The following is a 115,343-nucleotide window of genomic DNA, read 5'->3' as shown; positions in this document are numbered from 1 at the left end:
TGGCCGTCCCGGATCTGCACCGAATCCCCGGACCGGTAGACAGCATGTACCGGATTGTCGAGCAATACCTCGTCGATGTGCTCCGCAACCCGACGAACGTATTCGATCGACCCGCCGGTGACGGTACGCCAGGTGGGAGATCCTGTGACGGTGAGCATTCCGTGGTGGCGGAGAAAAGTGAACAGGTAGCGAGCCGGGTAGGCGAGAGCGGTGTCCGGATCGCACGACCACACCGCGGACACCAACGGTGTCATGAAGTGGGATTCGAAGTATGCGGAGAACGAGTGCTGCTCCAAGAATTGAGCGAGCGTCGTCTCGGTGTCCGCGGCGTCCTCGCGCTCGAGTAGCTCGGTCGCCAGACGATGAAACCGCTTGACGTCGAGCAGCATCGAGACGAAGCGAGGCCGCAGGACCGCGGTCCGCTGCGCGAGAATGCCCCGCATTCCCTGTCCGCCCGAGTATTCGAGCCCGCAGCCGTCGCACCGAACGGACATGCTCATGTCCGAATCCTGCGTCGGCACGTCGAGCTCGTCGAACAGACGGAGCAGCGTCGGATACGTGCGGTCGTTGTGCACGATGAACCCGGTGTCGACGCCCACCGGACCACCGGGGCCGTCCACGAAGTGGGTGTCGGCATGGCCGCCGAGCCGAGAGTCGGCCTCGTACAACGTCACCGACGAGTTCTTGGACAGCGCGTATGCCGCCGTGAGGCCGGCCACCCCGCTGCCCACGACGGCAACACGGCGGGTCACGACGATTCTCCCCTGCAGCCCGTCGACGCACCGGATTCGCTCGAATCGGTTCGCACTCTTGACTCGTCGGCGATACGGAGAACGAAGTCACGAGTGACGCGCGACCACACGCGCGGATCACGCAGCATGAAATGGCCTCCAGGCACCGAGAGATATTCGGCGTCGGCACCGTTCGCCATCGCGCGTTCGGTCGCGCGACGGGAGGTTCGCGGGTCGGTCCACCGGTCGGCAGTTCCGTGCACCACGAGCAGCGTGCGCTTCTCGTCGAATCCGTCGGCCTCCGTACCCTGCGGCCACCACGGAGCAAGCGCAACGACACCCGCGATCGACGGGTCGTCGATCAGCGCAGCAGCTGTGCGCCCACCCATCGAGTGACCCACCACGACCACAGGAACTTCGGGATTGCGGTCACGAATGCGGCGCAGCGCCCACCGCGCGTCCTCTACCGGCGTCCGTTCGGGGGCGTTCCAGCCGCGGAACCGATATCGCAGTTGTTGGACCGAAATATCGCGGCTACGTCCGGCCCGCCGAAGCGTCCAGGTGAAGGGCCACATTCTCAACCCCGCCAGGTGCCACGGCCTGCTGCGCGCGCGACTCACGTCCTTGCCACCGCTCAGAACCAATACCACCATCGACGGCGACGACAGCCGCTTCCCCGTGTAGAGAACTGGGGTCCGCTGGTTGCTCATGCCCTCTATTCGGCACCGAGCCCCCTCCGGGTGGGACCGGGTCGACAGCAGTGTTTGTGAGGTGTCCGACACAAAAAAAGACCGGGCCGAGAGAAAGTCTCTCGGCCCGGCCTTCACAGTGGAGCTGCCGGGAATCGAACCCGGGTCCTCTGCTGCATTGCCAGGGCTTCTCCGTGTGCAGTTCGCTATGCCTCTACTTGGATCTCCCGATCTCGCGAACAAGTCAGGATGACGATCCCAGCCACTGTTTGATGTTCCTCATCATCCCGCGGCCGGATGAATCGGTGAGCCCTCTAGCTGATGCCAGTACCCGGGCCGAGGGCAAGCCCGGACTGACAGACACGCAGTCGCTACTTAGGCAGCGAGTGCGTAGTCGCGCTGATTGGAATCGGCGCTTATAAGGTTGCGATGACGCTTACGGTGGTCTCTCGCCTGCACCGACACGCTTCCCCTGACTCAACATACAAAGTCGAAACCGTTCAGCCCCGTATGTTCCCGGACACCGTGCCCGGGCTGTTCAGTGTAACGCGTCGATCGGCCATATTCATCCCGTTAACGGCCGGCAGGTCCCTGCGCCGCGGCCGCACCGGCGTCGGACTCGACTCGTTCCACTACTGTCCGCAGCATTCGACGAGCAACGGCCCTGCGTACGGGCAACGACGCGTACCACACGGCTCGCCCGGCCAATCCGCGAGGAAAGAACACGAGTCGCTGTTCGATCGTCGGCTGCTTGGCGGTGCCACCGACCGTGAGATCCAACCACGCCTCTCCCGGCAGCCGTCGTGACGACTTCAGTCGGGTGGTGTGTTCGGTTCCCGAGGCGGACGCATCCGGCCCCGTGGCGTCACGGTGCCAACCGGTGAGCACCTCGGCGTCGGCCAATCGTTCGAGCGCGGGCCGAATGGTGCTCGAACGCGCGCTGCTTCGGGCCACCCGGGTATCGGTGTAGACGACCTCTCCAGCCCAATCGGGGTCGGAGGGAAGCGGATCCGACGGGGCCGCAGTTCCGGTGGCGTCGGTCCACCGTGTCTCGACTTCGCCGTCGTCGATCTTGCGTAGAGCCAGCCGCACCGAATCTCGGTAGCCCGTCAAGCCTTCGGCCGGACGTGGAACGACGGCGTCGATATCCATTTCGTGACCGACGGCGTCGTACTGCAACGATTCGATGAGCGGCATCGCCAATCCGCGCGGAATCGGCGTCACCAACCCGATCCAGTGACCGGCCAGGCGAGGCGTCAACACCGGCAGCACGATGATGCGACGCTGGCGCAGACCGGCCACGTCGGCGTAGATGTTCATCATCTCGCCGTACTGCATGACGTCCGGCCCGCCGATGTCGTACGTGCGGGACTCGGTGACCGGAGCGCTCGCGGCCCCGATGAGGTAGTGCAGCACGTCGCGTACGGCAATCGGCTGAATTCGGTTGTGTACCCACCGTGGGGTGGTCATCACCGGCAACCGATTGGTCAGGTGGCGAATCATCTCGAACGAGGCCGAACCGGACCCGATGACGACGCCCGCCTGCAGCACGATCGTCGGGACACCCGACTCGATCAGAATACGACCGACCTCGGCGCGTGACTTCAGGTGTGGCGACAGCTCTCCCGTCGGCGGATGCAGGCCCCCGAGGTACACGATGCGGCCGACGCCGCAATCCGCAGCGACGGTGGCTACGTTCTCTGCGCTGTCGCGTTCGGTGTCGGCAAAATCGGAATGGCCCGCGGTGCCCATCGAGTGCACCAGGTAGTACATGACGTCGACGTCGCTGAGCGCCTCCTTCAGTGACTCCCGATCACTCAGGTCACCCTGGACGATCTCGACGTCCGCCGCCCACGGAACGTTGTCGAGCTTGCTCGGGGTCCGAGCCAACACGCGAACTCGGTAACCCTCGTCGAGCAGGCGCGGTGCCAGACGACCGCCCAGGTATCCCGTGGCACCGGTGACCAGCACACGCGGCCGAGACGACGCGTTCTCGGATGTGGGGACATCGGAGGTAGAACCGGAAGCAGTCATAAACGGGTTCATTACCCGTGCGCGGGCAAGTTCAACCCGCGAGCGCGATCATCGCGATTGCCCCGAGCGCCAACGCCATTCCCACCTTCTGTAGTGCGCCGACCCGTTCGCCGAGCATCACCATCGCCAGCAACACCGTCGCAGCCGGATACAGCGAGGCGATGACGCTCACCAACGACAGCAGACCGCCCTCGTATGCGTAGATCATCGCGGCGTTGGCGACCACGTCGAGCACGCTGACGAACGCGGCAAGTTTGAGCACGCTGCCGTGTGGCGGTGCGAAATGCCCCGATGCCAACGCGACGGCCCAGACCACCGCGGTGGCCGATGCGCGGGACGCCGCGAGGGGCCACAGCCCACTGCCGTCACCGATCTGATGCAGGAAGATGAAGGCGAAGGCGAACGTCACACCCGACCCGACCGTCAGCCAGGCCACGGTGCGGGTGAACTTCATGTCGCGGCCGCCCGCGACCTCGCCGGTCACCTCGTCCGGTGACTCCCTGCTGACCAGCACAACGGCCACCAGGGCAACGGCGATGCCCACGAAGGCGATGACTCCGGGACGCTCACCCATCGACAACCCGACCAGAACGGGAATCCCGGCGACCAACACAGCCGTCACCGGGGACACCACTGCCATCGGCCCGGCCGCGAGCGCGAGATAGAACCACCACACGGCGACGCCGCCCGCCACACCCGACGCCAGGCCCCACAGCATCGCGGGGAGTTCGATGGTCCCGCCGACGAACGGAGCGACGAGCAACACGATGACGAGCGACAGCGGGTAGGACACGATGACCACCCGCAGGGCTGCGACTCGACGGGACGCGACACCGCCGACGAAATCGCTCACCCCGTAGCCCACGGCAGCTACCAGAGCGAGCAGGACAGCGGTCAGCGCATGCCCTTCACTCGACGCCCGAGCTCACGAGTGACTTCGCGTTCGGCGGTGCGCTTGGCCAACGACTGCCTCTTGTCGTAGTCCTGCTTGCCCTTGGCCAACGCCAGTTCGACCTTGACCTTGCCGTCCGAGAAGTACATCGACAGCGGCACCAACGTCAGGTTTCCCTCCTTGACCTTCCCGGCCAGGCGGTCGATCTCGCGACGATGGAGAAGAAGTTTGCGGTTTCGACGCGGCGCGTGGTTGGTCCAGCTTCCGAGTGTGTATTCCGCGATGTGCAGCCCGCGCAGCCAGATCTCGCCGTCGTCGACGGTCGCGAAGGCGTCGACGAGGGAGGCCTTGCCGTCGCGCAGGCTCTTGACCTCGGTGCCGACGAGCGCGACTCCGGCCTCGACGACGTCGAGTATGGAGTAGTTGTGCCGTGCCTTGCGATTGGTCGCAATGGCCTTGCGGCCCTTCTCTCTCACTGCAGGGCCCTTTCTCGAGCGTTCGATGCGTGACGCCGCCTCATCGGCAACCGCTCCAGCATAGAACCGATCGGCAACCGAATTTATTCGCGCACGTAGAGGCGCAATGTGATGTAGGCGGTGACCGCCGCCATTCCCACTCCGACGAGTGCCAGGAACGGCGAGACCAACAGCACGTCACTGTTCGATATCCGGGCCAGAATATTGGCTTGATAGACGTCGGAGAGGACGTCGTCGATGAACATGTTCTTCGCGGTGAACAGCCCGGCAATCGCCAGCGCCGAACCGATCAGAGCTGCGACCACGGCTTCGAGGAGGAACGGCAGCTGGGTGTACCACCGGGTGGCACCGACCAGCCGCATGATTCCGACCTCGGTTCGTCTGGTGAACGCAGCGATCTGGACCATGTTGGCGATCAGGAGGATCGCAGCGATCGCCTGCACGGTGGCAATCGCGAACGCTGCGTTGCGTACTCCGTTGAGGACGCTGAACAACCGTTCCACCAGGTCTCGCTGGTTGAGCACGCTCTGCACACCCGGACGGTTCTCGAAGTTGTCGTTGATCACTCCGAATCGCTCCGGGTCGCTCAGACGCACCTTGAACGAGGCCGGGAAACTGTCGGCACTGACCAACTCGGCCAGTTCGGGTTGGTCCTTGAACACTCGCTCGGTCGCATCCTTCACCGCGTCCTCGCGGTTGAGGTACTGCACCGAGACCACGGAGGGTGTGTTCTCGAGATCCGAGCGCAACGTAGCGCACGTCTCCTGGGCACAGTCTTCGTCGGTGGCAGAGATGTCGTCGGTGAGGAAGATCTGCACCTCCACCCGGTCGAGGAAGATCTGCTGGGTCTTTCCTGCCATCTGCACCACGAGCAATCCGCCGCCGAACAGACCGAGGGAAATAGCGGTCGTCAAGATCATGGCGATCGTCATGGTGATGTTGCGGCGAAGCCCGGTGAAGACCTCACTGAAGATGAAACTTGCGCGCATCGCGGAATCCGAGCCCTTCGATTCGTTCGGTCGAGAAGTCTGAGCGGTCGAGTTCGGTGGTCGGCGTCAGCGGCCGACGCCGTAGACCCCTCGGGCCTCGTCACGAACGACTCGTCCGTTGTCCAGTTCCACGACGCGTCGACGCATGGAATCGACGATGTGATTGTCGTGGGTCGCCATCAGCACGGTGGTTCCGGTGCGATTGATGCGCTCGAGCAGCAGCATGATGTCCTGACTGGTGTCCGGATCGAGGTTTCCGGTCGGCTCGTCGGCGAGCAGCACCAGCGGCCGATTGACGAACGCCCTGGCGATCGCCACACGCTGCTGCTCACCACCGGACAACTCGTTGGGCAGACGGTCGGACTTGCCGCCGAGTCCCACCAGATCCAGCACCTCGGGAACAGTGCGCTTGATCATCGATCGAGGCTTGCCGATCACCTCGAGCGCGAACGCGACGTTTTCCACCACGGTCTTCTGCTGCAGCAGTCGGAAGTCCTGGAACACGCACCCCATGCTCTGTCGTAGCCGCGGGACGCGACGAGCAGCGAGCCGGTTGACGTGAAAGTCCGCTACATGGATATCGCCGGACGTCGGCGTCTCTTCCTTGAGCAGCAAGCGCATGAATGTCGACTTGCCCGAACCCGAGGGCCCGATCAGAAACACGAACTCGCCTTTGTCGATGGAGACCGTCACCTTGTCCAGAGCGGGCCTGGTCGAGGTCTTGTAGGACTTGGACACATTCGAGGTGCTGATCACGGGTCGCCAGTGTAGTCCTTACCCGCCGGTAACCGCCGGAAGCGAGCGGGTGCCGCGGCGAGTCCCGAGAGCCGGTAAAGAGTGCGTCAGCGCGACGACGTCGGTGCAGGCCGGGACGGGATGAGCGACTGAATCGCCGGCGGGATGGGCACGCCGAACGGGGCAGTCGTCGTGGTCGGCGGGGCGGTGGTCGTCGTCGACTGGGTACCGGTGTCGTCGGCGCTCGTCGACGACTCCGGGTCGGTGGTCGTGCTGGGTGTGGTGGTGGTCGACAGACGTGAGGGGGTCGGTACGTACGTCTGCGATTCGCTCGGTTGCGTGAGCTCGTCCGGGCTCACCGCAACCGGCCCCTGAACCGCTTCCCCGTTCCTCTCGGCGATATCTGCGCTGACCTGCCCGTACAGCAGAGCGGTGAGCACGAAGCAGATTCCGAACGCCACGGTGGAGGTTCGGACGCGGCCGTAGATCTTGGCCGGAATGCGCCACTGCCGCCAGTTTCGTTGCGAGCGTTCGGTTCCGGTATCGGGTGTACTCACTGGTCTTCCGTTCGATCTCGTCCCGATGATTCCGGTGCAACTCCGGCCGTGCTGACGTCGGGGGCAACGTTGATGCCCTCGGGCTGCAGCGCAGCGGCAACTCTCACACGCAGCTCTCGTCCCACCTGGAATTGCTTGCCCGGCAACGTCCGCGCGACCAAGCGCACGTTGACCTGCCCCACCTCGATGCTCTCCACGCCCATCACGGTCGGTTCGTCGAGTAGGAGCGGACGCAAGTGTGAATCTGCGAACGCATCGCGGCCGACCGCACGCAGAAGCGCATTCACCTGAGTCAGATCGGCGGTACTGGGGACCGGAACGTCGACGACGGCGCGAGCCCAATCCTTGGACAGGTTGATCGCCTTGACGATCTGCCCGTTCGGCACGGTGATGACCTCGCCGTCGACGCTACGGACCCGCGTCACTCGGAGCGTGACGTCCTCGACGGTGCCCTCGGCATCCTCGGCGGAGCCGTTGACGGCGATCTGCACCACGTCACCGAAGCCGTACTGGCGCTCGGTGATGATGAAGAAGCCGGCCAGGATGTCTTGCACCACGCGCTGAGCACCGAAGCCGAGGGCTGCACCGATGACAGTCGCGGGTGCCACGAGTCCACCGACCCCGAAGCCGAACCGGCGCAGCACCTCGATGGTGACCAGGATGTAGATGAGCGTGACCAGCACCCAGGTGATGACCTGAGCCAGAGCATGACGGTGTTTGGCGGCCTCCGACCGGACGAGCGCGTCGCTGTGCTGGTAGTTCTGGTCGATGCGGGCAGTGATTCGAGATCCGGTCCACGTGACGAACCGCGCGGCCAGTAGCCCACCGAGGATGTACAGCACGATTCCGAGGCCGTTGAGCTTGACCTCGGGCGTCACGTTGAGCCAGGCCGTCATCGGTTACTGCTCCCCTCGCATTCGCCAGCGAATTCCCGATTCCAGGAAGCCGTCGATGTCTCCATCGAGAACAGTAGACGGATTGTTGACCTCGTACTCGGTACGCAAATCTTTGACCATCTGGTACGGGTGCAGCACGTACGAGCGCATCTGATTACCCCAGGAGCTGCCGCCGTCACCCTTGAGCGCGTCCATCTCGGCCCGCTCTTCCTTGCGCTTGACCTCGAGCAGCTTGGCCTGCAGCACGCGCATGGCCGACACCTTGTTCTGCAGCTGCGACTTCTCGTTCTGGCAGGTCACGACGATTCCGGTCGGAATATGCGTCAACCGGACGGCGGAGTCGGTGGTGTTGACCGACTGCCCACCTGGCCCGGACGAGCGATAGACGTCGACCCGAATGTCGTTCTCGGGGATTTCGATGTGGTCGGTGGTCTCGACGACCGGAAGCACCTCGACCTCCGCGAACGACGTCTGGCGTCGACCCTGGTTGTCGAACGGGCTGATCCGGACGAGCCGGTGCGTGCCTTGCTCGACCGACAACGTTCCGTAGGTGTACGGGGCCTTGACGGCGAACGTCGCGCTCTTGATTCCGGCCTCTTCGGCGTAGGACGTGTCGTAGACCTCGACGCCGTACCCGTGCTTCTCCGCCCAGCGGATGTACATGCGCATGAGCATTTCCGCCCAGTCGGCGGCGTCGATTCCGCCGGCACCGGAGCGAATGTTCACAAGGGCGTCGCGGGCGTCGTACTCACCGGACAGCAGAGTTCGAACTTCCATGGCAGCGATGTCCTCTCGGAGCGAGGCGCGTTCGGCGTCGGCGTCAGCGGTGGCGGACGCGGCGGCCTCGCCCTCTTCGCCCTCGGCCAACTCGTACAGAACCGGCATGTCCTCGAGCCGCTGCCGGAGCTCCTCGACGCGGCGCAGTTCGGCCTGCGCATGGGAGAGCTGACTGGTCACCTGCTGAGCGTGTTCCTGGTCGTTCCACAGGTCGGGTGAGGCGGCCTGATGTTCCAGCTCGTCGATGCGTCGCCGCAGCTCCTCGACGTCGAGAACGGACTCGACTGTGGACAGAGTGGTGTCGAGCTCGGCGAGGTCTGCAGAAACGTCGGGATGCACGAGAGTCAAGGTTACCGGCACACGAACCCGTCCCCGACCGCCCCCGAAGACGCATGCTCATCCAGGGGTTCGAACCGTGCTGATTCGAACCCTGTTCGGGCACCTCGTCCGCTGTTAGCTTTCGACGCGTCGACATATGCGCACGTCGACATCACTGCCGCCGCACGGTGCCAGCGACATTCGATGGACACAGGAGTCTCGTATGACCGTCACCGACCAGTACCTCGAGAACAACAAGGCATACGCCGCCCAGTTCGACGGCCCTCTACCGCTGCCGCCGTCGAAGCACGTCGCGGTGGTCGCGTGCATGGACGCCCGGCTCGACGTCTACCGGATTCTCGGCCTGGCAGACGGGGAAGCACACGTGATCCGCAATGCAGGTGGGGTGATCACCGACGACGAGATTCGTTCACTGGCCATCAGCCAGCGGCTGCTCGGCACCAAGGAGATCATCCTGATCCACCACACCGATTGCGGCATGCTCACGTTCACCGACGACGAGTTCAAGAACGACCTCCAGGAGGAGACCGGTCTGAAGCCCAACTGGGCTGCCGAGTCGTTCCCGGATCTGAACCGCGACGTTCGGCAGTCCTTGGCGCGCATCGAGCTCAGCCCGTTCGTCACGAAGCACGAGTCGCTGCGCGGGTTCGTCTTCGATGTTGCCACCGGAAAGTTGAACGAAGTCACCGGATAGGCCCGGCCACCCATATTGCCGCGTACGAGCAGGCCCGTGCGCGGCGATAGTCTTCTGCGGTGACCGACTACTCTGCCGATCTGCATCTCGCCCTCCGGCTCGCCGACGAAGCCGACGTCATCACTCGTGGACGATTCCTCGCCATGGACCTGACGGTGGACTCGAAGCCGGATCTCACACCGGTCAGCGACGCAGACCTGGCCGTGGAAACGATGATTCGGGCGGAGCTCGGTTCGGAGCGTCCCGACGATGCTCTGCTCGGCGAGGAGTTCGGTGGCACGGCTACGTTCAGCGGCCGCCAATGGGTCGTCGATCCGATCGACGGCACCAAGAACTTCGTGCGCGGCGTACCCGTGTGGGCAACGCTGATCGCGCTGCTCGAGGACGGCGTCCCCGCAGTCGGAGTGGTCAGCGCCCCGGCGCTGCATCGCCGATGGTGGGCCGCCGACCAGCTGGGATCGTGGACGAGCGTCGGCGACGAAACCGCCCGTCGAATCAACGTGTCGAAAGTCGACTCACTTTCCGCGTCGAGTCTGAGCTTCTCCAGCCTGTCCGGCTGGGCCGACCTCGGAACGAGAGACCGCTTCATCGGACTGACCGATGACGTGTGGCGAGTCCGCGCCTACGGCGACTTCTTCTCCTACTGCCTGCTCGCCGAAGGAGCCCTCGACATCGCCGCCGAGCCGGAGGTCTCCCTGTGGGATCTGGCGGCACTCGATGTTCTGGTGCGCGAGGCGGGCGGGACGTTCACCTCGCTCGACGGACGCGTCGGGCCGCACGGCGGGAGCGCGGTAGCCACGAACGGGCTGCTGCACCAGGACGTCCTCGGCCGCCTCTCCCCCGCTGTGTGATTCGGTCGGCACTCACCGGAGACGGACCGTGAGAGCAGCGCGGAGTCAGAGGACTGCGGCCAGGACCAGGGCCAGGAGCGGAGTGATTCCCTGCACGAACGCGGGCCGGAAGTACTTCGCTCCGCCGGTGGCGAGCACCAGAGCCGCGCCGACGATGCTGGCGCACGCGAAGTAGACGATCGCGTCGCCGGCCGAGCCGCCGACGATGAGGCCGACCACGATGCCGATGCCGAGAAACAGGTTGTAGAACCCCTGATTGAAGGCCATCGGTTTGGTGATGTCTGCGTCGTTCTGACTGGCGACACCGAACTTCGCCCACACGGCCGGCTTGGACCAGAGCACGCTTTCCATGACGAAGATGGCGACATGGAGTACCGCGGCGAGGGCGGCGAAGACCTGAGCTATCGGATGCACAGGAAACAGCCTGTCACATCGGTACGACGCAGGATACGAAAGACCCGCCACGGTGTTGTGCGCCACCAGTACTTACTCGACAGTAGACAGCTAACTTACTCGGGAGTAAGATCTGTGAAGTCCGTGCCCGACGCCGAGGAACTGGTGATCATGAGCAAGCAAGACAGTGTGGTCGACGCGAAGGCCCCCAAGGTGCCCCGCGATACTTCTGCGGTTGGCCTCAACCCGTTCAAGAGAGATGCGATCGGAACCGCCATGCGCGTTCTGACGGCCATCACCGGGTCCGAACTCGCGGAGAAGTACAACCTCCGACAGACGATCGACCGCGTCACGTACGAGAGCACCAAAACCGGTTTCAAGACTCTCGGTGCCGCCAACCGTACGTTCGCCAAGGTCACCGGAGGCGGCAAGCCCAAGCGTCTCGACGACGGTGCCGCGAAAAACCTGAGCTACTTCGACCTGACGCCCGACGACGAGCAGCGCATGATCGTCGAAACGGTCAAGGAGTTCGCCGAGGAAATCCTCCGGCCGGCCGCCTTCGAGGCTGATCACAACGCCTCCTCGCCCGAGGACCTGGTTCGTCGCTCGGCCGAACTCGGCATCACGCTCATCAACGTTCCCGAGGAACTCGACGGTGCCGCCAGCGAGCGCGGTGCGGTCACCAATTCCCTCGTCGCCGAGGCTCTCGCCCACGGCGATATGGGCCTGGCCCTGCCGATCCTCGCGCCCAGCGGTGTCGCTGTCGCCCTCACTCAGTGGGGAACGGACGCGCAGCAGAAGACGTACCTCCCGGCATTCGTCGGCGAGAAGGTGCCGAACGCAGCAGTGGTCGTCAACGAGCCCCGCGCACTTTTCGATCCGTACGCGTTGCAGACCAAGGCCGTTCGCTCCCCCAGCGGGTACAAGCTCAACGGAGTCAAGAGCCTCGTACCCGCGGCCGGCAGCTCCGAGCTGTTCGTCATCGCCGCTGAACTCGAAGGTCGCCCGACTTTCTTCATCGTCGAGTCCGATTCCAAGGGCCTCGTCGTGGAAGCGGATCCGAGCATGGGTCTGCGCGCCGCGGGACTGGGTCGCCTGATCCTCACCGATGTGGCAGTGCCCGAGTCTGCCCTGCTCGGTGATGGTGACGCCGACCAGCGCGCCGCCGAGTACAGCGCCGCCATCGGTTTGGCCCGTCTGGGCTGGGCTTCCTTGGCCGTCGGTACGAGCCAGGCCGTACTCGACTACGTCATTCCCTACGTCAACGAGCGCGTCGCGTTCGGCGAGCCGATCAGTAATCGCCAGGCCGTGGCCTTCATGGTTGCCAACATCGCGATCGAGCTCGACGGCATGCGCCTGGTCACGCTGCGTGGTGCGTCGCGAGCCGAGCAGGGCCTGTCGTTCGCTCGTGAATCGGCGCTCGCGCGTCGACTCGCGTCCGAGAAGGGCATGCAGATCGGCTCCGACGGTGTGCAGTTGCTCGGTGGACACGGTTTCACCAAGGAACACCCGGTCGAGCGCTGGTACCGCGATCTACGGTCCGTCGGCGTCGCCGAAGGCATCGTTCTCATCTAGCTCGCCGCCCCGAATTCCATGGCACTCACCCAAGGACACACACGATGATCAATCTTGAACTTCCCAAGAAGCTTCGGGCGCAGGCGAATCAGGCTCACCAGGTCGCTGCCGAGATCTTCCGCCCCATCTCCCGCAAGTACGACCTCGCCGAGCACGAGTACCCGGTGGAACTCGACACCATGGCGTCCATGGTCGAAGGCATGTCCGACGCCGGTGGCGAAATCGGCGGAGCGGCCGGTGGCCGTGAGAAGGACAGCGAGTCGGCCAAGCCCAGCAAGACCGCCAACTCCAACGGCGGCAACATGTCCGCTCTGGTGAACGTCATCGAAACCTGCTGGGGCGACGTCGGCCTCACGCTGTCGATCCCGTACCAGGGACTCGGCAACTCCGCTATCGCCGCGGTCTCCACCGACGAGCAGCTCGAGCGCTTCGGCAAGGTGTGGGCTTCGATGGCCATCACCGAGCCCAGCTTCGGCTCGGACTCCGCGGCAGTCACCACCACCGCTGTCCTCGACGGCGACGAGTGGGTGCTCAACGGCGAGAAGATCTACGTCACCGCCGGTGAGCGTTCCACCCACATCGTGGTGTGGGCAACGGTCGACAAGTCTCTCGGCCGCGCGGCCATCAAGTCGTTCGTCGTCCCGCGTGACGCTCCGGGCCTGTCCGTTGCCCGCCTCGAGCACAAGCTGGGCATCAAGGCGTCCGACACCGCAGCCCTGCTGCTCGAGGATTGCCGCATCCCGAAGAACAACCTGCTCGGCACCGCCGAGGTCAACGTCGAAAAGGGCTTCGCGGGCGTCATGCAGACGTTCGACAACACTCGCCCTCTGGTTGCGGGTATGGCGATCGGCGTCGCCCGTGCCGCACTGGAAGAGTTGCGGTCGATCCTGGTCGATGCCGGAGTCGACATCTCGTACGAGACTCCCGCCTACAACCAGCACGCGGCGGCCGCAGAGTTCCTGCGACTCGAAGCAGACTGGGAAGCCGCGCACCTGCTCGCGTTGCGCGCGGCATGGATGGCCGACAACAAGGAGCCCAACTCGCTGCAGGCGTCGATGTCGAAGGCGAAGGCCGGACGCTCCGCAGTGGACATCACCCTCAAAGCAGTCGAGTTGGCCGGTACCTACGGCTACTCCGAGCGCCCGCTGCTAGAGAAGTGGAGCCGTGACTCCAAGATTCTCGACATCTTCGAGGGCACGCAGCAGATCCAGCAGCTGATCGTTGCCCGTCGCGTACTCGGAAAGTCCTCGGCCGAGCTGAAGTAAGCAGTGGCTCGTCATCGAGTCGGCACGTGATCGACAAGCGGCACCGGACTGTACGTCCGGTGCCGCTTTCGTGCGCTTGGAAGAAATGTCGAGGGTCGGTGTCGATATCGTGATGTCTCGATCGTCGTCTTCGTGTACGGCGAATCGCGCCGCGACACCGAGGTACCGAGCCAAGGAGCGCACCATGAAGTACATCCTGTTGATCAACGCCGACACCTCCCCCGGTGCTGCACCCGGCTGCAGCAGTGTGGAGGACTGGATGACGTACGAGAAGGAACTGAAGGAGGCCGGGGTCTACGTTGCCGGGCACGCTCTGGCCGACTTGACCACTGCTACCGCGGTACGCGTCGATCCGAGCACGGGCGAACGGACCGTCACGGACGGCCCGTATGCCGAGTCGCACGAGGTACTCGGGGGTTACGACGTCATCGACGTTCCCGACCTCGATGCCGCGCTCGAGTGGGCGGCCCGCTGCCCCGGCTCCAAGGACGGCGGCACCGTCGTCGTGCGCCCGCTCGCAGAATTCTGACGCGCGGGATCGTTCGGTGAGCAAGGTCGACGTCAGTCGAACGATCGCATCGGTCTTCCGTGCCGAGCGCTCGATGCTGCTCGCGTCGTTGGTGCAGCGCTACCGTGACCTCGACCTCGCCGAGGAGGTGACGTCGGATGCCATCGAGGCGGCTCTGAAGCATTGGCCGATCGATGGCATACCGGCCAAGCCAGGGGCCTGGTTGCTCACCACAGCCCGGCGCAAGGCAGTCGACCGCCTCCGACGCGATGAGACACTGGCTGCGAAAATGGCCGTACTACAGATCGACTCGGACCGCGACAACCCGTCCGGCTCGAATGCGCTCGACGATCGTGTGCCCGACGATCGCCTCCAGCTGTTCTTCACGTGCTCCCACCCGGCTCTTGCTGCCCAGGACCGACTCGCCCTGACGCTGAGGTGTCTCGCGGGTCTGTCCACAGCAGAGGTGGCGCGCGCACTGCTCATCCCTCCTGCCACGGCGGCACAGCGAATAGTGCGGGCCAAGAACAAGATTCGCACGGCTCGCATTCCGTTTCGCGTTCCAGGACCGGACGAGCTCGCGGAAAGAGTGCCGATGGTGCTCGAGGTCGTCTACTCCATCTTCACCGAGGGGTACTCGGCGACATCCGGCGATGGAGTCGGACGCGTCGATCTCTCAGACGAAGCGATCGGTATGGGCAGAGTTCTGCACGCGGCTCTGCCGGGCACGTCCGAGGTGACGGGCTTGCTGGCGCTGATGTTGCTGACCGACGCCAGACGCCGCGCCCGGATCGACGAACACGGCGAGATCGTGCTGTTGGCCGATCAGGACCGGCGCGTATGGAATGCCGCGTTCATGGCCGAGGGATCGGAACTCGTGAGCGAGGCCCTGACCCGCGGGCCGGCCGGCCCGTACTCCGTTCAGGCCGCCATCGCGGCATTACACGACGAGGCTGCTGACGCCGCGGGCACGGACTGGCCTCAGATCGTGGCCCTGTACGACGTGTTGATGGCACTCACACCATCACCGGTGGTCGCGCTCAACCGGGCCGTCGGCGTCGCAATGACCGAAGGGCCCGAGGCCGGGCTCGAGTTGTTGGACGCCATCGCCGCTGAGCCGGTCCTGCGCCGGTACCACCCGTTCGCGATGGCGAAGGCCGATCTGCTGCACCGACTGGGCCGGATGGACGAGGCCGCCGTGCACTACCGGAGAGCACTGGATTTCGCGCGAACGGCACCGGAGAAGCGTTTGCTGAGAAGACGACTGGCCGAGGTTGCCGACGCACGGGATCAGGCGGACAGCACAGCATCCACCTGATCGGCCGTCAGCGGTCGCTCTGCGTACACCAGTCGGATGGCCTCGGGATCGGGGTTGCCGATATCGGGTCCACGGGATACCAGCTTCAGGCCGGCGCGCTCTGCCACGCGAGCGGAGGAGAGGTTGTGTTCGAGAAGATATGCCACGACCGGCATTTCGGGCCGAGTTCGGTACGCGCACTCGACTGCGGATCACTGCAGATCTCGTACAACGCGTCGAGATCCGCATCTGCAGGCTCGTCGAGAACCAGTCGTGGGGTCTGCATTCGCACACCGATGATCCTAGAGGGCTCGAGTCTGGTAGACCGGTGGTAGACGATCGAGCGAAGGGTGACAGTCATGGCCGAGTGGATCAAGAAGGTCGAAGAGAACGCCAAGGGCCTCATCGCAGAGGCGGAACAGGAACTGACGGCTCTCGAGGGCGCGGACACCGTCGACCTCACCGCAGACGAGCCGGAGGATGCTGCGACCACCGACGACGATGACATCGTCACCAGTGACGATGCACGGGAGCAGGTCTCGGACTGAAGCAACCGCCGGCGTTCTCTGCGCCCAGTCGGCGCAACCGGTCGTCGACGTCGATCGAGATCGACACCCAGTCCTTCACGGTCACGGTTCTGTAGATCTACTCGAACACGTACCAGCAGATGCTGTTTCTCCTGTGCTGGTCCTCCAACACCAGAGCCCGCACGCTGTCCGGCAGCTGTTCCCTCTGCCACTCATTTTCCGCATACGCCGCGGCTGCTGCGCTCGACGACGGTGCCGCAGCTCGAACTGCCTTGATGGCGTACGCCGCTGCTCCGAGGTCGTGTTCGGCCACGTGCGCCACGCATGCGGCCTGGCCTGCGGCGTAGGCGGCGAATCGAGCCGCTCCGCGAAGGGGACGCGCTGCGCCCATCGCGTGTCCGCCGAGGGCGCGGGTCTCCATCATCGGCAGCTCACCGCGTACCCACGCGCCGATCCCGTCGATGGCTTCCCGCGGTCTGGCGTCCGACGGAACCGAGCTCTCGAACAGGGGCAGCACGTGTTCGGCACAGGCAGCAGCCCAGAGTGCCAGGGCCCGATGATCGTCATCGGACAGCAGTCCCCCGCGCCGGGCGGTGACGAGCCGGGGATCTCGAACAGCGGGCAGGATCATCCTCGGTCGCCCTCTTCGCACGGGCATCGGGCAGTCCAACGTGATTGCACGGTGGCTATCAGAGCACAAAAAAGCCCGAGACCGTATGGTCTCGGGCTTTTTCGAGTGGTAGCGGGGACAGGATTTGAACCTGCGACCTCTGGGTTATGAGCCCAGCGAGCTACCGAGCTGCTCCACCCCGCGTTGCATCTACGAAGTTACCCCTGCGTGTACGACGAATGCAAATCACGTGACCACGGGGTGCTCGGTCCAGTCGATCAGGCTCGACGCGCGGCCGAGCCGACCCGAACAGCACGTTCGCAGCCCCTCGAAATAGTGCTCCGGGTCTCTTTTCTTGCGTGTTTCGAGTCACATAACGGTCGGGTCACGAAGGTGAAACATTCCCGCCACAATGCGGCTCGAGCTGCACGAACAGGGGGCCCGATCCCACTATGTGGACGGGTCGCATCCCATATCCGCTCAGTGACGGTGAGTGAATCCTCGACTACCTTCACGGACGGCCCTAAACCGCTGGGCTTGCACCACCCCGCCGCTTCTTTCGCTCTGCCCCGCGGGTGTGGTCCCCAATACGTACGGGGGCAGAGCCGCGACGATACGAAGTGCCTGGTCGTCATCGCCATCACCACCGGCGTAACGATTCGCAGGCCAGTCGCGCCAGTCGAGCGCGGAGAGGATTCACCCCGCATGACCACTCAGAACAACTTCGGTAAGCGCGCACTCGGATTGGCCGCCATCGCCGGCGCAGCCGTCGCCATTCCGCTCGGCGTTTCTGCCGGAACCGCCAACGCAGCCCCCCACAACTGGGACGGCGTCGCACAGTGCGAGAGCGGTGGCAACTGGAACATCAACACCGGAAACGGCTACTACGGTGGCCTGCAGTTCTCGCAGAGCACCTGGACGGCCAACGGCGGAACCGGATCACCCGCCAACGCCTCCAAGGCCGAGCAGATCCGCGTCGCGGAAAATACTCTGCAGAGCCAGGGACCGGGCGCATGGCCCGTCTGTGGTCAGCAGCTGACCACCGGAACCTCGGCAGCCGAGCCCGAAGCGGCACCGGCACCGGCTCCTCAGGCAGCACCGGCACCGGCCCCCGCGCCTGCCGTCGCACCCGAGGTCGCAGCAGCTACACAGGCCGCTCAGGGCGCATTCGATGCAGCATCCAAGCTCGCAGACCAGTACGGCCTGAGCACCCAGTTCCAGCACTTCGCTGCTGCGAACGCTCCAGTGCTCGCACCCATCGGACGCTGATTCACCGCCAGTTCGCTAGAACTGCCTCGTTCCGCTCACAGTGGATGCCCAGCGCATCCGATGTAGCGAACAACGACAGAGCCGCCTCACCGATTCGGTGAGGCGGCTCTGTCGTTGCAGTCAACCCGGTGGAACAGTGCCGATCAGCTACCGGCCCCGTTGTACGCGTCGACCGCCTTCTGCAGGTTCTCCAGCGCGGTACCGAGCTGCGCCAGGTTGCCGCTCTGCTGTGCAGTCCGCACGGCGGAGAGTGCGTCGTTCAACCCGGTGACAGCGGCGTCCCTGGTGGTCGACCCACCGGTGGACGGAGCCGGATTCGCCGGCGTCGAACCGCCCTCGGACGGGGTCGTCTCGGGTACGGCACCCGGCTGGGTACTGCCGTCGGTCTCCCCCGGCGCCGTGACGGTCCGTCCGGCACCGGCCCCGAACACCTGCTCGATGGCCTCGGGCAGCGTGGCGGCGTAACCGACACGACCCTCGTACGAGACCAGCACCCGGATCAACTGCGGGTATGCCGACGCCTCGTTGGTGCGCGAGGCGTACACCGGCTCCACATAGATCAGACCGCCGTTGCCCACGGGCAGGGTCAGAAGATTGCCGAACTCGACAGTGTTCTCCCGGCGCACGATGCCGAGGCTTTCGGAGACGTCCGTCGTGGTCGTCATCTGGTTCTGTACCTGATTCGGGCCCTGAGTGGACGTATCGGTAGGCAGCCTCAGCACGGTGATCTTGCCGTAGTTCTCCGGATCCGAATCCGCGCTGACATACGCGCCCAGCACTTCTCGGCGATACCCCACCAGCGCACTGGTCAGCTGGAACGAGGCCTGGTTCTCCTCGTTGGAGATATCGGACGCGACGACGTAGTACGGAGGCTGCTTGGCGGCAGTGTTCTCCGCGGTCGGGTCGGTCGGAACCTCCCAGAACGCGTTGTTGGTGAAGAACTCTCGCGGATCGTTGACGTGGTATTTCGTCAGCAGTTCACGCTGAACCTTGAACAGGTCCTCCGGGTACCGGAAGTGATCCCGCAATTCCGGAGACACCTCGCTCTTGGGGATGACCGTTCCGGGGAACACGCCTTCCCAAGCCTTGAGCACCGGGTCGTTCTCGTCCTGCTCGTACAGCTTGACGGTGCCGTCGTAGGCGTCGACGGTGGCCTTGACCGAGTTCCGGATGTACGAGACTTCCCGGCTCGGCAGTGCGCGCGTCGTCGTCGACTCGATGCTGTCGGCAGTGGCATCCTCGAGCGACATCCGCTGGGCATACGGGAAGTTGTCCAGCGTTGTGTAGCCGTCGATGATCCAGACGAGCTTGCCGTCGACGATCGCCGGGTACGTCGAACCGTCGGTGGTGAGCCAGGGCGCGACCTTCTGCACGCGGTCTCGGGGATCACGGTTGAACAGAATCTTCGATTCGTCACCGATCACACTCGAGAACAGGATGTTGCGCTCGGCGTACTTGCTCGCGAACACGAGTCGGTTGAAGAAGTTGCCGACGTCGACACCCGCTGCACCGGTGTAGGAGTAGCTCTTGCTGTCTGTGTCGTACTCACGGGGTTCACCGGCCGAGCCGACGATGGAGTAGTCGGCGTCGGAATTCGCGATGACCGGGCCGAAGTAGATGCGCGGCTGATCGAGGTCACCTGGGCCGTCCTTACGCACGGTTCCCTCGGCGTTGTTCTCGATCCAGTTCACCTGGTAGTTGGGATAACCACCACGCCCGCCGCTGGACTCGTCGGCGACAGCCTCGTCGACGGAGTTGGCAGGAGCAGCAACGAAGCCGTTTCCGTGCGTGAACACGGTATGGCGGTTGATCCAGTCACGCTGGTTCGCGTCGAGAGTCTGCGGTGAGATCTCACGCGCGGCGACGACGTAGTCGCGGAGGTTGCCGTCCGCGTCCGGGTAGCGGTCGACGGCCAGTGTGTCGGGGAATCCGTAGAAGTTACGGATCTGACGCTGCTGAGTGAACGTCGGCGCGAGGATGTTCGGATCGAGCAATCGGATGTTCGACATCGTGGCCGACTCCGATGCCACTTCGCTCGGGCTCAACGACGCTTCACCCGAATAGTCGCGGTACGAGACCACGTCATCGGTCAAGCCGTACGCAGACCTCGTTGCCGCGATGTTGCGCTCGATGTACGTGCTCTCCTTGTCGGCCGCGTTCGGACGCACCGAGAACTGCTCCATCACCAACGGCCAGACGGCACCGATGAGGATCGACGACAACACCAACAGGGCTGTGGCCAAGGCGGGGATTCTGAGGTCACGAAGGAAGATGGCCGCAAAGAAGGCAATCGCGCAGATGACTGCGATGGCCAACAGAATCAGCTTCGCCGGCAGCACCGCGTTGATATCGGTGAAGCTGGCACCGGTGAACGTCGGCTCCTTGCGACTACTCGACAACAACGTGTATCGATCGAACCAGTAGGCGATGGCCTTGAGCAGGACGAAGGTGCCGGCCAGCACAGCGAGCTGAATCCGCGCCGCGCGAGTGAGCGCTCCTTCTCGGCCGGCGAGACGAATGCCGCCGAAGACGTACTGCGTCACCAGATTTGCGAAGAATGCAACCAGGATGGCAACGAACAGCCAGTTCAGGATGAAGCGGTAGAACGGCAGATCGAACGAGTAGAACCCGACGTCCAGGCCGAACTGCGGGTCGGTCTGGCCGAAGTCGCCGCCATGCAGGAACAGCTGCACGGTGACCCAGTTCGTCTGCGCGATCATGCCGGACAGGAAACCGAACACGACCGGGATTCCGATGCCGAACAACCGCAACCGGCTCATCACCGTGGTGCGGTATCGAGCGATCGGATCGTTGGGTCCGGCCACCGGAACGAACACCGGGCGATTGCGGTACGCGACGACCAGCGCGCCGAAGACGATGAGCCCGACGACGACCGAGACGACGAGGAAGATCACCAACCGGGTCAACAGAGTGGTGGTGTAGACGCCGCGGAAGTCGACTTCTCCGAACCACAACCAGTTCGTGTAGATATCGATCAACCGCGGACCGATGAGCAGCAAAGCTGCTACTACCAAGGCCAATACGAGCAAGATCCGGCTTCGCCGCGACAACGACGGCATACCGGTGGGGGGCCTCATGCCCACGTGCCACACTCCAACTTCGGGCGACGCCGATGGCGCCGCAGATGACTGTCACGGCGCACCTCGCGTGCGCCGCATGTCCGTTTCGCCCTACTGTACGTACGTTGATCCTACGGCTGTGACGCCCGTACCGCGGCCCCGCCGGACCGCAGGTCAGGAGCATCGACATTCATGTAACCATTCGGATGCGAGGATAGTGCGGTGAGCAACGACAGTGACGGACTGCCCGGCCAGGAACATTTCGGAGACGACTTCGACCCCGAGTCGGGCGGACCCGGCGTCGCCGAGGCATTGGCTCGGTGCGCGCGTGAGGTGGCGGACTTCGTCGACGCGGGCGGGTGGGACCAGTCGCCCCAGATGTTCGCGCTGGTGCCCACCGCTGCCCTCGCCGCGGCAGAACCCGGCCTGCTCGACGATCTGGCCGACGGTGCTGCACTCACACCGATCCAGCAGCATTCGTTGCCCGAGGACATCACCGGCGGCTCCCCCGCCCTCGACGAATTCCTCGCCACGTCGACGTGGCCCGAGGGCGTCGTGGGATGCGCACTCGTCCAGGAGATCGTCGTACTCCCCCCTGCGGCGGAGTCGGCACTCGACGATGCGCTGATGCCGCTTCTCGCAGATCCCGACGCGGCCGACGACGCGGCGCGGTCGGCCGCCGAGAACCATCCCGAGAAGCGTGACGCGCGGCTGATCGTGGCAGTGCTCAAGGACGGACCGTCGTTGACGTTGTTGCAACTGCATCCGGACGAGGACGCCGATCCGTTCGCTCCCATCGACCTTCGCATCGCCGAGGACCTGGCACCCAACGTCGTCCACGGTCTGTACGCGACGTTCGATGTGGTCGACGACGACTGAATACGACCGAGCGGGTCAGCTACAGGTCGGAGCGTCTTCGCCCGACCCGATCGCTTGAAGCGAGTCGATCGCGTTGTCCAGCGATTCGACTCGCACCAAGCGCAGACCGTCGGGCACATTCTGTTGCGCCTCACCACAATTGGCGTCGGGCACCAGGAACGTCGTGGCCCCTGCCTCACGAGCTGCTATCAGCTTGTAGGGAATACCGCCGATGGGGCCGACCGTTCCCGCTGCGTCGATCGTGCCGGTTCCCGCCACGAATTCGCCGTTGCTCAGCTCGCCGGGACTCAGTTTGTCCACCACCGCGAGGCTGAACATCAAGCCGGCGGACGGACCACCGACGTCGGCGAGATTGAACTTCACGTCGAACGGAACGTCGGGCTGCTCCTCGGGCGTCACACCGAGATATCCCTTGGACGGATCGTCCGGCCTGGCCCCGAGCACAACGGAATCCGTACGAGGGGCACCATCACGCACGTAGTCGATGTCGAGCGAATCGCCGGGTGCCTTGGCGCTGACGGCCTCGCGAACCGCGCCGGCCGTCGAGACGGGGGTGCCGCCCACCGCAACCAGAGTGTCTCCGATGTTCAGCACGCCTGCGGCGGGACCGTCCTGGGCCACGCTCGTCACCGACAGCGACACCGGGAGGTCTAGGTGATGCAGAGCGGCGAGTTCGGCACTGGATTCCGATTGCTCGAAATCGGCCTGATTCCCCTCCTGCACTTCCTCTTTCGACTTGTCCGGTGGGTATACCTCCTCACGAGGCACCAGTCCCTGACGCCCACTGGCCCAGAACCCGAGAGCCTCGAAAAGATTGAGCTGATCCCGCACGGCCACCGTCGTCATGTTCAGATGGCCTGCGGTGGGGTCGACGTCGGTGCCATCGATCTGGACTACGGGCACGCCGTCGACGTCACCGAGAGTGTTGTAGGTCGGCCCGGGGCCGAGTGCCGCGAACGGAACGGTGACGACCGAGCCGGTGACGCCCAGCACCACGACCGGTACCAGCGCTGCGACGAGTGTGGCGATCCTTCGGTTCACTCGGTAGACACTAGATCCGAACGTGCGGCGGCGTGGATACCGCCCCTGCCGGAGCCCGACGCACGATGCGACGAAGCCGTTCTGTTCGCCGTCAGCGTGACGATCTTTCGCGCTCCGAGTGCTCATGGCTTGTACCGTTGAGCCATGAGCAATTTTGGTTTCGGTGCTTCCGACGACGACCCGGACAAGAAGAAGAATCCGGACGGGTCGGGTAACCCCGCCGGTTTCGGGTTCGGGGCCGAGGGCTTCGACCCTGCACAGCTGGGCCAGATGCTCACCCAGTTCGGCCAGATGCTCAGCGGCATGGGTGCCGCGGGGTCGGGCGGATCGTCGGCCGGACCGGTCAATTACGACCTCGCCAAGCAATTGGCCCGACAGCAGATGGGCGATTTCAGCCCGGTGTCGGCCGGGGAGCGTGAGGCCATCACCGAGGCCGCGCACCTCGCCGAGCTCTGGCTGGACGGTGCCACCACATTGCCTGCCGGTGCCACCAAGACTGCAGCGTGGACGCCGGTCGACTGGCTCGACAACACCATCGACACCTGGAAGCGGCTGTGCGATCCGGTCGCCGAGCAGATTTCGGGCATGTGGACCTCGGGGTTGCCGCCGGAGGCTCAGCAGATGGCCGGACCGATGATGGGCATGCTGACCCAGATGGGCGGAATGGCGTTCGGCTCGCAACTCGGTCAGGCACTGGGCCAACTGTCGAAGGAAGTTCTCACCTCCACCGACATCGGTCTCCCGCTCGGCCCGTCGGGCACCGCCGCGTTGCTACCGTCGGCGATCGCGTCGTTCAGCGAAGGTCTCGAACAGCCCGAGCGTGAGGTGCTGGTGTTCCTGGCCGCCCGCGAGGCTGCACACCAGCGGCTGTACAGCCACGTCCCGTGGCTGCGCCAGCGGGTTCTCGCCACTGTCGAGGAATATGCTCGCGGCATCCGCATGGATTTCTCGGCAATCGAGGAAGCCGCTGCCGGGCTCGACCCGTCGGCGCTGACGGATCCGTCGAAGATCGAAGCGCTGCTGCAGCAGGGTTCGTTCGAGCCGCAGACCACACCCGAGCAGAAGCACGCTCTCGAACGTCTCGAAACGTTGCTGGCACTGGTGGAGGGCTGGGTGGAGACCGTGGTCACGGCCGCACTCGGCGACCGTCTCCCCGGCGCGGTTGCCCTCGCCGAGACCATTCGCCGTCGCCGCGCCTCCGGCGGCCCGGCAGAGCAGACGTTCGCGACGTTGGTCGGTCTCGAGTTGCGTCCCCGCAAGGTGCGCGAGGCCGCCGATCTGTGGCGCCAACTACTGGCCGCCGCGGACGTGGAGGGCCGCGACGGGGTGTGGGCACACCCGGATCTCCTGCCCGACGCATCCGACCTGGACAATCCGGCGGCGTTCATCGACCGAGTCGTGGGCGGCGGCACCTCCAGCTTCGACGACCCCATCGCGCAACTCGAGGCGATGGAGGCAAAGGAGGCCGCCGAACGAGCGGAACACAGCACGGACGACGCCTCGGAGGACGGCGACGACCATCCGGACAAAGGCTCTTCCACACCCTGAACCCGTACGGCGCACACCAATGCCGTCGGCCCCGTCGAACGCCTGCTCGAAGCCCATTTTCCCCTGTGGATAACGCGCTCCGAGCGGGCGTTTGCCGTCGGACCGAGTGTCACAGTGTGGTTCATGATCACATCGACCGTTCGACTCGATCCCGCGGTGGCCATCCTGCCGCGACGGGACGGAACCGTTCAACTGGGGTGGAGCCCCGAGACCAGCGTCGTCGTCACTCCCCCTCCCGGTGCGGAACCGGGCTCGATACTCGAGATCCTGCGGCTTCTCGCGGCAGGACGTTCCAGGCCTCACATCGTCTGTCACGCAATGACGTTGGGTTTGTCCGCGAACCGAGTGTCGTCGATGCTCGCCGAATTGGACGATTCCGGCCTGCTCGTGCACGGCACGAGTGGCCCGGCGTCGAGCAACGCGGACGCTCCGTCGAGTGAACTGCGCGACATTCGTTCCGTGCATCTCGTGGGCCGCGGGCCGCTCTCGGATGCGCTGACCGCCGGGTTGCGGCGCACCAGTGTCGCGGTGACCAGAACGAGCCTGACCCCGACACGCTATCCGCACCTCGCCGTGAACTCGTGGCAGTACGACGTGGTCGTGCTCACCGACGACCTCGTCGCCGAGCCCCGCCTGGTGACCGATCTGGTACGGAAAAGGATCCCGCACCTGCAGGTGCGACTGCGGGACGGGAAAGGAATCGTCGGCCCGTTCGTGGTGCCCGGACAGACGAGTTGCCTGCGCTGCGCCGATCTCACCCGCTGTGATCTCGATCCGGAGTGGCCGCACCTGTCCGCACATCTGCTCGGCACGGTGGGCCAGGCGAGTACCGCCACGGTGTTGGCCACGGCGGCGTTCGCGTTCGCGCAACTCGAGACCCTCATCGATCGCACGGACGGAACGATGCCCGAAACCACCGACTGCACGATGGAGCTGAGTTTCGCGGCAACCGGTACGTCCGTGCACAAACGGCAGTGGACGCGACATCCACATTGCGATTGCTGGTACTGACGACACGGTCACCCGACCACCCGTCCACCTCGGCCGTCGAGGCCACGGTTTCACCGGTCCGAGCATTTGTCGGAAGGTTCAGCCATGATGGAGCTGTGTCAGACATACCGCGCCGTGGATCCACTCGTACCGCGAAACTAGCCAGCATTCCCCTGGGAATGGCCGGACGTGCCGCGATGGGCTTCGGAAAGAAGCTCGCCGGCGGAAACCGCGACGAGATCGACGCGGATATGGCCGCCAAAGCAGCCGAGCAACTCTTCTCCGTACTCGGAGAGCTCAAAGGCGGAGCCATGAAGCTCGGTCAGATGCTGTCGGTGATGGAAGCCGCCGTCCCCGAGGAGTATTCGGAGCCCTACCGTGAGGCACTGACGAAGCTGCAGGCTCAGGGCCCGCCCATGCCGGCCAAGACAGTGCACCGCGTACTCGATCAACAACTGGGTACGGCGTGGCGATCACGGTTCGAGAGTTTCGACGACACCGCTATCGCCTCGGCCAGCATCGGCCAGGTCCACCGAGCCACGTGGGCGGACGGGCGCGACGTCGCGGTCAAGATCCAGTACCCGGGTGCGGACGACGCCCTGCGGTCGGACCTCAAGACTCTGTCTCGTTTCGCGAACCTGTTCAGCACGGTGCTCGCCGGTACGGACGTCAAGCCCGTGCTCGAAGAGCTGACGGCTCGCACCGAGGACGAGCTCGACTACCGTATCGAGGCAACCAATCAGCGCGCCTTCAGCAAGGAATTCGCGGGCGATCCTCGGTTCGCGGTACCCAAGATCGTTGCCAGCGCCCCGAAAGTGGTTGTGAGCGAATGGATGACGGGCAGGCCCCTGGCCGATGTGATCGCGCACGGAACTGCGGACGAGCGTAATCGAGCCGGCGAACTACTGGCGCGGTTCGCGTTCGAGTCTCCCGCGCGCGCGAAGTTGTTGCACGCGGACCCACATCCGGGAAACTTCATGATGCTCGACGACGGCCGAATGGGCGTCATCGATTTCGGGGCATGTGCTCCGATGCCAGACGGCCTGCCTCCGGTCCTCGGCCGGATGGTCGCACTCGCTCGTGACGACAAGTTCGACGAGCTGGTCGAACTGTGCACCGAAAGTGGCTTCGTGGTGCCGGGTCGCACGGTGACGGAGAAGGAAATTGCCGATTACCTTCGCCCGTTCACAGACCCGATTCACACCGAGTCGTTTCACTTCACTCGGGCGTGGCTGCAGAAAGCGGCAGGCACCGCAGCCGATTTCAACAGCGCACAGTTCCGCACCGTTCGCTCGCTGAACATGCCGCCGGAGTACGTGATGATCTTCCGGGTACTGGGTGGCCTGGTGGGAATCTGCGCGCAGCTCGACGCCTATGCGCCGTACATGGCAATTCTGACGGAATGGTTGCCCGGCTTCACCGAGTGAATCACTCGGTGAAGCCGGACCTCCGGATCGAGCTTCATGCCGCGTTCTTACGTGGCCGTCCGCGAGGACGCTTGCGTGCGATGACAACACCCTGTTCCAGGATCTCGCCACCCCATACGCCCCACGGCTCGGCGCGATCCAATGCGGCGCTGAGACAGGTTCGGCGGATGGGGCATTCGGCGCACAGCGCCTTGGCCTGCTCCAATTCGGCAGGGGTGTCGGCGAACCACATGTCGGGGTTCGCCGCTCGGCAAGGCACCGACAGCTCGAGCTCCGCCGATTCGGCGAAACTTGTTGCTGCGTAGGTGCTTTCGGACTCTGGTCGGCATGTCGTCCGGATCGTGGCGGTTGACACGTCGGTCTCCTCTACTTTTCGTGCGGCGTCGTTATCGGTTCGAGGGGTAATGCGAACCATGTCGGCCTCACGCTCGGGTAGAGGATCTACCTGAACGACAAAGGCCACGGTCCGCGAGTGCGGGTCCGTGGCCTGGTGGGCAAATCGAAGCGTCTACCTACAGTGAAGTCGGTATCTGCTGTCGAACACGGACGCGCGTGGTGCGCGGAGACGTCGATGGGTGTACACAGCGGGTGCTGCCAACGCCAGGACGCCGGGGGCGGAATTCGACCCGAGGGCTTCCGATGCGGACTGGTGCATCGGGCCGAAAGCGGTGGGACGAATCCACGTCTGCGCAACCGAGCCGGCGGCTACGGCCGCAGCAGCGGGCGTACCGACCAGTGCATCGCCGAAGGGCGTTGCACCGCAGACAGGGCTGAGCACGACGGTTGCTCTTGCACCGGCGATGTCGAATGTGTCGATCATGTTCTTCAGCTCCTGTTCTGGTCTCGTGGGCGGACTGGGCAGTGTGCGGTCTCCCGCGACACGAGAAACAGATTAAGCCCCCCGCCGAGATCTGCACAAGTTATTTTTGACCAGCAGTTTTACGGCATCTGTTCGATGGACGGTTACCGGTCGGAAGAGCGCACCACCGTGAGCACGTCCTCGCCGAAGCGCTCGAGCTTCTTGGCCCCGATTCCCGGTATCGCAACGAGCCCACGCTCGTCCTGCGGTTGCTGTTCTGCGATAGCAGTCAACGTGTTGTCACTGAACACGACGTATGCGGGCACCTTGAGTTCACGAGACTTGTCCAGGCGCCACGACTTCAACGCATCGAGCAGGGCGATGTCCACGTTGGACGGGCAACTGTCGCATCGTCCGAGCATCGTGGCCGACGTGCCGATCAGCGGCTTACCGCAGATTCTGCACTTGGGCCCGGACCTCTTGGCCGCGGGTGCCGCGATGCGCGACGCGGGCGAATCCTCGGGCACCAATCCGACGAGGAATCGGGAGCGGCGACGCGACTTGCGCCCACCCTCGTTACGGGCCAGGGCCCACGACAGGTGCAGGTGAACCCGTGCCCGAGTGACACCTACGTACAGAAGGCGGCGTTCCTCCTCGACGGCGGCCTCGTTGTTCGCACTGGGATCGTTACCGATCGCGTGAGATATCGGCAGCGTTCCGTCGGCAAGCCCGACGATGAACACTGCATCCCACTCGAGCCCCTTCGCCGCGTGCAACGAGGCCAGCGTCACGCCCTGCACCGTCGGTGGATGCCGCGCCTCGGCGCGAGCGGCGAGTTCACCCAGAAGTGAGTCGAGGGTCAGATCGGGATCGTGCACCAGCAATTCCTCGGTGAGTTGCACGAGACCTCCCAGAGAGGCCCACTTCTCCCGCGCCTGCGCACCGGTCGGCTCGGTTGCGGTCAACCCCAGTGGAGCAAGCACGGCCCGAACCAGACCGGTGAGGCCGTCCCCGGAACGAGAACCGTCGGGTAGATCGTCGCGGCCCGCAGCCTGGCGCAGAGCATTGACTCCCTGCCGCACCTCGGGTCGAGTGAAGAAGCCCTCGCCGCCGCGAACCTGATAGGGAATCTTCAGCTCGGTCAGGGCCTGCTCGTGCGCCTCGGACTGCGCATTGATGCGGTACAGGATCGCGATCTCGGCAGGCTCGACGCCTTTCGCGATCAATCTCTTCACCGCGCGTGCCACTCCGTCCGCTTCGGCGGGCTCGTCGTCGTACTCGAAGAACTCCGGCTCCGGACCGGAATCACGCTGACCGATCAGCTGCAGGCGAGTGCCGGCAATGCGACCCCGCGCAGCACCGATCACGCGATTGGCCAGCGACACGACCTCCGGCGTCGATCGGTAGTCGCGTTCGAGACGGACAACCGTGGCCTCGGGATACTTGCGCGAGAAGTCGAGCAGATAGCGAGGAGACGCGCCGGTGAACGAGTAGATCGTCTGATTCGCGTCCCCGACGACGGTGAGGTCGTCACGATCGCCCACCCAGGCGTCGAGAACCCGCTGCTGGAGCGGCGTCACGTCCTGGTACTCGTCGACGACGAAGCAGCGATAGCGTTCGCGGAATTCGTCGGCCACCGAGGAGTGCTCTTCCAGCGCCGCGGCGGTGTGCAACAACAGATCGTCGAAGTCGAGCAACATGCCGTCGCCGCCGCGAGATTTAAGTTCTTCGTACCCCGCGTACACCGCAGCGACCTTGGTTGCGTCCATGGGCACGTCGCGTCGGTTGCTCGCCGCTATGCGCGGGTAGTCCTCCGGAGCGATCAACGAGCCCTTGGCCCACTCGATCTCGCCCGCGAGGTCGCGGATGGAGTCGGTAGAGGTGGACACTCCGGCCCGGTTCGCTGCCTGCGAGACCACGGTGAACTTGCGATCGAGCAACTGCCACCCGGTGTCGCCGACGACCTGTGGCCAGAAGTATTTGAGCTGACGCATCGCGGCAGCGTGGAAGGTACGAGCCTGCACCGGAGGGCCCTCTCCCCCGACGCCGAGTTCTCGAAGACGGCCCCGCATCTCACCGGCCGCCCGCGCGGTGAAGGTGACCGCCAGTACCTGGCCGGAGGACACGTGTCCCGCGGACACGAGATGCGCGATGCGTCGAGTGATCGTGCGAGTCTTGCCCGTTCCGGCCCCGGCGAGCACACAAACCGGACCACGAGGAGCCAGCACTGCCGCGGATTGCTCCGGATCGAGCCCGGCGGTCATCGCGTCGTCAGCCATGGGTCCATTGTGTCAGTGCCTACCGACAGCGATGTCCGGGCCCGACGCCGCCGAGACTCGCCGAGGCGGCCGTCACGGAACAATCACCTGCGCCCTGCTGTTGACTGTCTGCGTGACCACTACCGAGAACACCCAACAGACCCCGGCCGCGCTGACCGTCTACTCCACCACGTGGTGCGGGTACTGCCGCCGACTCAAGACTCAACTCGACGAGGCCGGAATCGCCTACTCCGAGATCGACATCGAGCAGAACCCCGAGTCCGCCGAGTTCGTCGGCAGCGTCAACAACGGAAACCACATCGTGCCCACCGTGCAGTTCGCGGACGGATCGACGGCAACCAATCCCAGCCTCGCCGAGGTCAAGCGCGCTCTGTCGCTCTGATCGGGCGTCAGGTCGTCGCTGCCCACGCCTCCAGCATCCCGCGAGCGATCGAGATGGATCCGGGAAGCAGCAATCGAGACGTCGACTCCGATCCCCAGTCGCCGAGTTCGAGGGCGGCGACGACCTCGGTCCGCTCGAACCAGTGCGCCTCGGCGATCTCGCCGTCCTGGAACGCGAGCGGCTGATCCGGGTCGGCGACGGCCGAAAAGCCGATCATCACCGAACGCGGAAACGGCCACGGCTGACTGCCCAGGTATTCGATGCCGGAGACGTCCAGCCCCACTTCTTCCTTGATCTCCCGCGCGACGCAGGTCTCCAACGATTCGCCGGCCTCGACGAATCCCGCCAACACCGAGAACCGACGTTCGGGCCACATCGGTGCGCGCGCCAAGAGCACTCGATTCGCGCCGTCGTGAACCAGGCAGATCACCGCAGGATCGGTGCGCGGAAATTCTTCGTGACCCGAGGACGTGCTGGTCCGCGACCAGCCTGCGGCCGACGGAACGGACGGAGCGCCGTCGAGCGAGCTGAACCGCGCACTGGCGTGCCAATTGAGGATGGCCAGAGCCCCGGTGACCATCGACAGCGACACACTGTCGAGGCGCTCGCCGTCGGTTCGCAGGTCTCCCAGCGTGCCCTGAAGTAGTTCGACGCGTCGTGTCCACAGGTGCCGGTCGCCATGAATTCCGAGGAAGACCACGTCCTCGGTCGGTTCCGTGGCCACGTCTGCGGCGTCGACGAAGACCAGACCACCCTCGTCCACTGCGAATCTGCCGCGACCGTCCACGTCGAGTATGCGAGCAGTGGACCAACCGGCGGCCAGTGCCGCTGTGTCGCGGCGCAATTCCTCGGCTCGGTCGAGCGGTGATCGAGACAGTCGAGGTGGATGTACGAGCTGGAAATTCGGCACGCTCACGACCCTACTGGGCCTGCCTAGTCGGCCACGCGACGGATATACAGCAGTCGGTCGGTTGCCTCGATCGCGTCGACCTCGGGCGAACCGACTCGGAACAGCTTGCCGCCCCGGACGACTCCCAACACGATGTCGGCCAGATGACGCGGCGAACCGCCCACCTCGTCCCGCTCCACCTCTCGCTCTGCGACGGCGAAGCCTGCCTCCGGGGTGAGAAGATCCTCGATCATCTCCACGACGGACGGTGTGGACGTGGCGATCCCGAGCAGCCGACCCGCCGTCTCGGACGAGACGACCACCGAGTCCGCACCGGACTGTCGCACCAGGTGCGTGTTCTCGGCCTCGCGGATCGCTGCGACGATCTTGGCCTTCGGAGCGATCTCCCTGGCCGTCAGCGTCACCAGGACTGCCGTGTCGTCGCGGTTGGTCGCCACGATGATGGCCGCGGCGTGTTGAGCACCTGTCAGCCGGAGCACATCGGATTTGGTGGCGGAGCCGTGGACGGTGACCAGACCCATCGCCGAGGCCGCGTCGAGCACGGTCTGATCGGTGTCGACCACGACGATGTCCGAGGCCGACACTCCGTCGCCGAGCATCGCGTCGACTGCGGTTCGGCCCTTGGTACCGAAACCGATGACCACGGTGTGATTGCGCACGCTGCGTCTCCATCGCTGAATTTTGAATGCCTGCCGAGACCGCTCGGTGAGAACCGACAGCGTGGTACCGACCAACAGAATGAGGAACAGGACTCGTAGGGGGGTGATGACCAGAATGTTGACCAGACGCGCAGACGGACTCATCGGCGCGATGTCCCCGTATCCGGTGGTCGACAACGACACCGTCGCGTAATAGAACGCGTCGAGGAACGACAGCTCGCCGTTCTGATTGTCGCTGTAGCCGTCGCGATCGAGGTAGACGACGAACGCCGCGAGAAAGAGAATTCCCAACGCCATCAGAACCCGCTTGTAGATCGCGCTCCACGGGCTGGATTCGATTTCCGGAACCCGCAGCACACCTACCAGCGCGAAATCGGGCTTGTCGGTCAACGCGCCGCTGTCCCCCAGGCGCGTGCGCAACCTACCTCCCACGTCGCCCACCGAGGTGCTCACCGAAGTCGAGATCATTCACGGCACGCAGCGTAACCCCATGCCGCGCTTCTGCGTCGACAACCGACCGCTTCGAGCGGACCGGATGGGCGGATGCAGCACCGTGTGGCACGGTGTGTGCATGACACAGAGACCGAGTCAGGCCGCAGCGCTGCGTCTCGCGGGATTGCTCGCCGGCGCCGGAGTACTCCATTTCGTCACTCCCCAATTCTTCGATGCGCAGGTACCGACCGCCCTGCCCGGTTCGGCGCGGACGTACACCCAGGTATCGGGAGTAGCCGAGCTCGCTGTCGCTGCCACGTTGGCCGCACCCCGCACCCGTCGAGTGGGCGGTGCGTTGGCAGCGGGCCTGTTCGTCACGGTATTCCCCGCCAACATCAACCTCGCATGGAAGTACGTACGCAGCTCCAAGACGTCACCGGCCTTGAAGGCCGCCATGATCGCTCGTCTCCCCCTGCAGATCCCACTGGTCACCGAGGCTCTGAAAGCTCGTCGACTGGCGCCGTAGTGCCGACGTCGTCCACGACGGATCGACCTTCGAGCAACGCCGCCAAAGCTGTTGCGTCAGGCAGCTTGTCGGGCGAGATGGTACGACCGCTGCGGACGTAGTGGAACGCCGCACGGACGCGATCGAGCGGTACCGGCTCGGCACGACCGACGGACATCAACTCCGCCCACGCCAGCCGGTACGCCGCCAGCTGCATCGCCACCGCCTGCTGCTCGGACGCCGACGGTTCGGCTCCGGTCTTCCAGTCGACGACGGTCCAGCCGCCGTCCGGGTCGGCGAACACCGCGTCGATCCGACCGCGCAGCACTGTTCCAGCCACCGACGTCTCGAACGGCACCTCTACCTCCACCGGACTGCGCAGAGCCCAATCGGAGGCCTCGAACGCCCGCTGAAGAGTGTCCAGGTCCACATCGGCAGAAGCACCGGTATCGGCGGAGCCCGGCAGTTCGTCGAGATCGAGCAGTCGGGTCGCGCCGAACCGGCGCTCGATCCACGCGTGAAACGCTGTTCCCCGGCGCGCCAACGGATTCGGGGGAAACGGAAGTGGCCGGCGCAGTCGCGAGGCGAGCGCATCCGGATCTGCCGCCAAGTCGACCAGCTGCGTCACCGACAGGTTCTCGGGTAGTGCGACATCGACCCCGGCAACGGCCCGCGCCGAGCGCTCGGCCAGCAAGGTCCGGACGTCGAAGCCCCACTCCTCCGGGTCGTCCTCGTCCTCGTCTTCGTCCGAATCATGGTGGGAGCCGGCCCTGTCGGCCAGGGCCCGCAGAACGTCGGCCGCACCACTCTCGATCGCGCCTCGCCGCGGCCCGAGCGGATCTCGCGGCCAGGATGCCGTATGCGGCTCGGCCCCCAACGGGTTGACGGCTCCGGCTTCGGGGGCCGGTGCCCACTGCTCGACCACCGCGACGGCGTCCTCGGCCGTCGAGGTGTACCGGTGGAGCTCGTCGAGAAACTCGGACGGGCCACGAGGCTTCGTGGACGTCTCGTCCCACTGATGCGCCGAGACCAGCAGCACCCGTTCGGTTCTGGTGAGTGCAACGTAGAACAGTCGACGATCCTCCGCGAGCCGACGCCGAGCGAGTGCATCCTTGTGCCGCTTGACGGCGTCCTCGAGGTCCTTTCGGTTGTAGAGGTCCTCGAGCTCGAGTACCGGTACCCCCTCGGAACCTTCACCGTCGAGAGCGCGGTCGCCGCGCAGGGACGGCGGCAGTTCGGCCATCGCCCCGAGCCAGGTCGACGAGGCGTTCGAGGACGGGAACACTCCGGTCGCCACGTGCGGTACGGCCACGACCTCCCATTCGAGGCCCTTTGCCGAGTGCACCGTCAGCACCTGTACTCGATGCGGGGCGACCTCGACCTCGCCCGGAGCCAACCCGTCCTCGACAGTCTCTGCCGCCGCGAGGAACGACAGGAATCCGGTGACCGTGGCCGTTGGATTGTCGGCGTAATCGGCCACCACATGGGCGAATTCGTCGAGATGCTCGCGCCCGACTGCACCATCGACACCGAACGGTGTCCGCGCCTGCGCTTCGACGCCGATGCCCATGATGCGTTCGATGTCGGCGACCAGTTCCGTCAGCGGCTGCCCGATTCGGTCGCGCAACAGATGTAGTTCTCCGGCGAGCGCAGTGATGCGTCGGTGCCCGGCCTCCGAATATCGTTCGGCCGAACCTGGATCGGCGATGGCGTCGGCCAGACCGGCCTGCTCCGACTGTTCCCCCGGCAGGGCACTTCCGAGCGCGGCGTCGAGCGCCTGTGGGTCGTCGACACGGCCCGCGGTGCCGTAGCCGCCCCGAATCTCGAGCTCCTTGGCGCGCTGAGCGAGCGCCCGCAGATCGGCGGCCCCGATCTGCCATCGGGAGCCCGTGAGGATGCGCATGGCCGAGCTGCCCGCAGTCGGATCGGCCACCAGACGCAGCATCGCGGTGATGTCGGCGACCTCCGGCACATGCAGCAATCCGCCGAGCCCGACCACCTCGACGGGTAGGCCACGGCTACGCAGCACCTCGGCGATCGGCTCGGCATCGGCGTTGCGCCGCACGAGTACCGCGGCACTGGGCGGAGGCCGGTCCAGTTCGAGGGCGTCGCGGTAGTGCTCGGCTATTCGGTCGGCGATCCATTCCCGTTCGTCGAGGACGGTGTCGGTGACGGCCAGCCGTACATCGCCGGGCACCGCGCCCGGCCGGGCCCGCAGGGTCGGCACCGGTACACCGACGCGGCGCAGGGGGTCGGTGATCAGATTGGCGAGAGCGAGTGCCTCGGGCGGGTTGCGCCAGCTGGTGAGGAGTTCGAGCCGCGGTGCCGGACTGCCGTCCGCCTGCGGGAAATCGGTGGCGAACCGCGGCAGGTTCGCCGCCGACGCCCCTCGCCACCCGTAGATCGACTGCATCGGATCGCCCACGGCTGTCAGCGCCAGGGTGGCATCGCTACCGGATCCGAACAGTGAGGACAGCAGCACCCGCTGGGCATGACCGGTGTCCTGGTATTCGTCGAGCAGAACGAGCCGAAAGCGTTGCCGCTCTGCGATTCCCACTTCGCGATGTTCGGCCGCGACCCGCGCCGCCATCGACATCTGCGAACCGAAATCCAGTGCCCCTTCGTGCCGAAGCGTCTGCGCGAGTCGTTCCACCAACGGCAGCAACGTGATTCGTTGATGTTGGGCATCGAGGATGTTGAGCAGCTCCTTGGTCGGCCCACCACGTTGACGCGGACCGGGGCCGAGTGTGTGCACCAATTTCTCGAGTTCCACGTGCGCCTCGCGCAGCTGGTCGGGGTCCACCAGATGCTCGGCCAGCTGACCGGAGAGGGCGAGTACCGCCTCGGTCACCGACGTGGGATTTCGGTCGGTGTCGAGATCGCCGTCCCACGTGCTGACCACACGATGCGCGAGCTGCCACAGTTCGGTCTCCGACAGCAGCGTCGCGGAGGGCTCGATGGGCAGCAACAGGCCGTGCTCGGTGAGCAGTCGCCCGGCATACGAGTGGTAGGTGCTCACCTCCGGCTCGGCGGCGAGAATCCGTTCGCGCAGTGCCAGACTCGGATCCAGCGCGCGCACCAGATCCGACCCGGCGAGCCGCGCCAGCCGAGCGCGGATTCGGGACGTCAGTTGCTGCGCAGCCTTGCGGGTGAAGGTCAGTCCGAGTACCTGATCCGGATCGACGAACCCGTTGGCCACCATCCACACCACTCGCGCGGCCATCGTCTCGGTCTTCCCAGCCCCTGCGCCTGCCACGACGAGCGTCGGACCGGGTGGGGCGGCGATCACCGCCGCCTGCTCGTCGGTGGGTGGGTGCTTCTGCCCGAGGGCGCGGGACAGTTCGACGGGTGAGACCCGCACGGTTGCGCTGCGCGTCGCCGAGGCGGTCACTGCTCGGTCACCTGCCGTCCTGTCTCGTGGGCCGGGCAACTGGATTTGACGGGGCAATGTCTGCACCCGTCGTTGACTCTGGCTTCGAAGACGGGACCCTGCGTCGCCGAGGCCGCCCGGTGGACGGTGTCTCGCCATTCCTCGAGTTTCTCCGGTGTCGGCACCTCCTGGATCCGCTGCGTTGCGCCGTCCTTGTTGTGCGGTTTGGCCACGAACACCAACCGGGCACCCCCGGGTTCGCCCGCGGGCTCTCCCTCGATTGCGCCCGCGGCAGCGGCGACCTGATACGTAGCCAATTGATGGTGATTGCGCGCGTCTTCCTTGGACATCACCGTTTTGGCCGTCTTGACGTCGATGACGACCGGGCGGCCGTCCGGATCGTGTTCGAGCCGATCGATCCGGCCGCGCAGGGCGACCGCAGGCTCGTCCTCGGATCGGGCGGCCAGAATGCCGTCGACCTGTACCTCGACGCCCGCCTCGGTGAGCTCGCCTCGGGTGCCCTGCAGCCAATTCTCGAACGTGTCGAGCATCGCCCCGGTTCGATCGAGCTCGTGACGCGAGAACCACTGTGATCCGAGATCGACTGCATCCCACGCCGTCTCGAGTGCCCGCCTGAGCTGGTCCGGTGGAATCCGGCCTGCCACCGCCTGCACCAGAGTGTGCACGAGGGTTCCGGTGACGGCGTGAGTGTTGGTGCCGTCGTTTCCTCCGTGACGTTCGAGCATCCAGCGCAGCGGGCACGTGGTGAGCTGTTCCACCGTCGATGGCGAGAGCGGGACCGGCCCATCGCCGAGGTGCCACAGGGGCTCGCTGGTGCTGAGGCCCGCAATTCCGAACCACTCGTCGGGATGTGCGCCTCGGACGTCGGCCTCGGCGAGTGTGGCCAGGTGCCGCGCGGCGCGCGCTCGCTTGTCCGGATCATGTTCGGCGACAACGGGATCACAGACGACCCCGCGAAGCTCGGCGACCAACATCGGTAATGCCAACACCCGGTGCGGGGTCGGCGGCTCGGAACCTTCGGGCAGCGGGACGGGATCTGCGTCGCCGTCGACTCCCCGGAGTTCGTCGACGAATCGGGAGCGGACCAGATCGGTATCGCCCGTGCTCGAGTCCACGGCGGTGACGAGCAGAGTGGAGCGCGCGCGACTGCACGCCACGAGGAAGAGCTTGCGTTCCTCGGCGAGTAGCGGTGCAGCTTTCGACAGTCGTCCGTCGAGGGCCGCAGCCGCGTCGACCTTGCCGGACACCAGATCGACGAGCGTGTCGGTTCCGAGGAGGCTGCCGCGCGCTCGCAGACCCGGCCACAGCCCCTCCTGAACCCCGGCGACCGCCACCAGTTCCCATTCGCGACCGGCTGCCGAGTGCGCGCTGAGCAGCGTCACCGCATCGGCCGGCGCAGTCGAACGATTCGAGCTCGAGGTAGGAATCTGTTGCTGCGCAATGTAATCGAGGAATCCGCCCAGCTGCGCGCGCGGCAGCCTATCGACGTAGGCCGCCGCGGCGTCGAAGAGTGCGACCACCGCGTCGAGGTCTCGATCGGCCTGAGCACCCGCGGACCCACCCCACGCGGACGCGGCGGCCCAACGCCGCTCGAGTCCGGACGCCTGCCACGCAGCCCACAGCACGTCCTCGACTCCGCGGCCCTCCCGAGCCACCGCTCGCGCCTTACGAACGACGCTCAGTGCTCGTCGCAGCGGTGCCGCTTCCACGTCCGACAGACCAGTGATCCACCCGAACTTCTCTCGCGTCTCGCCGGTGAGAACGACTCTGAGCAGTTCGGCCGAATCGCGCTCGCCGCCCGAGGCCAGTTCGAGTCTGCGGACACCTCGGCGCAGCCGCCGCAGACCTACCGGATCGGCACCCCCGATCGGGCCGGACAGCAGAGCCAGCGCATCTTCTCCGTCGAACGACGGGTCGGAGATCGCCCGCAGCACCAGCAGCAAGCCCACCGCTCCGTGCTGGCGATGCAACGGCAACTCCGAAGCCGGGGTGATCATGGGGACACCGGCCGCGTGCAGAGCGCGACGCAGCGGCGCGACGGTACGCGGGACCGACCGCACGACGATCGCCATCTCGGACCAGGGCATTCCGTCGATCAGGTGCGCGCGTCGCATGGCGTCGGAGATGATCGCGGCTTCCTTGGCAGGCGAAGACACGACGTGTACCCGGGCCTCCGGCTCGCCGAACCGAGCCGTGGCCACCGGCTCGGGACTGCGGTGCCGACCGAGCCCGGGCAGTCGCCCCGCCACGATGTCGGTCAGTTCCGCCACTGCAGGCACCGATCGAAAGTTCCGCGTCAGGACCACCCGTCGAGGCGAGTCCGCATCGAGCAGATCGGCCACGAACGTGGGATCCGCTCCACGGAACGTGAAGACGGATTGATCGGGGTCCCCGGCGATCACGGTCGATTCGGTATCGGTGCCGATCAACCGAATCAGCTGCGCAGCTTGCGGATCGAGGTGCTGTGCATCGTCGACGACGAGGTGCCGGATGCGGGCGCGCTCACTGCGCAGCAGATCCGGGTCGGTGGCGAACGCCATCAGTGCGCTGCCGATGAGCTCGGCCGCGTCGAGGCCCGGTGCCGTGGCCCCTGCGGCTTCGACGCCGACTGCGCCGCGCAGCAACATGGCTTGTTCGTATCGAGCCGCGAATTTGCCGACGGCGATCCATTCGGGTCTGCCGTGCGTGCGGCCCAGCTTGACCAGATCCTCGGGTCCGATTCCGCGTTCTGCGGATCGGAGCATCATGTCTCGCACCGCGGTGACGAATCCTGCGGTACCGAGAGCCGGGCGCAATCGATCCGGCCAGTCGGTTGCGCCGTCCTCGATGTCGCCCCGCAGCATCTCGCGGACCACCGCGTCCTGCTCGGCACCGGTCAGCAGTCGAGGAGGCGGATTGCCGTAGAGGGAGGCCTGCAACCTGAGTACCGCGAACGCATAGGAGTGCACCGTACGTACCAGCGGTTCGCGCGTGGCGCGCAGCGCGTGATCGCCGCTGAACAGACCGGCGGTGATCTGCTCGCGGAGCGTGATGGACGCGCGCTTCGACTGAGTGAGCACCAGGACCGATTCCGGATCGCCGGACACGATTCGGGAGACTGCGTAGTCCGCCACGAGCGCTGTCTTTCCCGAGCCGGGCCCGCCGAGCACCTGCCAGGGGTTCCATCGAGGAGCGCCCTGAGCCGCCTCCGCCGCCGAATCGGGAGTCCACGCCAGCAACCGGGCAGCGGAATCGGTCCACCGGCGGGGCGGCTGCGCCACCCTGGGTGCACGGACGAGGGTGACCGTCGCGCCGTGTCTGCCGTCCGTGCTCATGCGGGACATGCAATCACGCCCCACCGACACGAAGGGCCGTGCCCCGATCCGGCGGCCCGGGGGCGGCAGCCGACCCGTCCCCTTCGAAACCGGGGCCTTCGATGCGGCATAGTGGTTCACGTGCCCGAGTTGAATCTGCATACGTTCGGACCCGCAGACGGTCCCGAAATCCTCGCCGTTCACGGTGTGACCGGCCACGGTGCCCGTTGGTGGGACCTCGCCGAGAATCACCTGCCCGAGGCCCGCATCTTGGCTCCCGATCTGATCGGCCACGGCCGTTCTCCGTCCGTTCCACCGTGGGACATCGACGCTCAGGTCACCGCACTGAAGGCCGTGCTCGACGCCCATGCGCGCGGTCCGGTCGTGGTGCTCGGACATTCGTACGGCGGCGCGTTGGCCGTGCATCTCGCACAGCGGTTCCCCGAGGTGGTGCGCGCGCTGGTGCTGCTCGATCCTGCGATTGCCTTACCGCCGGAGGAGCTGCTCGAGGTCGCCGAGGCCACTGCGAAGTCCCCCGATTACACCGACGCCGACGAGGCGCGTTCGGAGAAGATCCACGGGGCTTGGGCGGACGTGCCCACCGAGTTGCTCGACCGCGAGGTCGCCGATCACCTGGTCCCCGCCGACGGCGGGAAGGTCGCGTGGCGAATGTCGATTCCGGCCATCGTTGCGACGTGGGGCGAGCTCGCTCGTCCGATCGTGGTGCCCGCCGAGAGCGTCCCGACCATCGTGGTGCGGGCCATGCGCGTCGAACCTCCTTACGTGACCGAAGAATTCGTGTCCGCGCTCCGAGACAAGCTCGGCGAGAACCTGCGCACCGTCGAACTCGACTGCGATCACATGGTCGGCCAGGCCAAGCCGGCCGACGTGGCCGAGCTGGTGCGATCCCTGCTGTAGATGGCTCCGATCACCGAGGCGCAGGTGGAGCGGGTACGCGCGTTGGTCGCGTCGATTCCCGTCGGTTCCGTTGCCACCTACGGGGACATCGCGGCGGCGGCCGACCTGTCCAGCCCCCGCATCGTCGGGTGGATCATGCGGACCGACTCCGCCGATCTGCCGTGGCACCGTGTCCTGGGTGCAAGCGGAAAGCCTGCGGCGCATCTGGCGACGAGACAACTCGAGACGCTGCGCGGAGAAGGTGTCGAGATCCGCGACGGGCGAGTGTCGCTGAAGTCCGTTCGGTTCGACTTCGGGGCGCTCCCCCAGCCTCCGACGTCGACCACTAATCTCGAAGGATGAACATCGGAGATCGGCTCGGGCAGTTCGATCCACGCCCTACGGCGAAGTTCGCCCTGTCCAAGGCGAGCACTTTCGTCGCCGCGGCCGGCCTGGTGATCGACGAGGTCTCGGGCACGCGGGTAGCGGGGCACATCGAGTTGACCGAGGAACATTTCACGCCCTGGGGCGTCGTGCACGGTGGGGTCTATTCCAGCGCTGTGGAAAGCGCCGCGAGCATCGGTGCGAGTGAGGCGGTCAAGGATCGCGGCGAGTTCGCGGTCGGAGTGCACAACGGAACCGATTTCCTGCGCGCCAGCAAAGGCGGACGGGTGGATGTTCTCGCGGAACCGTTGCAGCAGGGCCGCGTTCAGCAACTCTGGCTGGTCACGATCACCGCGACCGACAGCGGTAAGACCATCGCGCGCGGCCAGGTTCGACTGCAGAACGTGCCGCTGCCGACGTGATGGGATCGCACCGGTGAGCGGCTCGTCGACCGAGCCGATCTGCGACGCCATCGTGCTCGCGGGTGGTCGCGGATCGCGAATGGCAGGCCTTGCCGGCTCGCCATCTGCAGAAGTCGACAAGCCCGCGCTCACCGTCGGCGGACGACGACTGGTCGACATTGCAGTGGCGGCCGTCTCGGACTGTCGCCGAACGGTACTGGTGGGCCCCACACGCGACGCAGTACCGGGTTCGGTTGTGCAGACCCGAGAGTCCCCCGCCGGCGGCGGCCCGGTGGCAGCTCTGGCCGCCGGACTCGAATCACTCGACGGGACAGCCGATCTGGTGGCAGTCGTAGCGTCGGACATACCGCTGCTGAATGCTTCTGCGGTGCAGTCACTGATCGATCACTTCGACCGAGTCGAGACCGACGCAGTGTTCGCGGCCGACGCCACCGGCCGCACCCAGTTCCTGCTCGGAGTCTGGCGCTACAGCGCGCTGCGCTCGGCGGTGGCGGCGCTCGATACCGTCGAGGGTGCCCCGATGCGCGCACTCGTCCCGAACGAGCACCGCGTCGTTGCGGTTGCCGATATCGAGGACTGCGATACCCCTGCCGATCTGGTCGCCGCGCGCGCCGCAGCCGCGTCGAGATCGGAGGACGTACTCGACATCGACGCCGCGCACGAACGAATTCGACAGCGAGTAGCCGCCCTCCCGGTTCATCGAATTCCGTTGCAGGACACGGCTGGGACCGTGCTCGCGCAACCGTTGGTGGCAGCAACGGCACTGCCTGCGGTCGACATCTCCGCGATGGACGGATTTGCCGTGAGCGGCCCCCCTCCGTGGACGCTGAGACCCGATATCGCCTACGCCGGAACGTCCGGCATCGCCCGACTCGCCGACGGCAGCGCAGTACGCATCGCGACCGGCGCAGCGCTTCCTCCCGGTGCCACTGCGGTCGTTCGCGACGAACACGCGGTCACGACACCGGCCGGCGTCGTAGAACGCGCACCGACGGCGACGTCGACCGACGACACGCGTCGCCGCGGCGAGGACTGGCTTCCCGGAACGGAGTTGGTTGCCTCGGGTACCGCGATCGACACTGCTGTTCGGTCACTCGCCGCGAGCGCGGAGGTGACCGAACTCGATGTGCGGGGACCGGTTCGCGCGCGAATTGTGATCAGCGGAAACGAGATTCGGGTATCGGGTCCGCTGGCACCCGGTGAGACCAGGGATGTACTCGGATCGGCGCTGCCGGAGTATCTGGCGCACTGTGGAATCGCCGTCGTGGACGTACTGCTGCTCGACGACACGGCGACCGCGTTCGCCGACCTCTTGGGAAGTACCGAAAACATCGACCTCGTGGTCGTGGTCGGAGCCACCGGAGGAGGCGCCGCCGATCAGCTACGCTCCACGCTCGCCGCCCTCGGTGCCGAGACCGTGGTCGGGCGAGTGCGCGTGCGTCCCGGCGGATCCCAGATCACCGCGACCCTGCCCGACGGTACGGTTGTCCTCGGCCTCCCCGGCAATCCTCTCGCGGCAGTGAGCACGGCGCTGCTGACCGCACCGGCCATCGTCGACGCGCTCACCGCTCGCGGTCCGCGTTCACCGCGAACGGGGTTGTTGTCCAACGCATCCGAGGTTCGAGCCCCGATCCCTCGAATCGTTCCCGTGGTGGCCGACGGTACCCGCTGGCGAGCCGACACCAAGGTCAGGACAGCTCATCTGGCGCACCTCGTCGGCCGTGATGCGCTCGCTGTGATACCCGCCGACGTCAGCGACGACGAGCCGGTGACAATTCTTCCGTTACCGTACTGAATTCCGAACCGGCCAGCAGTCGAACACCCTCGTGGTACCGCTCGACGACGAGATCGACGATGGCCGGATGCACCCCGAGCGGCGCACCGACGCCGTCGGCTCCCACGTCGGCCAACCGGTTGTGGAAGAGCCCACGAGCCAGCAGATAGCTCGCCACGAACACTCGATCGTGCCCGGCTTCCCGCAGTCCGGACACCGCCTGCGCGACGGTCGGCGTACTGGTGGCCACGTATCCGATCTTCACCGGTGTCCGAGCGGCGTCCGCGAGCATCGCTGCCGCGATCCGATGTTCCTGCAACGCACGAGGATCGGATGATCCTGCGGCCGCGAGCACGATGCTCTGGCCGGCTCGCCAGCCGGCGTCCCGGAGCCGATCGACCATCACTCGTGCGAGCACCGGGTCCGGCCCGAGGGCACGGGTGACGGCGACCGACGAGTGCGCACTGTCCGTGATCTCGCGCGGCACGTCGGTGTGGACGTGATAACCCGATGCCAGAAATGCCGGAACGACGACCGCGGATTCCGGAGTATCGCGCAGCACCTCGGACGGGGACGGTCCCAGCACGTCGACGAAGGCGACACGCGTGGTACCGATCTGCTTCGAGACGGCGTCGGCGAGCGCGGCGACCATCTCCACACCGCGCGGGTTTCGAGTGCCGTGTGCGACCAACACCAAGGTGGGTTCCATCAGTACTTACTCCCCTCGCTCACGGAAACAGCCCCCGCGGGTTCGTGTGCATCACAGTCGGATTCGGTCTCGATATAGTCCAACGCGATACGGTAGCCGCGTTTGACCACGGTCTGGATCACCTTGGGTGCCCCCAGTGAGGAACGGAGTCGGGTCATGGCGGTCTCCACCGCGTGGGTATCGCCACCCCCTCCGGGCAACGAGGCCAACAGGTCTTCACGGGAGACCACGCGCCCCGGATTACGACTCAACGTCTTCATCAGCGCCATCCCGGCCGGGGACACGGGCCGCACCTCCCCGTCGACCACCACACACCGACCCCGAACACTGACCACATGCCCGCCTGCGTGCAGGCGACCGGTTCTCCTGGGCAGCTCCTCGGCGATGTGACGGGCGAGCGCGCCGAGGCGCGCACGCGCAGGCGCAGTGGTGGCAACCGACAGCTGTTCGAGCGGGGCTGCGGTGACCGGCCCCACGCACACCGGAAGCACCCGCGTACGCATCGACTGCAGCAGAGGCTCGAGTACGCCGTTCTCGTCGGCACGCATCAGCATCGACGCGACCGCCGGTGCCGAGGTGAAGCTGATGGCGTCGAGATCACCGACGACGACCGATTCGATCATGCGATCCATCGGACTCTGATCGTCGGGCGCCGTCCAACGGTAGACGGGCACCGGCACCACTTCGGCTCCGGCGCAACGCAGTACCTCGCAAAAATCCGGAACCGGCTCCCACTCGGTGGTCGCGCCGTGCAGTTGTACCGCTATGCGTTTGCCCTCGACGCCCTCGGCGAGCAGATGTTCGAGCACCTCGGCGGACGACTCGGAGGCAGGCGACCATTCCTCGCGCAGATCCGCCGCGCGAATGGCACCGGTGGCCTTCGGACCGCGCGCCAACAGTCGCGACGCACCCAGAGCACGACCGAGTTCTTCGGCTCGCCCCCAACCGTCGGCGGCCTCGATCCAGCCACGAAAACCGATTCCCGTGGTGGCGACGGTGATCTCTGGTGGTGCAGCGATGATCGCCGCGGTGACGCGTTCCAACTCTGCGTCGTCGGCGAGCGGGATGATCCTGATCGCAGGCGCGTGCATCACACTGGCCCCACGCCGCTCGAGCAAAGTCGCGAACTCCTCGGCGCGACGCGACGCCGTCACCCCGACGGTGAACCCGGCCAGAGGCATGTCCGCCCCGGCATTTTCGGTCACGTAGATCCGCCGCGGACGAGCACGACACCCTCGACCGTGGCGACCTCGAACGAGCCGAGCGAGACCTCCGCATCGTCGAGGCAACGTCCGTCGACGAGAGAGAAGACCTGCTTGAGCAGCGGAGACGCGACGGTGGGCTCGCCGCCGCGGTCGCCGACCAGACCACGCGACATCACTGCAGCGCGGCCGTAGGGATCGATGTTGCCGACCGCGAACAGTCGTCCGTCGTCCAGCAAGAACAGTGCCGCCTGGGTGCCGCCGCGCAGCAGCACCGCCACCCCGCGACCCGGGATGAGAGCGTCGAGGGTGCAGGCCGGGGTCCAGTCTCGCGAAAGATCGTTCGGTACCGAAGTATGTGAATCGATGACAGTCATGGCGTACCTCCTGGTCAGCTATTTGACGCTGCCCGTGTTTCTTGGCCGTTAAGCGGCGATTACCCACCTGTGCACATGCGCTCAGGTTCGTGACCTGTCGGTTGTCAGGAACCCGTCACTCGAGCACGTCACGCTCCGATGCGCGGCATCCCCATCAGCACGGGCACCTTGCGTGCGCCGGACTCGTCGAACGCGATGGTCGGATCGGCCTCGGCCGGAGCGTTGACGAAGGACACGAACCGGCCGAGCTTCTCCTCGTCCTCGAGCACCCCTGCCCATTCGTCCTTGTAGCCGGCGACGTGGCGTGCCATGTCGGCCTCCAGTTCTGCGCCGATGCCCAGGCTGTCATCGCAGACGACGGCTTTGAGGTGGTCCAATCCCCCATCGAGCGATTCCAGCCACGGTGCGGTGCGTTGCAGGCGGTCCGCGGTGCGGACGTAGAACATCAGATAGCGGTCGATGTAGCTGACGAGTGTGGCGTCGTCGAGGTTGGACGCGAGCAACTGGGCGTGCTTGGGCGACTGGCCACCGTTGCCGCCGACGTAGAGATTCCAGCCGCCTTCGGTGGCAATGATGCCGACGTCCTTGCCGCGGGCTTCGGCGCACTCACGTGCGCAACCCGACACTCCGAACTTGATCTTGTGCGGCGAGCGCAGTCCGCGGTACCGGTTCTCGAGGTCGACGGCCATTCCCACCGAGTCCTGAACACCGTAGCGGCACCAGCTGGACCCGACGCAGCTCTTGACCGTACGCAGCGACTTTCCGTACGCCTGACCCGATTCCATGCCTGCGTCGACGAGCCGCTTCCAGATTTCGGGAAGCTGTTCGACGCGGGCACCGAACATGTCGATGCGTTGCCCGCCGGTCACCTTGGTGTACAGCCCGAAGTCGCGGGCGACCTCACCGATGACGATCAACTGCTCGGGCGTGCACTCCCCTCCCGGCATCCGAGGCACCACCGAATAGGTGCCGTTCTTCTGGATGTTGGCCAGGAAATGGTCGTTGGTGTCCTGCAACGACGCCAGTTCACCGTCGAGAATGTGATCCGACGAGGTGGACGCGAGAATCGAGGCCACGACGGGCTTGCAGATGTCGCAGCCGGCACCCGATCCGTACTTGGCGATCAACGACGAGAAAGTTCGGGTGTTCGTCGCCCGCACGATCTCGAACAACTCGGCCCTCGACTGAGAGAAGTGCTCGCACAACGACTTCGACAGCACCACTCCCGATGCCGCCAGCAGCGATTTGATCGACGGCAAGCATCCTCCACAGGTGGTGCCTGCCGTGGTGCAGCTCTTCACCGCGGCCAGATCGCACGCACCGTCGGAGATGGCCGAGCAGATCGCACCCTTCGTCACACCGTTGCACGAGCAGATCTCGGCGTCGTCGGGAAGCGCTCCGATGCCGACCTGCTCGGCCGCCGGAGAGATCAACGAACCCGGATCGCCCGGCAATTCGCGTCCGACGAGCGGCCGGAGCAACGAGTACGCCGATGCGTCGCCGACGAGGATGCCGCCGAGCAACGTCTTCGCGTCGTCGGTGACGACGAGCTTGGCGTAGGTGCCCTTCGGCGCGTCGCTGAAGACCACCTCGAGCGCACCCGGAGTTGCGGCCATCGCGTCACCGAAGCTCGCCACATCGACGCCCATGAGCTTGAGCTTGGTCGACATGTCCGCTCCGGGGAACTCCGCTGCGCCGCCGAGCAATCGGTCGGCCACCACCTCGGCCGTCGAATATCCGGGCGCGACGAGTCCGTAGCATCGGCCTTCGACCGCAGCACATTCGCCGATGGCGTAGACGTCGGGATCGGATGTGATGCAGCCGATGTCGACCAGAATACCGCCGCGCTCGCCGACGTCGAGGCCGCTCTCGCGAGCCAGCCGGTCCTGCGGTCGCACCCCGGCGGAGAACACCAGGAGGGCCGCGTCGATCGTGTCGCCGTTGCTCAGCTCGACCGTCAACCCGGCGCTGTCGTTCTCGGTGATCGACGACGTGCCCACTCCCACATGCACGTTCAATCCGAGATCGGTGACGAGGCGGGCCAGTAGCGCGCCGCCGCCTTCGTCGACCTGGAGCGGCATCAACCGCGGCGCGAACTCGATGACGTGCGGCGTCATGCCCATTTTCTTCAGCGCGTTCGCCGCTTCGAGGCCGAGCAGGCCGCCACCGACGACCACGCCCACGGCTCCCGGTCCAGCGGCGTCGGCGCGTGCACGGATCCTGTCCAGGTCGTCGAGGGTGCGGTAGACGAAGCACGCGGGCAGGTCGTGTCCGGCGATCGGCGGGACGAACGGGTAGGAGCCGGTGGCGAGGACCAGCGCGTCGTATTCCACGGTGTCGCCGGCCGAGGTGACGACGGTTCGGTGGTCACGGTCGACGCGCTCGGCCCGCACCCCGGTACGCATCTCGACCAGGGAGTCGCCCGGATAGTCGTTGCCCGCCAACGCAAGTTCCTTGTGGTCCCAGGCACCGACGTAGGACGACAGACCCACCCGGTCGTACGCCGGCAGAGCTTCCTCGCACAGGATCGTGATCTTCCACTCGGCACCCTCGTCGCGCGCCCGCAGCGCCTCGACGAACCTGTGCCCTACCATTCCGTGCCCTACCACTACCGCGTTCTTCATTGCGGGTCCTTCCGATTTCGTTGCCGTGCAGTGTGTTTCGAGTGCGCCTGCACCGAGCGTCAGACAGCTACCGGAGCGTCGGCGTCGGCGGAGTCGGTCCTGCGCAGGTAGATCGCCCACGTGACGATCGCGCAGACCACGTAGAAGCCGAGGAACACCCAGAACGCTGTGGTGGCCGACTTCGCACTACCGGAGTACGACGCCCGCAGCACCAGGTTGATGGCGACACCGCCGAGTGCGCCGATGGCACCGGCGATCCCGATCAGTGCGCCGGACATCTTGCGGGACCAGTGCTGCTGTTCCTCGACCGTCATGCCCTGCAGTGCAACAGATTTCGCAGCGAAGATCGCGGGAATCATCTTGTACACCGACCCGTTGCCGAGGCCCGAGAGCAAGAAGAGTGCGATGAATCCGATGACGAAGAGGACCATCACAGTGCCGCTGGCCGCCCCTGGCGTCGAGTCGTCCCAGGTGCTGGCCGCTACCAGAATTCCGGTGGAGAAGGTCATGGCCACGAACGTGTACAGGGTGATTTTTCCGCCGCCGATCTTGTCGGCGAGCTTGCCACCGAACGGACGCGACAGCGACCCCAGCAGAGGTCCGAGGAACGCGATCTGCGCAGCGTGCAGCGAGGCCTGGGCCTGCTGAGCCGCCGTGGCGGGCGCCCCGTCGGTCAATCCGGCCAGGAAGTTGATCTGGAGTACCTGCCCGAATGCGAAGCTGAAGCCGATGAACGATCCGAACGTGCCGATGTAGAGGAAGGCGATCCACCATGCGTCGGAGAACTTCAACACGTCGATCATGGAGCGGCCGTTGGTCTTCTGGTTGTCGAGGTTGTCCATGTACAGCGCGGCACCGACGGCGGCGATCGCGATGAACACCAGGTACACGGCGCAGACGATCTCGGGCGCGGTGTTGCCGATGGTAGCGATGACCAGCAGACCGATGAGCTGGATGACCGGTACGCCGATGTTGCCTCCGCCGGCGTTGAGTCCGAGGGCCCAACCCTTTTCGCGCTGCGGATAGAAGGCGTTGATGTTCGTCATCGACGAGGCGAAGTTACCGCCGCCGACTCCGGCGAACGCCGCCACGATGATGTACGTGGTGTACGAGGCCGGGTTCAACATGAAGTACATCGTCAACAGCGTGGGAATCAACAACACCAGAGCGCTGAAGATGGTCCAGTTGCGCCCGCCGAATTTCGCCGTGGCGAACGTGTACGGAATACGCAGGACAGCACCGACGAGAGTGGGGACCGCCACCAGGAAGAATTTGCCCGCGGCATCGATGCCGTAAACCGACAACGGCATGAACAGCACCATCACCGACCAGATCGACCAGATCGAGAAGCCGACGTGTTCGGCGACGACCGACCAGATCAGGTTTCGTTTGGCGATCTGCTTACCGCCGCCTTCCCACGCCTGCACGTCCTCGGAATTCCAATGCGCGATCCGGTGATTCACCGAGACGGGAACGGTTCCGGGCGGAACGGGTGCGGTGGCAGCAGAGCCGGTTTCGGCTGAAGCGCTGCGAGAAAGGCTGGTCACGTATGGCCTCCTGGTTCGGTGAGTGACACCAAGATAGGAAAGCCATGTTGCAGCGGCGCTGCGTGCGGTGACCCGCTGATTAACTCGTTCTCACCCGCTCGTCGGCGCGTACGTGAGATCGAACGCGTCGACGAGCCGGGTCACCAGGAGTCTTCGAGCATCCGAGGTCGACAGCACAGATAGCCGCCGACCAGCAGAATCACAACGCACCCGGTGAGCAGCGTCAGCGGCAATCCCCAACCGCCGGACACGGTGTGCAGGAAGCCGAACAGTATCGGTCCGGTGGCCGACACCACGTAGCCCAGCCCCTGGGTGAAGCCCGAGAGCGAGGATGAGCCCACCGCGGTGCGGGTCCTTAGATTGATCAGCGTCAGCGACATCGGAAAGGTCATCGTGCCGAGGCCGATCAGGCACACCCAGATCACCGTTCCGGCGGCAGGCGAGAAGTGCAAGCCGGAGAACCCACAGAGGTAGCACACCGCGGCGACCAGGACGAGGCCGAACGGATTTCGCAGTTTTGCGCAGAGGGTCGGCGTGGCCAGCGACGTGACCAGGCCCATCGCTCCGAACGCGGCGACCGAGGCTCCGGCCAACCCCTCGCCGATACCCGAGTCGATCAACAGCGTCGGCAGCCACGTCAACATCGAATACGTGATCAGCGACGTCATCGCGAACATCATCACCATTCCCCACGCGAGCGAGGATCGATGGATGCGGCCGCCGGATCGGGTGTGCACGGCCGCCGAACCGGCCTCGGCAGAGACGTCCTTCTCGTCGCGACCACGTCGGGCGATCACGACACCGAGCCACGGCAATGCTGCGGCAACACCGACGATCGCCCAGACCCCGATGGAGAGCCGCCACCCGTGGGCATCGGCGACCGGAACCGCGAGCAGCGGCGGAATCATGGTGCTGATCTGGAGTGCACAGATGTAGATGGTGCTGACCACTGCGAGTCGATCCGAGAAGTACCGCTTGACCAGAGGTGGAATGACGACGTTTCCGATACCCATGCCGGCGAGGGCGATCGCGGACAGCGCCAGCAACGACGCCGTGTTCGGCGCGAATGCCCGGGTGGCCATCCCGATCGTGGTCAACGCCATGGCGAGCAGGGCGGCGCGCTCGAGACCGGTGCGCTTGGCGAGAAGCGGTGTCGCCAACCCGAACACGGCGAACATCGCCGGCGGCAGCATCCCGACGACGCCGATGACGGCATCCCCGAACTGCAGATCCGTTGCGATCCTGCCGAACAGAGGGCTGATGGACGTCACGGCGGCGCGCAGCGTCAGCGCAGAAAGAACGATGGCGGCGAACACCAGCAGTCGGCCGCGAACGAGTGATGTACCGGTCTGGGTGGTCTCGGAAACGGTAGGCGCACTCACCGCGTAATCATAGGATGACCGGATCATCGGGTGCAACGCAGTATCATCGTCGGCGCAGCACCCCGAGCACTGCACCGCCCCCAGAACGAGGAGCCTCCGTGCGCCAGGTCCACCGATCGAGCCTGATCACCCAGGTCACTGCAGCCCTGCGCGACGAGATCACGTCGAAACGATGGCCGGTCGGCAGCAGAATTCCCACCGAACCGGAGCTGTGCGAGATGACCGGCACCGGGCGAAACACGGTTCGTGAGGCCGTTCAGGCACTCGTCCACGCCGGCATGGTCGAGCGACGGCAGGGGTCGGGAACGTTCGTCATGACCTGCTCGGACCTCGGCGGCACCCTGGGCAAGTACTTCTCGGACGCCCGTTATCGCGACGTCACCGAGCTCCGGGAAACTCTCGAGGTGACCGCAGCAGCATTGGCTGCGGATCGACGCGACGAGCACGACATCCGAGAGATGAACGACGCCCTCGAGAACCGCAATGTCGCCTGGTCGAGCGGCGACGTGCCGTTGGCCGACGCCGTACGAATCGACGCGCGCCTGCATCGGAGCATCGTCGCCGCCAGCCACAACGCGATCTACCTGGAGTTCTACGACTCGTTGCTACCGGTGATCCACGAGACGATCAGAGAACACGCCACTGCTCACGACGACGACTACGTCGCCGAGCACACAGCCCTCGTCGACGCGATCGTGGACGGTGATTCGGCCCGGGCAATCGCCTCCGCCCGGTCGCTGTTCCGCGAACTCTCCGCCCCTCCGGGCCACGCGCCCGAACCTACAGAATGAGACGCACCAGATCTGCCGTGCGCGCGAGGCCGGGAAATGCCTCCGACGTCGACCGCGGATGAAGTGCGTGCACAGCCAGACGAAACATCAACGCGCGCAACAGCATCTGCGGCCATTCCGGTAGATCGTCCCACCGGCCCACCAGACCGTCGTCGGCGTCTCCCCACGAGAGCGCGTCCACCACGGCGACGCCGGCAGCCCACGACGCCGGACGCCAGTACGGGGTGATATCGCTGATCCCCGGAGCATCGCTGCCGGAGAACAACACCGTCCCGAACAGGTCGCCGTGTACCAATTGGTCCGGCGATTCGACGGGCTTACGCAGTGTCGCAAGCTGTTTGACCAATTCGAGGCTGCTCTTGCCGTCACTCGACGACGGCTCCGGCGCACCCGCACCGCGAGCGGTCCGTAGCGGAACGGCCTCCCAGGCGGCCCGGTCGGCCGCGACGAACACGTCGACGTCGGCCCACGGGGCGACGGGTGGCTGCACCAAGAAGCGGGGACGTTCCAACTGCGCGGTCGCTGCGTGCAACCGCATGGACAACGAGACCACTTCGTCGTGGCGAGGCTCGGGTTCGCCTGCGACGAACGTATCTGCACGCCAACCGGACACGACGTATCGACCATCGGTCGAGCGCACCGGTCGAGCGAGGCGCACACCGTCCACAGTCAGTGTTTCTCGCACCTTCGCAGACCAGGCTGCGCGAGCGTGATCGGCGACGGGCGAGAGCACGACGTCACCCAGACGCCACCCTCCGTCCCAGTCCGCACCCAGTGGCGCAGGCTCGACATCGCGCAGCCCGAACGTAGAGATCACGTGCTGAGGAGGTTCGACAGAGCTCACGAACGCCACGGTACCGCCGATCGGGCAGAGCTCTGCGGACGACGCGCGCATGCGGCCCAGCCGCCACGTCAGTAGATGGGCAGGCCGGGCTCGATCTGCTTGGCCCACTCCACGATTCCGCCGTCGAGATGGGTTGCGTCGGTGAAACCGGCACCGACGAGAGCGTCGAGAACCTCCGCGGACCTGATGCCGGTTTTGCAGTACAGAACGATCGGTACCTGCTGTGGCAGTTCGGCCAACGCCGCCCCGGACAGAATTCGCCCGCGCGGTATCAGCCGAGCGCCCTCGATCCGCACGATGTCCCACTCCACCGGCTCACGCACGTCGATCAAGGCGACCTCGCGTCCGGAATCCAACATCGCCCGTAGCTGCTCGGGGCTGATCGAGGCGTCGTCGGATTCGACGGCCGGCACCACCCCGCAGAAGGCGTCGTAGTCGATCAGTTCCGTGATCGGGGTTCGGTGCGGATCACGGGCCAGTCCGACGGTTCGGTAGCTCATGGCCAACGCGTCGTAGATCATCAGCCGTCCCAGCAGCGTCTCGCCGATTCCGGTGATCAACTTGATGGCTTCGGTCACCATCACCGACCCGATCGAGGCGCAGAGCACGCCCAGGACGCCGCCCTCGGCGCAGGAGGGCACCATTCCCGGCGGCGGAGCCTCGGGGTACAGATCTCGATAGTTGATCCCGACGCCGCCCGGAGCTGCATCCCAGAACACCGAGACCTGCCCCTCGAACCGGTAGATCGAACCCCACACGTACGGGATACCGACCAGTGCGGCCGCGTCGTTGACGAGGTAGCGGGTGGCGAAGTTGTCGGTGCCGTCGAGAACGAGATCGTAATTGCCGAAGAGGTCGATCGCGTTGGACGAGTCGAGGCGGACCCTGTGCAGCACCACCGAGACGCCGTCGTTGAGTTCGAGGATCGAGTCCCGTGCGCTGTCGGCCTTCGGTCGTCCGACGTCGGACCGCCCATGGATGACTTGTCGCTGGAGGTTGGACAGCTCGACGTCGTCGAATTCCACGATGCCCAGAGTTCCGATGCCGGCGGCCGCGAGGTACAGCAGCGCAGGCGAACCCAGTCCGCCGGCTCCGACCACGAGCACGCGGGCGTTCCGCAACCGCTTCTGACCGTCCGTCCCGACGTCCGGAATGATCAGGTGACGGCTGTACCTGGCAACCTCCTCGGAGGTCAGTTCACCGGTGGCTTCGACCAGTGGCGGTAGGTGGACCACGCTCAGCGACACTCCTCGACTCGACGGGGCGACCGCACAATTGCGTTCGCCGCCTTCGAATCTAATCCGCGATCGCTCACCCGCGCGGATAGGGCCACGGGTTGAACCGGCAGGTCTTGCCGTCCATGGGCACGACGCCCTCGGGGTCGAGCCGCGCGATGTCGTCGTTGGCCGTTCCGAACGTCTGCTGCATCATCACCGGTGCCAGCCCGCCGTCGGTTTCGCACGGCTGATGCTGCTGGTAGCCGATGGCGTGCCCGACCTCGTGGTTGATCTGATATTGACGGTAGGAACCGATGTCTCCCTGGAAGGAGATCGCTCCGCGTACCCATCTGGGTTCGTTGAGCACGACCCGTTCGATGCCGGGGTTGTAGCAGGACACCTCGAGTTGGATGTCGTATCCACACGCCTGCCGAATGGACATCTGCGACGTCAGGGAGATCCGGAAATCCGGGTCACCCTGATCGATACGGCGGAACGCGAAACGTGGGTCGTTGGTCCAGCTCTTGGGGTTGGCCAACGTCTGATCCACCAGACGGCCGAACGACTCGTCGCCGCCGAAACCGACGGTGTCCACACCGTCCTCGACCTCGACGGTATAGGTGAACACCCGCTCGGTTCCCTGGCCGACCTGCTCGGTGCTTCCGGCGACGGTGTGCCAGGTGCCTGCCCCCTGCACCGCGAACGGTCCACCGTCGGGCAGCTCACCGGACGAGATCGTTTCCGCGAAGTTGCCGTCGGCCTGCGGCGGGACCCCGATGATTCCGGTTCCGGACGTATCGGAGCTCAGCGTGCCGAACCCTGGGTCCTGCGAGGTGCCCTGAGAGGCGGTGCCGACAACCGGGTCACCGGCCCGAACGGCATCGACGACCACGAGCGCGGTGACGGCGATCAGGATCGGTACCGCGTACGCCCGCCAGCCGTAGGTGGCGGCGAACTTTCCCAACTTGGTCTGTTTACGCACGTCACGCTCGGGGCGGCGACTGCGGTCCTTGACCTCGCGCTGCGTCGGGTCCCACTGCGCGCGCAAGGGCTGATGCGACCCACGACCACCCACGCCTCGTGGAAGATCGTCCGACCGCTCGTCGAACCCGCCGGACTGCACACCGCCGCGAATTCGCGGCTCGCCTCGGTCAGTCACTCGCTCACGATCTCACAATCCTGCTCGCTCGCCGCTCGGCACGCCGATACCGGGGACGGATCTATCGGGCTCTCGGTACGACAAACATCGTACAAACAAACCATCCGATGTGATTCGAGATCGCCCGTTTCCGACAAGGATCCCCCAGGATCCCAGCGGTGCCGACGGCCACGAGTATCGTTGCCCGTGATCTGCGCTACGAGCGGTCCGAACCGAAGGCCACCCGCCGGAAGTTCACGCCGGACCGCACGTTGTCGAACCAAGACGAGCGCAGCTGTCGACGCGATGGGAACATATTTGATGACAGATCTCGACGACCGGAGGTCCTCCGACCGTCCGGCCACCACCGGCAACCGCCGCAGCGCCAGGCTGCCGCGTGATGCCCGTCGGGCGCAACTGCTGGCTGCTGCGAGCGAAATCTTCGTGACCCGCGGCTATCACGCGTCGGGAATGGACGAGATCGCCGAATGCGCCGGAGTCAGCAAACCGGTTCTCTACCAGCACTTCCCCGGCAAACTCGAGCTGTACCTGGCGGTACTGCAGAGCTACGTCGACACCCTCATCGCCGGGGTTCGTCAGGCTCTGCGTTCGACGACCGACAACAAGCAACGCGTCCGCGCTGCGGTTCTGGCGTTCTACGATTTCGTCGACACCGACACCCAGGGTTTCCGCCTGGTCTTCGAGTCGGATCTGATGGGTGACCCTCAGGTCAACGCCCGCGTGGAGCAGGCGACCGAAGCATGCGTCGACGCCGTCTTCGACCTGGTCGCCCACGATTCCGGACTCGATCCGTACCGAGCACGAGTGCTGGCCGTCGGCCTCGTCGGTGCCAGCCAGTTCACCGCACGCTACTGGCTCGAAGCAGATCGGCCGATCTCCAAGGAAGACGCCGTCGACACCACGGTTTCACTGGCCTGGGGCGGCCTGTCGCACGTTCCGCTGCAGTCTCCGTAACCAGCCGGTCGGGCATCCCGCCCACATACGCCACACGCCCCTCGTTCGAGAAGAACGAGGGGCGTGTGGTGTTACCGGCCGTCTCAGGTCGTTGCGAACCCGACCTTGCGAGGATCGGACGGGCCGATCTCGACGTACGACACCTTGGCGGTCTGGATCAAGAACTTGCGTCCCTTCTCGTCCTCCAACGACAGCACTCCGTCCTTACCTGCGAAGGCGGTCGATACGAGCGCTTCGACCTCGGCCGGGGACTGCGCACTGTTCACGACGAGCTCACGGGAACTCTCCGACACACCGATCTTGACCTCCACGGTCAACCTCCGAACTCTCGACAACTGACGCTGTTCTCGCCAGGCTAGTGCAGCCCGCGTGCCGCAGCCGCTTCCAGGCCTGTGCTGTCAGCGAACAACGGGCGGGGACCCGCCCCGCCCGGTGCCCGATCGAGCCGATCAGTCCAACCCGAGCGAGGACATCCGTTCGGCATGCTGCTCCTGCATGCGATCGAACAGAGCGACGACCCCGTTGAGGTCGCCCGACGCGGTGATGACGAGATCGGTCAGCGACTCGCGCTGCGCGAGCACGAACTGGGCCTGCGTGATCGCCTCGCCGAGCAGTCGACGCCCCCACAACATCAGGCGTGCCTTGTCCTGGGAGCTCGCCCGGACCCGTTCGGACACCTCGTGGACGACGAACTCCGAATGCCCGGTCTCGGCCAACACGTCGCGGACGATCTCCGCGACGTCGGGGGCGAGGCTGTGCGCGATCTGCCGGTAGAAATCAGCGGCGATTCCGTCACCCACGTATGCCTTGACCAACGACTCCAACCAGGTCGACGGCGTGGTGGAGGCGTGGTACTCGTCCAGAGCCCGCACGAACGGATCCATCGACGAATACACGTCGAGGCCACGGTTGGACAAAGCCTGTTCCAACGTCTCGAAGTGACTCATCTCGGCGGCGGCCATACTCGCCAGCGCCACCCGGCCTTCCATGGACGGAGCCATTCGAGCGTCCTCCGCCAACCGGTAGAACGCAGAGATCTCGCCGTAGGCGAGCACGGCGAACAAGTCGGGAACGCCCGGGTGATCATGTGCGATCGAGGGCTCCCCTCTGTCCGCATCGCTCGACCCGACGAGGGCGGTGGATGTAACTGCGGGCGACGACGACTCCGACGAATGGGCTCCCATTCCACGAATCGTAGACCCGTGTCCGACGCCCCGTCGCGGGGCGCGTCACACCTGCCGCGACCCGTCGACCGTGGAGAATCGGGCCGGGCAAGCTACCATGGTGTCGATCGTTGCTCGCGGACCTGTCACACGGACCGAAAGCCGATGCGGCGATCATCGATAATGTGTGCGCACCTGATCCGGGTCGCCTCGAGAGCTTCGCCGCAGCGAACGTCACAGTTCGCGGCCGCGCTGAGGCTGACGGCGACATCACATCGGATTGAGGGCATCGACTTCGGCCGGCAATAGGCCTGTGCCCTTCCTTGTGCGTACGTTCGACCACGAGGAAGGCCAGTCCCCTGAGCAAGATAGTCGTAGACCAAGAATCCGAGACCGGCGACACGACCCTGTCGGCCCAACTGGACGACACGCATGTGCCACCGACGTTCGCCGAGTTGAACGTCGACGCCGACATCGTTCGTGCACTCGCCGACATGGGTATCGAGCGCACCTTCGCCATTCAGGAGCTCACTCTTCCGCTGGCGATCGCGGGAGACGACCTCATCGGGCAGGCCAGGACCGGAATGGGCAAGACCTTCGGTTTCGGTGTGCCTCTTCTGCATCGTCTCGCCACGGAGAATTCCGGAACGACCCCGCTCGACGGCACGCCACGCGCGCTGATCATCGTGCCGACCCGTGAGCTGTGTGTTCAGGTCAGCTCCGACCTCGAGAATGCATCGAAGTACCTCAGCGGCGCGAACGGCCCGGTGAAGGTTCTTTCCATCTACGGCGGCCGCCCGTACGAAGCTCAGATCAGCGCGCTCCAGAACGGCGTCGACGTCGTCGTCGGCACTCCCGGCCGTCTACTCGACCTCGCCAAGCAGAACCACCTGATCCTCGGCAAGGTCGGCGTCCTGGTTCTCGACGAGGCCGACGAGATGCTCGACCTCGGGTTCCTTCCCGACATCGAACGCATCCTGGGCATGGTCCCCGACAAGCGTCAGACGATGCTGTTCTCCGCGACGATGCCCGGCCCGATCATCACGCTGGCCCGCACGTTCCTGACGCAGCCGACGCACATCCGGGCCGAAGAGGCTGAGTCCTCCGCCGTGCACGATCGCACCGCCCAGCACGTCTACCGGGCGCACGCACTCGACAAGGTCGAGATGGTCGCCAAGGTGCTCAAGGCGGAAGGCCGCGGCGCGACGATGGTGTTCACCCGCACCAAGCGCACCGCGCAGAAAGTCTCCGACGAGCTCGCCGAGCGTGGCTACTCGGTCGGCGCGGTCCACGGAGATCTCGGGCAGGTCCAACGCGAGAAGGCTCTCAAGGCGTTCCGCACCGGCAAGATCGACGTGCTGATCGCCACCGACGTCGCGGCCCGAGGTATCGACATCGACGACGTCACCCACGTCATCAACTACCAGTGCCCCGAGGACGAGAAGACCTACGTCCACCGCATCGGCCGTACCGGCCGTGCAGGGCGCACCGGTATCGCCGTCACCCTCGTCGACTGGGACGATATCCCGCGCTGGCAGCTGATCGACAAGGCCCTGAATCTGGGTATGCCGGATCCGGTCGAGACCTACTCGAGCTCGCCGCATCTGTTCGCCGAGCTCGATATCCCCACCGATGCGACCGGCACCGTACGCAAGGCGGCACCCGCGCGAGCCGCAGAGCAGGCCGCTGACAAGGCCCCCGACACCGAGTCCGCAGCACCGTCGGCAGAGGCGTCCGCACCGAGCAAGCCGCGCCGCTCACGCAGCCGCCGTCGCACCCGCGCGGGACAGGACGGGGACCAGGCCTCGACCTCGACCGACTCGGCCAACGCCTCTGCATCGACCGCGAACCCTGTTGCAGCACAGTCGGATTCGACCGATTCGTCGACACCGGAAGCGTCGACCAAGACCGCTCCTCGTCGCCGACGCCGTCGCCGCACGAGCGGATCGTCCGCCGAGACCGGACCGTCGACGGCGAGCGCGTCGGAGTAGTCTCCAGCCGTGCTGGCTCCAGAACGTAGGTCGAGAACCGATCTCGTCGTCGCGGCAGTCATCGCGGTGACGGTGGTCGTGGCCGCGAGCGTCGCTTGGCTCACGGGTGACGCTCGGGGCACCACCTCTGTCACGGCCGACAATCCTCTTGCGCCGTCCGAGGCGGCCGCCTCCGTGCCCGCCGCCCTGTCCGAGTTGTGGCGGGCACCGAGTTCGGCGACGGATTCGACGCATACGCCGGTTCCGGTCGTGACCGGTTCGACAGTCGTGACCGGCGATGGCGGTTCGGTGGTCGGCCACGACCCCCGTTCCGGCGACCCGGCGTGGTCGTACTCGCGAGACCTACCCCTGTGCTCGGTGATCGCCTCCTGGAACACTGCCGTCTCGGTCTACCGCGACGACCGCGGTTGCTCGCAGGTGACCACGCTCGACGGATCGACCGGCGTCCGCACAGCACAGCGCACGTCCGACGCAGACGACTCGGTGTACCTCTCGTCCGACGGCACCTACGTGACCTCGCGAGGTGACACTCGGATGGAACTGTGGCGCTCGGACATGGTGCGCACACTCGAATACGGGCGCGTCGATGCTCCGGTCAACCCGGGTACTCAGCCGAGAACCGGATGCACGCTCCTGTCCACCACGTCGTCCAATTCGCGGACGGCGGTACTCGAACAGTGCCCGGGTGAGCCGGCCGCACGACTGTCTCTGCTCAACCCTGCCCCCAAGGATGCGAGCGAACCCGAGGAGTACGGATCCTCGGTGGTCCCGGATCTCGTCACCTCGGAGCAGGAGCCGACATCCGGACGCGTCCTGGCTCTGACGGGAAGCCTTGTCGCGCTGTATGTTCCGTCCGCAAACGGTGCCCCTGCGCGCATCGCGCTCTACGACGACACCGCCACGGCCGTCTCCGAGTTCGCTCTCCCCGCGGGCCTCGGCCCAACATCCGCACCGCCCGCCTCGCCGGCAGCGAAACAGGGTTCGGTGTTCACCTGGTTCACCGGCTCCGGAGTGCAGGCACTGAACTCCACCGACCTGACTCCGGCGTGGTCCATGCCCGGGGCCCTCGGCAGCGGTGCCGTCATGGCCGGCAGGCTACTGGTTCCCGTGCCCGACGCGATCGCGGTGGTCGAGCTCGCCACCGGCACGGTGATTGCCGAGATTCCGATCGATCGCGGCGACTACGACGGACCGGTGCAGACCTCCGTGATCGGCGATGTCGTCGTCGAGCAGCGCGGTTCCGACCTGGTCGCGCTGGGTTGATCGAGGACGGCCGATCGGAGGAGCTACTCCGCAGGGTCGTACGTCTTCAGTTCTGCTGTGCCCTCCCAGTGGGCCAACAAGTTCTCGGCCAGCTCGCGATACGCCTGCGCGCCCTTGTTCTTTCGCCCCGACAGCACCGTTGCGCCGGATGCACTCGCCTCCGCGAAACGCACCGTCCTGGGGATCGGCGGAGCGAGGACCGGCAGCGAGTACCGATCGGAAACATCGCCGAGCACGTCTCGGCTGTGGGTGGTACGGGCATCGAACAGGGTGGGCAGTGCACCCAGCAGTGCGAGGTCGGGGTTGGTGATCTGCTGCACCTCGGACACCGTCCGCAGTAGTTGTCCGACGCCGCGGTGAGCGAGCGTCTCACACTGGAGCGGGACCAGAACCGATTGCGCTGCAGTGAGACCGTTCAGCGTGAGAACACCGAGCGAGGGTGGGCAATCGATGACGACCACGTCGAAATCCTGCAGAATCGGTGCCAGAGCACGCTTGAGTGCGAACTCGCGACCGGCGCGCATGAGCAGCAGCGCCTCCGCACCCGCGAGGTCGATCGTGGCGGGCAACAGCACGATCCCCTCCGCCGTCTCGATCAGCACGTCCTCGACCTGTGCGTCCCCGGTCAATACCTCGTGCACCGACGAGTCGAGCTTGTCCGGGTTGTGACCGAGCGAGAACGTCAGGCATCCCTGCGGGTCGAGATCGACCACCAGAACGCGTCGGTCGAGTGCGTGCAGCGCGGCTGCCAGCGAGGCGACCGTAGTGGTCTTGGCCACGCCGCCTTTCTGATTCGCTACCGCAAGAATTGTCGTCACGCCCTGATCCTTGCCTAGATTCGCCGCTCGAGCGAGGTTTGTCGGTTCCGGGCGCGTCAGTGCATCACGATCGGCGGCGCGGATTCCTGAGAAACGTGCTTGGTTCGGGGCAGGAAGAACGCGGGCACGAACGTGATGACGATGAGCACCAACGCGACCATGAAGGTGGTCCCGAACGCGCGCGCCGAGATGTCGAATGCTTCGAGCTGGCTCGAGGCCGTCAGCGCCGGCTTCTGCTGCGCGGTCAACACCACCGACATCAACGCGGTTCCGATCGATCCGGCGGCCTGCTGGACGATGTTCATCAATGTCGAACCGCGAGCGACTGTTTCGTTCGTCAACGTCTGCAGCGCAGCAGTCATGATGGGCATCATCGTCGAGCCGAGCCCCAGCCCCATGACGAACAAGGCTCCGATCAACAACGTGTACGACGTGCTGGTGCCGACCTGGGTGAACACCGCCATGCCTGCGGTGATCAGGACCATGCCCATCAGCACGATTCGTCCTGGACCGGTCTTGTCCGCGATCACTCCGGCGATCGGCATGGCTATCATCGCGCCGATACCCTGCGGTGCGAGAAGCAGCCCGGCCGTCAGTGTGGACTCGCCGCGGAGCAGGAAGTAGCTGGGAAACAGCAACCCTGCGCCCATGAACGCGACCATGAAGAAGGTGGTCGTGATGACCGCGACGGTGAGTGAGCGGTTCCGGAAGAGCCTCAGGTCGATCAACGGATGCTCGACGCGCAGAGCGTGGAAGACGAACAACACGATCAGCACCAGGCCCACGATGACCGGAACCAGCACCTTGACGGCCAGTACGGTCTCGGTTTCGACGACCGACGACGCACCGTAGAGAAACAGGGCCAGACCGGGCGAGAGCATCAGCATCCCGCGGAAGTCGAACGATTCCGACGGGGTCGGATTGTCTCGCGGAAAGATCACGATTGCGGCGATCAGCGCGAGAATGCCGATCGGCAAGTTGATGAGGAAGATCCAGTGCCAGCTCGCGGCCTCGATCAGCCAACCGCCGAGGATGGGGCCCGCGATGGGCCCGATCAGCATCGGCACACCGAGCACGGCCATCACGCGGCCGATCCGTTCGGGGCCGGCGGCACGCGTCATGATCGTCATGCCCAGGGGCATCAACATGCCTCCGCCGAGGCCCTGCAGTACGCGGAACACGATCAACGACGTGATGTCCCAGGCGAAACTGCACAGCACCGAACCGAGTACGAACAGCACCAGTGCCGTGATGTAGAGACGCTTGGTGCCGAAACGGTCCGCAGCCCAGCCCGTCAACGGGATGACGGTGGCCAAGGCGAGGGTGTAACCGGTCATCGTCCAGGCCGCGTTGGCATACGTGGTCTCAAACACGTCGGTGAACGTCCTCAAGGCCACGCTGACGACGGTGACGTCGAGAATCGACATGATCGCGCCGAGAACGACGACACCGGCGATCTTCAGCAACGCTCCGTCGAGCTTCTCCGGGGCACCGGAGGGCGCGGGCTTCTGCAAGTCGGTCATTGTTCTCCAGATCGATGAGAGGAGCTACGAGGTCAATGCAGTGAGCACACTGACGGACAGGACTGCGTTGCCTGCGACGGTGAAGATCCAGAAGAGAATAACCGTCCGGTAGGTCTGGACTCAATCGCGTTTTCGGACACATCCACCGGTTCGGTATGACGAAGCCCACACCCGACCGGCAGGCATGATCGAGTGCATGACCAACCACGGAGCCGTCGAGGCCGGCCGAGTCGTTCTACTCCGTCACGGGGAAACCGAATGGGCCCTCGCGGGTAAGCACACCGGAAACACCGATGTTCCACTCACCGCCCACGGTGAGCAGCAGGCAGTCGAGGCCGGCTCACTGCTGACTCTGCTGAATCTGCGCGACCCGGTGGTCATCAGCAGCCCGCGCGAACGGGCCCGTCGAACAGCCGATCTCGCGGGGCTCGAGGTCGATCGAACATGGGATGCGCTGTCGGAATGGGACTACGGCGACTACGAGGGCATCACGTCGTCGGAGATCCACGAGACAGTGCCGCACTGGACCGTCTGGACGCACCCGTGCCCGGGCGGAGAGTCGATCGGTGACATCGCTGTTCGCGTCGAACTGGTGTTGTCCGTTGTTCTTCCACTGCTCGAAGGCCGGGACGTGGTGCTGGTGGGACACGGCCACTTCTCGAGAGCACTGATCGCCGGCTGGACGGAAGCGTCCATCACCGAAGGGAAGCGCTTCGCATTGTCCCCGGCCGCCTACTCACTGCTCGGTTTCGAGCACTCCTTTCGACAGCTCATCGCCCACAATGTTCACCCCTCGATTCTCTCTGCAGCCACCGATCGCTCGATCGGCACCGACCTGACCGGAGGTCCACGATGATCCGACGCGCCACCGAAGACGATGTATCCGCCATCTGCGGGTTGGTCCACGAACTGGCGGAGTACGAGAAGGCGTCCTCGTTGTGCACGGTCCGAGACGACCACCTTCGGTCGGCTTTGTTCGGTGAGAATCCGACGGTATTCGCGCACGTCGCCGAGCACGACGGCGTGGTGGTGGGGTGCGCTCTGTGGTTCTTGAACTTCTCCACCTGGGACGGGGTCAACGGAATCTATCTGGAGGACCTCTACGTGCAGCCGGACGCACGCGGCCATGGGTTCGGAACCGCACTGCTGGCAGCGTTGGCGGCCGAGTGCGAAACCAACGGCTACACGCGACTGACCTGGTCGGTGTTGGACTGGAACACTCCGTCTATCGGGTTCTACCGAGCGTTGGGCGCGCAGGCTCAGGACGAGTGGACCACATTCCGATTGACCGACGGTGCCCTGAGGGACCTGGCCGCGAAAGCGTCCTAGAGACGCGGTTCGTCGTCGACGTCGCTGTACTCGGCCGCCATCCACTGCGACGAGGGTGGACTGAACAGCAGCACCAGCACCGCAACCACGACGATTCCCAGAACGATGCCGTAGACGGTCTGATGTGAACCGGTGAGCAGCGACCACACGACGGGAAGCAGCAGTAGCTGTACGACGGTTGCCAGTGCCCTCCCCCACCGTTTGCCGAGAATCAGGGCAACGCCTGCAGCCCCGACGCCGAGGCCCAGCACGCCGAACCACCCGGCCGTGCCGTACCCGTTCGCGACAGCGTTGTCGCCCTCTCCGGAGACCGCGCGCACGACGAGAACGAAGGCCGCGACCAGCGAGACGGCACCTTGTGCTGCGACGAGGACCCCGGCGGATCGAAAAGTGGCCGGTGGGGTGAGGTTCTCGGGTTGGGTGGACACGGGACCAGCCTAGGCAACCGGGAGTGGAGCCTGCGGAACGACCCGGGTGGTGCCGGTGGAGCCTGCGGAACGACCCAGGGGGCGGAAGTGGAGCCTGCGGAACGAGCCAGGTGGTGCCGGTGGAGTCCGCCGAGCCACCCGGTTAGTGTTTGTTCCTGTGCGTGCGCTGCTGATCGTCAATCCCAATGCGACTTCGACGACGGCTGCAGCTCGGGATCTGTTGGCTCATGCATTGTCGAGTCGGTTGCGGGTGACGGTGGCGCAGACGACGCATCGTGATCATGCGTCGGAGTTGGCTCGGGGTGCCCGTGAGGACGGGGTCGGCCTGGTGATCGTTCACGGGGGTGACGGCACGGTGAACGAGGTCATCAACGGTCTGCTCGGGGTTCCGTTGCCGACGTCGATGCAGGCGGTGACGATCGGCGCGATTCCGCCTATTGCGGTCGTTCCCGGTGGTAGTGCGAATGTGTTCGCCCGCTCTCTCGGAATCGAGGCGGATCCGGTAGCGGCCACGAATCAGTTGATCGGTCTGCTGGACGCGCGGGCGCGGCGGACAGTCGGTCTGGGGCATTGCGACAACCGGTGGTTCACGTTCAATGCCGGGATGGGTTTGGACGCGGAGGTGTGTCGGGCCATCGATGCGAGCCGGAAGGACGGTACGCCGGTGTCGGCGACGCGTTATCTCCGGTTCTCGGTGCAGGAGTTTTTCAAGCACAAGCGTCGTCCGGCGCAGCTGACGGTGGAGGTTCCCGGGCGAGATCCGTTCGAGAACGTGCACTATGCGTTCGTGTCGAACTCGAGTCCGTGGACCTTCTTGAACGATCGTCCGGTCCATACCAATCCCGGGACCGCTTTCGATTCGGGTCTCGGTGTGTTCGCGATGCGCTCGACGGCACTGTTCCCCACGCTGCGGGTGTCGCGTCAGCTGTTGGCCAAAGGTGCAGAACCGAAGTCTCGCAAGTTGATTCGAGTCGACGACGTCCCGAGTGTTCGAATCACGTCTGCAGAACCGATGGGGCTGCAGATGGACGGGGACTATCTGGGTGAACGCACCGAGGCGGAGTTCTTCTCGACTCCCGACGCATTGGATGTTGTCGCGCCCGTCACGTGAGACCCACTGTGACCTGCACGCGAAGATGCTCGATGGGCAATTTCCTGCGAAATCACGAGCAATATCTGCCGAGTCGGGGTACAAAGGAGCACAGAAGGCTAAAGCGAGCCTAACAGAGTGAGCTTGACCACGGTCACGCGCGTATCCCTTGACTTCACCTGAGTTCGTGAAAGCATTCACAAGCAACAGTGCGGAAACATTGGTTACCCACTCGTGAAACAGAAGAGAAACGAAACGGCGCTTCGGCGCCCGGTAAGGAGCAGAGGATGGACTGGCGCCACAAGGCAATTTGTCGCGATGAAGATCCGGAACTATTTTTCCCGGTGGGAAACAGTGGTCCGGCGCTCGCGCAGATCGCCGATGCCAAAGTCGTCTGTACTCGGTGCCCCGTCACCGCAGAATGCCTATCCTGGGCACTCGAATCCGGCCAGGACGCAGGAGTATGGGGCGCAATGAGCGAAGACGAGCGCCGTGCACTCAAGCGACGCAACGCACGTACGCGCGCACGTAGCTCCGTCTAGGACGCAGACACACAACACTCGGTAGGCCCGGTATCCGCTCAGCGGATACCGGGCCTTCTGCATGTCGGACTGCATAGCGGGCGCTTCCACGGATCGGGCGTTCTCACGTCACAGTGCGGCCGGTTCGTAACGCACTGTTCACGAGCGGCCCGTCAGGCTCGCGGCACCCGACGGCCCAGTGGCACTCGCAGCATCGCGTCGGTGCCACCTCCAGGAGCCGGATGCAGGCCCAGAGAACCGTTCAGTTCGACCGACACCAGAGTGCGTACGATCTGCAGCCCCAGTCCGTCCGAACGCTCCAACGAGAACCCTGCGGGCAACCCGCGGCCGTCGTCGTGGATGACGACGTCGAGCCATTTCGACGAGCGATCGGCACCGATGCGCACCACGCCGACCGATCCGGCGTCGAACCCGTGCTCCATCGCGTTCTGCACCAGCTCGGCCAACACCATCACCAGCGGCGTCGCCCGCTCGGCGGAGAAGACACCGAGTTGGCCGTCTCGGACCACCCGCACCCGAGGGTTGACGGTGGCGATGTCGAGCATGATCGGCACCAACCGGTCGACTATCTCGTCGAGATCCACTTCTTCGTCGACCGACATCGACAGCATCTCGTGCACCAGCGCGATGGACGTCACGCGGCGAACGGATTCGGACAACGCGGTACGCGCTTCCTCGTTCTCGAGCCGCCGCGACTGCAGCCTCAGCAGAGCCGCCACGGTCTGCAGATTGTTCTTCACCCGATGGTGGATTTCGCGAATCGTCGCGTCCTTGCTGAGCAGCGCACGGTCGCGGCGCTTCACCTCGGTGACGTCTCGGACGAGTACGGCTGCGCCCGCGGATCGACCGTGCGGCTGCAGTGCCAACGTGCGCACCAGAACCGTCGCGCCGCGGGCGTCCACTTCCATTCGGTGCCCGACGTTGCCGGACAGTGACGACCGGATATGGTCGGCCACTTCTTGCGAATCGAACGGGTCGGTCACCAGAGACCGCGTCACCGACGCGAGGTCGCGGCCCGACAGTTCCGTCGTCAAACCCATCCGGTGGTACGCCGACAGCGCATTGGGGCTCGCGTAATCCACCCGTCCCTCGGTATCGATGCGGATGAAGCCGTCGCCGGCCCGCGGCGACGAGTTGACGTCGGTTCGCTCTTCCGGCGTCGGAAACGTTCCCTCGCTGATCATCAGGCAGAGATCGTCCGCACATTCCCGATACGCGACCTCGAGCGCACTCGGCGGACGAAGCTGGGCTGGATTGGTGTCGCGGGTCAGCACGGCGATGACGTGCTCTCCACATCGCACGGGAATGCTCTCGCTGCGGGTCAGAACACCACCCTGCACGATCTTTCGCTGTTGCAACGCGACGAGCACTTCGGGGTGCTCGGACTCGGAGATGGTCGTCCCCACGATGTCGTGGGTGAACACCGTCGGCGCGGTGGTGGGTCTGCACTGGGCGACACACAGCACGTCCGCCGACCCGTCCGAGACATCGTCGGTACCGACCCAGAGCAATACGTCCGCGAACGACAGGTCGGCCAGGAGCTGCCACTCCCCTACGACGCGCTGCAGATGGTCCACCGCGGCACCGGGCAGATCGGTGTGTTCGGCCAGCAGGTCACTGAGGGTCGACACGGGTTCTCACGCAGCCGTCGGTCAGGACACCACAGCGATGAGATCGCCCTGTTGAATGACATCCCCCACTGCGACGTCCACGGACGTGACGGTGCCTGCGGTCTCGGCGAGCACGGGAATCTCCATCTTCATCGACTCCAGCACGACCAACGTGTCACCGACCTCGACGGCATCACCGCGGGCCACGACCACCTGAAACACCGTCGACACCATCTCCGCACGAACATCCTCGGACACCGGCGAACCCCTCTCTCACGACACCTCGAACCGCGGCGGGCACACACCGGAGACCATGCCCGTCACAGTAAGCCAATCACACGTGGGAGACTGTAGTGAACAAACGAGAGGAGCCCATCATGGGAAAGCGTGGACGTAAGAAGCGTGCTCGTAAGGGCAACAAGGCCAACCACGGCAAACGTCCCAACAGCTGACGTTCTGCCACCAGCCACGAAGGGCCGAGAAGCACTGCTTCTCGGCCCTTCGTCGTCGGTACGATCAGGTTATTCGGAGTCGACGCTACGGGTCAGCACCGTGCGTCGGATTTCCACGCTGAGTCGTTCGCGAAGCCCGGCGGGCGCTTGATCTCCGCCGCATTTACGGGAGATCAGCCGCTTGACCTTCTCCTCGATGCCGTACGCCTCGAAGCACGATCCGCACTCGTCGATGTGCTTCTGCAACCGTTGCCTGCTGGCCTCGTCGCACTCGTTGTCCAACATGATCCATACGTCCGCGATCACGGCCGAGCAATCCAGTCGCTCGAATTCGGCGTCGGCTCCGCCGTCGCCCACAGAACCGCCGCCGATGATGTCATCGCCGGAATCACCGGTGCGCGTCACTGGACTACCTCCTGCTCGTGCCGGTCGACTGCGCCGTCCCGGTTGAATCCACGGTCGCGGGCCACACCCGCCAGCAAACCTCGAAGTTGCTTACGCCCACGATGCAAGCGCGACATCACCGTTCCGATGGGCGTTCCCATGATCTCCGCGATTTCCTTGTACGGGAAACCCTCGACGTCGGCGTAGTACACCGCCATCCGGAATTCCTCGGGCAACGACTGCAGAGCGGCCTTGATGTCGTCGTCCGGCAGTGCGTCCAGCGCTTCGACCTCGGCCGAGCGCAGTCCGGTGGACGTGTGTTCGGCGGTCGCGGCGAGCTGCCAGTCACTGATCTCGTCGGTCGGGTACTGCGCCGGCTGACGCTGCTTCTTGCGATAGGAGTTGATGTAGGTGTTGGTCAGGATTCGGTAGAGCCACGCCTTGAGGTTCGTGCCCTCACGGAACGACCGGAACGCCGAGTAGGCCTTCACGAACGTCTCCTGCACCAGGTCCTCGGCATCTGCGGGGTTGCGCGTCATCCGCAGCGCGGCACCGTACAGCTGGTCGAGCATCGGCAACGCGTCACGCTCGAAGCGTTCGGTCAGCTGGGCCTCGGTCTCGGCTGCCCGCTGCTCGGCGATCGCCTTCTCGTCCGCTTCGGTGGGAGTCCTGGCTTCTGTCACGCTGATCCCTTCGGTAGCTTCCACCACCCAGGCTACCGCGCCCGAAGTTGGCTTCTGCGACGAGATCACCCCCTTGATCGCCAAGGGACGTCCCGCGGTCAGCACTGCCATTCGTCATTCCTTCCGCCTGCATCCGTATCTGCCCTGTCACAACACTGCCGCGCGCCGCGGTGTTCCCGCCGCAGTCGATAGAGTCCGAGGAATGGCTGCGTCGACTCCCGCTCTTGCGCTGCTCACCGCACGGAAGGTGGCGCATACCGTGCACACCTACGAGCACGATTCGCGCACGCAGTCGTTCGGCAGCGAGGCCGCCGAGATTCTGGGCGAGCGCCTCGGCGTGCGCCCGGAGCAGGTGTTCAAGACCCTGGTCGTCGAACGCGCAGATCGTTCGCTGGCCGTCGCGATGGTCCCCGTCACCGGATTGCTCTCGTTGAAAGCGGCAGCAGCCGCTCTGAACACGCGGAAGGTCGCGATGGCCGACAGAGCTGCCGCCGAACGGTCGTCGGGCTACGTGTTCGGTGGAATTTCTCCGCTCGGCCAACGTAGATCCCTGCCGACCGTCATCGACGACTCGGCTCTCGAGGTCGACCGTGTGCTGTGCAGCGGGGGTCGCCGTGGCCTGGAGATCGAACTCGCTCCAGCCGATCTCATTCGCCTCACGCGCGCCGTCACCGCGCCCATCGCCGCACACTGACCGCCGATGAGCGAAGATGGACCGGTGAGCACTTGGACAGCCCCCGCCGCCGATGGACCCATCGACGCGACAGTCACTCTGCCCGGATCGAAGTCGATCACCAATCGCGCGCTGATCATCGCCTCGCTCGCATCCGGCCCGTCGACCGTCACCGGCGCGCTTCGCAGCCGCGACACCGACTTGATGATCCATGCTCTGGAGACACTGGGCGTGCAGGTGGCCGCCGACCGCAACGATCCGACGTCTCTCCATGTGACACCGGGAACGCTGCACGGTGGATCCGTCGAGTGCGGCCTGGCCGGAACGGTCATGCGTTTCGTCCCGCCCCTGGCGGCGCTCGCCGACGGCGTGGTGTCCTTCGACGGAGACGAGCAGGCTCGCATCCGGCCGCTCGACACCATCCTCGACGCACTGCGCGCTGTGGGCGCCGACGTCGACGGCAGCGCGCTGCCGTTCACGATGCGCGGTACCGGTTCGCTGCGTGGTGGATCCGTCGAGATCGACGCCTCGGGGTCGTCGCAGTTCGTCTCGGGTCTGATGCTCTCGGCCGCGGCGTTCGACGAGGGAATCGAGATCCATCACATCGGTAAGCCCGTCCCGTCCATGCCGCACATCGACATGACCGTGGAGATGCTGCGCCGTGCGGGTGTCCGAGTCGACACCCCGGAATCGAGCGGAGACGCGAACACCTGGCGCGTGCATCCCGGTTCGGTCACCCCCGTCGACTGGAGCATCGAGCCGGATCTCTCGAACGCCACCCCGTTCCTCGCTGCCGCCGCTGTCACCGAAGGTGTTGTGCGAGTACCGAATTGGCCTGAGTCGACGACTCAACCCGGTGATGTGTTCCGCGAGATCCTCACGCAGATGGGCGCGGTGGTCGAACTACGCGCAGGGGTGCTGACCGTCGAAGGTCCGAACACGTTGCGCGGCATCGACTTCGATCTACACGACGTCGGCGAGCTGACCCCCACCGTCGCAGCGCTCGCCACCCTGGCCGAGGGGCCGTCCATCCTGCGCGGCATCGCCCACCTACGCGGTCACGAGACCGACCGACTGGCCGCACTGACGACCGAGATAGTGCGCCTCGGCGGGCGAGCGGTCGAAACCGACGACGGCATTCGCATCGATCCCGCACCGCTGCACGGCGGCACCTGGCACTCCTACGCCGACCACCGCATGGCCACTGCCGGCGCGATCGTCGGGCTTCGCGTCCCGGGCGTCGAGGTCGACGACATCGGCACCACCGCCAAGACTCTCCCCGGCTTCGAGAACCTGTGGGACACGATGTTGTCCGCTTCCACACCCAGCGGGGTCGGATCCTGACCGCGCGCCGCTACGACGAGTCCGACGTCCGCATCCGGCCGGGCAAGAGTTCTCGTCCGCGCACCAAGACTCGACCCGAACACAACGACGCCGAAGCCGGCATGGTGGTGTCCGTGGACCGCGGCCGCTGGGGTTGCGTACTCGACGGTGACCCGTCTCGGCCGGTCGTGACGATGCGGGCCCGCGAGCTGGGGCGAACTCCGATCGTGGTGGGCGACGAGGTCGGCATCGTCGGAGATCTGTCGGGCAAGGTCGACACTCTGGCCCGAATCGTGCGCGTGGCCGAGCGGCGAACGGTGCTGCGCCGCACCGCGGACGACACCGACCCGTTCGAACGCGTCGTGGTGGCCAACGCCGACCGACTGCTCATCGTCGCAGCGCTTGCCGATCCACCTCCCCGCACCGGCTTCGTCGAGCGCGCTCTCGTCGCGGCGTACGTCGGCGGACTCGAACCGGTGCTGTGCCTGACCAAGAGCGATCTCGCTGCACCCGACGAGTTCACCGCGTCGTTCGCCGATCTGGACGTCCCGGTGGTACTGGCGGGCCAGTCCGAGGACCTGACCGAACTGACCGCCATGCTGACGAACAAGGTCACCGCGCTCATCGGACACTCCGGTGTCGGCAAGTCGACGCTTGTCAACAGACTGGTGCCCGACGCCTATCGCGCGACCGGGGTGGTCTCGGGCGTCGGCAAGGGCCGCCATACGTCGACGCAGTCGGTGGCGCTGCCGCTACCGGGCGGCGGATGGGTGGTCGACACTCCCGGCATCCGATCGTTCGGATTGGCGCACATCTCGCCGGAGAACGTCGTGGCCGCATTCTCCGACCTTGCCGAGACCATCGAGGACTGCCCCCGCGGCTGCACTCACCTGGGTCCGCCGGCAGATCCCGAGTGCGCTCTCGACACGCTCACCGGGGATGCAGCACGACGGGTGGCTGCCGTACGGCTCCTGCTGGAAGCGGTTCGAACGAACGAAGCCTGGTAGAGACCCACGGGGTCTGTACCAGGCTTCGCTGCTCGGAATCGGAGGCGGTCAGGCTGCTTTGCCGACCAGTCTGCGAATTCCCTTGCGCTTCTTGGTTTCTGCGATCGCGGTCCGAAGGCCACGCCGCTTTCCGGTGTCGGGATCGACGGCGAACAGACCTGCAGGCGCCTGTTCCCATTTACGCTCGGACGCGGTTTCCGGCGCGTCGTCGCTGGTCGCCTTCAAGTACTTGTTCGGAAGCGACAGCTTGGCAATGGTTCGCCAGGACAGGAAGTACTGGTGCACGATCGAACCGGTCGTGTACGGCAGGTCGTACTTCTCCGCGAGTTCGAGAACCCGAACCTTGATCTCCCGCAGACGATTGCTGGGTAGATCGGGGAACAGGTGATGCTCGATCTGGTAGCAGAGATTGCCGCTCATGAACTCCATGACCGGACCCGCGTTGAAGTTCGCGCTGCCCAGCATCTGACGCAGGTACCACTGCCCCTGCGTTTCGCCTTCCATGTCCGACTTGGTGAACTTCTCGGCACCGTCGGGGAAGTGCCCGCAGAAGATGACGGTGTTGGTCCACACGTTGCGCATCATGTTGGCGACGATGTTCGCCGTCAGCGTGCTCTTCCAGGCAGGTCCGGTGAGCAGTGGATGCAGGACGTAGTCCTTACCCATCTGCTTGCCGACCTTCTCGAGAACCTCGCGACGCTTCTGCTCGAATTCCTCACGTGGGACGCGGCCCTTGGCCACCTTGCCCAGTTCCAGGTGCTGCAGCGCCACGCCGTACTCGAAGAACAGCTGCAGCAACAGGTTGTAGACCGGGTTGCCGATGTTGAACGGCTTCCAACGCTGGTCGCGGGTGACGCGCAGCAGGCCGTAACCCACGTCGTCGTCCATGCCCAACACGTTGGTGTACTTGTGGTGGATGTAGTTGTGCGTCTGCTTCCAGTGCGCCGAGGGCCCCGTGTTGTCCCACTCCCACGAGGTGGAGTGGATCTCCGGATCGTTCATCCAGTCCCACTGGCCGTGCATGACGTTGTGGCCGAGCTCCATGTTCTCGATGATCTTCGCGACCCCGAGCATGGCGGTACCGACCAGCCATGCCGGGCGGCGGCGACTGGCGAACAGGACTGCACGTCCGCCGATGTCGAGCGAGCGTTGCAGCCGAATCGTGTTCTTCACGTACCGGGCGTCGCGTTCACCACGGGACGCCTCGATGTCTCGCCGAATCGCGTCGAGCTCGTGGCCCAGTGCTTCGACGTCGGCGTCGGTCAGATGCGCGTATTCCTTGATGTCCGAAATCGCCATGGGAAACAGCCTCCTGGCAGTTGTGAACACACAGCGTGCGGTAGTGAGCCGTGTGCATTTCCGTCACCTACCGTATCGTAACTTACGGTCGCGTAGGTTACGGGCGCGAATCTGTGTGACGATTCACAATCAGGCGGTGACGTCCGATCGCCGGAGCGCCTTCGCCTGTCGTTTGGCTTCTTTCTTCGCGTTGCGCAGAGCTCCTCGCGCCTCCTGCATCGCCGAGCGCAGTCCACGGCGCTGGCCGGTGAGCGGGTCGATCCGAAGTGCGTGCACGGTCGGAGAATCGCCGACGCGCCAACGCCGCTCCGACGATGTCTCGGGCGCGTTGTCCGAGGTTGCGCGCAACCACTTGTCGGGCAGCGACAGCTTGTGGATGGTCCGCAGTGCCAACAGGTACTGCTTACCGAGCGACCCTGTCGTGTACGGCAGGTCGTACTTGTCGCACAGCGCGTGCACCTTCTCGGCGATCTCCGAGTACCGATTGCTCGGCAGATCCGGGAACATGTGGTGCTCGATCTGGTAGCAGAGGTTTCCGCTCATGAACGCCATGACGGGGCCGGCCTCGAAGTTGGCACTACCGAGCATCTGCCGCAGGTACCACTCGGGACGGGTCTCGTTCTCGAACTGACCGATCGTGAACTTCTCGGCACCGTCGGGAAAGTGACCGCAGAAGATCACGGCGTAGGCCCAGAGGTTTCGAACCAGGTTGGCCGTGGCGTTGGCGGTCAACGTGGACTTCCACGCCGGGCCGGACAGGGCCGGGAACAGGACGAAGTCCTTGCCGACCTGCTTGGCGATCTTGCGCGCGAAAGCGCGGGCCGCCGGTGACTTGAAGAGGCCTTTTTCGTGTTCCCCGTCGAGCTGCTTCTGAGCGTCGTAGTCGTGCAGTGCGATGCCCCACTCGAACGTCGTCGCCAGGACGATGTTGGCGAGCGGCTGAACGAGGTTGATCGGCTTCCACGGCTCGTCGCGGGTCATCCGTAGGATGCCGAAACCGATGTCGTCGTCCATTCCGACGATGTTGGTGTACGTGTGGTGCGAGTAGTTGTGCGCCCGCTTCCACTGCTCCGACGGTCCGGTCTGGTCCCACTCCCACGAGGTGGAGTGAATTTCCGGATCGTTCATCCAATCCCACTGGCCGTGCATCACGTTGTGGCCGAGTTCCATGTTCTCGATGATCTTGGCGACGCTGAGCATCGCGGTCCCCACGAGCCATGCCGGCCGGTACTTGCTGCCGAGCAGCACGGCGCGTCCGCCGAGCTCGAGCATGCGCTGAGCTCGGATGGTCCGGCGAATGTATGCGGCATCGCGTTCACCGCGACTGTCCTCGACGTCGCGGCGAATGGCGTCCAGTTCGCGCCCGAACGCTTCCATGTCTTCTTCGGTCAGGTGAGCGAACTCTTTGATGTCGGTGATGGCCACCGGGTCCTCCAACAGTTGTGTGCGGCGCCCGAAATACCGGGGTTCAGCGTGGGCAACCTACGTGAGAGTAACCCAGCAGCCTGAGAAGGCAGTGTGCGAAAAACAGACCTACAGTTCCAATGTGCAGTCACCCGCGGCTGCGGAAATGCATGTCTGGACGCGGTCACCCTCGCTGTGTTCCTTACCGGAACGTAGGTCGATCACATGTCCTGCCGTCAACGGCACCACACACGTCTGGCAGATACCCATACGGCAGCCGAACGGCATCCGAACACCCACATTTTCGCCTGCTTCGAGCAGTGTGGTCGCCCCGTCCGCCGCCGCTTTCTTGTCGGACTTGGAGAACGTGACGGTTCCGCCCGAACCGGACGTATCGGCGCGTGAGATCTCGAACCGCTCGAGGTGCAGCTTGTGCTCGATGCCCTCGCGCTTCCACGTCTTCTCGATTTCTTCGAGCAGTGCCGCGGGACCGCAGGCCCAGGTGTCGCGGGTACGCCAGTCGGGGTACAGCTCGTCGAGCGAGGACAGAGCGAACTTGCCATCGGAACGCGTCAACTGCACGTGAGAGGTGAACTCGGGATGCGACTTCTCGAGGGCTGCGAGTTCGGCCGCGAACATCACCTCGTCCTCTGTGGGGGCCGAGTGGATATGCACGGTATCGGGCATGTCGCCGTGGCGATCGAGTGCTCTGAGCATCGAGATGACCGGGGTGATGCCGCTACCTGCGGTGACGAAGAGAATCTTGGCGGGCGGCGGAACAGGCAGTGCGAAATTGCCCTTCGGTGCCGCCAGTCGCACGATGGTCCCCTGCGGCACGCCGCCCACCAGATGTGACGACAGGAACCCTTCGGGCATCGCCTTGACCGTGATGGAGATCAGCTTGTCTTCCCAGTTCGGCGGCGAGGTCAGTGAATACGAGCGCCAGTGCCACCGACCGCCGAGATGCAGTCCGATTCCGATGTACTGACCCGGCTGATAGTCGAAATTGAAGCCCCACCCGGGCTGGATCACCAGTGTCACCGCGGTAGCGGTTTCCTTCTCCACGCGTACGACGCGGCCGCGCAGTTCACGGGCCGACCACAACGGGTTGGCGAGGTGCAGGTAGTCGTCGGGTAGCAAGGGAGTGGTGATGCGGGTGAAAGCACCACGCAGCATGTTCAGCCTCGGCCGCTTGGGTGCCGAGACACCGGCCACCGGGGCCTCCAACCACTTCTTCAGATCCATCGGGTGTTCCCCATCCCCTCGATCGTCGTACCGAACCGCGTGCGGGCATCGAGGTTACGCTACCGTAGGTTGAGTCCCCTGGTCACCTCTGCAGGCAGCTCAACCGTGGATATCGCCAGGTCGTGGCCGAGAGCAGGATCACAGCAGATCGAGCAGAAACGGTAGTTCCTGGGGGGCGTACCACGCCAGCGTGTGGTCTTCGGCATCACCGAGAACGAATTCTGCATCGGCATCGCCCATGTCCGCTGCGTCCACGGCGGAGACAGCCTTGGTAACTGCTTCCTCGGCCCCTTCCAGATCGACGTGCACCGACGCGACCTGATCCATTCGCAGCGGTTCCTTCAGCCGAACGACAGCGTCGTCGAGATCGGGACGCAGGGTGGGATCGTCGACGTCTGCGGCAATCACCGCCCGTCGGTAGACCACGCCGTCGGCCACCGTCCCCGTGTCCGCCTCGTCGTCGACGGCCGCGGCGATCAGGCGCAGCGAGGCACGCGCGGCCTCCCCCATCGCGACCTCGGACAACTCCTCGTCGTCGCCCGACGAGTACGCCTCACGCAAGGTGGGCGTCACCGCGAATGCGGTGCGCGAGACCGGACTGAACTCGCCCTCGGCTGCGAGCACTTTCAAGAATTCCAGCGTCGCCGGAACGTAGACACGCATTGCAGAAGACCTCACACTCTCGATTCGTTGCTGGCGTCGACCAACTCTTCCAGCGCCTCGTGCAGTAGCGCTGTCACCACATCCACATCGGGCATCGCTCCGCGGTCGGCGTTGAGCCCGAAGAACACGAAACCGTCGTACGACGTCAGCCCGATACTCAACGCCTGATTCTCGAACAGCGGCGACACCGGATACATCTCGAGCATCCGGGCACCACCGACGTACAGCGGAAACTGCGGGCCCGGCGCGTTCGTGACGATCAGGTTGAACACTCGTTGCGAGAGTCGGCTACCCGCCCGCGCACCCATGGCATGCAGGCTCGCCGGAGCGAACCCACTGATCCGCATCAGCGTCTGAGCCGTCACACCGCGGCTCTGATGAGAATGGGCCTCGGTCGCGTGCGCGATGTGAGACAGCCGAACGACGGCGTTCGACTCCCCCACCGGGAGGTCGACGAGGAACGAGGACACCTCGCTGCGATCGTCCTCGGCCGGCTCACCGGACATGTCGCTGCCCTCACCGAAGCCGACGCGATCGGACGAGACGTACACCGACATCGGCACCATGGCCCGCACCGTGGACGATGCCGTGACGGGTTCGCCGCGCGAGAGCAGCCAATTTCGCAGCGCGCCGGTGACGACTGCGAGCACGACGTCGTTGATCGAGCAGTCGAATCTGTCGTGGATCCTGCGGTAATCCGCCAGCTCGGTCTTGGCAACGGCGAACCGACGATTTCGCGAGATCGGCGCGTTCAGTGGGCTGGACGGGGCGCTCTGTGTCGCGGTACGCAGCACGGCCGCGACCTTGCCCGCGGCGCGCAATGCGTCGCCCGCGAGACCGGCAACCCCGTTGACCGCGCCGCGCAACGTCTCGATGCTCTCGCCCGGACGCACCACCAGTTCGGTGAGCGCGTCGAGCACCAACACCGAGTCCTTGGGCTCACGGGCAGGCATCCACAGCTCCTCGGCCATCGGCGCGGGGTTCTTGCTCGCATCCAGAATGACCTGACCGATGTCGAGCGCATTCTCGCCGTCGACGAGGGCCGAATGAGACTTGGTGAAGATGGCGAAACGATTTTTCGCGAGTCCCTCGACCAGGTACATCTCCCACAACGGTCGGGTGCGATCGAGCGGCCGTGAGGTCAGTCGCGCGATCAGGTCGTGCAACTGATCGTCCGTCCCCGGCTTGGGTAGTGCCGAACGACGGATGTGATAGGTGATGTCGAAATCCGCGTCGTCCACCCAGACCGGCCGCGCCAGACCGAACGCGACTTCGCGGACCTTCTGCCGGTAGCGCGGAACCAGCATCAGTCGCTGTTCGACCAACGACAACAGTCGGTCGTAACTGAAACCGCTCCGCGGGGTCCGAAAGACGGCGAGCGAGCCGAGGTGCATGGGACTGCTGCCGGCCTCGAGAAAGTAGAACGACGCATCCTGCGCCGTCAGTCTGGTCGCCATCGCGTGTCTCGGTCCCCGTCCTCGCACGTGGTGCGCCCCGATCGATACCGCCTGTTGCGCGGTGTGCTCGAACTCAGAGTACGTGGGTTCGCGACGTGAGTCCTAGTGCCGGGTGGGCACCGACGTGTCGTCGGTCTCGGGAACCGAAATTCGATCGCGACCGTCAATGTCGGTGTGAGCGTCATCGAATCCAACGATCCGCCGGACACCGGGGACGACAGCCCGATACCGTCGCCGGCGGACTCTCGGCTGCGCGCGGAGCACCATTGCTTTTTGTCGCGGCCGACCCAGTTCGAGCCGCCACTCTCGGCAGGCGCGGTGCACACCTGGGGCCGGGGTGAGAGCTCGCAAAGGCCACCGGAACGCCATCCGGCATCGGTACGCAGCACTCGCCCCCGCCGCCGGACCGAGGCACCGCAACGACCGATCGTGCAAGTGGTGCCCGCCGATGCGCGGGCGAGCGCCGAACGCGCCATGCGGTTGCTGATCGAGGTGATCGACCGCAGGCGCAGTGCCGAGCAACTGTCCTCGTTGTTCACTGCGCCCGTGATCGACCTGATCCGCACCATCGTCCGCACGCCCCCACCGGGACGGCGACTCGGATTCGCCGCGGTGCGTCGCGTGCACGTCGCCTATAGATCGGACACGTCGGCCGAGATATTCGGCTCGTACACCCGCGGCCCACGCACCTTCGCCTTCGCGGGCCGAATCGAGCAGGCGGTCGACCCGCGGCGGCCAGGATGGACGGTCACCTCGCTGCGAGTGGGTTGAGAACACGGGTCGCCCGGCGAGGTCGCGCCGGATCGACCCGGCCGACTACTTCTTGCGCTTGGAGCGCGCCGACTTCTTCGGTGCTTTGTTCTGCGCTCGCGCTGCTTCGCGACGCTCGCGTCGGGTTCCCTCGGCCGCCGACTCCGCGCTCGCTGCAGCATCCGATCGCTGCACAGCCTTACCGCCGCCCTCGGCCGGGCCGGAGAACGTCAATCTCTGTTCGTCCCGCTCGTCGAGTCCTTTGGCACGCAGAGCTGTGGGAGCTGCCTGAGCTGGAGCGGCAGGGGCCGGGGCCGCCTTGGCCGCAGGCCGATCGCCCGTGGCCGCAGGTGCCGACGTTGCCGCAGGTGCCGGGCGACCGGATCCGACGGGTGAGGCCAACCCGGGGGCAACCGCGAGACCTGCGGACGCGGCCGGACCTGCCGGGGCTGGGGTTGCTTCGACCTGGAGGTTGAACAGGAAGCCCACCGACTCCTCTTTCAGCCCGTCGAGCATGCCCTGGAACATGTCGTAGCCCTCCCGCTGGTACTCGACCAGTGGATCTCGCTGGGCCATCGCACGCAGTCCGATGCCCTCCTTGAGGTAGTCCATCTCGTAGAGATGCTCGCGCCACTTGCGATCGAGGACGGACAGCAGCACCCGACGTTCGAGCTCCCGCATTCCGTTCTCGCCTGCGATGCCGTCGATCTCGGCCTCGCGAGCGGCGTAGGCCGAGCGGGCGTCCTCGAGCAGCGCCTCGCGCAGCTCGTCGCGGCTCAGGTCACCCTTTTCGCCGTCCTCGTTCTCGCCCGAGAGAACCTTGTGGTCGATACCGACCGGATACAGAGTCTTCAGCGCCGTCCACAACTGCTCCAGATCCCAGTCCTCGACGTAGCCCTCGCTCGTCGCACCATCGACGTAGGCGGTGATCACGTCGGTGATCATGCCCTCGACCTGGCCCTCCATGTCGGCACCTTCGAGGATGCGCCTGCGCTCCTCGTAGATGACGGTGCGCTGCTGGTTCATCACCTCGTCGTACTTGAGGACGTTCTTGCGGATCTCGAAGTTCTGCTGCTCGACCTGTGTCTGGGCGCTCTTGATGGCCTTGGACACCATCTTGGCCTCGATCGGGACGTCGTCGGGCAAGTTGAGCCGAGTCATGATCGATTCGAGTGCGCCGCCGTTGAATCGACGCATCAACTCGTCGCCGAGCGAGAGGTAGAACCGCGATTCGCCTGGATCACCCTGACGACCGGAGCGCCCTCTGAGCTGGTTGTCGATACGGCGTGAGTCGTGGCGCTCGGTGCCGAGAACGTACAGGCCACCGGCCTCGCGCACGGTGTCCGCGTCGGCCTTGACCTGTGCCTTGACCTCTTCCAGAGCAGGCTCCCAGGCGGCCTCGTACTCCTCGGGCGTCTCCACCGGGTCCAAGCCCTGCTTACGCAGCTTCAGGTCGGCGAGGATGTCCGGGTTGCCGCCGAGCACGACGTCGGTGCCACGGCCGGCCATGTTGGTCGCCACCGTCACCGCGCCTTGTCGCCCGGCCTCGGCGATGATCGTCGCTTCCTGCTCGTGGAACTTCGCATTGAGCACGTTGTGCGCGACGCCGCGCTTGGTGAATTGCTTGGACAGATACTCCGACCGTTCCACGCTCGTGGTACCGATGAGAACCGGCTGGCCCTTCTCGTGCCGCTCGACGACATCGTCGACCACCGCGTCGAACTTGGCTTCTTCCGTCTTGTAGATCAGGTCGCCGTTGTCGACGCGGACCATCGGGCGGTTCGTCGGGATCGGAATGACGCCCAATCCGTAGATCTGATGCAGCTCCGCGGCCTCGGTCTCGGCCGTACCGGTCATGCCGGAGAGCTTGTCGTACAGGCGGAAGTAGTTCTGCAGAGTGATCGTGGCGAGGGTCTGGTTCTCGGCCTTGATCTCCACCTTCTCCTTGGCCTCGATCGCCTGGTGCATGCCCTCGTTGTAGCGGCGTCCCACCAGGATGCGACCGGTGAACTCGTCGACGATGATGACCTCGCCGTCGCGGACGATGTAGTCCTTGTCCTTGGTGTAGAGCTCTTTGGCCTTGATGGCGTTGTTCAGGTAGTTCACCAGAGGCGAGTTGGCCGCCTCGTACAGGTTGTCGATACCGAGCTGATCCTCGACCAGCTCGACGCCGGCCTCGTGCACACCGATGGTGCGCTTGCGGATATCGACCTCGTAGTGGGTGTCGACCTTCAGCATGGGGGCGATCCGGGCGAACTCGCCGTACCACTTGCTCGACGCGTCGGCGGGGCCCGAGATGATCAGTGGGGTTCGCGCCTCGTCGATGAGGATCGAGTCGACCTCGTCGACCACGGCGAAGTTGTGTCCGCGCTGCACCAGATCGTCGAGCGAGTGCGTCATGTTGTCGCGTAGGTAGTCGAACCCGAACTCGTTGTTGGTGCCGTAGGTGATGTCGGCGGCATACGCTGCACGGCGTTCGACCGGCGTCATCCCGGACAGGATCACGTCCACCGACAGACCCAGGAAGCGGTGCACACGGCCCATCCACTCCGAGTCACGCTTGGCGAGGTAATCGTTGACCGTCACCACGTGCACACCGTCGCCGGAGATGGCGTTGAGATAAGCAGGCAGAACACACGTCAGGGTCTTGCCCTCGCCGGTCTTCATCTCGGCGATGTTGCCGAAGTGCAGGGCGGCTCCGCCCATCACCTGCACGTCGAAGTGCCGCTGGGACAGCACCCGCCACGATGCCTCACGGGCGACCGCGAATGCCTCGGGCAGCAACTGATCCAAGGTCTCCCCGGACGAATACCTCTCCTTGAACTCGGCGGTCTTACCCCGCAGTTCGTCGTCGGAGAGACTCTCGACGTCCGAAGACAGGGTCGAGACGTGGTCAGCGATGTTCTTGAGCCGCTTGACCATGCGACCTTCACCAACACGGAGCAGCTTGGAAAACGACAGCGACGGCACGGGTTTTCTCGTCCTCGATCCTCGGTTCACGGGTACTGACACGAACAAATCTGTTACTCGACGCGTTACTGCTACCTGCACGAGCGCACGGGTTCGTCACCGTGACGTCCGCGCGGCAGTAACCCGAACGCGTCCATGGTAGGCGGTCTCGCTGTGGGTACGGCAGTCCCACTGTCGGTCCTGAGCGACACCACGCCACCATTCGGACAACCCCGACACAGCACTGCAGGCTCGACGTGGGGATCGTGTCTTCCGGCGTCGAGCCTGCAGTGGTCGGATATTTCACGGACGGCGAACGACCCGTTCGCCGTCACGCTCGGTCAGGTGAGCCTGATCAGGCCATAGTCAAAGGCGTGCCGTCGATACACCACGGAAGGCCGGTCGGTGGCGCTGTCGTGAAACAGGAAGAAGTCGTGGCCGACCAGTTCCATCTCGTACAGCGCATCGTCGACGCTCATCGGTGCCGCCGAGTGAACCTTCGTGCGAACAATGTGCCCGGGGCCGGTCTGATCGTCCTCGAACGAATCCAGCTTGGTCTCGGGATCGAGCGCAAGTGTGTCGTCTTCGGCGAGTTCTGCGGTGGCCTCGGCGACGGATACGGGTCTCTTCTCGCCGTAGTGGACCTTGCGCCGATCCTTGGTACGCCTGAGTCTGCTTTCGAGTTTCGAGGTCACTGCTTCGAGTGCGGCATAGAAACTGTCTGCGCACGCTTCGGCACGAACGACCGGGCCTTTGCCCTTCGCGGTGATCTCCACGCGTTGACATGCTTTGGCCTGACGGCGATTTCGTTCGTGCTGCAGTTCGACATCGAACAGGTAGATGGAGGGGTCGAAGCGCTCGAGGCGAGCCAGTTTCTCGGACACGTATATCCGAAAATGGTCCGGTATCTCAACGTTGCGGCCCTTGACCACAACGTCGGCATTGCTCTTGGCGGGTTCTTCCGAAGGCTTCTCGTCGAAGAAAACCGAGGCTTGTGAAGGGGTCGTCACGTGTACCTCCCGATATCGGCCACGCCCACTGTTGGACGTGGCAGGTGTGCATGCCGAATGGGGAACCTTCCGGCATCTCGAGTCCGGGGCATCACCTCACGTCCGTGTTTCTACGGGTCGTTCTACCGGTCCGCTCCGTCGTGATGGAGCGTGTCCGCGACGTTAGTCGGTCATCGACGCGTGTGCCACCGTTCACCCCGAATTGGTTGTCGGCGTGTCTCGTCGACTCGCGTTCACGCGCTGGCCACCACGATCGCACCGGCCAACGAGATCCCGAAATCGGTAAGCACTCTTGCACATTCGGCCAGGGTCGCCCCGGTGGTCACCACGTCGTCGACGAGAAGAACGGTCAGTTCGTCGGTTCGCGGCCGCGGCCGGCCGATACCCTGGCGCGACTGTCCGATCAGTTCGATCCGGCCCGCCACGTTGTGTTGACGCTGACCTGCCGAGAGCCCGACCGAATCCCGCACTCCCCCGGCCATCTTCAGCAGCTGGGGAACCGATACTCGCTCCGGTGCCAACTCGGTCGCTGCGTTCCTCGCACACCGCAGCACCGGATCACCCCCTCGGACTCGCGCTGCGCGCGCCCGGGACGGAGCGCACACCAGAACGAGGTGACTCAGCTCGGGTGGATCGATCTCGCCCGCAGCACGCAGTTGGTGCACCGCACCGGCCAGCGCCCGCCCGAACGGCACGGACACGGCCCGTCGGCCCCGTTCCTTCAGTGCGATCACCCCGTTGCGCCGAGGACCGGTGTACGTGCCCAGCGCCCAGCAGGGCACCCCCGGATCGACCCGCGGACGCACCCGGACAGGCGGCACCGACAGCGCCTGTTCACAACGGCGACACCACTGCTCCCCCGGCACCCCACACCCGGCACATTCGAGGGGCAGGACGAGGTCCAGAAGCGTTCTCATGATCGTGAAGTGTGCCGGTAGCCACCGACACCCGCCGGACGTCAGCCGGGCAGGATCGGGACGGCCTTCACCCCGGCCAGGCCGGTGACCTCGCGCCAGTACCTGTCGCCGACCGGATCGGCATTGTTGAGTGCGAACACGGCGCGAGCGTCGGCAACGTACTCGGTCTCCGGCGACGCATCGACCGCCAGAACAGGATTGGTGAGATTGCGCGACGGCAGGGCGTCCATCCTCGAGCCGTCGACCGTCACCTGGACCACCGGTGTATCGGTGGCAACCCGTGCGATCACGATGGCCTCGCCGGTGCTCCAGTCCAGGCTGGTGGCGTCACTGCCGAGTCCGATCGCAACCGCGCGCGGGGCCGTCAGCGAATAGACGCCCGACGGATCGCGTACCACGGTGGCCACATACACCACGCCGTCGACGATGAGTGCGGCCCGAACGCCGTCGCGGGCCAGCCGGAGTTCGGTGATGCGAGTTCCCAGGGTGGTGACCGCGCGGGCATCGACCGGTATCACCGATACCTGACCGGTCGAGGGGTCACGGGCCGCGCGAATGACGTTGGTGCCGTCGATGACCGCCCAGGCGGCGTTGTCATCGGCTCCCCACGTCGGACGCGTGATCGACTGCCCCTCGGCCACCGGGAACGCGCCACCGTCGTAGCTACCGACCATCAATGTGCTCGACGGTGCCGGAGCGGGTCTACCGGTGTCCGCAACGCCGGCCACGAGTGTTCCATCGTTCGACAAGGCCACCGAGCGCAGATTCCGTGCCTGCCCGAAGTACCCGGGGGCGGGTGTGGTCGCGGATTCCTCGACGCGGAGCAGTCGACCGGAGGCCAGTGCGTGCAGGCCGACCGATTCGTTGGTGGAGCTCTGTGGATCGAAGGAGTCGACCCCGGCCGTCGTCCACCCGTCCGGCTTGGTCGTGTCGATGGGTTGTCCGTCGGCGAGCAGCACGTACGGCCCGGCAACCTCCGCCGAGGCCAGAGTCCAGATCACCTGTGCGGCAAGCAATTCCCGGTCGCGGTCGCCCTTGTTCTGCAAACCACCGAAGTCGATTCTGATGCCGCCGAGACCGACTCCGACCTGTGTGGTCTGTCCGTCGGCCTTGGTGATGGGCCCCCGGATACTGACGTCGTCGGACAATTCGTTGCTCACCGCTGCGGACAGCGCGGACTTGGGTCCGTCGATCAACAGCTGCACGAGCTGGTTTGCGAGCTGATCCTGCGATCCGCTCGTCCACCGAACATCCGGCACCAGCACCCCACCGAGCGGATCGACGAAGTAGATGGATCGCTGCTGATAGGTGTCCATGAACGCCGAGCGATCGATGACCACACCCGGGGGCAGCTTCGAGATGCGCCATTGGCCGTCGACGCGCGTCATGTCGATCGCGATGTCGAACGTGTCCGATCCGGCCTGATATTCCCCGCCGGGAGCCAGGATTCCCGCTGTCGTCGACCGAATCGTGAACTGCGCAGAGTCTGCAGTTCGGGGCCCCGACAGGGTGTCGATCCGATCTGCGACGACGGTACGAGCGCCGTCGTCCCACGTGTTCGACGCGTCCTCGGTCAGGAACTGTCGGGCGGCCTGGTGGCGGTTGGCCGACACTGCGCTGGCCTCGAAGAAGTCGTCGAGCAGCCGGTCTGGCTCACGTCCGGGTTCGGGAGCCGGGGCGCTGGTGGGCGCGGCACCGTCGGTCAACGTGCCGATGGCCTGGGGGCTCGAGGACTCGGGCAGGCTGGCACAACCGGAGACGAGGGCGGAGATCAGGGCGCAGACTGCAAGCGAGCGAGACAGCCGACGAGACGAGCGAATCACGTCGACGACTCCGACGCGGCCCGCTGCGCACCGATGGCCGGGATCGGTTGTCCCTGAGCGTATTTCTTGGTGCTCGGCTTCAACGGCAGAGGTGAGCCGATCACCTTGTGACCACGGACCAGTGGCACCGTGAGCCGGAAACATGCGCCTTCGCCGACTGCACCCCACGCCTCGAGCTTACCGTCGTGCAGCCGGGCGTCCTCGACACTGATCGCCAACCCGAGGCCGGTACCGCCGGAGCGCCGGACGCGGGAGGGGTCCGAGCGCCAGAACCGATTGAAGACCAACTTCTCCTCGCCGGGGCGCAGACCGATTCCTTGGTCGCGCACCACGAAGGCTGCCGCGTCGGCATCCGATCTCAGGCGCAGCAGCACCGGCTTGCCTTCCCCGTGATCGAGGGCGTTGGCCAGAAGGTTGCGCAGGATACGTTCGACGCGCCGCGGGTCCACCTCGGCGATGACCGCCGTCTCGGGCATGTCGACGATCACCTCGGTGCCGGTTTCGCGGGCGAGGTGACGCACCGTGGAGACCGCGGCGCGTGCACACATCCGGAGGTCGAGTTGCTCGGCGGCCAGTTCGGCGACACCGGCGTCGTGGCGGCTGATTTCGAGCAGATCACCGAGCAACGTCTCGAACCGGTCCAGCTCGTTGACCAACAGCTCGGACGAACGCTTGAGGGCAGGTTCGAGATCGTCACTGGCGTCGTGAATGAGATCCGCGGCCATCCGCACGGTGGTGAGCGGAGTCCGCAGTTCGTGGCTGACGTCGGAGGTGAACCGGCGCTGCAGGTTTCCGAATTCCTCGAGCTGGGTGATCTGTTTGGACAGACTTTCGGCCATCTCGTTGAACGACATCGCCAGCCTCGCCATGTCGTCCTCACCGCGAACCGGCATTCGCTCCTTGAGCCTGCCGTCGGCGAAACGTACTGCGATGCGGGACGCGGATCGAATGGGTAGCACCACCTGTCGCGCGACGAGCATCGCGATCGCGGCAAGGAGTACCAGCAGCACCACGGCCCCGATGAACAGCGTGCCGCGGACCAGGGAGAGCGTTCGGTCTTCGCTGGCGAGCGGGAAGATGAGATACAGCTGCAGCGCCGATATGTCGGAACCGGTGGGCGATCCCATGATGAGCGCCGATCCGGAATATCCGCCGTCACTGTCGGTCACGGTGGCGTACTGCGAGCTGATCAGGCCCTTCTTGACGAAGTCGCGCAAGCTGGCCGGTATCTGGTCGACCGGACCGACCGACGCTTCCGCGCGGGTCGCGTCGCCCTCGACGATCAGAACAGGGTCGAAGGACCCTGCAGACCCGGTGGTCGACGCAGCGTCGAGGTCCTGGTTCGTCAACGCTGCTCTCGCCCGTTCGAGACGGGTGGACAGGCCGCTCGAATCATCGGCACCGGCGAGGTTGCCCTCCACAGTGGTGCGCGAGCGGTCGAGTTCCTCGGTGGCTGCGGACAGCTTCGCTTCGAGCAACCGATCGGTGATCTGGCTGGTCAGAACGACGCCGAGAATCAGGATCACCACGAGCGACAACGTCAGGGTCGAGACGACCACGCGCAGTTGCAGTGACCTTCGCCAGGCATGACCCAGCGATGTGCTCAGCGACCTGAACCAACGCAGGAGCGGGGAGAACTTGCCGTTGATTCGTCGCCGAGAGTGGGAAAAACCGATCACGGCGGTCCGGCCTTGTACCCGACCCCCCTCACGGTCAACACCACCTCCGGATTCTCCGGATCCTTCTCGACCTTGGCGCGCAGACGCTGAACGTGGACGTTGACCAGGCGGGTGTCGGCGGCGTGCCGGTAGCCCCACACCTGTTCGAGCAGAACCTCACGGGTGAACACCTGACGCGGCTTGCGAGCCAAGGCGACCAGCAGATCGAATTCGAGCGGAGTGAGCGAGACGAGCTCGTCGCCGCGGCTGACCTTGTGGGCGGGGACGTCGATGACGATGTCGGCGATCGACAACAGTTCGGCCGGCTCGTCCTCGGTTCGACGTAGTCGTGCCCGGACGCGTGCCACCAGCTCCTTCGGCTTGAAGGGCTTCATGATGTAGTCGTCGGCCCCGGATTCGAGACCGAGCACCACATCGACGGTGTCGGTCTTGGCCGTCAGCATGACGATCGGGACGCCCGAGTCGGCTCGCAGCACGCGGCAGACGTCGATGCCGTTCATTCCGGGAAGCATCAGGTCGAGCAACACCAGATCGGGTCGATTCTCGCGGACGGCCGCCAGCGCTTGGGTGCCGTCTCCGACGACGAACGGCTCGAATCCCTCACCGCGCAACACGATGGTGAGCATCTCCGCCAGAGCCGAATCGTCGTCCACAACCAGAATCCGAGGCTTCATGGCTCTATCGTGTCACTTTCGGCTCGGCGGATGGCTGATTGAACATGTCGGCGGCGAGTCGATCGGGGTCGACGTCGGCGCGCACGACTCGCCAGGGCGACGCCCAGTTCGTTTCTGCGAGACGGCCGTAGACGGCCGAGGTTCGGGTCTGCAGCGAGCCGTCGCGTTCGTAAACATCCCGGGTGCGCGCGGCGTCCGCACTCTCACGCGCGGCGGCGCGCTCCGCAGCGAGAGCCACCGGTACGTCCAGCAGCACCTGCACGTCCGGAACGGGCACACCGAACCGCTCGAATTCGAGTGACCGGATCCACTCGACGGCCGCTCCGTCGACGGACTGCTCCAACCGCGCCGCGGTGTAGGCGGCGTTGGACGCCACGTACCGGTCCAGCAACACGATATCGTTGAGGGACAACAAGTTTCGGATCTCGTCGGCCGCATCCTTGCGGTCGAGTGCGAACAGCAGCGCCATGGCGTGCACGCTGCCCGCGGTGTCTCCGTGTTCCCCCTGCAGCGCCTCGGCCGCCAGATCGGCATGAACCGACCTGCCGTACCGGGGAAACCCGACCCGGACGACGGCCAGGCCGTCGCGTTCCCACGCCGAGACGAGCCGACGGGCGAGCGTGTTCTTGCCCGCTCCGTCGACTCCCTCGATGACGAAGAGCTTTCCCAACGACCGAACTCTCTCGGTCAGTAGCGGTAGTGCTCGGGCTTGTACGGGCCCTCGACGTCGACGCCGATGTACTCGGCCTGCTCCTTGGTGAGCTTGGTGATCGAGCCGCCCAGCGCTTCGACGTGGATGCGAGCAACCTTCTCGTCGAGGTGCTTGGGCAACCGGTAGACCTCGTTGTCGTACTCACTCGGCTTGGTCCACAGTTCGATCTGCGCGATGACCTGGTTGGAGAAGCTGTTGCTCATGACGAACGACGGGTGACCGGTGGCGTTGCCGAGGTTCAGCAAACGGCCCTCGGACAGCACGATGATCGAGTGCCCGTCCTTGAACTGGAACTCGTCGACCTGCGGCTTGATGTTGATCCGCGTGACGTCGGCAGCCTTCTCGAGGCCGGCCATGTCGATCTCGTTGTCGAAGTGGCCGATGTTGCCCAGGATCGCCTGGTGCTTCATCTTGCGCATGTGCTCGAACGTGATGATCTTCAGGTTGCCCGTCGAGGTGATCACGATGTCGGCCTGCTCGATGAACTCGTCGACCGTGCGCACGTCGAAGCCGTCCATCAGTGCCTGCAGGGCGTTGATGGGATCTGCTTCGGTGACCGTCACGCGAGCGCCCTGGCCCTTGAGTGCCTCGGCGCAGCCCTTGCCCACATCTCCGTAGCCACAGACCAGCACGGCCTTGCCGCCGATGAGAACGTCGGTGCCACGGTTGATGCCGTCGATCAGCGAATGGCGAGTGCCGTACTTGTTGTCGAACTTGCTCTTGGTGACCGAGTCGTTGACGTTGATGGCCGGGAACGACAGCTCGCCGGCAGCAGCGAACTGGTACAACCGCAGCACACCGGTCGTGGTCTCCTCGGTGACACCCTGCACGGATGCGGCAATCTCGGTCCACTTGGTCGTCGACGCCTCGAGGGAGCGACGCAGCAGGCCGAGGAACACCTTGTACTCGTCGGAATCCTGGTCGTCGTCGGTCGGCGGAACGACGCCTGCCTTCTCGAACTGAGCACCGCGCAGCACCAGCATCGTGGCGTCACCGCCGTCGTCGAGGATCATGTTGGCAGGCTGCTCGGGCCAGGTGAGCATCTGCTCGGCGGCCCACCAGTACTCCTCGAGGGTCTCACCCTTCCAGGCGAACACCGGAACGCCCTTGGGCTCTTCGACGGTGCCGTACGGGCCTACGACGACGGCCGCGGCAGCGTGATCCTGGGTGGAGAAGATGTTGCACGAGGCCCAACGCACCTCGGCACCGAGTGCCACCAGCGTCTCGATCAACACGGCGGTCTGCACAGTCATGTGCAGCGATCCGGATACTCGTGCGCCCTTGAGCGGCTGAACGTCGGCGTACTCGCGACGAAGCGCGATCAGGCCGGGCATCTCGTGCTCTGCCAGCCGTATTTCCTTGCGGCCGAATTCTGCGAGTGACAGGTCTGCGACCTTGAAGTCGATTCCACCGCGGTGTTCCACGGTGAGTGCCGATCCTGACGTAACTGAGGTCGTCATCTTGCCTCTCCTGTTGACTTGAATGTCTTCGTCCAGGCTATCGGGTCGCGGCGCGCGGCGACCGTCTGCCCGGCGAATCGGTCCGATGCCCTTCAGACGGCTCGTCGAGTGGTCCCGCGGTCACCCGTGTTGCTGGGCTCGCGCCAGAATCCGATCGCGCTTTCGGGGCAGAATGTTGGCCCGGACGAGATCACCGTCGTAGTGGTCGAGCACCCGCGGGTCCATCACCCGACGCCACAGCGGCGGTACCGCTGCCAGTAGAACCATCGTCGCGTACCCGGCGGGCAATTGCGGGGCCTCGTCGCACGAGAGCAGAGTCTGGTATCGCTTCCCCGGATTGGCATGATGATCGCTGTGTCGCTGCAGGTGGTAGAGAAAGATGTTGGTGCACAGCCGGTCGCTGTTCCAACTGTGCCGCGGTGCGCATCGCACGTATCTGCCTCGCTCGTTCGTCTCGCGCAGCAGTGCGTAGTGCTCCACGTAGTTCACCATCTCCAGGAGCACGAATCCCACGACGGCTTGTATCAGCAGATACGGCGCGATCGCCCAGCCGAAGACGACCATCAGCGTGACGAAGAGAACGGCGCTGAGCAGCCACGTGTGCAACAGGGCGTTCGACGGGTGAAACACGGAGTGGCCTTTGCGGCGCAGCCGCCGAGCCTCGAGCTTCCAGGCCGAGGCCAGCCCGAGAACAGCGCTGCGCGGCACGAACGTCCACACGCTCTCTCCCAACCGGGCACTGGCCGGATCCTCCGGAGTGGCCACCCGCACGTGATGGCCGCGGTTGTGCTCGACGAAGAAGTGTCCGTACAGGGTTTGCGACAAGGCCACCTTCGCCAACCAGCGTTCGTGCTGCTCGACGCGGTGGCCCAGCTCGTGGGCGGCGTTGATTCCGGTTCCCGCGACCAGGCCCACCGTCACCGCGAGCCCGATCTTGTCCACCACGCTCAGGCCCCCGTACGCCCACATCCAGCAGGCGACGATCAGACCGATGAATTGGATGGGCAGGAACAGATAGGTGCACCAGCGGTAATAGCGGTCGTTCTGCAGCTTGTCGGCCGCAGACGCGTCCGGGTTGTGACCGTCCTCGCCCGCGAGCAGATCGATGATCGGAATGATCACGAAGAACACCAGGACGCCGCTCCACCAGAACACCGGCATGCCGGTCCAGTACACCAATTGGGACGGCAACAGTGCCGATGCCGGTGCCAGCAGACCCAGCATCCACAGGTAGCGCTTGTTGTCCCACCGCCGAACCGCAGGTGCAGCCCCGGCCGAATTCCGCTCCCCGAAAGCGACACCCGAATCGTCCGATGGGGTGATTCGGCCGTCCACGCGCACAGTTGCCACACCCTCTCACCGAATGTTTGCGGTCCTATCAGTTTGTTTTCGAGGGTATAACATGCCGGGCGTTTGGACCGAGGGGTGTGACGGATACCCCGGACACGTCGGATCCGAGAAAACCGGCCCCGCCCGCACGATCGACGGTCGGGGCCGGCCTCGCAAGACGACTCGGCCGCGTCTCACTCGGGTCGCGACTCGACTTTCTTCGCCTCGCGCAGACCCATCACCGAATGACGGCGGCCGTACAGCACGTAGATGACGACACCCGCTGCCATCCACACCAGGAACCGCAACCAGGTCTCGACCGACAGGTTGAGCATCAGCCACAGGCACGCGGCCACTGCCAGGATCGGAACCAGCGGAACCCAGGGCACGCGGAACCCGCGCTCGAGATCGGGACGCGTCTTGCGGAGGACGAGCACACCGGCCGACACCAGAACGAAGGCGAACAGCGTGCCGATGTTGACCATCTCCTCGAGCGTGCCGAGAGGTACGAACGCGGCGAGCAGTCCGACCACCACACCGACCAGGATCGTCGTCCGAACCGGCGTGCCCTTCTTTCCGGTGTGGGCCAGACCGCGCGGCACCAGGCCGTCTCGCGACATGGCGAACAGGACGCGAGTCTGCCCCAGCATGAGAACCATGACCACCGTCGTCAGACCGGCCAGTGCGCCGAACGAAATGATGTTCTTGGCCCACGTCAGCCCGTTCAGCTCGAAAGCCGTTGCCAGCGTGGCACTGTCGCCGGCCAGATCCGTGTACTTGACCATCCCGGTCAGCACCAAGGTCACCGCCACGTAGAGCACGGTCACGATGGCCAAGGATCCGAGGATGCCGCGCGGCAATGCCTTCTGCGGCTCCTTCGTCTCCTCTGCCGTGGTCGCGACCACGTCGAAGCCGATGAACGCGAAGAACACCAGCGACGCCGCCGCCAGCAGTCCGTACCAACCGAAGGTGCTACCGCCCGCACCGGTGACGAAGGAGAACAGGGACTGATGAAGCCCCTCACCCGTGGACGCGGGCTCGGACGGCGGAATGTACGGGTCGTAGTTGGCGACCTTGATGTAGAACGCACCGAGCACGACGACGAACAGCACGACGATCACCTTGATGGCTGTGATCACCAACGACACGCGCGAGGACAACTTGGTTCCCGAGGCGATGAGAACCGTCAACACCACCACGATGAGCAGTGCGCCCCAGTCGAAATTCAGCGAACCGATCTGCAGTACCGGGGCCGACGTGCCGAGCAGGTCTCCCAGGTAGAGCGACCAGGCCTTCGCCACCACCGCCGCGGCGAGTCCGAATTCCAGGATCAGATCCCAGCCGATGATCCAGGCGATGAACTCACCGAATGCGGCGTAGGAGAACGTGTAGGCACTACCGGCGACCGGAACCGTGGAGGCGAACTCGGCGTAACAGAGGGCAGCGAGCCCGCAGGCGATGGCCGCCAACACGAACGCCACCGAAACAGCCGGTCCGGCAACGTTTCCGGCAGTCCTCGCCGTCAGCGTGAAAATGCCGGCTCCGACCGCCACCGCGACACCGAACACGGTCAGATCCCACGAACCGAGCTCCTTGCGCAACTTGGTGTCCGGTTCGTCGGTGTCCTTGATCGATTGTTCGATCGACTTGGTCCGGAACCACCCCGTCGTACGCGGGGGCTTCCTGGGCCGGTCTGCCTTGGTCATCGGACCTCCGTATCGCCACGTCGCTTCTGCAGACGGCCGATCCGATCGGACCCACCCGTCCCAGAATTCACTGTGACATCACCTTATTGGTAGCGGGCACCCGTGTCGGACACTTCGGCCACTCGACTTGCCGCGCCTTACGACTGCAATGATCCGACCGCCGCCACGAACACTTCGGCACCGTCGGAGTCCGCGGTGACGGTGACCGATCGGTCGGCAGCGGGAATCCACGCCGAACTACCTTGGGGCACGGTGAGCCCCGCGTGTGTGTCACCGGTCGTCGCCAGCACCGAACCGCTGGTGCACAACAGAATTCGCGGACCGGTTCCAGGAATCTCGACGGTCTCCCCCGGACCGACCGCCGTCCGGCTGAGGACGAATTCAGGGGCCGGCGTCGGGTATCGGTAGGTGGGCCGATCGTTCTCACCCGGCGTGATCGGAGAGATGTCGGCGGGCTCGAAGTCCAGCACGCGCAACAACTCCGGCACGTCGACGTGCTTGGGCGTCAACCCTCCACGCAGAACGTTGTCGGAGTTGGCCATGATCTCCACACCGGTTCCGCGCAGGTACGCATGGAGATTGCCCGCATCCAGGTACAGGCCCTGGCCGGGAGTCAGGGTGACCCGATTGAGCAGTAAGGCCGCCAGTACTCCAGCATCACCGGGATACGACTCCCCCAGCTCGAGCAACGTCCGTGCCTCGGCGGCGAATCGACCGCCGTCGGCGCGGGCAGGCCCCGACAGATAATCGATGCAGCCCTGGGCGACCGCAGGCAACAGGTCGTCCAGGGACTGCCCGGGCAACGTGATCCACGAGGTGAACACCGTCCGGAGGCCCGACGCGTCGGGCTGAGCGGCGAGCAACGTGCGATACCCCGCGAGGGACGGCACGGCCAACGCATCGAGAAACTCGACCGTCTCGGCCGGTTGCCGAAACCCTGCCAGTGCTTCGAATTCGGTGAGTGCCACGATCAGCTCGGGCTTGTGATTGGCGTCCCGGTAATTGCGCACCGGGGAATCGATCGCAACACCTGCGGCATTCTCCCGCGCGAAGCCCTCACGCGCCTGCGCGCTGCTCGGATGTGCCTGCAACGACAGAGGTTCTTCTGCGGCAAGCAATTTCAGCAAGTACGGCAGCCGCGACGAGAAGTCCTCTGCAGAGCCGCCCAACTGTGTTTCCGGATCCCCGTCGATGAGGGTGAGCAACGGCGTGCTGCCACCCTCGTGAACCACGTGCGCAGAATCGGCCGGGTGTGCACCCAGCCAGATCTCCGCCTCGGGATGATCGGACGGTACCGGCCTACCCTGGATACGAGCCAGAGCAGTGCGCGAACCCCAAGCGTAGGACCGGACTGCGCCTCGCAGGAGTTGCACTAGCTACCGCCCATCAACGACAAGTACGCGGCAGTGGTGTCCAACCGCGTTGCCAACACCGACATCGTGTCGAGCATCGAGAGTGTAACCGGATCGGGTGACGCCGCGCGGGCCTCGAAACCCGAACTCACGAACTCCCCGCCGGACGTCGCCTCACCGGACTCGGTCAGTACCAGTTCGGAATTCGGGACACCGGCAATGCGTCGTTCGGTCAGCGCGCGATCGGATTCGGACGCCAGGACGAATACCCGCATCGGCTGTTCGGGAGCCGGTCCGTCGAGCTCCTCGTCGTGGAAGATCGAGTCGAAGGTGCTGACCGGCCCCGATGACTCGACCATGGACGCACGGATGGACGCAGCGATGACATCGCCGAGCTCACCCGCAGCCACGATCAGACCGGCCACCCGCAGCAACACCTCGCTACCGTGCCGCGCCACCTCGACGGCAGCCGGCCCGGCACCGCTGAGCACCACACGTTTGCCGCTGAACCCACTGGCAAGCGCTTTGGCAGGGTTGTGGAACACCTCGTTGGACGGGCTGTTGCGCACAGCCTCGGCATCGAGCAGATCTGCGAGCCGACAAAGGTTGGGCAGCAGCGCCTTCCACGAACCACCGGCAACCGCGCCGAGGACGGCCACGAACGCCGCGAGGTAGCGCATCAGCGCATTGTGGTCACGCACCGCTATGCGCGGCGGCAACCACATGACCCTGGCACCGCGCACGGCACGCAAGGGACCCTCTTCCGGTGCCACGACGACGACCTCCGCGCCGCGCCGCGCTGCCGCGTCGACCGATTCGGCCAAGCGCGGATCGCCTGCATCGTCGCCGGCCACCACGACGACATCCAGTGGCCCGATCCACGGCGGAGTTCCGGTACTACGAACCAGGGGAACGCCCAAATGGTTTCCTAGAGCAGCGACAAGCAGAGACGCGGCACGGCTGCTGCGGCCGTCGCCGGTCACTATCACCACGCTGCGAGGTCGCAGGTCGGCCAGGCGCGCCAGCACCGACTCTTCGACCGCAGTGGCGACGGCGCGTACTTGAGCACCCGCGAGCGCGGCGCTGCGGAGCGCGCCCTCCCGATCGGCGGCCACGATCGCGCCGGCGTCGTCGAGATCGACCAGAGACGTCACTGCCCTCATGACCTCGGCACCTTCCCTTACGTCACCGACTCGAAATGCCTGCATACCCACTTGTGAACTCTAGGTAACCACTATTCCAGTCCGGAGCGAACGATGCTCAATATCTCGGTCGACAACGCGTCGACCTCGGTGCGGGTGCGCGCCTCGACATTGAGTCTCAACAGGGGCTCGGTGTTGGACGCACGCAAGTTGAACCATGCACCACCCTCGAGGTCGACGGTCACGCCGTCGAGACGGTCGATTCCGGTGGTCCGATCGGCGAACGCGTCGAGCACGGCCTGGGTGCGTTCGGCTGCGTCGTCGACCGTCGAGTTGATCTCACCCGACGCGCTGTACGTCTCGTACGAGGCCATCATCTCCGAGAGCGGTCGATCCTGGGCGCCGAGGGCAGCGAGAACGTGCAGCGCGGCGAGCATGCCGGAATCGGCACCCCAGAAATCGCGGAAGTAGTAGTGCGCGGAATGTTCTCCGCCGAAGATCGCACCGGTATCGGCCATCTGCTGCTTGATGAACGAGTGCCCCACTCGGGTGCGGATAGGCTTGCCGCCGAGCTCGGTGACCAGCTCCGGCACCGCACGCGAGGTGATGAGATTGTGAATGATCGACGCACCGGGCTCCTTGGCCAGCTCGCGTTCTGCCACCAAGCAGGTCACGGCCGACGGCGAGACCGGATCGCCCTTCTCGTCGACGACGAAGCACCGGTCGGCGTCTCCGTCGAACGCGAGCCCGATGTCGGCACCGGTCTCGACGACGAAGCGCTGCAGATCCACCAGGTTCGCCGGATCCAGTGGGTTGGCCTCGTGATTGGGGAAGCTGCCGTCGAGTTCGAAGAACAACGGTTCGATCGTCACCGGGAGCGGAGCGAACACCGCGGGGACCGTGTGCCCGCCCATGCCGTTACCCGCGTCGACGGCGATCTTCATGGATCCGATGCCGGATAGATCGACCAGATCGCGGACGAACCCGGCGTAGTCGGTCAACACGTCTCGCGACGTTGCCGTACCGGCCGGGCCGTCGAAGTCCGGCACCCCGTCGATCAGTTCCGACTTGATCGTGGCCAACCCGGTGTCCTGTCCCACCGGCTTGGCACCGGCGCGGCACAGCTTGATTCCGTTGTACTTCGCCGGATTGTGGCTTGCGGTGAACATGGCACCCGGGCATTCGAGCAGGCCCGACGCGAAGTAGAGCTGATCGGTCGAGGCGAGACCGATGTGCACGACGTCGAGTCCCTGCGCGGTGACGCCGTCCGCGAAAGCGCGGGACAGGCCCGGCGAGGAGTCGCGCATGTCGTGTCCGACGACGACAGTCCGCGCTGCGCCCTCCTCGTCGCGTACCAACCGGGCGAACGATGCACCGACGTCACGGACGAACGCCTCGTCGATCTGCTCACCTACGACGCCACGGACGTCGTAGGCCTTGATGACGGCGTTGACGGACTCTGCGGTTCGGGCCACGAAGATTCTCCTGATTGTCGGTCGTCCGGCGTCGGACATCCAGCGTTGGGTACGGGGCGATCAACACCGAAGCTCGGCAGACCGGCTTGTCCGTTTCGGTACTGCTGCAAACCTTGCCAGACGCCCGGTGGGCGGGCCAGTCGACCCGTCGTTCATTCGGGCGGACGCAGCGCATAGCCCCGCCGCGGCGTTCTGCGCAGGGGGTCTAGGACGTGGGATCGGGTAGAACTCTGAGGTGTCCGCGCCGGCCGGTTCGGACGGCAGGCGTGGCCCGCCGCTCGGTGTCCTGGTGGCGAGCCGGCGACCGGTCACCGCTGTCTCGCTCCTCGGAGCGCGTCCGGTCTCCCCGACCGGCTTCGCGTACGGCCTCGGCCAGGGCGGTCAGATCGTCCTCGTCGGGGGTCGATGTCGAGTAACCACCCTCGTACCGCACGAGCTCCCAGCCCTTGGGTGCCGTGGTCGTCGAGGCATGGACCTCGCACAGGTCCCAGGAGTGCGGCTCGTCTACGGTGGCCAGCGGACCGACGACCGCAGTGGAGTCGGAGTAGACATATGTGAGCGTCGCAACGGCAGAACGGTTGCAACCAGGCCTGCAGCAGCCACGCAGTGATCTCACGAGTGCAGAGTATCCGGTACGTGCAACCGACCGAACGACCGACACACCGGACAGCCGCGATAACCTGCCCCCATGCCTCAGTTCTCTTCCGCGCGCAGGATCACGTCGCGGTCCGTTGCGCGGCACGGCCGCGGCATCCGCGGACCGGTGCTGCCCGAGGACCTACCTGCCCGGCGATCACGTGCAGAGAAGTTCGACCGGCTGGTACTCGACGCGTTCGCGCGCATCGACCACCGGTGGCACGACAAGCTCTCGAAGCTCGACATCGCCGTCGACGACGTGCCCAAGATCAGGGCGTTGGACCCGGAATCGGTCACGTGGCCGCCCGAGGTGGTCGCAGAAGGACCGGTACCCCTGTCGCGACTGGTCCCCGCAGGGATCGACAAGCGCGGAGAGACGACACGCGCCCGTGTGGTGCTGTTCCGGCGTCCGCTCGAGCGGCGCGCCAAGCATCCGGAAGATTTGGAGGACCTACTGTTCGAGGTCCTGGTCGAGCAGGTAGCGACATATTTGGGGATCGATCCCGACGAGGTGGACCCCGCCAGCGCCGAGCCGTGATGCAGCGTCGGCTCGTGGGTGGATCCTCCTGAGCGCGTTCGGCTCAGCCGATCCCGCGCTTGAGCCGACGACGCTCACGCTCGGACAGTCCGCCCCAGATTCCGAATCGCTCGTCGTTGGCGAGAGCGTATTCGAGGCATTCGTCCTTGACCTCGCAGCCGAGACAGATTCGCTTCGCTTCGCGGGTGGAGCCGCCCTTTTCGGGAAAGAAGGCTTCGGGATCGGTCTGAGCGCACAGGGCGCGCTCCTGCCACTGATCCTCGATCTCCTCGAACATCTCGTCGAAACCCGCCACAAGACTGAGGAACGGCTTGGCGGGAGGAACCGATTCGGCCACGAACGGCATCGAATCGGCGTCGTTGTCCGAGTCATCGTTATCGACGTCGTCGACATCCGGGCTGTCGACATCCGGGCTGTCGACATCGGGGCTGTCGATGTCCTGATCGATTTGGACGGCATCACTCGAGAGTTCGCCGTCGACTGCATCGTTCGACGGGGTCACGTACGCAGAACCGGCGTCGACGGAGACGCTCGAATCCACGCCGGAATCGGACTCGGTTTGCGGCGCGTCGTCGACAGCGCTGAGGTGTGCAGTGGGTCCGCCCCGCTGATCACGTGTCACGTGCTGGTCATACATCGCTTCCGCCTCCTCACCTGTGGTAGCGCAGATACTTTCGGTCCTCGTAATCTCGAATACCTTGCCCCGCGCCGGTATTCGATCGAGCTGGTACGTCCGAGCCGACTCTCCACCCGTCCAACTCTCGACCTCTACTCCACGTCCACTCAGGGACGAACAGGAAGGGAACGAGTGTTCGAAACCAGGTTCGCTGCAGTCGAACTCGTGCCGCGAACGCTGAATGACATACCTGTGATTAGACACGTACAGGTGTGTCGCGGTCAAGCCGATCGAACAAATCCAATACCATCCCATGCCCGAAATCGGCTGTCTCCCCGAATCGGAGCGCGTCCCGTGCGTGTCGCGGCGGTTCTCGGGCTCGGATCCCGGCCCCGCGGACGGTCCGGGTGGGCGCTCACCCGGGCGGGCGGCAACCGCACTAGGCTCGCATGTTGTGAAAGTTACTGTTCTGGTCGGTGGCGTCGGTGGCGCACGGTTCCTCCAGGGGCTCAAATCCCTGTTCGGCGGTTCCCTTCTCGGCGACGAACCCGAGAACGAGATCACGGCGGTGGTCAACGTCGGCGACGACGTCTGGATGCACGGCCTTCGCATCTGCCCGGATCTCGACACGTGCATGTACACCCTCGGAAACGGAATCGACACCGAGCGAGGCTGGGGCCGGGTCGCGGAGACATGGAACGCCCGCGACGAGTTGGCCGCCTACGGAGCAGATCCCGACTGGTTCGGCCTCGGCGACAGGGACATCGCCACGCACTTGATCCGCAGTCGCATGCTGCGCACCGGATTTCCGCTGTCGGCCGTCACCGAGGCACTGTGCAACCGATGGCAGCCCGGGGTCCGATTGCTGCCGGTCACCGACGACCGCTCGGAAACACACGTCGTGGTCACCGACCCCGACGACCCCAGCGGCGAGCAGCAACGTGCAATCCACTTCCAGGAGTGGTGGGTTCGCTACCGCGCGCAGATTCCCACGCACAGTTTCGCTCATATCGGTGCCGAACAGGCCACTGCCGCACCGGGAGTCGCCGAAGCGATCGCCGAGGCCGACGCGGTGATCCTGGCCCCGTCCAACCCGGTGGTCAGTGTCGGCGCAATTCTTGCCGTACCCGGCATCCGCGGCGCACTCCGCACCACCGCCGCCAAGGTCGTCGGCCTGTCCCCGGTGGTGGACGGTAAACCGTTGCGCGGCATGGCAGACGAGTGCCTCTCGGTCATCGGCGTCGAGACGACGGCCGAGGCCGTCGGCCGCCTCTACGGAAGCCGAAGCGGCACCGGCATTCTCGACGCCTGGCTGGTGCACAGCACCGACTCGGCGGTGGTCGACGGAGTCGACGTGCAGTCGATTCCGTTGCTGATGACCGACCCGGAGACCACAGCGGTGATGGCCCGCACCGCCCTGCGCGCAGCCGGACTCGAACTGTGACCGCCCCACGCGACGTGGCGTCGATGCCGGAGGCTCCCGGTGACCACGCACCGGGCGGATCGATCGAAATCCTGCCGGTCACGGGACTTCCCGAGTTTCGTCCGGGCGACGATCTCGCCGCAGCGATCGTCGACCGAGCGCCCTGGCTGCGCGACGGAGACGTCCTCGTGGTCACCAGCAAGATCGTCTCCAAGGTCGAGGGACGTCTGGTGCCCGCACCGCAGGACCCCGAGGAGCGGGACGCAGCCCGCCGGGTCCTCGTCGATCAGGAGGCCGTTCGCGTCGTCGCCCGAAAAGGCCGGACGCTCATCACCGAGAACCGCCTCGGCATCGTGCAAGCCGCGTCGGGTATCGACGGGTCCAACGTCGAGGGCAGCGAACTGGCGCTGCTCCCGGAGAATCCCGACGCCAGCGCGGCGGCTCTTCGGCGAGCACTGCACGAGTCGGCCGGAGTCACCGTGGCTGTCGTGATCACCGACACGATGGGCCGGGCCTGGCGGATCGGTCAGACCGATGCCGCGATCGGGTCTGCCGGCCTGGCGGTCGTCCATCGATACGCCGGGGCAGAAGACGGCCAGGGCAACGAACTGATCGTCACCGAAGTCGCCATCGCCGACGAGCTCGCTGCGGCAGGCGATCTCGTGAAGGGCAAGCTGGGTGGCGTTCCGATAGCCGTCGTCCGCGGCCTGTCACCGGTCGACGACGGCTCCACCGCCGCCACCCTGCTGCGCGGCGGCGAAGACGATCTGTTCTGGCTGGGAACCGCCGAGGCACTCGAACGTGGTCGACGCGAGGCCCTGCTCCGCCGGCGGTCGGTTCGATCGTTCTCCCCCGACGCAGTCGACCCGGACTCGATCCGTGACGCCGTCGCGGACGCCCTCACCGCCCCCGCCCCGCATCACACCCACCCCGTCAGATTCGTCTGGATCAGAACGCCCGCGGTGCGTCGCCGACTGCTCGAGACCATGCGCGAGCAGTGGCGAGCCGATCTGGCCGGCGACGGGCTGACCGAGGACCGCATCGCCGCCAGGCTGAGCCGCGGTGACATTCTGTTCGATGCGCCGGAAATCGTGATTCCGTTCTGTGTGCCGGACGGGGCGCACACCTATCCCGACGAGAGGCGTCGCGCAGCGGAGGACACCATGTTCACCGTGGCGGTCGGTGCCGCCGTTCAGGGTTTGCTCGTCGCCCTGGCCGTTCGCGATCTCGGGAGCTGCTGGATCGGTTCGACGATCTTCGCCGCCGATACCGTCCGCGCCGAGCTCGGCTTGCGTGCGGACTGGAAAGCATTGGGGGCCATCGCAATCGGACACCCCAGCGAACCGCTGACGGTGCGAGATCCGGCCGCGCCCGGGTCTTCGCTGGTGGAGCTCTGACCGACGATGTCCGCTTCCTCACTGTGGCAGTCCGCGGCCGAGACACTCGACCGATGGGCACCGACCGACTCCAGGGACGAATCCCTTCGGCACACCGTGATCGCCTTTCTGCACAGCAATCCCGACGCGTGTCTTCGTGCCAACGAGGCCGGCCACATCACGGCGTCGTCGCTGGTACTCGACGCGTCGGGACGGCACGTTCTGTTGACCCTGCATCCCCGGGTGGGCCGGTGGATTCAGCTGGGCGGTCACTGCGAACCCGAGGACGAGACGGTCGTCGCCGCAGCGCTGCGCGAGGCGACCGAAGAATCCGGAATTGCCGATCTGTCGATCGATCCCGAGTTGCTCTCGGCGCACACTCACCCGATCACGTGCTCGCTGGGTAAGCCGACCCGGCACCTGGACCTGCGGTTCCTGGTGCGCGCCCCGGACGGCGCGCGCGCCGTGCGCAGCGAGGAATCGACGGACCTGCGTTGGTGGCCGGTGGACGAACTACCCGACTCGGCCGAGCGCGAGACCATCGACCATCTCGTCGCGCTCGCCGCGCATCGCTGATCGGCCCGGGTCGGCCCCTCGGGACGGCGATCAGACGTCGGTGGAGAAGCGCACTCCCCCGTCGGGCAGCTTCACTCCGGGCCATACCCGTGCCCCACGCAGCAACTCGCACCGAGCTCCGATATCGGCACCGTCACCGATGACGGCGTCACGCACGAGTGCGCGCGGTCCGATGCGGGCTCCGAATCCCAGGATGGACCGTTCGACCACGGCCCCTGCTTCGACGATCGCACCGTCGAACACCACCGCGCCGTCGAGACGAGCGCCTGCGCCGATCTCGGCACCACGCCCGACGACGGTTCCACCGATCAGCAGTGCGCCCGGCGCGACGCCCGCTCCGGGGTGAACCAAGGACTCACCGCGATCTCCGTGCAGTGCGGGCGACGGCGCAATCCCGCGAACCAGGTCGGCCGATCCCTTGACGAAATCCTCCGGCGTACCCATGTCGCGCCAGTACGCACTGTCGACGTGCCCGTAGACCTTCTTGTTCTCGGCGAGCAAGGCGGGGAACACCTCTCGCTCCACCGACACCGGCCGGTCGGCTGCGATGGACTCGATGATCTCACGCTTGAACACGTAGCAACCGGCGTTGATCTGGTCAGTGGGCGGATCCTGGGTCTTCTCCAGAAATGCGGTGACTCGGCCGTTCTCGTCGGTCGGGACACAACCGAACGCTCGGGGATCGCCGACCCGAACGAGATGCAACGTCACGTCCGCGTCGGTCGTGCGGTGCGTATCGAGCACTGCTGTCAGATCGGTACCACCCAACACGTCACCGTTGAACACCATGACGTTGTCCGCCCGCAGTCGCGGCAACACGTTTCGGATTCCGCCGCCGGTGCCCATGGGCTCGGTCTCGAACACGTACTCGAGTTCGATGCCCAACGCCGACCCGTCGCCGAAATGTTGCTCGAAAACTTCGGCTTTGAACGACGTTCCGAGAACCACGTGTTCGATGCCCGCAGCCTTGATCCTGGCCAGCAGGTGGGTGAGAAACGGGAGTCCTGCAGTCGGGAGCATCGGCTTCGGTGCCGACAGAGTCAACGGGCGCAGTCGAGTTCCCTTGCCGCCGACCAAGATCACTGCATCCGTCCGTGCGGCGACCGATGGGGAACTATCCGACATGTCCAGCCTCTGTTCTCTCGTCCGACGGTCGTTCTTCACGAGCTCGGGCCCGAAGCGCCGAAGTCACAACGACCTTCGAGCGAAGACCGAGACCCGCGCGCAGCGCCCATCGTAGTGGAGCCTGCCACACCCGGTCGTGTCTGTCGGCCTGGAATCGGTAGGCGCTGGTGTGGTGTGCGGGCAGCATCACTTCCGGATGCCGTCCTGCCGCATGGCCTTTCGAGTGCGTGACCTCGACCTCGGGTACGTAGACGTTCTGCCAACCCGCCCTGCCGAGCCGGTCGCCGAGGTCCACGTCCTCCATGTACATGAAGTAGCGCGAATCGAATCCGTCGATGGAGTCGAACGCCGCGCGGCGAAGCAACAGGCATGATCCCGACAGCCATCCCACCGGCCGTTCGGACACCGTCTCGTTCTCCTGGCGGTATCGCCGAGTCCACGGATTGGTCGGCCAGAGCTTGCCGAGAATTGCGTGGCCGGCCCCGGACGTCAGATCGGGCACCGATCGCGCGGACGGGTATCGCGACCCGTCCGGCTCACGAATGAGTGGGCCCAGCGAACCTGCGCGCGGCCATCGCGCCGCGGCGTCGAGCAATCCGTCCAGGGACCCGGGGTGCCACCTGACATCCGGGTTGGCGACCACGACGAATTCGACCTCGGGGTCGACCGCGGCGATCGCCCGATTGACGGCAGCGCCGTAGCCGATGTTGGCGCCGGTACGCAGCAATTCTGCTTCCGCGAACGCCGCCTCGGCAGCTTCCGGAGTGCCGTCGACCGACCCGTTGTCGGCCATGATGACTCGCACGGGCCGAGTCGTGGCCTCGCGTAGAGACGTCAGAAATTGCTCGAGGTATTCGCCGGGGGAATAGGTCACCGTCACCACGGCCAGGTCGGAACTCACGCGGGCAAGACTAGCCCGAGGCGAGCATCGATCCCGCATCACGACCGAGCAAGAGCCGCCGTCAGAGCCTCGGACCAGGGGCGGGGCGCACCGAGCCCGGCTGCCGACCACGCATTCGGTGACAGCACCGAGTATGCGGGCCGAGGTGCCGGGACGACGTACTCTGCGCTCGAACACGGTCGCACCCGGTCGGGGTCGGCACCGATTCCCGAGAACACTGCCCGCGCGAGGTCGTACCAGCTCGCCTGCCCGGCGTTGGTGAAGTGAAGGGTCCGGCCGGTCACCGTCCCGTCGGCTTCGATCTCGAGCAGACCGGCGGCCAGGTCCAGGGCGAAGGTGGGCGATCCGATCTGGTCGTCGACCACCGAGACGGTCTCCCGCTCGCCTTCGAGTCTTCGCATCGTGGTGACGAAGTTCTTGCCGGTGTTGTCGTAGACCCATGCGGTGCGCACGATGACGGCCTCGGGGAGTTCCTCACGCACCGCCGTTTCCCCGGCCAACTTGGTGCGTCCGTACACGGACTTCGGCGCGGTCGCCGCGTCGACGTCGTACGGCTCGGCCGCTGTGCCGTCGAACACATAGTCGGTGGAAATGTGAATCAGTCGGGCACCGACACGCCCGCACGCCCGCGCGAGATTTCGAGGACCGTCGGCATTGACGGCCATCGCCCTGGACTCGTCGGTTTCGGCGGCATCGACGGCGGTGTACGCGGCGCAGTTGACGACGGTCGCACCCGCAGTCACCACGGCGTCGACGGCATCGGGGTCGGTGATGTCCAGGTCGGCGGACGAATAGCCGTGCACCTCGACATCGGAATCACGCTCGGCGGCGAGCGAGACCACCCGTCGGCCCAACTGGCCGTGTGCACCGGTCACCACGATCGCATTCACGGTTGCCAAGTGTGGCACGCCGCGGTCGGTTCGGCGAGAGCGCGGCCGATCGCCAGTAACCTTCGAGTCGGGGGGAGTGAACGTCTGTCGGTAGGTGTCCATGCCTGCCGGAAACGAGGAAAGGGTCGAAGGTGCCACGAGATTCAGGCACGCACGGAGGTGAGCGCACGCCCCCACCACACCGGCGCACCTCGCGGCGAGCCGACGGCGACGGCCTGCGCGGCGAGCGACGCGACCGTGACACCGACCCTCGTGCATCCCGCGGGCGCGACTCTCAGGATCGACCTGTACGTCCCTCCGCAGACGGCGAACCGGGCGTGCATCGCCGAGGCGGCGCGGCCGGCGACGAACGACGAACCACGGCCGGCCGCACACGACGACCGCAGCGCGGGCCCCGAGGCGACGACCGACGACCGGACGCAGGCGAGGCACCCCGCCGACCGGGCGCAGGCGGTCGCTGGCCGGCGACGCACGTTGCGGTGGCCGTGCTGTCGGTGCTCGTCCTGTTGGTGACCGGCTTCGCGTGGCGCAGTGTGGACAGTCTGCGGTCGAACATCGCCACTGCGGGTGGCCTCGGTCTGGGCGGCGCAGCGGACGGTGCCGTCGACATCCTGATGGTCGGCACCGACAGCCGCACCGACGCCCACGGCAACGCGCTCTCACCGGAAGAACTGGCCTCGCTCAACGCGGGCGAGGAAGTTGCGTCGAACACGGACACGATCGTGTTGATCCGCGTTCCGAACGACGGCTCGTCGGCCACTGCCATCTCCATCCCGCGCGACTCGTACGTCGAGGTGCCCGGGATCGGAATGTCCAAGATCAACGCCGCGTACGGAGCGACCAAGGAGAACAAACGGCTCGAACTGGTCGAGCAGGGAGTCTCCGATGCCGACGCCGAACCGCAGGCCACCGAGGCCGGACGCGAAGCGCTGATCGATTCCGTCGCCAACCTGACCGGCATCACGGTCGATCACTACGCAGAGGTCGGCCTGCTCGGTTTCGTTCTGCTGACCGACGCCGTCGGCGGAGTAGCGGTATGCCTGAACAATCCGGTGCAGGAGCCGCTGTCGGGTGCGAACTTCGCCGCCGGTGAGCAGAACCTGTCCGGTTCGCAGGCGCTGAGTTTCGTCCGGCAACGACACGATCTGCCCCGCGGTGACCTGGACCGGATCGTGCGCCAGCAAGTCTTCATGGCCTCCCTCGTACGCAGTGTGCTCAGCGCCAAGACGTTGAGCAATCCGAGCAAGCTCGGTCAGCTCAGTACCGCGGTGCAGCGGTCGGTCACCCTCGATTCGGACTGGGACATCCTGCAGTTCGCCACTCGCCTGCAGGATCTCGCCGGTGGCAAGGTCAAGTTCGAGACCATTCCCGCGGTCGACATCAATGCGACGACCGACTACGGCGAGTCCATCGTGCAGGTCGACCCGGCAGCAGTGAAGAAATACGTCGCCGGGTTACTCGAGGACGGGAACTCCGCCGAGACCAACGCCGAGAATTCGGATGCCCCGACCGTCGATCCGTCGACGGTGACGGTGGACGTCGCGAACGACAGCGGTATCGAAGGCTTGGCCAACGGTGTGGCCGGATCGTTGACGGCGCTCGGGTACGTCGGTGGCACCATCGGCAACTACGAGGGCTCGTCCATCTCCACGAGCCGCATCCAGACCGCCGACGTGGACAGCGACGCCGCTCGCGCCGTGTCGGCCGCACTCGGTGGCCTGCAGATCACCGCCGACGACACCATGCCGGCCGATGCCGTCCGGGTCGTGCTCGCCGACGACTACGCCGGCCCCGGCTCGGGTCAGGCCGCGACGGCCGAAACCGTGGCACCCGAAGCGGGTACAGCAGTCCCCGAGGAGCCTGCGGCACCGATCGACGCGGGTTCCACCGGCCCCATGTGCGTGAACTGACAGTACGAACGCAGCGCGGAAATCGGGGCGGGTCGGCGTCGACTAGGGTCGTGGTGTGGCTTCGAACCTGACTCAAACCCTGCTCGAGCCGATCCTGGCGGCAGACCCGGCCGGTCCCCGCATCACGTACTACGACGATGCCACCGGCGAGCGGGTCGAGGTGTCCGCCGTGACACTGGCGAATTGGGCGGCCAAGACTGCCAACCTGCTCCGTGACGAGTTCGCACTCGATCAGGGCGCGCGCGTGTGCGTGCTGTTGCCGGCGCACTGGCAGACCGCTGCCGTACTTCTGGGAATCTGGTGGACCGGCGGCGAGGTGGTGCTCGGTGCAGACGACTCCGCGGATCTCGCGCTGGTGCACGGCGACCGCCTCGAGGACGCGCCCGACGTCGACGAAGTTCTGGCGCTCTCGCTCGATGCCTTCGGCAAGGCAGTCCCCGATCTGCCCCTCGGGATGACCGACTACGCCACCTCGGTTCGCGTACACGGTGACCAATTCAGGGCAACGGGATCCGGGGCCGCGGCATTGGACGGCCGCTCGGTGGACGACGTACTCGCTGCAGCGAGAGAACGCGCCGAGGCCCGTTCTCTTTCGGCCGCGGATCGAGTGTTGTCCAGTGCATCCTGGACCAACGCCGACGAGTTGATCGACGGACTGCTCTCGGTGCTCGCGGCCGGAGCGTCGTTGGTACAGGTGGCCAACTCCGACGAGAGCAAGAAGGAACGACGCATCGACACCGAGAAGGTCACGACGACCCTCGACTGACTTGTCGCCTCATCCGGACGGGCGGTAGCCGCCGTCCGCGAGTCCCGCTTCGATCTCGAACCGATTGGCGCTGCCGCGGTGACGCGCTTCCTCGACGAGGTAGCGGAACGGAAAGGTCAGCCCGAACCTCGCCCACTGGTCGGCGTGAATCGCCTCGTGCCGCAGCACCCGACGGGCGGTGTTGTTCGCCGTCAGGTAGGCCCCACCGAATGTGGTTCCGCCGCGGCCGAATCCGCCGCGCAGGCCGGAACACACGAAGATCGAGAACTCGTCGTCGAAACGCGCCGTTCCGCCCCACAGCTGCGCGTAGCGCAGTGCCAGCCGGGTCACCGACACCGACTGCCACTTGCTGCGGCCGGCTCGTCGAATCTGCTCGCGCCGCGACGCCGCGGCACTCATCCCAGCAGCGTGGTTCGCAGTGCCGCGTCCTTGTCCAGCACCATGGCCTCGAGAGAGGCCTGGAAGGCCGACATCCGCTGCTGCAGAACAGGATCGGACGCACCCAGAATCCGTACAGCGAGCAGCCCCGCGTTGCGGGCACCGCCGATGGACACCGTGGCCACGGGAACGCCGGCGGGCATCTGCACTATCGAGAGCAGCGAATCCATACCGTCGAGGTACTTCAGCGGTACCGGCACCCCGATGACCGGCAATGGCGTCGCCGACGCCACCATGCCGGGCAGGTGCGCCGCTCCCCCGGCACCGGCGATGATCACTTTGATGCCACGACCGGCGGCCTCGCGGGCATAGTCGAGCATCCGCTGCGGGGTTCGGTGGGCCGAGACGACACCGACCTCGAACCGAATACCGAACTCGGCCAAGGCTTCTGCAGCGGCCTCCATGGTCGGCCAGTCGGAATCGCTGCCCATGATCAGGCCTACGACGGCGGTACCGGATTCGTCAGTCATGATGCGGGTCCCATCCGTCGGTCCATTCGGCGTGCGACATCCAATGCGCTGCACGTTCGGCTCGTTCACGTACGGCCGCCACGTAGGCCGGGTCGCCGAGCGATCCGGACCTCGCGCCCAGAATGTTCACGTGGCCGATCTTGCGGTCTTTCCGCTCGGTCTTGCCGTACAGGTGCACCTTGGCGTCGGGCATGCGGGCGAACAGGTGATGCAGGCGTTCGTCCATCGTCATCTCCGGCGCTTCGGGTGCACCCAGGATGTTCGCCATCACCGTCAACGGTGCCAGTGGATCGGTGTCACCCAGCGGGTAGTCGAGCACTGCACGCAGATGCTGCTCGAACTGCGAGGTGCGGCAGCCGTCCATGGTCCAGTGACCGGAGTTGTGCGGCCGCATGGCCAGCTCGTTCACCAGAAGCTTGCCCGAGGTGGTCTCGAACAGCTCGACCGCGAGGTCTCCGACGACGCCGAGGGCGCCCGCGATATCGAGCGCCAGCCGACCGGCGTACGTGGCGACGTCCTCGTCCAGGTCGGGAGCCGGGGCCAGAACCACCGCGCATTGTCCGTGTCGTTGCACGGTCTGTACGACGGGCCACGCAGCACCCTGACCGAACGGCGATCGCGCGACCATCGCCGACAACTCGCGGCGCATGGCGACCTTCTCCTCGACCATGAGCGGCACACCGAGGTCGAGCTGGGCAGTGACGATCTCTTCGGCTTCCTCGGCGTCGGCGGGCATCCAGACACCGCGGCCGTCGTAGCCGCCGCGGACCGCCTTGAGGACGACCGGCCACCCGTGTTCGTCACCGAACGCAATGGCGTCCTGCGCCCACGACACCTCCGCGTACGCCGGTCCGGGTGCCCCCAGCTCTTCGAGCTTTCGACGCATGCGCAGTTTGTCCTGCGCGAAGATCAGCGCGCTCGGTGGCGGCTGGACGTTGACGCCCTCGGCGACCAGGGTCTCGAGGTGCTCGGTCGGCACGTGCTCGTGGTCGAAGGTCAGGGCGTTGGATCCGGTCGCGGCCGTGCGCAGCGCATCGAGGTCGTCGTGCAGCCCGAACACGACGTCGGGGCTCACCTGAGCCGCCGGCTCGTCTGCGCCCGCGGCGAGCACGCGCAGCGTTTGGCCGAGTTCGATGGCCGACTGATGGGTCATGCGGGCCAGCTGACCTCCGCCGATCATCGTCACGACGGGCATTCCGGTCGACGACGGGCGCGCAGCGGTGGGGCGCGGTTCGGTACCTGTCACGGCTCACCATGGTGTCATGTCCTGCCGGTTCGGGCCGAACCGGCAGTCGCACGGCGGTCGTCGTTGTCGCGAAGACCGTGGAAACACTGTCGTCAAGACTGTGGAAACGCTGATGAACAGAGCGTCGGTTCGCCGGATCGGGCGTTCGTTTCGTAGACTTCACCGTTGTGCCGACGATCGACAGCGTGCTTCAGCGCTTACCCAAGCCCATCAGGGACCTTGCGATCCGGCACAGCGAGTTGATCAAGTTCGCCATCGTGGGCGGTACGACGATGGTGTTCGACCTCGTCATCTTCTACTCGCTGAGCCTGACGGTGCTCGAGCAGAAGCCGGTGATCGCGAAGATCATCTCGGGCGTGCTCGCCACCCTGCTCAGCTATTTCCTCAACCGTGAGTGGGCCTTCAAGCACCGCGGCGGGCGCGAACGCCACCACGAAGCGCTTCTCTTCTTCGCCATCAGCGGCATCGGAGTGCTCATCGCCGCCGGTCCGCTGTGGATCGCGAACAACATCTTCGACATCCGCGACACCAACGAGTCGCTGACGATGGTGGTCGTCATCGACTTCGTGCTGAACTACATCATCGGCAACCTGCTCCAGATGGCGTTCCGCTTCTGGGCGCTGCGTCGCTTCGCTTTTCCCGAGGACAACGCGCGCACCATCCTGGAAGTGGACGCCGAGCGCAACGGGGATCCGACCGACGCATCGAACGCGCTCGACTGACCCCCAGTTCGGTCAGCGTGGTTCGCGCCGCGAGAGCGCGGGCGACGATTCGCGCCGAGCGGGCAGGAACACCGAGAACAGTGCCGGCCGTCTGCGCTGTAGTTCCAACCGTCCGCCGTCGGCCTCGATCAGGGCCCGGGCCAGCGCGAGACCGACTCCGGTCGAACCGGCTCCGGAGAATCCGCGGTCGAAGATGTGGGGTGCCAGTTCGTTGCTCACCCCTGGACCCTCGTCGGACACCTCGACACAGACCAGTTTCTCTCGCCGCCGGTCGGTCCCCTCGGCGGCGGACACGGCGCGCACTGCAACCGTGCAGGCACCGTCGCCGTGCACCAGAGAGTTGTCGACCAGTACCGACACGGCCTCGCGCAGACGCGAGCCGGTCACCGACGCCTGGAGGTCGGCGTCGCCCTTGAGCACCAGACTCCGACCTGCATCGTCGAAATTTCGCTGCCATTCGACCACCGTGCCGGTCAGTTCCTCGATGACCGATACCTCGTGCGCATCGGCGGCGCCGTCGCTGCGGGAGGAGCGGACGAGTTCGTCGATGGCCAGGGTCAACCGATCGACCTGATCCATCGCCTCGTTCGCCTCGTCGACCACCGCGGGGTCCGGATGGGTGGAGATCTCGTCCAACCGCAGTCGAACGGCGGTCAGGCGGCTACGAAGTTGATGCGAGACGTCGGCAACCAACGTGTGTTCGCGCTGCAGCCGCCCGGCGATCTCGACGGTGGCCGAGTCGAGAACCTCCGACACCCGGTCCAGCTCGGCAATGCCGTGCCGACGGGGATCCGGCCGAAAGTCGCCCTCGGCCAGTCGGGCCGCCCGCCGCGCGACGTCCTGCAACGGATCGGCCAGTCGCTTGGCGGTGAGCACGGCCACCACGGTTCCTGCCAACGCGGACGCCAGGACCACCAGAGTCACCGCGCCGAGAGCCTGCCGCTGCAGGGAACGCATGTCGTCGGACGGTACTTCGAGTCGCAGTGATCCCGAGGTCCCCATCGACAACGATTCGACGAGTGGCCGGGGGACGGATGCCTGGCCGATGTCGGCACGGGACGCGGCATCCTCCGGCGTCGGATAGATGACGACGAGGCGGCCACCCTGCGGAATCGCCAGACGCAGCGAACCGATGTCGAGTTGACCCTCGATCAGGCCGGCCGACCCCTCTTGCGAGATGATCTCCGCGGCCATTCGGTCGAGGCGCGCCTGCAGATCGTTTCGAGTGAAGTCCTCGACCCACAGCCAGGCCGTGTACATCAGCGGCAGCCCGAGCAGCAGGGCCGTCATGATGACGACAGCGAGGATGGAGACCAGGATTCGACGCCGCATCGACGACTAGTCGCTGTTGATGCGGAATCCGACACCGCGAACGGTCGCGATGCGACGCTCCGCCACCGGTCCTTCGTCGCCGATCTTGCGGCGCAACCAGGACATGTGCATGTCGAGTGTCTTGGATCCGCGCAACTCCGCGTCGCCCCACACCTCGCGCAGGATCACCTCTCGCGAGACCACCTGACCGGCGTGATCGAGCAGCACCTTGAGCAACTCGTATTCCTTGTTGGCCAGCGAGATCTCGGTACCTCCGACGAGCACCCGTCGGGCAGCCGGTTCGAGGCGAATGGCACCGACCTCGATCGGAACGTCCTCGCCGGCACCGCGTCGACGCAGGAGCGCTCGAACCCGAGCCATCAGCTCGGCGAGCCGGAACGGCTTGCCCACATAGTCGTCGGCACCGGCGTCGAGGCCGACGACGAAGTCGACCTCGTCCGTGCGCGCGGTGAGCATCAACACGGCCACCTCGGACCGGTTGGCGCGGACCTGACGGCACACTTCGAGGCCGTCCATTCCGGGCAGCCCCAGGTCCAGGATCAGCAAGTCGAACTTGCCGTCGAGAGCACGCTGTAGCGTGGCCGGCCCGGTCTGTTCGACGGTCACGGTGTAGCCCTCGCGCCCGAGGGCACGGGAGAGGGGTGCGGCGATAGCTTCGTCGTCTTCGGCAAGCAGAACATCGGTCACGTCGGCAACCCTACGGTTCGAAAGTGAGAACAGCCTGTGTTACCTGCGTTTCCCCGCGCGCCAACCGGGCTTGGACTCGGCCGGTGCATCGTCGGCCATAGGCTCGAATGCTCGGTCCCGATCGTGAACGGACTCGCGACGAAAGTCCATGGAGTCGAATACTTGCTGGTAGAGCAACGAATGGACGCGTTGCACCTGCGGAATGTCGTCGAACTCGAGTGGGTCGTCCGACGCCGACGCGATGATCAGGGTGCCGGTACCGAGCATCCTGTCCAGCAGCCCGTGTCGAAATTGCACGTTGCTGATGCGGCTCATGGGGATGTCGATTCCGGAATGCGTGAGCACACCCTGCCGAACGAGGACCCGACGATCGGTGACGATGAAGTGAGTGCACTTCCAGCTCACGAGCGGAACCAGGCATCGCCACCCGACGATCGCTGCCCACACCACCAGCGCGGCGATCGTGGCCACATCGGCGGCCGTGGATTCGAGTCGGGCACCTGCGACACCGAGGGCGACGCCGGCGAGACCCGTGGCGAGCACGAACGTGATCGACGGCAGAATCAACATCTTCCAATGCGGGTGACGGTGAAGCAGTAGCTCTTCCTCGTCGGCCAACGCATCCTGTGGGTAACCCACGTGCACTCCTGACTATTCGCGCCGGATCTGCCCGGGTGAAGATGGTCTCACGAGACAGGTCGGAGATGAGTGACGTCGCCGGCGGCCACCGCGAGAACCGAGGGCGATGCGGAGCCGGCACGTTCGACCTCGATCACGATCCGGCCGTGTTCGTCCACATCGACAGCGGTTCCCACTTCGTGCTCGCCGCCGGGGAGGTCGACACGCACTCGCTGTCCGATGGTGCCGCACCGATCTCTGTATCGGTGCGCCAGCGCCTCGGTATCCCAGTGCGCATCCCGCCACGAATCCACCTCGGCGGCCACCCCGCGCAGGATCGCACGCACCAGGGTGTCTCGATCGAGCACCGCGGCCTGTTCGAGCGCGAGTGACGTCGCCGTGGGCACCGGGAGCTCGGCCTCGGTCATCGAGACGTTCACTCCCAGGCCGATGACCACGGTCGGACTCGGTCCGTGGGCGGCTACTTCGGCCAGAATGCCCGAGACCTTCCTACCGCCGATCAGAACGTCGTTCGGCCACTTCAACCGCGCATCGACCTCGGCCACGGTACGCAGCGCATCGACCAGAGCCACGCCGGTCATCAGCGGCAGCCAACCCAGCGCCGCCGGGTCGATCCCCGGGAACTTCAGCAGCATCGACAGCAATATCTGCGATCGCGGAGCACCGGAGAACGGACGCGAATGCCTGCCCCGCCCACTCCCCTGATGTTCGGCGATCAAGGCCGTCCGGTCCGCCCGATCTGCCGCCGTAGCGACGAGGTCGGCATTGGTCGAACCGGTCTCGGTCACCACGTCCACCCGAGACCACGAGGCCTGCGGTCCGTCCACCAAGGCTCGACGGAGTGCGCGGACGTCGAGCGGTGGGCGATCCAGATTGGTCCACATGACCACCAGCATATGGGTTCGGCACGAACCGACGTCGGCTCGTGAACCACCCTCGGTCGGGGCGCAGATCACACTCGCAGTTAAAGTGTTGCCCCATGACCAGCGTCCAGGATTCCACTGCACCCGGGTCGGCAGATGCACCCGATATCCATACCACTGCGGGTAAATTGGCCGATCTTCGTAAACGTCTGGGGGCTGCGGAGATGCCGTCGGGTGAGGCGGCGGTGGAGCGGGTCCACGCGAAGGGCAAGTTGACCGCGCGCGAGCGGATCACCGCTCTGCTCGACGAGGGCTCGTTCGTCGAACTCGACGCGTTGGCGCGGCACCGATCACAGAATTTCGGTTTGGGTGACAATCGCCCCTTCGGTGACGGTGTCGTCACCGGCTACGGCACCGTCGACGGCCGCGATGTGTGCGTGTTCTCCCAGGACGCGACCGTCTTCGGCGGCAGTTTGGGGGAGATCTACGGCGAGAAGATCGTCAAGGTGATGGACCTGGCGATCAAGACCGGACGGCCGTTGGTGGGCATCAACGAAGGCGCCGGGGCCCGCATCCAGGAAGGGGTGGTCTCCCTCGGGTTGTACGGGGAGATCTTCCACCGCAACGTCCGCGCCTCCGGGGTGATCCCGCAGATCTCGGTGATCATGGGCCCCGCCGCCGGCGGACACGTCTACTCACCCGCCCTGACCGATTTCGTGGTCATGGTCGATGGCACCAGTCAGATGTTCGTCACCGGCCCCGACGTCATCAAGACCGTCACCGGGGAGAACGTGACGATGGAAGAGCTCGGTGGCGCGCACACCCACATGGAGAAGTCCGGGGTCGCGCATTACGTCGCGTC

Annotated in this window: 107 protein-coding genes, 1 tRNA gene, 1 other RNA gene and 1 pseudogene (1 of these 110 only partly in view); 38 read left to right on the top strand and 72 right to left on the bottom strand. The window is 65.5% G+C overall.

Annotated elements, in window-relative coordinates:
* The 11 genes from K414_RS0114455 to prfB form a co-directional block, all read right to left on the bottom strand.
* On the bottom strand, positions 1-770 hold the 5' portion of the coding sequence (locus K414_RS0114455) for an FAD-dependent oxidoreductase (RefSeq protein WP_027496579.1). The gene continues 517 nt to the left of window position 1, outside the view; 770 of the gene's 1,287 nt are visible here — the first part of the coding sequence; it begins with the start codon at positions 768-770; its stop codon lies beyond the left edge, outside the window.
* On the bottom strand, positions 749-1,441 hold the full coding sequence (locus tag K414_RS27045; protein WP_045841885.1) for an alpha/beta fold hydrolase: 693 nt from the start codon (positions 1,439-1,441) through the stop codon (positions 749-751). The genes K414_RS0114455 and K414_RS27045 overlap by 22 nt, the downstream gene beginning before the upstream one ends.
* 116 nt (positions 1,442-1,557) lie before the next feature.
* Positions 1,558-1,928: a transfer-messenger RNA gene (gene ssrA, locus K414_RS28575) on the bottom strand.
* Between the two features lie 65 nt (positions 1,929-1,993).
* Positions 1,994-3,454, bottom strand: a complete 1,461-nt coding sequence (locus K414_RS0114445; RefSeq protein ID WP_048320205.1) for an SDR family NAD(P)-dependent oxidoreductase — start codon at positions 3,452-3,454, stop codon at positions 1,994-1,996.
* Positions 3,455-3,485: 31 nt separating this feature from the next.
* The gene (locus tag K414_RS0114440; RefSeq protein ID WP_027496577.1) at positions 3,486-4,340 is read right to left on the bottom strand and encodes a DMT family transporter; all 855 of its coding nucleotides are present in this window, start codon (positions 4,338-4,340) and stop codon (positions 3,486-3,488) included.
* An 8-nt stretch (positions 4,341-4,348) separates the two neighbouring features.
* Positions 4,349-4,822 (bottom strand): SsrA-binding protein SmpB, encoded by a 474-nt coding sequence (smpB, locus tag K414_RS0114435; protein ID WP_027496576.1) that lies wholly within the window; start codon positions 4,820-4,822, stop codon positions 4,349-4,351.
* 83 nt (positions 4,823-4,905) lie between these two features.
* Positions 4,906-5,811 carry a permease-like cell division protein FtsX gene (gene ftsX, locus K414_RS0114430; RefSeq protein WP_027496575.1) on the bottom strand — a complete coding sequence of 302 codons (906 nt, stop codon included), beginning with the start codon at positions 5,809-5,811 and terminating at the stop codon, positions 4,906-4,908.
* Between the two features lie 66 nt (positions 5,812-5,877).
* Positions 5,878-6,567: a cell division ATP-binding protein FtsE gene (gene ftsE, locus K414_RS0114425; RefSeq protein ID WP_027496574.1), complete on the bottom strand. Its 690-nt coding sequence runs from the start codon at positions 6,565-6,567 to the stop codon at positions 5,878-5,880.
* 86 nt (positions 6,568-6,653) lie between these two features.
* A complete protein-coding gene (locus K414_RS0114420) occupies positions 6,654-7,103 on the bottom strand; it encodes a hypothetical protein (RefSeq protein ID WP_027496573.1) in 450 nt (149 codons plus the stop codon).
* A complete protein-coding gene (locus K414_RS0114415; protein ID WP_027496572.1) occupies positions 7,100-7,999 on the bottom strand; it encodes a mechanosensitive ion channel family protein in 900 nt (299 codons plus the stop codon). Before K414_RS0114415 ends, K414_RS0114420 begins: the two co-directional genes overlap by 4 nt.
* Before the next feature lie 3 nt (positions 8,000-8,002).
* Positions 8,003-9,115, bottom strand: a complete 1,113-nt coding sequence (prfB, locus tag K414_RS0114410) for a peptide chain release factor 2 (protein ID WP_027496571.1) — start codon at positions 9,113-9,115, stop codon at positions 8,003-8,005.
* A 202-nt stretch (positions 9,116-9,317) separates the two neighbouring features.
* Between prfB and K414_RS0114405 the strand changes: the two genes are divergently transcribed.
* Positions 9,318-9,809 carry a carbonic anhydrase gene (locus K414_RS0114405; protein ID WP_027496570.1) on the top strand — a complete coding sequence of 164 codons (492 nt, stop codon included), beginning with the start codon at positions 9,318-9,320 and terminating at the stop codon, positions 9,807-9,809.
* Positions 9,810-9,868: 59 nt separating this feature from the next.
* Positions 9,869-10,660 carry an inositol monophosphatase family protein gene (locus K414_RS0114400; RefSeq protein ID WP_027496569.1) on the top strand — a complete coding sequence of 264 codons (792 nt, stop codon included), beginning with the start codon at positions 9,869-9,871 and terminating at the stop codon, positions 10,658-10,660.
* Between the two features lie 45 nt (positions 10,661-10,705).
* Here K414_RS0114400 and K414_RS0114395 read toward each other — a convergent pair whose 3' ends face one another.
* The gene (locus K414_RS0114395) at positions 10,706-11,074 is read right to left on the bottom strand and encodes a DUF1304 domain-containing protein (RefSeq protein ID WP_027496568.1); all 369 of its coding nucleotides are present in this window, start codon (positions 11,072-11,074) and stop codon (positions 10,706-10,708) included.
* Between the two features lie 144 nt (positions 11,075-11,218).
* Between K414_RS0114395 and K414_RS0114390 the strand changes: the two genes are divergently transcribed.
* The 4 genes from K414_RS0114390 (at position 11,219) to K414_RS0114375 (ending at position 15,719) form a co-directional block, all read left to right on the top strand.
* Entirely contained in the window at positions 11,219-12,628 is a 1,410-nt protein-coding gene (locus K414_RS0114390) for an acyl-CoA dehydrogenase family protein (RefSeq protein ID WP_027496567.1), read from the top strand.
* Positions 12,629-12,672: 44 nt separating this feature from the next.
* Positions 12,673-13,893 carry an acyl-CoA dehydrogenase family protein gene (locus tag K414_RS0114385; RefSeq protein ID WP_027496566.1) on the top strand — a complete coding sequence of 407 codons (1,221 nt, stop codon included), beginning with the start codon at positions 12,673-12,675 and terminating at the stop codon, positions 13,891-13,893.
* A gap of 184 nt (positions 13,894-14,077) precedes the next feature.
* Positions 14,078-14,422 carry a YciI family protein gene (locus K414_RS0114380; protein WP_027496565.1) on the top strand — a complete coding sequence of 115 codons (345 nt, stop codon included), beginning with the start codon at positions 14,078-14,080 and terminating at the stop codon, positions 14,420-14,422.
* Positions 14,423-14,438: 16 nt separating this feature from the next.
* The gene (locus K414_RS0114375) at positions 14,439-15,719 is read left to right on the top strand and encodes an RNA polymerase sigma factor (RefSeq protein WP_027496564.1); all 1,281 of its coding nucleotides are present in this window, start codon (positions 14,439-14,441) and stop codon (positions 15,717-15,719) included.
* Here the strand turns inward: K414_RS0114375 and K414_RS29150 are convergent.
* Positions 15,692-15,865 (bottom strand): hypothetical protein, encoded by a 174-nt coding sequence (locus tag K414_RS29150; protein ID WP_155288460.1) that lies wholly within the window; start codon positions 15,863-15,865, stop codon positions 15,692-15,694. The genes K414_RS0114375 and K414_RS29150 overlap by 28 nt on opposite strands.
* A gap of 192 nt (positions 15,866-16,057) precedes the next feature.
* Between K414_RS29150 and K414_RS27035 the strand changes: the two genes are divergently transcribed.
* Entirely contained in the window at positions 16,058-16,246 is a 189-nt protein-coding gene (locus K414_RS27035; RefSeq protein ID WP_032366331.1) for a hypothetical protein, read from the top strand.
* Between the two features lie 97 nt (positions 16,247-16,343).
* On the opposite strand, the gene K414_RS0114355 is transcribed toward K414_RS27035, so the two are convergent.
* Together K414_RS0114355 and K414_RS0114350 are read right to left on the bottom strand one after the other, a co-directional pair.
* Positions 16,344-16,856, bottom strand: a complete 513-nt coding sequence (locus tag K414_RS0114355) for a putative immunity protein (protein ID WP_027496562.1) — start codon at positions 16,854-16,856, stop codon at positions 16,344-16,346.
* Between the two features lie 106 nt (positions 16,857-16,962).
* Positions 16,963-17,039 (bottom strand) — tRNA-Met (locus tag K414_RS0114350).
* A gap of 501 nt (positions 17,040-17,540) precedes the next feature.
* Here K414_RS0114350 and K414_RS0114345 point away from each other — a divergent pair.
* Complete coding sequence (locus K414_RS0114345; protein ID WP_027496561.1) at positions 17,541-18,104, top strand: transglycosylase family protein; 564 nt, start codon at positions 17,541-17,543, stop codon at positions 18,102-18,104.
* Between the two features lie 143 nt (positions 18,105-18,247).
* Here K414_RS0114345 and K414_RS0114340 read toward each other — a convergent pair whose 3' ends face one another.
* Complete coding sequence (locus tag K414_RS0114340) at positions 18,248-21,208, bottom strand: UPF0182 family protein (RefSeq protein WP_027496560.1); 2,961 nt, start codon at positions 21,206-21,208, stop codon at positions 18,248-18,250.
* Positions 21,209-21,496: 288 nt separating this feature from the next.
* Here K414_RS0114340 and K414_RS0114335 point away from each other — a divergent pair, with 288 nt between their 5' ends.
* Positions 21,497-22,063, top strand: coding sequence for a PPA1309 family protein (locus K414_RS0114335; protein ID WP_152530506.1), 567 nt, complete (start codon positions 21,497-21,499; stop codon positions 22,061-22,063).
* Between the two features lie 15 nt (positions 22,064-22,078).
* Here the strand turns inward: K414_RS0114335 and K414_RS0114330 are convergent, their stop codons facing one another.
* Positions 22,079-23,104 carry a PDZ domain-containing protein gene (locus tag K414_RS0114330; RefSeq protein ID WP_027496558.1) on the bottom strand — a complete coding sequence of 342 codons (1,026 nt, stop codon included), beginning with the start codon at positions 23,102-23,104 and terminating at the stop codon, positions 22,079-22,081.
* Between the two features lie 144 nt (positions 23,105-23,248).
* Between K414_RS0114330 and K414_RS0114325 the strand changes: the two genes are divergently transcribed.
* The 3 genes from K414_RS0114325 (at position 23,249) to K414_RS0114315 (ending at position 27,069) form a co-directional block, all read left to right on the top strand.
* The gene (locus tag K414_RS0114325; protein WP_027496557.1) at positions 23,249-24,652 is read left to right on the top strand and encodes a zinc-dependent metalloprotease; all 1,404 of its coding nucleotides are present in this window, start codon (positions 23,249-23,251) and stop codon (positions 24,650-24,652) included.
* A gap of 123 nt (positions 24,653-24,775) precedes the next feature.
* Complete coding sequence (locus K414_RS27030) at positions 24,776-25,663, top strand: hypothetical protein (RefSeq protein WP_032372873.1); 888 nt, start codon at positions 24,776-24,778, stop codon at positions 25,661-25,663.
* A gap of 95 nt (positions 25,664-25,758) precedes the next feature.
* Positions 25,759-27,069, top strand: coding sequence for an AarF/UbiB family protein (locus K414_RS0114315; RefSeq protein WP_027496556.1), 1,311 nt, complete (start codon positions 25,759-25,761; stop codon positions 27,067-27,069).
* Between the two features lie 34 nt (positions 27,070-27,103).
* Here the strand turns inward: K414_RS0114315 and K414_RS29415 are convergent, their stop codons facing one another.
* The 3 genes from K414_RS29415 to K414_RS0114300 form a co-directional block, all read right to left on the bottom strand.
* On the bottom strand, positions 27,104-27,424 hold the full coding sequence (locus tag K414_RS29415) for a WhiB family transcriptional regulator (protein WP_027496555.1): 321 nt from the start codon (positions 27,422-27,424) through the stop codon (positions 27,104-27,106).
* A gap of 153 nt (positions 27,425-27,577) precedes the next feature.
* Positions 27,578-27,889 carry a hypothetical protein gene (locus K414_RS0114305; RefSeq protein WP_027496554.1) on the bottom strand — a complete coding sequence of 104 codons (312 nt, stop codon included), beginning with the start codon at positions 27,887-27,889 and terminating at the stop codon, positions 27,578-27,580.
* A 143-nt stretch (positions 27,890-28,032) separates the two neighbouring features.
* Positions 28,033-30,147: an ATP-dependent DNA helicase UvrD2 gene (locus tag K414_RS0114300; RefSeq protein ID WP_027496553.1), complete on the bottom strand. Its 2,115-nt coding sequence runs from the start codon at positions 30,145-30,147 to the stop codon at positions 28,033-28,035.
* Between the two features lie 112 nt (positions 30,148-30,259).
* Between K414_RS0114300 and K414_RS0114295 the strand changes: the two genes are divergently transcribed.
* Entirely contained in the window at positions 30,260-30,529 is a 270-nt protein-coding gene (locus K414_RS0114295; RefSeq protein WP_027496552.1) for a mycoredoxin, read from the top strand.
* A gap of 7 nt (positions 30,530-30,536) precedes the next feature.
* On the opposite strand, the gene nudC is transcribed toward K414_RS0114295, so the two are convergent.
* Together nudC and K414_RS0114285 are read right to left on the bottom strand one after the other, a co-directional pair.
* Positions 30,537-31,439, bottom strand: coding sequence for an NAD(+) diphosphatase (gene nudC / locus K414_RS0114290; RefSeq protein WP_027496551.1), 903 nt, complete (start codon positions 31,437-31,439; stop codon positions 30,537-30,539).
* A gap of 23 nt (positions 31,440-31,462) precedes the next feature.
* Positions 31,463-32,530, bottom strand: coding sequence for a potassium channel family protein (locus K414_RS0114285; protein WP_027496550.1), 1,068 nt, complete (start codon positions 32,528-32,530; stop codon positions 31,463-31,465).
* Between the two features lie 139 nt (positions 32,531-32,669).
* Between K414_RS0114285 and K414_RS0114280 the strand changes: the two genes are divergently transcribed.
* The gene (locus tag K414_RS0114280) at positions 32,670-33,056 is read left to right on the top strand and encodes a membrane protein (RefSeq protein ID WP_027496549.1); all 387 of its coding nucleotides are present in this window, start codon (positions 32,670-32,672) and stop codon (positions 33,054-33,056) included.
* Here the strand turns inward: K414_RS0114280 and K414_RS27025 are convergent.
* On the bottom strand, positions 33,019-36,426 hold the full coding sequence (locus K414_RS27025) for a UvrD-helicase domain-containing protein (protein ID WP_037219252.1): 3,408 nt from the start codon (positions 36,424-36,426) through the stop codon (positions 33,019-33,021). The genes K414_RS0114280 and K414_RS27025 overlap by 38 nt on opposite strands.
* Complete coding sequence (locus K414_RS0114270) at positions 36,423-39,740, bottom strand: ATP-dependent DNA helicase (protein ID WP_202595066.1); 3,318 nt, start codon at positions 39,738-39,740, stop codon at positions 36,423-36,425. Before K414_RS0114270 ends, K414_RS27025 begins: the two co-directional genes overlap by 4 nt.
* A 120-nt stretch (positions 39,741-39,860) precedes the next feature.
* On the opposite strand from K414_RS0114270, the gene K414_RS0114265 reads away from it, so the two are divergent.
* Genes K414_RS0114265 through K414_RS0114250 form a run of 4 tightly spaced genes read left to right on the top strand, consistent with a single transcriptional unit; the run spans position 39,861 to position 43,217 of the window.
* Positions 39,861-40,637, top strand: coding sequence for an alpha/beta fold hydrolase (locus K414_RS0114265; RefSeq protein WP_032370927.1), 777 nt, complete (start codon positions 39,861-39,863; stop codon positions 40,635-40,637).
* Positions 40,638-40,979: an MGMT family protein gene (locus K414_RS0114260; protein ID WP_027496546.1), complete on the top strand. Its 342-nt coding sequence runs from the start codon at positions 40,638-40,640 to the stop codon at positions 40,977-40,979.
* Complete coding sequence (locus K414_RS0114255; RefSeq protein ID WP_237606185.1) at positions 40,976-41,422, top strand: PaaI family thioesterase; 447 nt, start codon at positions 40,976-40,978, stop codon at positions 41,420-41,422. Before K414_RS0114260 ends, K414_RS0114255 begins: the two co-directional genes overlap by 4 nt.
* 13 nt (positions 41,423-41,435) lie before the next feature.
* Positions 41,436-43,217: an NTP transferase domain-containing protein gene (locus tag K414_RS0114250; protein WP_027496544.1), complete on the top strand. Its 1,782-nt coding sequence runs from the start codon at positions 41,436-41,438 to the stop codon at positions 43,215-43,217.
* Here K414_RS0114250 and K414_RS27020 read toward each other — a convergent pair.
* The 6 genes from K414_RS27020 to K414_RS0114220 all read right to left on the bottom strand — a co-directional run bounded on the left by K414_RS27020 (position 43,174) and on the right by K414_RS0114220 (position 51,037).
* Positions 43,174-43,908 carry a sirohydrochlorin chelatase gene (locus K414_RS27020; protein WP_080736610.1) on the bottom strand — a complete coding sequence of 245 codons (735 nt, stop codon included), beginning with the start codon at positions 43,906-43,908 and terminating at the stop codon, positions 43,174-43,176. The genes K414_RS0114250 and K414_RS27020 overlap by 44 nt on opposite strands.
* Entirely contained in the window at positions 43,905-45,086 is a 1,182-nt protein-coding gene (locus K414_RS0114240) for a uroporphyrinogen-III synthase (RefSeq protein ID WP_037220202.1), read from the bottom strand. Before K414_RS0114240 ends, K414_RS27020 begins: the two co-directional genes overlap by 4 nt.
* Positions 45,087-45,106: 20 nt before the next feature.
* On the bottom strand, positions 45,107-45,484 hold the full coding sequence (gene nirD, locus K414_RS0114235; protein WP_027496542.1) for a nitrite reductase small subunit NirD: 378 nt from the start codon (positions 45,482-45,484) through the stop codon (positions 45,107-45,109).
* A 128-nt stretch (positions 45,485-45,612) separates the two neighbouring features.
* A complete protein-coding gene (gene nirB / locus K414_RS0114230; protein WP_027496541.1) occupies positions 45,613-48,108 on the bottom strand; it encodes a nitrite reductase large subunit NirB in 2,496 nt (831 codons plus the stop codon).
* A gap of 59 nt (positions 48,109-48,167) precedes the next feature.
* The gene (locus K414_RS0114225; protein WP_027496540.1) at positions 48,168-49,571 is read right to left on the bottom strand and encodes a nitrate/nitrite transporter; all 1,404 of its coding nucleotides are present in this window, start codon (positions 49,569-49,571) and stop codon (positions 48,168-48,170) included.
* Positions 49,572-49,795: 224 nt separating this feature from the next.
* On the bottom strand, positions 49,796-51,037 hold the full coding sequence (locus K414_RS0114220) for an MFS transporter (protein WP_027496539.1): 1,242 nt from the start codon (positions 51,035-51,037) through the stop codon (positions 49,796-49,798).
* A 98-nt stretch (positions 51,038-51,135) separates the two neighbouring features.
* On the opposite strand from K414_RS0114220, the gene K414_RS0114215 reads away from it, so the two are divergent.
* The gene (locus K414_RS0114215) at positions 51,136-51,828 is read left to right on the top strand and encodes an FCD domain-containing protein (protein ID WP_027496538.1); all 693 of its coding nucleotides are present in this window, start codon (positions 51,136-51,138) and stop codon (positions 51,826-51,828) included.
* On the opposite strand, the gene K414_RS0114210 is transcribed toward K414_RS0114215, so the two are convergent.
* The 3 genes from K414_RS0114210 to K414_RS0114200 all read right to left on the bottom strand — a co-directional run bounded on the left by K414_RS0114210 (position 51,818) and on the right by K414_RS0114200 (position 54,964).
* Entirely contained in the window at positions 51,818-52,672 is an 855-nt protein-coding gene (locus K414_RS0114210; RefSeq protein WP_027496537.1) for a TIGR02569 family protein, read from the bottom strand. The two genes, K414_RS0114215 and K414_RS0114210, sit on opposite strands and share 11 nt — an antisense overlap.
* A 68-nt stretch (positions 52,673-52,740) precedes the next feature.
* Complete coding sequence (gene moeZ, locus K414_RS0114205) at positions 52,741-53,907, bottom strand: adenylyltransferase/sulfurtransferase MoeZ (protein WP_027496536.1); 1,167 nt, start codon at positions 53,905-53,907, stop codon at positions 52,741-52,743.
* Positions 53,908-53,983: 76 nt separating this feature from the next.
* Complete coding sequence (locus tag K414_RS0114200) at positions 53,984-54,964, bottom strand: DUF3152 domain-containing protein (RefSeq protein WP_094622501.1); 981 nt, start codon at positions 54,962-54,964, stop codon at positions 53,984-53,986.
* Positions 54,965-55,348: 384 nt separating this feature from the next.
* Between K414_RS0114200 and K414_RS0114195 the strand changes: the two genes are divergently transcribed.
* A complete protein-coding gene (locus K414_RS0114195) occupies positions 55,349-56,002 on the top strand; it encodes a TetR/AcrR family transcriptional regulator (RefSeq protein ID WP_027496534.1) in 654 nt (217 codons plus the stop codon).
* 83 nt (positions 56,003-56,085) lie between these two features.
* Here K414_RS0114195 and K414_RS0114190 read toward each other — a convergent pair whose 3' ends face one another.
* Both K414_RS0114190 and K414_RS0114185 read right to left on the bottom strand, forming a co-directional pair.
* A complete protein-coding gene (locus K414_RS0114190; RefSeq protein ID WP_027496533.1) occupies positions 56,086-56,313 on the bottom strand; it encodes a DUF3107 domain-containing protein in 228 nt (75 codons plus the stop codon).
* 138 nt (positions 56,314-56,451) lie between these two features.
* The gene (locus K414_RS0114185; protein ID WP_027496532.1) at positions 56,452-57,186 is read right to left on the bottom strand and encodes a ferritin-like fold-containing protein; all 735 of its coding nucleotides are present in this window, start codon (positions 57,184-57,186) and stop codon (positions 56,452-56,454) included.
* Between the two features lie 413 nt (positions 57,187-57,599).
* Between K414_RS0114185 and K414_RS0114175 the strand changes: the two genes are divergently transcribed.
* Entirely contained in the window at positions 57,600-59,156 is a 1,557-nt protein-coding gene (locus tag K414_RS0114175) for a DEAD/DEAH box helicase (RefSeq protein WP_230074291.1), read from the top strand.
* 9 nt (positions 59,157-59,165) lie between these two features.
* The gene (locus K414_RS0114170) at positions 59,166-60,419 is read left to right on the top strand and encodes a PQQ-binding-like beta-propeller repeat protein (protein ID WP_027496530.1); all 1,254 of its coding nucleotides are present in this window, start codon (positions 59,166-59,168) and stop codon (positions 60,417-60,419) included.
* A gap of 23 nt (positions 60,420-60,442) precedes the next feature.
* Here K414_RS0114170 and K414_RS0114165 read toward each other — a convergent pair whose 3' ends face one another.
* Positions 60,443-61,237, bottom strand: coding sequence for a ParA family protein (locus tag K414_RS0114165; RefSeq protein WP_027496529.1), 795 nt, complete (start codon positions 61,235-61,237; stop codon positions 60,443-60,445).
* Positions 61,238-61,293: 56 nt separating this feature from the next.
* Positions 61,294-62,760, bottom strand: coding sequence for a DHA2 family efflux MFS transporter permease subunit (locus K414_RS0114160; RefSeq protein WP_027496528.1), 1,467 nt, complete (start codon positions 62,758-62,760; stop codon positions 61,294-61,296).
* 196 nt (positions 62,761-62,956) lie between these two features.
* On the opposite strand from K414_RS0114160, the gene K414_RS27015 reads away from it, so the two are divergent.
* Together K414_RS27015 and K414_RS0114150 are read left to right on the top strand one after the other, a co-directional pair.
* The gene (locus K414_RS27015) at positions 62,957-63,616 is read left to right on the top strand and encodes an acid phosphatase (RefSeq protein ID WP_152530430.1); all 660 of its coding nucleotides are present in this window, start codon (positions 62,957-62,959) and stop codon (positions 63,614-63,616) included.
* Complete coding sequence (locus tag K414_RS0114150; RefSeq protein ID WP_027496527.1) at positions 63,613-64,089, top strand: GNAT family N-acetyltransferase; 477 nt, start codon at positions 63,613-63,615, stop codon at positions 64,087-64,089. The genes K414_RS27015 and K414_RS0114150 overlap by 4 nt, the downstream gene beginning before the upstream one ends.
* Here K414_RS0114150 and K414_RS0114145 read toward each other — a convergent pair.
* Positions 64,086-64,517, bottom strand: a complete 432-nt coding sequence (locus tag K414_RS0114145) for a hypothetical protein (protein ID WP_027496526.1) — start codon at positions 64,515-64,517, stop codon at positions 64,086-64,088. The two genes, K414_RS0114150 and K414_RS0114145, sit on opposite strands and share 4 nt — an antisense overlap.
* A 157-nt stretch (positions 64,518-64,674) precedes the next feature.
* On the opposite strand from K414_RS0114145, the gene K414_RS0114140 reads away from it, so the two are divergent.
* Both K414_RS0114140 and K414_RS28570 read left to right on the top strand, forming a co-directional pair.
* Positions 64,675-65,628: a diacylglycerol kinase family protein gene (locus tag K414_RS0114140; protein ID WP_027496525.1), complete on the top strand. Its 954-nt coding sequence runs from the start codon at positions 64,675-64,677 to the stop codon at positions 65,626-65,628.
* Positions 65,629-65,894: 266 nt separating this feature from the next.
* Positions 65,895-66,149, top strand: coding sequence for a WhiB family transcriptional regulator (locus tag K414_RS28570; RefSeq protein WP_032366305.1), 255 nt, complete (start codon positions 65,895-65,897; stop codon positions 66,147-66,149).
* A 152-nt stretch (positions 66,150-66,301) separates the two neighbouring features.
* Here the strand turns inward: K414_RS28570 and K414_RS0114135 are convergent, their stop codons facing one another.
* The 4 genes from K414_RS0114135 to K414_RS0114120 all read right to left on the bottom strand — a co-directional run bounded on the left by K414_RS0114135 (position 66,302) and on the right by K414_RS0114120 (position 69,389).
* Entirely contained in the window at positions 66,302-67,780 is a 1,479-nt protein-coding gene (locus tag K414_RS0114135) for a PAS domain-containing sensor histidine kinase (RefSeq protein WP_027496524.1), read from the bottom strand.
* Positions 67,781-67,801: 21 nt separating this feature from the next.
* A complete protein-coding gene (locus K414_RS0114130) occupies positions 67,802-68,017 on the bottom strand; it encodes a biotin/lipoyl-binding carrier protein (RefSeq protein WP_027496523.1) in 216 nt (71 codons plus the stop codon).
* Between the two features lie 263 nt (positions 68,018-68,280).
* Entirely contained in the window at positions 68,281-68,568 is a 288-nt protein-coding gene (gene rsrA / locus K414_RS0114125) for a mycothiol system anti-sigma-R factor (RefSeq protein WP_027496522.1), read from the bottom strand.
* A 44-nt stretch (positions 68,569-68,612) separates the two neighbouring features.
* Positions 68,613-69,389, bottom strand: a complete 777-nt coding sequence (locus K414_RS0114120; protein WP_027496521.1) for a sigma-70 family RNA polymerase sigma factor — start codon at positions 69,387-69,389, stop codon at positions 68,613-68,615.
* A 91-nt stretch (positions 69,390-69,480) separates the two neighbouring features.
* Between K414_RS0114120 and ybaK the strand changes: the two genes are divergently transcribed.
* From ybaK to rsgA, 3 genes are read left to right on the top strand one after another with little or no spacing between them, the layout of a single operon-like run.
* Complete coding sequence (gene ybaK, locus K414_RS0114115) at positions 69,481-69,972, top strand: Cys-tRNA(Pro) deacylase (protein ID WP_027496520.1); 492 nt, start codon at positions 69,481-69,483, stop codon at positions 69,970-69,972.
* Between the two features lie 6 nt (positions 69,973-69,978).
* Positions 69,979-71,295: a 3-phosphoshikimate 1-carboxyvinyltransferase gene (gene aroA, locus K414_RS0114110; RefSeq protein WP_037219248.1), complete on the top strand. Its 1,317-nt coding sequence runs from the start codon at positions 69,979-69,981 to the stop codon at positions 71,293-71,295.
* Positions 71,247-72,281 carry a ribosome small subunit-dependent GTPase A gene (gene rsgA / locus K414_RS0114105; protein ID WP_027496518.1) on the top strand — a complete coding sequence of 345 codons (1,035 nt, stop codon included), beginning with the start codon at positions 71,247-71,249 and terminating at the stop codon, positions 72,279-72,281. The genes aroA and rsgA overlap by 49 nt, the downstream gene beginning before the upstream one ends.
* Positions 72,282-72,329: 48 nt before the next feature.
* Here rsgA and K414_RS0114100 read toward each other — a convergent pair whose 3' ends face one another.
* The 5 genes from K414_RS0114100 to K414_RS0114080 form a co-directional block, all read right to left on the bottom strand.
* The gene (locus tag K414_RS0114100) at positions 72,330-73,580 is read right to left on the bottom strand and encodes a fatty acid desaturase (protein ID WP_027496517.1); all 1,251 of its coding nucleotides are present in this window, start codon (positions 73,578-73,580) and stop codon (positions 72,330-72,332) included.
* A 129-nt stretch (positions 73,581-73,709) separates the two neighbouring features.
* Positions 73,710-75,005 carry a fatty acid desaturase gene (locus tag K414_RS0114095; RefSeq protein ID WP_027496516.1) on the bottom strand — a complete coding sequence of 432 codons (1,296 nt, stop codon included), beginning with the start codon at positions 75,003-75,005 and terminating at the stop codon, positions 73,710-73,712.
* 108 nt (positions 75,006-75,113) lie between these two features.
* Complete coding sequence (locus K414_RS0114090) at positions 75,114-76,229, bottom strand: ferredoxin reductase (protein WP_027496515.1); 1,116 nt, start codon at positions 76,227-76,229, stop codon at positions 75,114-75,116.
* 138 nt (positions 76,230-76,367) lie between these two features.
* A complete protein-coding gene (locus K414_RS0114085) occupies positions 76,368-76,892 on the bottom strand; it encodes a hypothetical protein (protein WP_027496514.1) in 525 nt (174 codons plus the stop codon).
* A gap of 11 nt (positions 76,893-76,903) precedes the next feature.
* Positions 76,904-78,349 carry a wax ester/triacylglycerol synthase family O-acyltransferase gene (locus tag K414_RS0114080; protein WP_027496513.1) on the bottom strand — a complete coding sequence of 482 codons (1,446 nt, stop codon included), beginning with the start codon at positions 78,347-78,349 and terminating at the stop codon, positions 76,904-76,906.
* A 174-nt stretch (positions 78,350-78,523) separates the two neighbouring features.
* Between K414_RS0114080 and K414_RS28255 the strand changes: the two genes are divergently transcribed.
* Entirely contained in the window at positions 78,524-79,120 is a 597-nt protein-coding gene (locus K414_RS28255; RefSeq protein WP_152530429.1) for an Rv3235 family protein, read from the top strand.
* Between the two features lie 45 nt (positions 79,121-79,165).
* Here the strand turns inward: K414_RS28255 and secA are convergent, their stop codons facing one another.
* The 14 genes from secA to K414_RS0114005 form a co-directional block, all read right to left on the bottom strand.
* Positions 79,166-82,069 (bottom strand): preprotein translocase subunit SecA, encoded by a 2,904-nt coding sequence (secA, locus tag K414_RS0114070; RefSeq protein ID WP_027496512.1) that lies wholly within the window; start codon positions 82,067-82,069, stop codon positions 79,166-79,168.
* 320 nt (positions 82,070-82,389) lie between these two features.
* Positions 82,390-83,058, bottom strand: coding sequence for a ribosome-associated translation inhibitor RaiA (raiA, locus tag K414_RS0114065; RefSeq protein WP_027496511.1), 669 nt, complete (start codon positions 83,056-83,058; stop codon positions 82,390-82,392).
* 233 nt (positions 83,059-83,291) lie between these two features.
* Positions 83,292-83,975 carry a ComF family protein gene (locus tag K414_RS0114060; protein WP_027496510.1) on the bottom strand — a complete coding sequence of 228 codons (684 nt, stop codon included), beginning with the start codon at positions 83,973-83,975 and terminating at the stop codon, positions 83,292-83,294.
* 41 nt (positions 83,976-84,016) lie between these two features.
* The gene (gene lpqB / locus K414_RS0114055; protein ID WP_032370711.1) at positions 84,017-85,798 is read right to left on the bottom strand and encodes an MtrAB system accessory lipoprotein LpqB; all 1,782 of its coding nucleotides are present in this window, start codon (positions 85,796-85,798) and stop codon (positions 84,017-84,019) included.
* Complete coding sequence (mtrB, locus tag K414_RS27000; RefSeq protein ID WP_032366296.1) at positions 85,795-87,477, bottom strand: MtrAB system histidine kinase MtrB; 1,683 nt, start codon at positions 87,475-87,477, stop codon at positions 85,795-85,797. The genes lpqB and mtrB overlap by 4 nt, the downstream gene beginning before the upstream one ends.
* Positions 87,474-88,151 carry an MtrAB system response regulator MtrA gene (gene mtrA, locus K414_RS0114045; protein WP_027496508.1) on the bottom strand — a complete coding sequence of 226 codons (678 nt, stop codon included), beginning with the start codon at positions 88,149-88,151 and terminating at the stop codon, positions 87,474-87,476. Before mtrA ends, mtrB begins: the two co-directional genes overlap by 4 nt.
* 4 nt (positions 88,152-88,155) lie before the next feature.
* Entirely contained in the window at positions 88,156-88,821 is a 666-nt protein-coding gene (locus K414_RS0114040; RefSeq protein WP_027496507.1) for a dTMP kinase, read from the bottom strand.
* 17 nt (positions 88,822-88,838) lie between these two features.
* Positions 88,839-90,323, bottom strand: coding sequence for an adenosylhomocysteinase (gene ahcY / locus K414_RS0114035; RefSeq protein ID WP_027496506.1), 1,485 nt, complete (start codon positions 90,321-90,323; stop codon positions 88,839-88,841).
* Positions 90,324-90,443: 120 nt separating this feature from the next.
* On the bottom strand, positions 90,444-91,547 hold the full coding sequence (locus K414_RS0114030; protein WP_080729302.1) for an alkane 1-monooxygenase: 1,104 nt from the start codon (positions 91,545-91,547) through the stop codon (positions 90,444-90,446).
* Between the two features lie 299 nt (positions 91,548-91,846).
* Positions 91,847-93,358, bottom strand: a complete 1,512-nt coding sequence (locus tag K414_RS0114025) for an amino acid permease (RefSeq protein ID WP_027496504.1) — start codon at positions 93,356-93,358, stop codon at positions 91,847-91,849.
* A 137-nt stretch (positions 93,359-93,495) separates the two neighbouring features.
* Positions 93,496-94,731, bottom strand: coding sequence for a mannose-6-phosphate isomerase, class I (gene manA / locus K414_RS0114020; RefSeq protein WP_027496503.1), 1,236 nt, complete (start codon positions 94,729-94,731; stop codon positions 93,496-93,498).
* Positions 94,731-95,873, bottom strand: a complete 1,143-nt coding sequence (locus K414_RS0114015) for a hypothetical protein (protein ID WP_027496502.1) — start codon at positions 95,871-95,873, stop codon at positions 94,731-94,733. Before K414_RS0114015 ends, manA begins: the two co-directional genes overlap by 1 nt.
* A 71-nt stretch (positions 95,874-95,944) precedes the next feature.
* Positions 95,945-97,327, bottom strand: a complete 1,383-nt coding sequence (locus tag K414_RS0114010) for a phosphomannomutase/phosphoglucomutase (protein WP_027496501.1) — start codon at positions 97,325-97,327, stop codon at positions 95,945-95,947.
* Between the two features lie 205 nt (positions 97,328-97,532).
* Entirely contained in the window at positions 97,533-97,943 is a 411-nt protein-coding gene (locus K414_RS0114005) for a DUF3499 domain-containing protein (RefSeq protein ID WP_027496500.1), read from the bottom strand.
* 72 nt (positions 97,944-98,015) lie between these two features.
* Here K414_RS0114005 and K414_RS0114000 point away from each other — a divergent pair, with 72 nt between their 5' ends.
* The gene (locus tag K414_RS0114000) at positions 98,016-98,501 is read left to right on the top strand and encodes a metallopeptidase family protein (RefSeq protein WP_027496499.1); all 486 of its coding nucleotides are present in this window, start codon (positions 98,016-98,018) and stop codon (positions 98,499-98,501) included.
* A 43-nt stretch (positions 98,502-98,544) separates the two neighbouring features.
* Here K414_RS0114000 and K414_RS26995 read toward each other — a convergent pair whose 3' ends face one another.
* Positions 98,545-98,778, bottom strand: coding sequence for a WhiB family transcriptional regulator (locus tag K414_RS26995; RefSeq protein ID WP_027496498.1), 234 nt, complete (start codon positions 98,776-98,778; stop codon positions 98,545-98,547).
* A gap of 793 nt (positions 98,779-99,571) precedes the next feature.
* On the opposite strand from K414_RS26995, the gene cofD reads away from it, so the two are divergent.
* From cofD to K414_RS0113980, 3 genes are read left to right on the top strand one after another with little or no spacing between them, the layout of a single operon-like run.
* Positions 99,572-100,561 carry a 2-phospho-L-lactate transferase gene (gene cofD / locus K414_RS0113990; RefSeq protein WP_027496497.1) on the top strand — a complete coding sequence of 330 codons (990 nt, stop codon included), beginning with the start codon at positions 99,572-99,574 and terminating at the stop codon, positions 100,559-100,561.
* Positions 100,562-100,584: 23 nt separating this feature from the next.
* Entirely contained in the window at positions 100,585-101,937 is a 1,353-nt protein-coding gene (locus tag K414_RS0113985) for a coenzyme F420-0:L-glutamate ligase (protein ID WP_027496496.1), read from the top strand.
* A 6-nt stretch (positions 101,938-101,943) separates the two neighbouring features.
* Complete coding sequence (locus K414_RS0113980) at positions 101,944-102,492, top strand: NUDIX domain-containing protein (protein ID WP_027496495.1); 549 nt, start codon at positions 101,944-101,946, stop codon at positions 102,490-102,492.
* A 30-nt stretch (positions 102,493-102,522) separates the two neighbouring features.
* Here K414_RS0113980 and K414_RS0113975 read toward each other — a convergent pair whose 3' ends face one another.
* The 3 genes from K414_RS0113975 to rfbD are packed head-to-tail and all read right to left on the bottom strand — an operon-like array spanning position 102,523 to position 105,408.
* Complete coding sequence (locus K414_RS0113975; RefSeq protein WP_027496494.1) at positions 102,523-103,617, bottom strand: NDP-sugar synthase; 1,095 nt, start codon at positions 103,615-103,617, stop codon at positions 102,523-102,525.
* Positions 103,607-104,518 (bottom strand): glycosyltransferase family 2 protein, encoded by a 912-nt coding sequence (locus K414_RS0113970; RefSeq protein ID WP_027496493.1) that lies wholly within the window; start codon positions 104,516-104,518, stop codon positions 103,607-103,609. Before K414_RS0113970 ends, K414_RS0113975 begins: the two co-directional genes overlap by 11 nt.
* Positions 104,519-104,556: 38 nt before the next feature.
* Positions 104,557-105,408 (bottom strand): dTDP-4-dehydrorhamnose reductase, encoded by an 852-nt coding sequence (gene rfbD / locus K414_RS0113965; RefSeq protein ID WP_037220191.1) that lies wholly within the window; start codon positions 105,406-105,408, stop codon positions 104,557-104,559.
* 479 nt (positions 105,409-105,887) lie between these two features.
* Here rfbD and K414_RS0113955 point away from each other — a divergent pair, with 479 nt between their 5' ends.
* Positions 105,888-107,318 (top strand): LCP family protein, encoded by a 1,431-nt coding sequence (locus K414_RS0113955; RefSeq protein ID WP_027496490.1) that lies wholly within the window; start codon positions 105,888-105,890, stop codon positions 107,316-107,318.
* Positions 107,319-107,373: 55 nt separating this feature from the next.
* Positions 107,374-108,084, top strand: coding sequence for a TIGR03089 family protein (locus K414_RS0113950; protein WP_027496489.1), 711 nt, complete (start codon positions 107,374-107,376; stop codon positions 108,082-108,084).
* A gap of 9 nt (positions 108,085-108,093) precedes the next feature.
* Here K414_RS0113950 and K414_RS0113945 read toward each other — a convergent pair whose 3' ends face one another.
* From K414_RS0113945 to K414_RS0113935, 3 genes are read right to left on the bottom strand one after another with little or no spacing between them, the layout of a single operon-like run.
* The gene (locus K414_RS0113945) at positions 108,094-108,483 is read right to left on the bottom strand and encodes a hypothetical protein (protein ID WP_051365110.1); all 390 of its coding nucleotides are present in this window, start codon (positions 108,481-108,483) and stop codon (positions 108,094-108,096) included.
* Positions 108,480-108,992, bottom strand: coding sequence for a 5-(carboxyamino)imidazole ribonucleotide mutase (gene purE / locus K414_RS0113940; RefSeq protein ID WP_027496487.1), 513 nt, complete (start codon positions 108,990-108,992; stop codon positions 108,480-108,482). The genes K414_RS0113945 and purE overlap by 4 nt, the downstream gene beginning before the upstream one ends.
* Entirely contained in the window at positions 108,985-110,238 is a 1,254-nt protein-coding gene (locus K414_RS0113935; RefSeq protein WP_027496486.1) for a 5-(carboxyamino)imidazole ribonucleotide synthase, read from the bottom strand. The genes purE and K414_RS0113935 overlap by 8 nt, the downstream gene beginning before the upstream one ends.
* Before the next feature lie 167 nt (positions 110,239-110,405).
* Between K414_RS0113935 and K414_RS26990 the strand changes: the two genes are divergently transcribed.
* Complete coding sequence (locus K414_RS26990; RefSeq protein WP_032366285.1) at positions 110,406-110,960, top strand: GtrA family protein; 555 nt, start codon at positions 110,406-110,408, stop codon at positions 110,958-110,960.
* Positions 110,961-110,972: 12 nt separating this feature from the next.
* Here the strand turns inward: K414_RS26990 and K414_RS0113925 are convergent, their stop codons facing one another.
* From K414_RS0113925 to K414_RS0113910, 4 genes are read right to left on the bottom strand one after another with little or no spacing between them, the layout of a single operon-like run.
* Positions 110,973-112,292 (bottom strand): HAMP domain-containing sensor histidine kinase, encoded by a 1,320-nt coding sequence (locus K414_RS0113925; protein WP_027496485.1) that lies wholly within the window; start codon positions 112,290-112,292, stop codon positions 110,973-110,975.
* Between the two features lie 6 nt (positions 112,293-112,298).
* Positions 112,299-112,979 carry a response regulator transcription factor gene (locus K414_RS0113920; protein ID WP_027496484.1) on the bottom strand — a complete coding sequence of 227 codons (681 nt, stop codon included), beginning with the start codon at positions 112,977-112,979 and terminating at the stop codon, positions 112,299-112,301.
* 39 nt (positions 112,980-113,018) lie between these two features.
* A complete protein-coding gene (locus K414_RS0113915; protein WP_027496483.1) occupies positions 113,019-113,618 on the bottom strand; it encodes a PH domain-containing protein in 600 nt (199 codons plus the stop codon).
* A gap of 47 nt (positions 113,619-113,665) precedes the next feature.
* A complete protein-coding gene (locus K414_RS0113910) occupies positions 113,666-114,502 on the bottom strand; it encodes a biotin--[acetyl-CoA-carboxylase] ligase (protein ID WP_027496482.1) in 837 nt (278 codons plus the stop codon).
* A gap of 95 nt (positions 114,503-114,597) precedes the next feature.
* Between K414_RS0113910 and K414_RS29410 the strand changes: the two are divergent.
* Positions 114,598-115,335: pseudogene (locus K414_RS29410) on the top strand (carboxyl transferase domain-containing protein); the annotation flags it as partial.
* Positions 115,336-115,343: the final 8 nt, after the last annotated feature.

Origin of the sequence: Rhodococcus sp. JG-3 (genome assembly GCF_000482405.1) — a bacterium.
GTDB classification, from domain to species: domain Bacteria; phylum Actinomycetota; class Actinomycetes; order Mycobacteriales; family Mycobacteriaceae; genus Rhodococcoides; species Rhodococcoides fascians.
This window is presented reverse-complemented; position numbering and strand designations above follow the sequence as displayed.

Excerpts from the sequence above, each read along its gene's own strand:
- K414_RS27045 (WP_045841885.1), bottom strand. The coding sequence starts at position 1,441 with ATGAGCAACCAGCGGACCCCAGTTCTCTACACGGGGAAGCGGCTGTCG.
- K414_RS0114445 (WP_048320205.1), bottom strand. The coding sequence starts at position 3,454 with ATGACTGCTTCCGGTTCTACCTCCGATGTCCCCACATCCGAGAACGCG.
- ftsX (WP_027496575.1), bottom strand. The coding sequence starts at position 5,811 with ATGCGCGCAAGTTTCATCTTCAGTGAGGTCTTCACCGGGCTTCGCCGC.
- K414_RS0114415 (WP_027496572.1), bottom strand. The coding sequence starts at position 7,999 with ATGACGGCCTGGCTCAACGTGACGCCCGAGGTCAAGCTCAACGGCCTC.
- K414_RS0114405 (WP_027496570.1), top strand. The coding sequence starts at position 9,318 with ATGACCGTCACCGACCAGTACCTCGAGAACAACAAGGCATACGCCGCC.
- K414_RS0114385 (WP_027496566.1), top strand. The coding sequence starts at position 12,673 with ATGATCAATCTTGAACTTCCCAAGAAGCTTCGGGCGCAGGCGAATCAG.
- K414_RS0114380 (WP_027496565.1), top strand. The coding sequence starts at position 14,078 with ATGAAGTACATCCTGTTGATCAACGCCGACACCTCCCCCGGTGCTGCA.
- K414_RS27035 (WP_032366331.1), top strand. The coding sequence starts at position 16,058 with ATGGCCGAGTGGATCAAGAAGGTCGAAGAGAACGCCAAGGGCCTCATC.
- K414_RS0114355 (WP_027496562.1), bottom strand. The coding sequence starts at position 16,856 with ATGATCCTGCCCGCTGTTCGAGATCCCCGGCTCGTCACCGCCCGGCGC.
- K414_RS0114345 (WP_027496561.1), top strand. The coding sequence starts at position 17,541 with ATGACCACTCAGAACAACTTCGGTAAGCGCGCACTCGGATTGGCCGCC.
- K414_RS0114325 (WP_027496557.1), top strand. The coding sequence starts at position 23,249 with ATGAGCAATTTTGGTTTCGGTGCTTCCGACGACGACCCGGACAAGAAG.
- K414_RS27030 (WP_032372873.1), top strand. The coding sequence starts at position 24,776 with ATGATCACATCGACCGTTCGACTCGATCCCGCGGTGGCCATCCTGCCG.
- K414_RS0114305 (WP_027496554.1), bottom strand. The coding sequence starts at position 27,889 with ATGATCGACACATTCGACATCGCCGGTGCAAGAGCAACCGTCGTGCTC.
- K414_RS0114300 (WP_027496553.1), bottom strand. The coding sequence starts at position 30,147 with ATGGCTGACGACGCGATGACCGCCGGGCTCGATCCGGAGCAATCCGCG.
- K414_RS0114280 (WP_027496549.1), top strand. The coding sequence starts at position 32,670 with ATGACACAGAGACCGAGTCAGGCCGCAGCGCTGCGTCTCGCGGGATTG.
- K414_RS0114270 (WP_202595066.1), bottom strand. The coding sequence starts at position 39,740 with ATGAGCACGGACGGCAGACACGGCGCGACGGTCACCCTCGTCCGTGCA.
- K414_RS0114260 (WP_027496546.1), top strand. The coding sequence starts at position 40,638 with ATGGCTCCGATCACCGAGGCGCAGGTGGAGCGGGTACGCGCGTTGGTC.
- K414_RS0114255 (WP_237606185.1), top strand. The coding sequence starts at position 40,976 with ATGAACATCGGAGATCGGCTCGGGCAGTTCGATCCACGCCCTACGGCG.
- K414_RS0114240 (WP_037220202.1), bottom strand. The coding sequence starts at position 45,086 with ATGCCTCTGGCCGGGTTCACCGTCGGGGTGACGGCGTCGCGTCGCGCC.
- nirD (WP_027496542.1), bottom strand. The coding sequence starts at position 45,484 with ATGACTGTCATCGATTCACATACTTCGGTACCGAACGATCTTTCGCGA.
- nirB (WP_027496541.1), bottom strand. The coding sequence starts at position 48,108 with ATGAAGAACGCGGTAGTGGTAGGGCACGGAATGGTAGGGCACAGGTTC.
- K414_RS0114195 (WP_027496534.1), top strand. The coding sequence starts at position 55,349 with ATGACAGATCTCGACGACCGGAGGTCCTCCGACCGTCCGGCCACCACC.
- K414_RS0114185 (WP_027496532.1), bottom strand. The coding sequence starts at position 57,186 with ATGGGAGCCCATTCGTCGGAGTCGTCGTCGCCCGCAGTTACATCCACC.
- K414_RS0114160 (WP_027496528.1), bottom strand. The coding sequence starts at position 62,760 with ATGACCGACTTGCAGAAGCCCGCGCCCTCCGGTGCCCCGGAGAAGCTC.
- K414_RS27015 (WP_152530430.1), top strand. The coding sequence starts at position 62,957 with ATGACCAACCACGGAGCCGTCGAGGCCGGCCGAGTCGTTCTACTCCGT.
- K414_RS0114150 (WP_027496527.1), top strand. The coding sequence starts at position 63,613 with ATGATCCGACGCGCCACCGAAGACGATGTATCCGCCATCTGCGGGTTG.
- K414_RS28570 (WP_032366305.1), top strand. The coding sequence starts at position 65,895 with ATGGACTGGCGCCACAAGGCAATTTGTCGCGATGAAGATCCGGAACTA.
- K414_RS0114120 (WP_027496521.1), bottom strand. The coding sequence starts at position 69,389 with ATGGCAGTGCTGACCGCGGGACGTCCCTTGGCGATCAAGGGGGTGATC.
- ybaK (WP_027496520.1), top strand. The coding sequence starts at position 69,481 with ATGGCTGCGTCGACTCCCGCTCTTGCGCTGCTCACCGCACGGAAGGTG.
- aroA (WP_037219248.1), top strand. The coding sequence starts at position 69,979 with ATGAGCGAAGATGGACCGGTGAGCACTTGGACAGCCCCCGCCGCCGAT.
- K414_RS0114100 (WP_027496517.1), bottom strand. The coding sequence starts at position 73,580 with ATGGCGATTTCGGACATCAAGGAATACGCGCATCTGACCGACGCCGAC.
- K414_RS0114090 (WP_027496515.1), bottom strand. The coding sequence starts at position 76,229 with ATGGATCTGAAGAAGTGGTTGGAGGCCCCGGTGGCCGGTGTCTCGGCA.
- K414_RS0114085 (WP_027496514.1), bottom strand. The coding sequence starts at position 76,892 with ATGCGTGTCTACGTTCCGGCGACGCTGGAATTCTTGAAAGTGCTCGCA.
- K414_RS0114080 (WP_027496513.1), bottom strand. The coding sequence starts at position 78,349 with ATGGCGACCAGACTGACGGCGCAGGATGCGTCGTTCTACTTTCTCGAG.
- K414_RS0114060 (WP_027496510.1), bottom strand. The coding sequence starts at position 83,975 with ATGAGAACGCTTCTGGACCTCGTCCTGCCCCTCGAATGTGCCGGGTGT.
- mtrA (WP_027496508.1), bottom strand. The coding sequence starts at position 88,151 with ATGAAGCCTCGGATTCTGGTTGTGGACGACGATTCGGCTCTGGCGGAG.
- ahcY (WP_027496506.1), bottom strand. The coding sequence starts at position 90,323 with ATGACGACCTCAGTTACGTCAGGATCGGCACTCACCGTGGAACACCGC.
- K414_RS0114030 (WP_080729302.1), bottom strand. The coding sequence starts at position 91,547 with ATGCTGGGTCTGCTGGCACCGGCATCGGCACTGTTGCCGTCCCAATTG.
- K414_RS0114025 (WP_027496504.1), bottom strand. The coding sequence starts at position 93,358 with ATGACCAAGGCAGACCGGCCCAGGAAGCCCCCGCGTACGACGGGGTGG.
- K414_RS0114015 (WP_027496502.1), bottom strand. The coding sequence starts at position 95,873 with ATGAGGGCAGTGACGTCTCTGGTCGATCTCGACGACGCCGGCGCGATC.
- K414_RS0114000 (WP_027496499.1), top strand. The coding sequence starts at position 98,016 with ATGCCTCAGTTCTCTTCCGCGCGCAGGATCACGTCGCGGTCCGTTGCG.
- K414_RS26995 (WP_027496498.1), bottom strand. The coding sequence starts at position 98,778 with ATGTTCGAGGAGATCGAGGATCAGTGGCAGGAGCGCGCCCTGTGCGCT.
- K414_RS0113985 (WP_027496496.1), top strand. The coding sequence starts at position 100,585 with ATGCCGGAGGCTCCCGGTGACCACGCACCGGGCGGATCGATCGAAATC.
- K414_RS0113980 (WP_027496495.1), top strand. The coding sequence starts at position 101,944 with ATGTCCGCTTCCTCACTGTGGCAGTCCGCGGCCGAGACACTCGACCGA.
- K414_RS0113975 (WP_027496494.1), bottom strand. The coding sequence starts at position 103,617 with ATGTCGGATAGTTCCCCATCGGTCGCCGCACGGACGGATGCAGTGATC.
- K414_RS0113945 (WP_051365110.1), bottom strand. The coding sequence starts at position 108,483 with ATGAGTGCCGCGGCGTCGCGGCGCGAGCAGATTCGACGAGCCGGCCGC.
- purE (WP_027496487.1), bottom strand. The coding sequence starts at position 108,992 with ATGACTGACGAATCCGGTACCGCCGTCGTAGGCCTGATCATGGGCAGC.
- K414_RS0113925 (WP_027496485.1), bottom strand. The coding sequence starts at position 112,292 with ATGCGGCGTCGAATCCTGGTCTCCATCCTCGCTGTCGTCATCATGACG.
- K414_RS0113910 (WP_027496482.1), bottom strand. The coding sequence starts at position 114,502 with ATGTGGACCAATCTGGATCGCCCACCGCTCGACGTCCGCGCACTCCGT.